98 protein-coding genes (2 of these 98 running past the window's edge) are annotated in these 115343 nt (G+C 59.4%); 43 read left to right on the plus strand and 55 right to left on the minus strand.

What is annotated here, in order from left to right; all coding sequences use genetic code 11:
• Positions 1 to 217, plus strand: the 3' portion of a protein-coding gene (locus HU718_RS00540; protein WP_003229628.1) for an acyl-CoA thioesterase. It extends 188 nt beyond the left edge of the window; 217 of the gene's 405 nt are visible here — the last part of the coding sequence; its start codon lies off the left edge, out of view; it ends in the stop codon at positions 215 to 217.
• 57 nt (positions 218 to 274) lie between these two features.
• Positions 275 to 1174 (plus strand): D-hexose-6-phosphate mutarotase, encoded by a 900-nt coding sequence (locus HU718_RS00545; RefSeq protein WP_186613269.1) that lies wholly within the window; start codon positions 275 to 277, stop codon positions 1172 to 1174.
• Between the two features lie 126 nt (positions 1175 to 1300).
• Here the strand turns inward: HU718_RS00545 and HU718_RS00550 are convergent, their stop codons facing one another.
• The 5 genes from HU718_RS00550 to HU718_RS00570 all read right to left on the minus strand — a co-directional run bounded on the left by HU718_RS00550 (position 1301) and on the right by HU718_RS00570 (position 5114).
• The gene (locus HU718_RS00550) at positions 1301 to 1837 is read right to left on the minus strand and encodes a DUF3299 domain-containing protein (protein WP_186613267.1); all 537 of its coding nucleotides are present in this window, start codon (positions 1835 to 1837) and stop codon (positions 1301 to 1303) included.
• 93 nt (positions 1838 to 1930) lie between these two features.
• Complete coding sequence (locus HU718_RS00555; protein ID WP_095187854.1) at positions 1931 to 2176, minus strand: GlsB/YeaQ/YmgE family stress response membrane protein; 246 nt, start codon at positions 2174 to 2176, stop codon at positions 1931 to 1933.
• 111 nt (positions 2177 to 2287) lie between these two features.
• A complete protein-coding gene (locus tag HU718_RS00560; protein ID WP_186613265.1) occupies positions 2288 to 3370 on the minus strand; it encodes a 5-(carboxyamino)imidazole ribonucleotide synthase in 1083 nt (360 codons plus the stop codon).
• A gap of 10 nt (positions 3371 to 3380) precedes the next feature.
• Positions 3381 to 3872, minus strand: coding sequence for a 5-(carboxyamino)imidazole ribonucleotide mutase (gene purE, locus HU718_RS00565; RefSeq protein ID WP_007920220.1), 492 nt, complete (start codon positions 3870 to 3872; stop codon positions 3381 to 3383).
• Positions 3873 to 4205: 333 nt separating this feature from the next.
• Positions 4206 to 5114, minus strand: a complete 909-nt coding sequence (locus tag HU718_RS00570; RefSeq protein ID WP_038359390.1) for a LysR substrate-binding domain-containing protein — start codon at positions 5112 to 5114, stop codon at positions 4206 to 4208.
• 180 nt (positions 5115 to 5294) lie between these two features.
• Here HU718_RS00570 and aspA point away from each other — a divergent pair, with 180 nt between their 5' ends.
• From aspA to HU718_RS00600, 6 genes are all read left to right on the plus strand, one after another.
• Complete coding sequence (gene aspA / locus HU718_RS00575; RefSeq protein WP_007912102.1) at positions 5295 to 6719, plus strand: aspartate ammonia-lyase; 1425 nt, start codon at positions 5295 to 5297, stop codon at positions 6717 to 6719.
• 531 nt (positions 6720 to 7250) lie between these two features.
• Entirely contained in the window at positions 7251 to 8699 is a 1449-nt protein-coding gene (locus HU718_RS00580) for an alanine/glycine:cation symporter family protein (RefSeq protein ID WP_186613263.1), read from the plus strand.
• 170 nt (positions 8700 to 8869) lie between these two features.
• The gene (locus HU718_RS00585) at positions 8870 to 9874 is read left to right on the plus strand and encodes an asparaginase (protein WP_186613261.1); all 1005 of its coding nucleotides are present in this window, start codon (positions 8870 to 8872) and stop codon (positions 9872 to 9874) included.
• Positions 9875 to 10122: 248 nt separating this feature from the next.
• On the plus strand, positions 10123 to 11118 hold the full coding sequence (locus HU718_RS00590) for an AraC family transcriptional regulator (protein ID WP_186613259.1): 996 nt from the start codon (positions 10123 to 10125) through the stop codon (positions 11116 to 11118).
• Between the two features lie 257 nt (positions 11119 to 11375).
• Positions 11376 to 12407: a histone deacetylase family protein gene (locus HU718_RS00595; RefSeq protein ID WP_150728974.1), complete on the plus strand. Its 1032-nt coding sequence runs from the start codon at positions 11376 to 11378 to the stop codon at positions 12405 to 12407.
• 130 nt (positions 12408 to 12537) lie between these two features.
• A complete protein-coding gene (locus HU718_RS00600; protein ID WP_186613257.1) occupies positions 12538 to 17151 on the plus strand; it encodes a dermonecrotic toxin domain-containing protein in 4614 nt (1537 codons plus the stop codon).
• On the opposite strand, the gene pdxR is transcribed toward HU718_RS00600, so the two are convergent.
• Entirely contained in the window at positions 17108 to 18661 is a 1554-nt protein-coding gene (gene pdxR / locus HU718_RS00605; RefSeq protein ID WP_186613255.1) for a MocR-like pyridoxine biosynthesis transcription factor PdxR, read from the minus strand. The two genes, HU718_RS00600 and pdxR, sit on opposite strands and share 44 nt — an antisense overlap.
• 92 nt (positions 18662 to 18753) lie before the next feature.
• On the opposite strand from pdxR, the gene HU718_RS00610 reads away from it, so the two are divergent.
• Genes HU718_RS00610 through HU718_RS00620 form a run of 3 tightly spaced genes read left to right on the plus strand, consistent with a single transcriptional unit; the run spans position 18754 to position 20518 of the window.
• Positions 18754 to 19377: an FMN-binding negative transcriptional regulator gene (locus HU718_RS00610; protein WP_150728972.1), complete on the plus strand. Its 624-nt coding sequence runs from the start codon at positions 18754 to 18756 to the stop codon at positions 19375 to 19377.
• Positions 19378 to 19387: 10 nt separating this feature from the next.
• Entirely contained in the window at positions 19388 to 19834 is a 447-nt protein-coding gene (locus HU718_RS00615) for a GNAT family N-acetyltransferase (protein ID WP_186613253.1), read from the plus strand.
• A gap of 12 nt (positions 19835 to 19846) precedes the next feature.
• Positions 19847 to 20518 (plus strand): GNAT family N-acetyltransferase, encoded by a 672-nt coding sequence (locus HU718_RS00620; RefSeq protein ID WP_150728970.1) that lies wholly within the window; start codon positions 19847 to 19849, stop codon positions 20516 to 20518.
• Positions 20519 to 20618: 100 nt separating this feature from the next.
• Here the strand turns inward: HU718_RS00620 and HU718_RS00625 are convergent, their stop codons facing one another.
• Entirely contained in the window at positions 20619 to 21518 is a 900-nt protein-coding gene (locus HU718_RS00625) for a homocysteine S-methyltransferase family protein (protein WP_150728969.1), read from the minus strand.
• 113 nt (positions 21519 to 21631) lie between these two features.
• Here HU718_RS00625 and HU718_RS00630 point away from each other — a divergent pair, with 113 nt between their 5' ends.
• Together HU718_RS00630 and HU718_RS00635 are read left to right on the plus strand one after the other, a co-directional pair.
• The gene (locus HU718_RS00630) at positions 21632 to 22453 is read left to right on the plus strand and encodes an ABC transporter substrate-binding protein (RefSeq protein WP_150707759.1); all 822 of its coding nucleotides are present in this window, start codon (positions 21632 to 21634) and stop codon (positions 22451 to 22453) included.
• Complete coding sequence (locus HU718_RS00635; RefSeq protein WP_150728968.1) at positions 22450 to 23286, plus strand: amino acid ABC transporter permease; 837 nt, start codon at positions 22450 to 22452, stop codon at positions 23284 to 23286. The genes HU718_RS00630 and HU718_RS00635 overlap by 4 nt, the downstream gene beginning before the upstream one ends.
• A 32-nt stretch (positions 23287 to 23318) precedes the next feature.
• Here HU718_RS00635 and HU718_RS00640 read toward each other — a convergent pair whose 3' ends face one another.
• The gene (locus tag HU718_RS00640; protein ID WP_150728967.1) at positions 23319 to 23597 is read right to left on the minus strand and encodes a helix-turn-helix domain-containing protein; all 279 of its coding nucleotides are present in this window, start codon (positions 23595 to 23597) and stop codon (positions 23319 to 23321) included.
• Positions 23598 to 23840: 243 nt separating this feature from the next.
• Between HU718_RS00640 and HU718_RS00645 the strand changes: the two genes are divergently transcribed.
• Both HU718_RS00645 and HU718_RS00650 read left to right on the plus strand, forming a co-directional pair.
• Positions 23841 to 26798, plus strand: coding sequence for an autotransporter outer membrane beta-barrel domain-containing protein (locus tag HU718_RS00645; RefSeq protein ID WP_186613251.1), 2958 nt, complete (start codon positions 23841 to 23843; stop codon positions 26796 to 26798).
• Between the two features lie 199 nt (positions 26799 to 26997).
• Entirely contained in the window at positions 26998 to 29265 is a 2268-nt protein-coding gene (locus tag HU718_RS00650) for an autotransporter domain-containing protein (RefSeq protein ID WP_186613249.1), read from the plus strand.
• 194 nt (positions 29266 to 29459) lie between these two features.
• Here the strand turns inward: HU718_RS00650 and oadA are convergent, their stop codons facing one another.
• Together oadA and HU718_RS00660 are read right to left on the minus strand one after the other, a co-directional pair.
• Positions 29460 to 31268, minus strand: a complete 1809-nt coding sequence (gene oadA / locus HU718_RS00655; RefSeq protein WP_150707755.1) for a sodium-extruding oxaloacetate decarboxylase subunit alpha — start codon at positions 31266 to 31268, stop codon at positions 29460 to 29462.
• Positions 31269 to 31369: 101 nt separating this feature from the next.
• Positions 31370 to 32785 (minus strand): acetyl-CoA carboxylase biotin carboxylase subunit, encoded by a 1416-nt coding sequence (locus HU718_RS00660; protein ID WP_025112637.1) that lies wholly within the window; start codon positions 32783 to 32785, stop codon positions 31370 to 31372.
• 190 nt (positions 32786 to 32975) lie between these two features.
• On the opposite strand from HU718_RS00660, the gene HU718_RS00665 reads away from it, so the two are divergent.
• Positions 32976 to 33938, plus strand: a complete 963-nt coding sequence (locus HU718_RS00665; RefSeq protein ID WP_095119741.1) for a LysR family transcriptional regulator — start codon at positions 32976 to 32978, stop codon at positions 33936 to 33938.
• Here the strand turns inward: HU718_RS00665 and HU718_RS00670 are convergent.
• The 3 genes from HU718_RS00670 to HU718_RS00680 all read right to left on the minus strand — a co-directional run bounded on the left by HU718_RS00670 (position 33880) and on the right by HU718_RS00680 (position 38187).
• The gene (locus HU718_RS00670) at positions 33880 to 34083 is read right to left on the minus strand and encodes a PA3496 family putative envelope integrity protein (protein WP_008078845.1); all 204 of its coding nucleotides are present in this window, start codon (positions 34081 to 34083) and stop codon (positions 33880 to 33882) included. The two genes, HU718_RS00665 and HU718_RS00670, sit on opposite strands and share 59 nt — an antisense overlap.
• A gap of 239 nt (positions 34084 to 34322) precedes the next feature.
• Complete coding sequence (hexR, locus tag HU718_RS00675; RefSeq protein ID WP_008078846.1) at positions 34323 to 35189, minus strand: transcriptional regulator HexR; 867 nt, start codon at positions 35187 to 35189, stop codon at positions 34323 to 34325.
• A gap of 127 nt (positions 35190 to 35316) precedes the next feature.
• Positions 35317 to 38187: a putative bifunctional diguanylate cyclase/phosphodiesterase gene (locus tag HU718_RS00680; protein WP_186613247.1), complete on the minus strand. Its 2871-nt coding sequence runs from the start codon at positions 38185 to 38187 to the stop codon at positions 35317 to 35319.
• A gap of 257 nt (positions 38188 to 38444) precedes the next feature.
• Here HU718_RS00680 and uvrD point away from each other — a divergent pair, with 257 nt between their 5' ends.
• The 3 genes from uvrD to HU718_RS00695 all read left to right on the plus strand — a co-directional run bounded on the left by uvrD (position 38445) and on the right by HU718_RS00695 (position 42347).
• Positions 38445 to 40628, plus strand: a complete 2184-nt coding sequence (gene uvrD, locus HU718_RS00685) for a DNA helicase II (RefSeq protein WP_186613245.1) — start codon at positions 38445 to 38447, stop codon at positions 40626 to 40628.
• Between the two features lie 297 nt (positions 40629 to 40925).
• Complete coding sequence (locus HU718_RS00690; RefSeq protein ID WP_095119739.1) at positions 40926 to 41801, plus strand: Tim44 domain-containing protein; 876 nt, start codon at positions 40926 to 40928, stop codon at positions 41799 to 41801.
• A gap of 138 nt (positions 41802 to 41939) precedes the next feature.
• The gene (locus tag HU718_RS00695; RefSeq protein ID WP_003187120.1) at positions 41940 to 42347 is read left to right on the plus strand and encodes an SMI1/KNR4 family protein; all 408 of its coding nucleotides are present in this window, start codon (positions 41940 to 41942) and stop codon (positions 42345 to 42347) included.
• A 21-nt stretch (positions 42348 to 42368) separates the two neighbouring features.
• Here HU718_RS00695 and HU718_RS00700 read toward each other — a convergent pair whose 3' ends face one another.
• Positions 42369 to 44132 (minus strand): cation:proton antiporter, encoded by a 1764-nt coding sequence (locus HU718_RS00700; protein WP_150707752.1) that lies wholly within the window; start codon positions 44130 to 44132, stop codon positions 42369 to 42371.
• 278 nt (positions 44133 to 44410) lie between these two features.
• Between HU718_RS00700 and HU718_RS00705 the strand changes: the two genes are divergently transcribed.
• Entirely contained in the window at positions 44411 to 44893 is a 483-nt protein-coding gene (locus HU718_RS00705) for an acyl-CoA thioesterase (RefSeq protein WP_003229693.1), read from the plus strand.
• 127 nt (positions 44894 to 45020) lie between these two features.
• Here HU718_RS00705 and pdxY read toward each other — a convergent pair whose 3' ends face one another.
• Positions 45021 to 45893, minus strand: coding sequence for a pyridoxal kinase PdxY (gene pdxY / locus HU718_RS00710; protein ID WP_150707751.1), 873 nt, complete (start codon positions 45891 to 45893; stop codon positions 45021 to 45023).
• 117 nt (positions 45894 to 46010) lie between these two features.
• Here pdxY and HU718_RS00715 point away from each other — a divergent pair, with 117 nt between their 5' ends.
• On the plus strand, positions 46011 to 46424 hold the full coding sequence (locus HU718_RS00715; RefSeq protein ID WP_026000521.1) for a DUF3301 domain-containing protein: 414 nt from the start codon (positions 46011 to 46013) through the stop codon (positions 46422 to 46424).
• Positions 46425 to 46464: 40 nt separating this feature from the next.
• Here the strand turns inward: HU718_RS00715 and HU718_RS00720 are convergent, their stop codons facing one another.
• Complete coding sequence (locus tag HU718_RS00720; protein WP_186613243.1) at positions 46465 to 47430, minus strand: CobW family GTP-binding protein; 966 nt, start codon at positions 47428 to 47430, stop codon at positions 46465 to 46467.
• A gap of 29 nt (positions 47431 to 47459) precedes the next feature.
• Here HU718_RS00720 and HU718_RS00725 point away from each other — a divergent pair, with 29 nt between their 5' ends.
• Complete coding sequence (locus HU718_RS00725; RefSeq protein ID WP_095119735.1) at positions 47460 to 47816, plus strand: NADH:ubiquinone oxidoreductase; 357 nt, start codon at positions 47460 to 47462, stop codon at positions 47814 to 47816.
• Positions 47817 to 47820: 4 nt separating this feature from the next.
• Here the strand turns inward: HU718_RS00725 and HU718_RS00730 are convergent, their stop codons facing one another.
• Positions 47821 to 48465, minus strand: a complete 645-nt coding sequence (locus HU718_RS00730) for a DUF1826 domain-containing protein (RefSeq protein WP_150707749.1) — start codon at positions 48463 to 48465, stop codon at positions 47821 to 47823.
• A complete protein-coding gene (gene zigA, locus HU718_RS00735; protein WP_186613242.1) occupies positions 48465 to 49670 on the minus strand; it encodes a zinc metallochaperone GTPase ZigA in 1206 nt (401 codons plus the stop codon). The genes HU718_RS00730 and zigA overlap by 1 nt, the downstream gene beginning before the upstream one ends.
• A gap of 221 nt (positions 49671 to 49891) precedes the next feature.
• On the opposite strand from zigA, the gene HU718_RS00740 reads away from it, so the two are divergent.
• Positions 49892 to 50269, plus strand: coding sequence for a glutamine synthetase (locus HU718_RS00740; RefSeq protein WP_150707747.1), 378 nt, complete (start codon positions 49892 to 49894; stop codon positions 50267 to 50269).
• Here the strand turns inward: HU718_RS00740 and HU718_RS00745 are convergent.
• Entirely contained in the window at positions 50266 to 51468 is a 1203-nt protein-coding gene (locus HU718_RS00745; RefSeq protein ID WP_186613239.1) for an N-acetylmuramoyl-L-alanine amidase, read from the minus strand. The genes HU718_RS00740 and HU718_RS00745 overlap by 4 nt on opposite strands.
• An 84-nt stretch (positions 51469 to 51552) precedes the next feature.
• On the opposite strand from HU718_RS00745, the gene folE2 reads away from it, so the two are divergent.
• The 6 genes from folE2 to HU718_RS00775 are packed head-to-tail and all read left to right on the plus strand — an operon-like array spanning position 51553 to position 56759.
• Positions 51553 to 52449, plus strand: a complete 897-nt coding sequence (gene folE2, locus HU718_RS00750) for a GTP cyclohydrolase FolE2 (protein WP_110718270.1) — start codon at positions 51553 to 51555, stop codon at positions 52447 to 52449.
• The gene (locus tag HU718_RS00755; protein ID WP_150707745.1) at positions 52446 to 53114 is read left to right on the plus strand and encodes a metal ABC transporter ATP-binding protein; all 669 of its coding nucleotides are present in this window, start codon (positions 52446 to 52448) and stop codon (positions 53112 to 53114) included. The genes folE2 and HU718_RS00755 overlap by 4 nt, the downstream gene beginning before the upstream one ends.
• The gene (locus tag HU718_RS00760; RefSeq protein WP_150707744.1) at positions 53114 to 53980 is read left to right on the plus strand and encodes a metal ABC transporter permease; all 867 of its coding nucleotides are present in this window, start codon (positions 53114 to 53116) and stop codon (positions 53978 to 53980) included. The genes HU718_RS00755 and HU718_RS00760 overlap by 1 nt, the downstream gene beginning before the upstream one ends.
• Before the next feature lie 11 nt (positions 53981 to 53991).
• Positions 53992 to 54867 carry a metal ABC transporter substrate-binding protein gene (locus tag HU718_RS00765; protein ID WP_186613237.1) on the plus strand — a complete coding sequence of 292 codons (876 nt, stop codon included), beginning with the start codon at positions 53992 to 53994 and terminating at the stop codon, positions 54865 to 54867.
• Positions 54864 to 55424 (plus strand): gamma carbonic anhydrase family protein, encoded by a 561-nt coding sequence (locus HU718_RS00770; RefSeq protein ID WP_102902497.1) that lies wholly within the window; start codon positions 54864 to 54866, stop codon positions 55422 to 55424. Before HU718_RS00765 ends, HU718_RS00770 begins: the two co-directional genes overlap by 4 nt.
• Before the next feature lie 3 nt (positions 55425 to 55427).
• Entirely contained in the window at positions 55428 to 56759 is a 1332-nt protein-coding gene (locus tag HU718_RS00775; RefSeq protein WP_186613236.1) for a dihydroorotase, read from the plus strand.
• Between the two features lie 113 nt (positions 56760 to 56872).
• On the opposite strand, the gene HU718_RS00780 is transcribed toward HU718_RS00775, so the two are convergent.
• A complete protein-coding gene (locus HU718_RS00780) occupies positions 56873 to 57391 on the minus strand; it encodes a DUF3617 domain-containing protein (protein WP_095119725.1) in 519 nt (172 codons plus the stop codon).
• 131 nt (positions 57392 to 57522) lie between these two features.
• Between HU718_RS00780 and cls the strand changes: the two genes are divergently transcribed.
• Complete coding sequence (cls, locus tag HU718_RS00785) at positions 57523 to 58962, plus strand: cardiolipin synthase (protein WP_102902499.1); 1440 nt, start codon at positions 57523 to 57525, stop codon at positions 58960 to 58962.
• A gap of 48 nt (positions 58963 to 59010) precedes the next feature.
• On the opposite strand, the gene cfaB is transcribed toward cls, so the two are convergent.
• The 5 genes from cfaB to hflK (HU718_RS00810) all read right to left on the minus strand — a co-directional run bounded on the left by cfaB (position 59011) and on the right by hflK (HU718_RS00810) (position 66318).
• Complete coding sequence (gene cfaB, locus HU718_RS00790; protein ID WP_186613234.1) at positions 59011 to 60198, minus strand: C17 cyclopropane fatty acid synthase CfaB; 1188 nt, start codon at positions 60196 to 60198, stop codon at positions 59011 to 59013.
• 168 nt (positions 60199 to 60366) lie between these two features.
• On the minus strand, positions 60367 to 62274 hold the full coding sequence (locus HU718_RS00795) for a heavy metal translocating P-type ATPase (protein ID WP_186613232.1): 1908 nt from the start codon (positions 62272 to 62274) through the stop codon (positions 60367 to 60369).
• The gene (gene hflK, locus HU718_RS00800; protein ID WP_186613229.1) at positions 62271 to 63320 is read right to left on the minus strand and encodes a protease modulator HflK; all 1050 of its coding nucleotides are present in this window, start codon (positions 63318 to 63320) and stop codon (positions 62271 to 62273) included. Before hflK (HU718_RS00800) ends, HU718_RS00795 begins: the two co-directional genes overlap by 4 nt.
• Positions 63317 to 64357, minus strand: a complete 1041-nt coding sequence (hflC, locus tag HU718_RS00805) for a protease modulator HflC (RefSeq protein ID WP_186613227.1) — start codon at positions 64355 to 64357, stop codon at positions 63317 to 63319. The genes hflK (HU718_RS00800) and hflC overlap by 4 nt, the downstream gene beginning before the upstream one ends.
• Positions 64354 to 66318 carry a protease modulator HflK gene (hflK, locus tag HU718_RS00810; protein WP_186613225.1) on the minus strand — a complete coding sequence of 655 codons (1965 nt, stop codon included), beginning with the start codon at positions 66316 to 66318 and terminating at the stop codon, positions 64354 to 64356. The genes hflC and hflK (HU718_RS00810) overlap by 4 nt, the downstream gene beginning before the upstream one ends.
• Before the next feature lie 212 nt (positions 66319 to 66530).
• Between hflK (HU718_RS00810) and lpdA the strand changes: the two genes are divergently transcribed.
• A complete protein-coding gene (gene lpdA, locus HU718_RS00815) occupies positions 66531 to 67931 on the plus strand; it encodes a dihydrolipoyl dehydrogenase (protein WP_186613223.1) in 1401 nt (466 codons plus the stop codon).
• Between the two features lie 129 nt (positions 67932 to 68060).
• On the opposite strand, the gene HU718_RS00820 is transcribed toward lpdA, so the two are convergent.
• Positions 68061 to 68534, minus strand: a complete 474-nt coding sequence (locus tag HU718_RS00820; protein WP_007960832.1) for an Lrp/AsnC family transcriptional regulator — start codon at positions 68532 to 68534, stop codon at positions 68061 to 68063.
• A 144-nt stretch (positions 68535 to 68678) separates the two neighbouring features.
• Here HU718_RS00820 and HU718_RS00825 point away from each other — a divergent pair, with 144 nt between their 5' ends.
• Positions 68679 to 69308: a LysE family translocator gene (locus HU718_RS00825; protein ID WP_186613221.1), complete on the plus strand. Its 630-nt coding sequence runs from the start codon at positions 68679 to 68681 to the stop codon at positions 69306 to 69308.
• Here the strand turns inward: HU718_RS00825 and HU718_RS00830 are convergent.
• From HU718_RS00830 to HU718_RS00860, 7 genes are all read right to left on the minus strand, one after another.
• Positions 69305 to 71443, minus strand: coding sequence for a hypothetical protein (locus tag HU718_RS00830; protein ID WP_186613219.1), 2139 nt, complete (start codon positions 71441 to 71443; stop codon positions 69305 to 69307). The genes HU718_RS00825 and HU718_RS00830 overlap by 4 nt on opposite strands.
• Positions 71430 to 72614, minus strand: a complete 1185-nt coding sequence (locus HU718_RS00835) for a DUF3142 domain-containing protein (RefSeq protein ID WP_186613217.1) — start codon at positions 72612 to 72614, stop codon at positions 71430 to 71432. The genes HU718_RS00830 and HU718_RS00835 overlap by 14 nt, the downstream gene beginning before the upstream one ends.
• Positions 72615 to 72751: 137 nt before the next feature.
• Positions 72752 to 73591: a class I SAM-dependent methyltransferase gene (locus HU718_RS00840; protein ID WP_186613215.1), complete on the minus strand. Its 840-nt coding sequence runs from the start codon at positions 73589 to 73591 to the stop codon at positions 72752 to 72754.
• On the minus strand, positions 73585 to 74739 hold the full coding sequence (locus HU718_RS00845) for an acyltransferase family protein (protein WP_186613213.1): 1155 nt from the start codon (positions 74737 to 74739) through the stop codon (positions 73585 to 73587). The genes HU718_RS00840 and HU718_RS00845 overlap by 7 nt, the downstream gene beginning before the upstream one ends.
• Entirely contained in the window at positions 74736 to 75611 is an 876-nt protein-coding gene (locus HU718_RS00850; protein ID WP_186613211.1) for a class I SAM-dependent methyltransferase, read from the minus strand. Before HU718_RS00850 ends, HU718_RS00845 begins: the two co-directional genes overlap by 4 nt.
• A complete protein-coding gene (locus HU718_RS00855) occupies positions 75608 to 76912 on the minus strand; it encodes a glycosyltransferase (protein WP_095119710.1) in 1305 nt (434 codons plus the stop codon). The genes HU718_RS00850 and HU718_RS00855 overlap by 4 nt, the downstream gene beginning before the upstream one ends.
• Positions 76906 to 78522, minus strand: a complete 1617-nt coding sequence (locus HU718_RS00860; protein WP_186613209.1) for a glycosyltransferase — start codon at positions 78520 to 78522, stop codon at positions 76906 to 76908. Before HU718_RS00860 ends, HU718_RS00855 begins: the two co-directional genes overlap by 7 nt.
• 427 nt (positions 78523 to 78949) lie before the next feature.
• Between HU718_RS00860 and HU718_RS00865 the strand changes: the two genes are divergently transcribed.
• From HU718_RS00865 to HU718_RS00900, 8 genes are read left to right on the plus strand one after another with little or no spacing between them, the layout of a single operon-like run.
• On the plus strand, positions 78950 to 79864 hold the full coding sequence (locus tag HU718_RS00865) for a GDP-mannose 4,6-dehydratase (RefSeq protein WP_186613207.1): 915 nt from the start codon (positions 78950 to 78952) through the stop codon (positions 79862 to 79864).
• On the plus strand, positions 79861 to 80832 hold the full coding sequence (gene gmd, locus HU718_RS00870) for a GDP-mannose 4,6-dehydratase (RefSeq protein WP_011336673.1): 972 nt from the start codon (positions 79861 to 79863) through the stop codon (positions 80830 to 80832). Before HU718_RS00865 ends, gmd begins: the two co-directional genes overlap by 4 nt.
• Before the next feature lie 3 nt (positions 80833 to 80835).
• Entirely contained in the window at positions 80836 to 82278 is a 1443-nt protein-coding gene (locus HU718_RS00875; protein ID WP_186613205.1) for a mannose-1-phosphate guanylyltransferase/mannose-6-phosphate isomerase, read from the plus strand.
• Positions 82279 to 83076 carry an ABC transporter permease gene (locus HU718_RS00880; protein ID WP_186613203.1) on the plus strand — a complete coding sequence of 266 codons (798 nt, stop codon included), beginning with the start codon at positions 82279 to 82281 and terminating at the stop codon, positions 83074 to 83076.
• Complete coding sequence (locus tag HU718_RS00885; RefSeq protein WP_077575146.1) at positions 83076 to 84341, plus strand: ABC transporter ATP-binding protein; 1266 nt, start codon at positions 83076 to 83078, stop codon at positions 84339 to 84341. Before HU718_RS00880 ends, HU718_RS00885 begins: the two co-directional genes overlap by 1 nt.
• Positions 84338 to 85714: a glycosyltransferase family 4 protein gene (locus HU718_RS00890; protein WP_186613201.1), complete on the plus strand. Its 1377-nt coding sequence runs from the start codon at positions 84338 to 84340 to the stop codon at positions 85712 to 85714. The genes HU718_RS00885 and HU718_RS00890 overlap by 4 nt, the downstream gene beginning before the upstream one ends.
• Positions 85698 to 86828 carry a glycosyltransferase family 4 protein gene (locus HU718_RS00895; protein ID WP_150728942.1) on the plus strand — a complete coding sequence of 377 codons (1131 nt, stop codon included), beginning with the start codon at positions 85698 to 85700 and terminating at the stop codon, positions 86826 to 86828. The genes HU718_RS00890 and HU718_RS00895 overlap by 17 nt, the downstream gene beginning before the upstream one ends.
• Positions 86829 to 87959, plus strand: coding sequence for a glycosyltransferase family 4 protein (locus HU718_RS00900; protein ID WP_102902518.1), 1131 nt, complete (start codon positions 86829 to 86831; stop codon positions 87957 to 87959).
• 137 nt (positions 87960 to 88096) lie between these two features.
• On the opposite strand, the gene HU718_RS00905 is transcribed toward HU718_RS00900, so the two are convergent.
• From HU718_RS00905 to mnmG, 20 genes are all read right to left on the minus strand, one after another.
• Complete coding sequence (locus tag HU718_RS00905) at positions 88097 to 90127, minus strand: pyridoxamine 5'-phosphate oxidase family protein (protein ID WP_186613199.1); 2031 nt, start codon at positions 90125 to 90127, stop codon at positions 88097 to 88099.
• A gap of 45 nt (positions 90128 to 90172) precedes the next feature.
• Complete coding sequence (locus HU718_RS00910) at positions 90173 to 90799, minus strand: glutathione S-transferase family protein (protein WP_150707722.1); 627 nt, start codon at positions 90797 to 90799, stop codon at positions 90173 to 90175.
• A 105-nt stretch (positions 90800 to 90904) separates the two neighbouring features.
• The gene (locus tag HU718_RS00915; RefSeq protein ID WP_186613197.1) at positions 90905 to 91831 is read right to left on the minus strand and encodes a LysR family transcriptional regulator; all 927 of its coding nucleotides are present in this window, start codon (positions 91829 to 91831) and stop codon (positions 90905 to 90907) included.
• Between the two features lie 71 nt (positions 91832 to 91902).
• Positions 91903 to 92658 (minus strand): LexA family transcriptional regulator, encoded by a 756-nt coding sequence (locus tag HU718_RS00920; RefSeq protein WP_150728938.1) that lies wholly within the window; start codon positions 92656 to 92658, stop codon positions 91903 to 91905.
• Between the two features lie 198 nt (positions 92659 to 92856).
• Positions 92857 to 94689: a glutamine--fructose-6-phosphate transaminase (isomerizing) gene (gene glmS / locus HU718_RS00925; protein WP_150707715.1), complete on the minus strand. Its 1833-nt coding sequence runs from the start codon at positions 94687 to 94689 to the stop codon at positions 92857 to 92859.
• Between the two features lie 2 nt (positions 94690 to 94691).
• A complete protein-coding gene (locus HU718_RS00930) occupies positions 94692 to 95468 on the minus strand; it encodes a DeoR/GlpR family DNA-binding transcription regulator (RefSeq protein ID WP_186613194.1) in 777 nt (258 codons plus the stop codon).
• 160 nt (positions 95469 to 95628) lie between these two features.
• Positions 95629 to 96996 carry a bifunctional UDP-N-acetylglucosamine diphosphorylase/glucosamine-1-phosphate N-acetyltransferase GlmU gene (gene glmU, locus HU718_RS00935; protein WP_186613192.1) on the minus strand — a complete coding sequence of 456 codons (1368 nt, stop codon included), beginning with the start codon at positions 96994 to 96996 and terminating at the stop codon, positions 95629 to 95631.
• Between the two features lie 118 nt (positions 96997 to 97114).
• Positions 97115 to 97540: a F0F1 ATP synthase subunit epsilon gene (locus tag HU718_RS00940; protein WP_007954164.1), complete on the minus strand. Its 426-nt coding sequence runs from the start codon at positions 97538 to 97540 to the stop codon at positions 97115 to 97117.
• 45 nt (positions 97541 to 97585) lie between these two features.
• A complete protein-coding gene (gene atpD / locus HU718_RS00945; protein WP_007911961.1) occupies positions 97586 to 98965 on the minus strand; it encodes a F0F1 ATP synthase subunit beta in 1380 nt (459 codons plus the stop codon).
• Positions 98966 to 98992: 27 nt separating this feature from the next.
• Positions 98993 to 99853, minus strand: coding sequence for a F0F1 ATP synthase subunit gamma (gene atpG / locus HU718_RS00950; protein ID WP_122593026.1), 861 nt, complete (start codon positions 99851 to 99853; stop codon positions 98993 to 98995).
• A 50-nt stretch (positions 99854 to 99903) separates the two neighbouring features.
• Positions 99904 to 101448 carry a F0F1 ATP synthase subunit alpha gene (gene atpA, locus HU718_RS00955; protein WP_016984064.1) on the minus strand — a complete coding sequence of 515 codons (1545 nt, stop codon included), beginning with the start codon at positions 101446 to 101448 and terminating at the stop codon, positions 99904 to 99906.
• 21 nt (positions 101449 to 101469) lie between these two features.
• Positions 101470 to 102006, minus strand: coding sequence for a F0F1 ATP synthase subunit delta (locus HU718_RS00960; RefSeq protein WP_007911956.1), 537 nt, complete (start codon positions 102004 to 102006; stop codon positions 101470 to 101472).
• Between the two features lie 12 nt (positions 102007 to 102018).
• Positions 102019 to 102489: a F0F1 ATP synthase subunit B gene (locus HU718_RS00965; RefSeq protein ID WP_003229781.1), complete on the minus strand. Its 471-nt coding sequence runs from the start codon at positions 102487 to 102489 to the stop codon at positions 102019 to 102021.
• Between the two features lie 59 nt (positions 102490 to 102548).
• Positions 102549 to 102806: a F0F1 ATP synthase subunit C gene (gene atpE / locus HU718_RS00970; protein ID WP_003097235.1), complete on the minus strand. Its 258-nt coding sequence runs from the start codon at positions 102804 to 102806 to the stop codon at positions 102549 to 102551.
• 133 nt (positions 102807 to 102939) lie between these two features.
• Positions 102940 to 103809 (minus strand): F0F1 ATP synthase subunit A, encoded by an 870-nt coding sequence (gene atpB / locus HU718_RS00975; RefSeq protein ID WP_007911917.1) that lies wholly within the window; start codon positions 103807 to 103809, stop codon positions 102940 to 102942.
• 16 nt (positions 103810 to 103825) lie between these two features.
• Entirely contained in the window at positions 103826 to 104233 is a 408-nt protein-coding gene (locus tag HU718_RS00980; protein ID WP_008084411.1) for a F0F1 ATP synthase subunit I, read from the minus strand.
• A gap of 148 nt (positions 104234 to 104381) precedes the next feature.
• Positions 104382 to 105254 carry a ParB/RepB/Spo0J family partition protein gene (locus tag HU718_RS00985; RefSeq protein WP_034152184.1) on the minus strand — a complete coding sequence of 291 codons (873 nt, stop codon included), beginning with the start codon at positions 105252 to 105254 and terminating at the stop codon, positions 104382 to 104384.
• Positions 105255 to 105263: 9 nt separating this feature from the next.
• A complete protein-coding gene (locus HU718_RS00990; RefSeq protein WP_007911909.1) occupies positions 105264 to 106061 on the minus strand; it encodes a ParA family protein in 798 nt (265 codons plus the stop codon).
• An 18-nt stretch (positions 106062 to 106079) separates the two neighbouring features.
• Positions 106080 to 106724 (minus strand): 16S rRNA (guanine(527)-N(7))-methyltransferase RsmG, encoded by a 645-nt coding sequence (gene rsmG, locus HU718_RS00995; protein ID WP_158830523.1) that lies wholly within the window; start codon positions 106722 to 106724, stop codon positions 106080 to 106082.
• Positions 106721 to 108619 carry a tRNA uridine-5-carboxymethylaminomethyl(34) synthesis enzyme MnmG gene (mnmG, locus tag HU718_RS01000; protein ID WP_016984066.1) on the minus strand — a complete coding sequence of 633 codons (1899 nt, stop codon included), beginning with the start codon at positions 108617 to 108619 and terminating at the stop codon, positions 106721 to 106723. The genes rsmG and mnmG overlap by 4 nt, the downstream gene beginning before the upstream one ends.
• 572 nt (positions 108620 to 109191) lie before the next feature.
• Between mnmG and HU718_RS01005 the strand changes: the two genes are divergently transcribed.
• From HU718_RS01005 to HU718_RS01015, 3 genes are all read left to right on the plus strand, one after another.
• The gene (locus tag HU718_RS01005) at positions 109192 to 109698 is read left to right on the plus strand and encodes a sigma-70 family RNA polymerase sigma factor (protein WP_186613190.1); all 507 of its coding nucleotides are present in this window, start codon (positions 109192 to 109194) and stop codon (positions 109696 to 109698) included.
• Positions 109698 to 110645, plus strand: a complete 948-nt coding sequence (locus HU718_RS01010) for a FecR domain-containing protein (RefSeq protein WP_186613188.1) — start codon at positions 109698 to 109700, stop codon at positions 110643 to 110645. Before HU718_RS01005 ends, HU718_RS01010 begins: the two co-directional genes overlap by 1 nt.
• Before the next feature lie 119 nt (positions 110646 to 110764).
• On the plus strand, positions 110765 to 113200 hold the full coding sequence (locus HU718_RS01015; RefSeq protein ID WP_186613186.1) for a TonB-dependent siderophore receptor: 2436 nt from the start codon (positions 110765 to 110767) through the stop codon (positions 113198 to 113200).
• A 44-nt stretch (positions 113201 to 113244) separates the two neighbouring features.
• Here HU718_RS01015 and mnmE read toward each other — a convergent pair whose 3' ends face one another.
• Both mnmE and yidC read right to left on the minus strand, forming a co-directional pair.
• The gene (gene mnmE / locus HU718_RS01020) at positions 113245 to 114615 is read right to left on the minus strand and encodes a tRNA uridine-5-carboxymethylaminomethyl(34) synthesis GTPase MnmE (RefSeq protein WP_186613184.1); all 1371 of its coding nucleotides are present in this window, start codon (positions 114613 to 114615) and stop codon (positions 113245 to 113247) included.
• Positions 114616 to 114696: 81 nt separating this feature from the next.
• Positions 114697 to 115343: the 3' end of a membrane protein insertase YidC gene (yidC, locus tag HU718_RS01025; RefSeq protein ID WP_095119693.1), read on the minus strand. Its footprint extends 1036 nt past the window's final position; the window shows 647 of its 1683 coding nt (coding positions 1037-1683); its start codon lies beyond the right edge, outside the window; the stop codon is at positions 114697 to 114699.

A 115343-nucleotide genomic window follows, 5' to 3' on the forward strand; every position in this document is an offset into this window, starting at 1 on the left:
TCGCATGGCGTTCCTTGTGCCTGTGGCAGTCGGCGCGCAATTGTCCTTTTATACCCAGACTCTGGAAATCGGCCGCAGCTCGATCCAGATGATGGTCGAAGTGTGGAGCGACGACCCGCTGTCCAGCGAGTGGCGTAAAGTCACCGAAGCTGTCTTCGTCTTCGTCGCCATCGACGGCAGCGGCCGCACTCGCTCGGTTCCACCGCGCGCGCGCTAAACCTCGTGGCCGTTTGACGGTCGATAGTGGTCCTTGTTACTGATCGAGAGCTGTCCCATGAACACGCCCAACGTTGAAGCGGTGAAACTGGATGAACTGAACTGCTGGCGCATCCGCCACGGTCAGGCCGAAGTGCTGGTGGCCCAGCAAGGCGCGCACATCCTCAGTTATCAGATCGATGGGCAACCGCCGATCATCTGGCTCAACGACAAGGCCGACTTCAAGACGGGCAAAAGCATTCGCGCCGGTGTACCGGTGTGCTGGCCGTGGTTCGGCAAGTTCGAACGCAACCCGCAGAGCGTGCAGGCCATGTACACCGGCGAGCAACCGGCACCCGCGCACGGTCTGGTGCGGGCGATGGATTGGGAGTTGGGCGGCATCGAATCAGAGGCTGACGGCGTCAAGGTCGAATTCAAGCTGCCCTACCCCGAAGGTGGCCTGCCGGGCTGGCCGCATCAGGTCGATCTGACCCTGACCCTGCATCTGTCCGAGCAACTGAGTTTCAGCCTGACCAGCCATAACCGTGGCAGTGACAGCGTCAGCCTGAGTCAGGCGCTGCACACCTATTTCGCGGTCAGTGATGTGCGCAATGTGCATGTCGCTGGCGTGGATGGATTGAAGTACATCGAGACGCTGGATGACTGGAAAACCACCAGTCAGCAAGGCGATCTGCATTTTGCCGGTGAGACCGACCGCATCTACCTCGATGCGCCGCCACAGCTGAGCATAGTCGACCCGGCCTGGGAACGACGCATTGTGCTGACGGCTACCGGTTCACGCACGGCGGTGATCTGGAACCCGTGGATCGATCGCGCGGCAGCGTTGGCCGATATGGATAACGATGGCTGGCAGCGCATGTTGTGCATCGAGACGGCGAATGTGATGGATGACGTGGTGAATCTGGCGCCGGGTGCGAGCCACACCATGGGCGTCAGCGTGGCCAGCAAACCGCTCTAATCAACACCGCAATACAAAATGTGGGAGCGAGCCTGCTCGCGAAGGCGTTGTATCAGTCAACATTCAAATGTCTGACACACCGCTTTCGCGAGCAGGCTCGCTCCCACAGTTGTTTCGTGGTGATTGTTAGAGATCCGATTCCTGCACCACCCGCACTTTGTCCGCCTCCAGCGCATACGCCGCGTCAGCCAGATCATTACTGACCTTCTCGACCTTCAGCGTGCCGGTCACCCACAGCGGCGTGTAGATATCATCCAGCTTCAAACCTTTCGGATAACGCACCAGCACCAGTTGATTCGGCGGCGGTGGCGGCACGTGGATGCACGCGCCCGGATACGGCACAAGGAAGAACAGCGTGCTGCGACCCTTGGCGTCGGACTCCAGCGGCACCGGATAACCGCCGATGCGAATGTGTTTGTCATTCATCGACGCTACGGTTTTGCTCGAATACATCACCGCCGGCAGACCTTTGGCCTGCTTCATCCCGCCCTTCTCGGTGAAGGTGCCGATGGCTTCCGGGGAGTTGTGATCGATTTCAGGCATGGCCTCGAGGGCCTTTTGATCCGACTTGGGCATCAGGTCGAGCCAGTCGGTTTCCGGCAGTTCGCCGGCGTGGGCCAAACCGCTGCCCAGGAAAAGGAGAGTCAACAGAAGACGGCGCATGAAGGTGCTCGGTATAGAAAGGAAGGAACAGTGAATCGCCGAGCATTCTAGCCCTCCCGGCCACTTTGGCAGAGAGGGCTTTGTCGCTTTGGATCAGTTCTTTTTGATCAGGCCGTAGATCACCAGCAACACGATGGCGCCGACCAGTGCGCCGATAAAACCTGCGCCCTCGCCCGCGCGATAGATGCCCAGAGCCTGGCCGCCGTAAGTGGCTGCCAGCGAACCGCCGATACCGAGCAGGATGGTCATGATCCAGCCCATGCTGTCATCGCCCGGTTTCAGGAACCGCGCCAGCAGGCCGACGATCAAGCCGATAAAGATGGTTCCGATAATTCCCATGGCATTTCCCTCTGATTTGGTAGATATGCCAAAGCCTAGACAGACTTTGGCATCCTGCCATGAGAGAACGGCGGCCCCTGAATGGTTCCGCCGCTGCCACATGAAACTGTTTTACTCGGCGATCAGCGCTTCAACCTTGACGATCTGCGCTTGCAGCGTGGCCATGTCGGCGCAGCGCAGGTTGGCGTGGCCGACCTTGCGCCCGGCCTTGAATGCCTTGCCGTAGTGATGCAGATGGCAGTCTTCGATGGCGATGACTTTCTCAACCGGCGGCACCACACCGATGAAGTTGAGCATCGCGCTCTCGCCAACCTTGGCGGTCGAACCCAGCGGCAGGCCGGCAACGGCGCGCAGGTGGTTTTCGAACTGGCTGCACTCGGCGCCTTCGGTGGTCCAGTGCCCGGAGTTGTGCACGCGCGGGGCGATTTCGTTGGCTTTCAGGCCACCGTCGACTTCAAAGAACTCGAACGCCATCACGCCGACGTAGTTCAAATGCTTGAGCACGCGGCTCGAGTAGTCTTCGGCCAGCGCCTGCAACGGGTGATCGGTACTGGCAACCGACAACTTGAGGATGCCGCTGTCGTGGGTGTTGTGTACCAGCGGATAGAACTTGGTTTCGCCATCGCGAGCACGTACGGCGATCAGCGAGACTTCACCGGTAAACGGCACGAAGCCTTCCAGCAGGCAGGCAACGCTGCCCAATTCGGCGAAGGTGCCGACCACGTCTTCCGGCTTGCGCAGGACTTTCTGGCCCTTGCCGTCATAACCCAGGGTGCGGGTTTTCAACACGGCCGGCAGACCGATCGAAGCTACGGCGGCGTCCAGATCGGCTTGCGATTGAATGTCGGCGAAGGCTGGAGTCGGGATGCCCAGGTCCTTGAACATGCTCTTTTCGAACCAGCGATCGCGAGCGATGCGCAGGGCTTCGGCGCTCGGGTAGACCGGGACGAATTGCGACAGGAACGCCACGGTTTCAGCCGGGACGCTTTCGAACTCGAAGGTCACCAGATCGACTTCATCGGCGAGCTGGCGCAGATGATCCTGATCGCCGTAATCGGCCCGCAGGTGTTCGCCCAGCGCGGCCGCACAAGCGTCCGGCGCAGGGTCGAGGAAAGCGAAGTTCATGCCCAGCGGAGTGCCCGCCAGGGCCAACATGCGACCCAACTGGCCGCCACCGATTACACCGATCTTCATCTCAACAACCTCAGGCAATACGTGGGTCTGGATTGTCCAGGACGCTGTCTGTCTGCTCGGCACGGAAGGTCTTCAGTACCGCGTGGAACTGTGGATGCTTGGCGCCGAGGATGCTCGCCGAGAGCAGCGCGGCGTTGATGGCGCCAGCCTTGCCGATGGCCAGGGTGGCGACCGGAATGCCCGCTGGCATCTGCACGATCGACAGCAGCGAGTCGACGCCCGAGAGCATGGCCGACTGCACCGGCACGCCCAGCACCGGCAGGTGGGTCTTGGCCGCACACATGCCTGGCAAGTGGGCTGCGCCACCGGCACCGGCGATAATCACCTCGATGCCGCGGCTTTCAGCCTCTTCGGCGTACTGGAACAGCAGATCCGGGGTACGGTGGGCAGAGACCACTTTGACCTCGTACGGGATGCCGAGCTTTTCCAGCATATCGGCGGTGTGGCTAAGGGTGGACCAATCGGACTTGGAGCCCATGATCACGCCAACCAGTGCACTCATCGTCGCGCCTCTTCTCTCTGGAGCGCCCGCAGGCGCGTCATAAAACAACAAGCCACGCAGGTTGCGTGGCTTGATTGTACGAAAAATGGCCGGACGTGCCGGCCGAAGGCCGCGCAGTATACCGCAATGAAAGCAATAAACAGCCCCCTGCGCGACCATCTGTCATCTGCCGCAAATGCCCGGTTTTATTGACTCGAAGGTCAGCGCAGACACACCACAAATTCCATTGTGGGAGCGAGCCTGCTCGCGAAGAGGGAGTGTCAGTCAACATTGATGCTGCCTGACCCACCGCATTCGCGAGCAGGCTCGCTCCCACAGGGGCTGCGGGTGGTTTCAGGAGTTTTGCGCGGCGCCGCCTTCGAGCTTGCGCCACAGCAGACGGACGTTGGCTTTACGCACCAGTGCGCAACGGTACAGGCGAATCTCCAACGGCACATGCCATTGCGGGCCGCCGCAAACCACCAGTTCGCCGCGAGCCAGTTCGGCGCGCACACTCAGTTGCGGCACCCAGGCAATGCCCAGCCCTTCCAACGCCATGCTCTTCAGACTGTCAGCCATCGCGGTTTCGTAAATAGTGGTGAAGCGCAACTGCCGCTGACGCAACAAACCATTCACCGAGCGACCAAGAAACGCCCCGGCGCTATACGCCAGCAACGGCACGCTGGCTTCGCCCTCAAGATCGAACAACGGCTTGCCATCAGCATCCGCCGCGCACACCGGCAACATCTCGGTCTGGCCCAAATGCAGCGACGGGAAAATCTCCGGGTCCATCTGCATCGCCGCGTCCGGGTCGTAGAACGCCAGCATCAGATCGCAACCACCTTCACGCAACGCATGCACCGCGTCGCCGACGTTGGTGGCGACCAAGCGCGTGGCGATGTTCAAGCCTTCATTACGCAGTTGCGCGATCCAGCGCGGGAAGAAACCCAGCGCCAGCGAGTGAGCGGCCGCGACTTGCATCACTTCGCCCTGCCCGCCTTCCAGATGATGCAGATGGCGCAGCACTTCGCCGAGCTGTTCGACCACGGTGCGCGCGGTCACCAGAAACAATTGTCCGGCGGCGGTCAGCTCGACCGGCGTGCGCGAGCGATTGACCAGGGTCAGCCCCAGTGCAGCCTCCAGACTGCGGATCCGCCGACTGAACGCTGGCTGGGTCACGAAGCGCCGTTCAGCCGCCTGCGAGAAGCTGCGGGTGGCGGCCAGAGCACTGAAGTCCTCGAGCCATTTGCTTTCCAGATTCATCACGTCCTCCCGGACACGCACCAAAACGGGTCACACGTCTGCCGCGCACGCGGCGTCACACGGGCATTATGCCGAATGTGCATAGGGCAGTGCTGAACAGCATTGGCCCAAAATTTCCCACAAGCCTAGCATTCGCAGCGTTCCGGCACAGACCGGGTCCATATCGAGATGATTTCTATCATGTCCTCCGCTGCATCTTTCCGCACAGAAAACGACCTGCTTGGCGCCCTCGAAGTACCGGCTCAAGCGTATTACGGCATCCAGACCCTGCGAGCGGTGAACAACTTCCGTCTCTCCGGCGTTCCGATTTCGCATTACCCGAAACTGGTTGTCGGTCTGGCAATGGTCAAACAGGCCGCCGCTGACGCCAACCGCGAGTTGGGTCACCTGAGCGAAGCCAAGCACGCTGCCATCAGCGAAGCCTGTGCCCGATTGATCCGCGGTGATTACCACGAAGAGTTCGTGGTCGACATGATTCAAGGTGGCGCCGGTACTTCCACCAACATGAACGCCAACGAAGTGATCGCCAACATTGCTCTGGAAGCAATGGGTCATCAGAAAGGCGAGTACCAGTACCTGCACCCGAACGACGACGTCAACATGGCGCAGTCGACCAACGACGCTTACCCAACGGCGATCCGCCTGGGCCTGCTGCTCGGTCACGACACCCTGCTGGCCAGCCTCGACAGCCTGATTCAGGCGTTCGCGGCCAAGGGCAAAGAATTCGATCACGTCCTGAAAATGGGCCGTACCCAGCTGCAAGACGCCGTGCCGATGACCCTCGGCCAGGAATTCCGTGCCTTCGCCACCACCATGGGCGAGGACCTGGCCCGTCTGAAGACGCTGGCCCCGGAACTGCTGACTGAAGTGAACCTGGGCGGCACCGCTATCGGTACCGGCATCAACGCCGACCCGCGTTATCAAGCGCTGGCGGTACAGCGTCTGGCCCTGATCAGCGGTCAACCGCTGGTTCCGGCGGCCGACCTGATCGAAGCGACTTCCGACATGGGCGCCTTCGTGCTGTTCTCCGGCATGCTCAAGCGCACCGCGGTGAAGCTGTCGAAGATCTGCAACGACCTGCGCCTGCTGTCCAGCGGCCCACGCACCGGCATCAACGAAATCAACCTGCCAGCGCGTCAGCCAGGCAGCTCGATCATGCCCGGCAAGGTCAACCCGGTGATCCCGGAAGCTGTGAACCAGGTTGCTTTCCAGGTGATCGGTAACGACCTGGCGCTGACCATGGCAGCCGAAGGCGGCCAGCTGCAGCTGAACGTGATGGAGCCACTGATCGCTTTCAAGATCTTCGACTCGATCCGCCTGCTGCAACGCGCCATGGACATGCTGCGCGAGCACTGCATCGTCGGCATCACCGCCAACGAAGCGCGCTGCCGTGAACTGGTCGAGCACTCGATCGGTCTGGTCACCGCACTGAACCCGTACATCGGCTACAAAAACGCCACCCGTATCGCCGGCCTCGCTCTTGAGAGCGGCCGCGGCGTACTGGAACTGGTGCGCGAAGAAGGTCTGCTCGACGAAGCCATGCTCGCCGACATCCTGCGCCCGGAAAACATGATTGCTCCACGTCTGGTTCCGCTCAAAGCCTGAGCCGACGCGTTACTTGTAGCACCGCTCACCAGGTCGAGGGACTAGACACCTCTCACCTTTTGAGGGCTTGGGGATTTAGTCCCCAAGCCCTTTTTTTTAACTTTCTGACCCTGAGACCCTTATGTCTGGGGACTGAACAATGTGGGAGCGAGCCTGCTCGCGAAGACGGCGGCACAGTCAAAAACGATGTGTCTGCAGTACCGCTTTCGCGAGCAGGCTCGCTCCCACACAGAGCAGTCCCTGCACAAGCCCGGCGCCGGTAACGCCGGGTGTTTCAAAGCCTCGTTTCGTCGCTTGCACCACGACTGTGCAGACGGGCGCGCCACTGATCGGTATAGTGCCGCCCCTCTTCGCATGAGCGGTCGTCGGTAACGAGGCCATAACCCATGTGAAACCCGAACTAATAACAAACCCGCGAAATGGAACCGGACGAAACCTTCGCCTCACCCGTCGTGCCGCGCGCACACCGGTGTAACACGATGTTTCTTCCATCCAGTATTTGCTTACACAATAAACAGCGAGGAAAAATCCATGCTCGAAGTCATTAACGACTTCCTCTCAGGGAAAGTACTGATCGTGCTCATTGTCGGGCTCGGTAGCTACTTCACGATTCGCTCGCGTTTCGTTCAATTGCGCCACTTCTTCCACATGTTCGCGGTGTTCCGCGACAGCCTCAAGGGCAGCGCCGGGCAACTCAGCTCGTTCCAGGCCCTGATGCTCAGCCTTGCCGGCCGCGTCGGTGCAGGCAACATCGCCGGTGTCGGCATCGCCGTGACCTTGGGTGGTCCGGGTGCGGTGTTCTGGATGTGGGTGACCGCACTGGTCGGCATGTCCAGCAGCTTCTTCGAGTGCACCCTGGCCCAAGTCTACAAGCGCGCCGATGGCGACGGCCTGTACCGGGGCGGCCCGGCTTACTACATCCAGCACGGCCTGAAACTCAAAGGCATGGCGGTGGTGTTCTCGGTCCTGCTGCTGGTCACCTACGGCTTTGCCTTCATTGGTCTGCAGTCGTACACCGTGACCCACTCGCTGCAGAACGCCTTTGAATTCAACCCACAACACACCGGTATCGTCCTGGCGGTGCTGCTGGCTATCACCTTCATCGGCGGCATCAAGCGTATCGCCTCGGTGTCCGACCTGCTGGTGCCGATCAAGACCCTGGCCTATATCGGCGTGACCCTGTACGTGATCGGTACCCAGATCGAACACGTGCCCGCCATGCTGGAAACCATCTTCAAGAGCGCCTTCGGTCTCGACCCGGCCTTTGGCGGCCTGCTCGGCAGCGCCATCGTCATGGGCGTGAAGCGTGGCGTGTTCGCCAACGAAGCGGGCCTGGGCAGTGCGCCGAACGTCGCCGCCGTGGCCGCCGTGAAGCACCCGGGCGCTCAGGGCGTGGTTCAGGCTTTCAGCGTGTTCCTCGACACCTTCGTGATCTGCACCTGCACCGCGCTGCTGATCCTGCTGTCGGGCTTCTACACCCCGGGCTTCGAAGGTGACGGCATCGTCCTGACCCAGAACTCGCTGGCCGCTGTGGTCGGTGACTGGGGTCGCATGTTCGTCAGCGTCGCGCTGTCACTGTTCGTCTTCACCTGCATCCTCTACAACTACTACCTGGGCGAAAACAGCCTGCAGTTCCTCACCCGCAACCGCGCCGCGCTGATGATTTTCCGCGGCCTGGTGCTGGCGCTGGTGGTCTGGGGTTCGATGCAGGACCTGTCGACCGTGTTCGCCTTCGCCGACATCACCATGACCTGCCTGGCCTTCGTCAACCTGATCGCGCTGGCCATGCTGTTCAAGGTCGGCATGCGTGTGATGCGCGACTACGACGAGCAGCGCCGCGCCGGCGTCAAACAGCCGGTGTTCGACTCGAGCAAATTTGCTGATCTGGATCTGGACCTGAAAGCCTGGCCAACCAACCCGCCGGCAACAGCGGGCAAGACCGAAGCCGAGCCGCAAGGCGTACCTGCAGCGCAACGCTGACAGGTGAATGACGGGCGCATCCCCTGCGCCCGTCAGTTATTGTGATGCAATAACTTGTAGGAGTGAGCCTGCTCGCGATAGCGGTTCATCATTCAACATTTATGTTGGCTGAAAGACCGCTATCGCGAGCAGGCTCACTCCTACAATGTCATCTCTTGTGGAGACCTCAGATGATTGCCAATTCCTACCCCGCCGCCCAACACGTCATGGTGCTCTATACCGGTGGCACCATAGGTATGCAGGCCAGTGCCAATGGCCTGGCCCCGGCGTCCGGTTTCGAAGCGCGGATGCGTGACTACCTGCACAGCCAGCCTGAACTCGTCTTGCCGCAGTGGCGCTTCCGTGAAATGTCGCCGCTGATCGACAGCGCCAATATGACCCCGGCCTATTGGCAGCAACTGCGTGAAGCGGTGGTCGATGCCGTGGATGTGCAAGGCTGCGACAGCGTGCTGATCCTGCACGGCACCGACACCCTGGCCTATAGCGCGGCGGCGATGAGTTTCCAGTTGCTCGGCCTGCACGCCCGCGTGTGCTTCACCGGCTCAATGCTGCCGGCCGGCGTTACCGACAGCGATGCCTGGGAAAACCTTGGCGGCGCACTGGTTGCCCTCGGCCAGGGTCTGGCACCGGGCGTCCATCTGTATTTCCACGGCGAACTGCTGGCGCCGACCCGTTGCGCGAAAGTGCGCAGTTTTGGCCGTCATCCGTTCAAGCGTCTGGAGCGTCAGGGCGGCGGTATCAAAGCCCCATCGATTCCAGCGTCGTTGAACTACAACCAACCGAAGCAACTGGTCAAGGTGGCGGTGCTGCCGCTGTTCCCCGGCATCAGTGCCGAGGTGCTCGACGGACTTCTCGCCAGCGGCATTCAAGGTCTGGTGCTGGAGTGCTACGGCAGCGGTACAGGGCCGAGCGACAACCCTGAGTTTCTGGCAAGCCTTGGCCGTGCGCGGGATAACGGCGTGGTCGTGGTTGCGGTCACGCAGTGTCATGAAGGAGGCGTTGAGCTGGATGTCTACGAGGCTGGCAGTCGTTTGCGCGGTGCTGGCGTGTTGTCCGGCGGCGGCATGACTCGCGAAGCAGCGTTCGGCAAGTTGCATGGGTTGCTGGGGGCAGGGCTGGATACAGGTGATGTCCGCCGGCTGATCGAACTGGACTTGTGTGGTGAGTTGCTCTGAGCAAGGCTCTGGAATGGCCCTCACCCTAGCCCTCTCCCGGAGGGAGAGGGGACTGACCTTAGTGTCTTGCGCTATACGCCGACCTGAAAAAAAGTGTCGATTATGGATTCGGCACAGTTTTTTCACGTCGGCGTATCTCTTCAATATCCCCCAATCGGCCCCCTCTCCCTTTGGGAGAGGGCTGGGGTGAGGGGCTGCTGCGGCATACAACTTGCTGCGTTCCAGCCATCTCAAGGCTGGAAGATCCCATGCTTCACTCCCACCTCACCACCCTCAACGCTGTCTCGCTGATCCTCAACACCTTCAAAGCCGAAGGCCTGTCGAGCGAGGCGCTGTTGGCCGGCAGCGGCATCAGTGCGGCAGATTTGCAGCGCGCCGACACCCGTATTACCACCAATCAGGAGATGCAGGTTTGCGCCAATGCCGTCGCGCTCAAGCATGACATCGGCCTGGAACTGGGTCGGCGCATGCACGTTTCCTGCTACGGCATCCTCGGTTACGCGCTGCTTACCTGTGCCACCTTCGGTGACGCTTTACGTCTGGCCATCCGGTATCCGGCGCTGTTGGGAACACTTTTCGAGCTGAGCATGGAAGACGATGGCGAGCGCGTCTGGTTCGTCGCCGCCGATTATCGCGAGAGCCCGGCGATGGCGGTGTTCAATGCCGAGTTTTGCCTGGTTTCACTGAAAGTGATTTGCGATGATTTGCTCGGGCATCCGTTGCCCTTGCGCGCGACGCGGTTCGAGCACGCCGCGCCGGACTACCGCGACAGCTATGCCGAACACTTCAGCTCACCGTTGCACTTCACCGCCAAGGACAACGCCTTTGCCTTCGATCGCCACTGGCTCGATCAACCGCTGCCGCTGGCCGATGGCATTACCCATCAAGCCATGGCCGAACGGTGCCGCAAGCAGAATCTTGAGTTCACCGGGCGCCAAGCGTGGCTGGGGCGGATTCGTCAGTTGCTCAGTGCCCAACTGAATGCCGCACCGGGGCTGGAAGGTCTGGCGCAACAGATGAAGTGTTCGCCACGTACCTTGCGCCGGCATCTCAAGGACATGGGCAGCAGCTATCAGGAGTTGCTCGACGAACTGCGCTTCGAGCGAGCCAAGCAGATGTTGTGTGAGGATCAACTGCCGATCTACCGCATCGCCGAAACCCTAGGCTTCAGCGAGACCGCCAGCTTCCGCCATGCCTTTGTACGCTGGAGCGGCGTTGCCCCCAGCCAGTTCCGCCCGCATTGACTGCTGACCTGTGGGAGCGAGCCTGCTCGCGAAAGCGCCAGATCAATCACATCCATGGTGCCTGACACGCCCTCTTCGCGAGCAGGCTCGCTCCCACAGGAGATTTGTCGGTTTATTTCCCGAACCCTCGATAAGGGGCGAATTTCGGTCAGAGTTTTTGGCCACATCCATCCCCTTTTGGCCTTTCCTGCCGTTTTCCGATTCGTCTTGTCCCGCAACACTGACAACAACCGAATCAGCCCTGCGGAGAACAACAAATGCTGACGATCTACTCAGACGATCATCACCTGCACCATGGCCGTTGCGAATTGATCGATGGCCAGCTCAAGCCCTGCTTCGAGATGCCATCGCGCGCCGACCATGTGCTGCAAAGGGTGCAGCAGCAGAACCTCGGCCCGGTCGAGGCGCCCAGGGATTTCGGCCTCGAACCGATTGCCCGTATCCACAGCCGCGACTACCTCGACTTCTTCAAAGGCGCCTGGGAGCGCTGGACCGAATTCAACACCGACGGCGACCTGCTGCCCTACACCTGGCCGGCGCGCACGCTACGTGCAATCAAACCGACCAGCCTGCACGGCCAGCTCGGCTATTACAGCTTCGATGGCGGCGCACCGATCACTGCCGGCACCTGGCAAGCCGCCTACAGCGCAGCGCAGGTTGCCCTGACCGCACAAGCGGCGATCCAGCAGGGTGCGCGCAGTGCCTTCGCCCTGTGTCGTCCGCCGGGACACCACGCTGCCAGCGATTTGATGGGCGGGTATTGCTACCTCAACAATGCGGCCATCGCGGCCCAGGCTTTCCTCGATCAGGGCCACCAGAAGGTCGCGATCCTCGATGTCGACTATCACCACGGCAACGGCACGCAGTCGATTTTCTACGAGCGCAGCGACGTGCTGTTCACCTCGATTCACGGCCATCCGGAAGCCGAGTTCCCCTTCTTCCTCGGGTACGAAGATGAACGTGGCGAAGGCGGCGGTGAAGGCTTCAACTTCAACTATCCGCTGCCTGCCGGTTCCGCCTGGGATGCCTGGAGCGCGGCACTGGATCAGGCCTGCAATGAAATCGACAGCTACGGCGCCGACATCATCGTCGTCTCGCTGGGGGTCGACACGTTCAAAGACGATCCGATCTCGCAATTCAAACTCGACAGCCCGGACTATCTGGCAATGGGCAGGCGCATTGCCGCCCTCGGCAAACCCGTACTGTTTGTAATGGAGGGCGGTTACGCGGTGGAAGAAATCGGAATCAACGCAGTGAACGTACTTGAAGGTTTCGAAAGCGCGCAGTAACCCGAAAACAGCTGAGGACCCGCGCTCGCGGGTCTTTTTTTGCCCGCAAGATTTATGTACCGCACACCTCCACGACGCGACCTCTACCTTGCCCTGATATGAATCTCTCTCGTCAGATCAGGAATGGCTCATGCCCGATTTTCCCCTCCCCAATACCATTGATGTAGTGACCCAACTGATGACCGGCCCCTCGTTGCGCGAGGTCGCCTCGAAAACCCTGCAACCGGCACTCAAGACGCTGTATCCAACGCTGAACATTGATCCGCAACAGGCCATGGTGGTGACGCCGTCCTGGTTCTACGAGGGCGGGCGCATCGTCCCCGGCCGCGAGCAGATCGAATCGCTGACCGATGCTCTGGTACGGCTCACGCTGAACGGAACCACCGTGACCTACCTCGATGCAGAGCACTTTCTGACGCTGCAGCCCGGCAGACTGGCGATCCAGTTGCCGGTAAAGATCGACGCCGTCGGCCGCCTGCTCAACGAACTCGCGCCCCTGATGTTCGTGGCCTTCAAAGAGCAACATATTGCTTATTGGGGCGCATTCACCGCTGCGCATCAGCCACGCTGGCAGCAAATGTCGGACGCTCTGCGCAACGTCTGGAATGTCAGCGCCCGTACTGGCTGGGACACCGATCAACTGGCCATGGCTCAGGCTGTTTTCAAGGTCCCGGACAAGCACCAGCGTTTGCCCGCAGACCCCTACAAGACCCGCGCCTGCCTGATTGACCTCGATCAGAGCCAGGTCGCAGACGAAGACAGCAGTCACCTGACCCTGCTGGACAGCGCCGTACTGATCGGCACCGTCGGGCAGCGCACGATGATCCTGACGTATTCAGTGATCCATGGCTTCCAGAGTTTCGATTCGCTGGATGAACTCGGTGAAGCACTGCCGCGCAAGTACTGGCAACGCACCCCTGACCGCGGGCTCAAGTGGCGGCTGGTGGAACCGCAAGGCAACTTCTTCGACCACCAGGCCTGCACTCTGATCGCGCTGGAAGGCGACGCGCTCGGCGAGATCAATTTCTTCGAAGGCCCGACATTCAATCTGCCCTACCCTCACACCGGTCGCCCCCGGCGGCCACCGCCAGGCATCAAGCCCCATGTCGACCGTCTGCGCCCGATGCTGCCTGCCTGGCTGGACAACGCCGCGCCCGCCGATCAGGCCGCTTTCAGTCGTTACCTGTTGGACCTGACGGTGTTGCAGCATTCGCACAAGGGTCGGTCGTTTCAGGCACAGGTCGTCAGTCTGCAGACCTTTACTCGTGAGGCCCTGACGCGGCAGATTCTCAAGGAGCACCCGAGCGCGGGCGAGGTGAAAATCGACGACATCGAGATCAGCATCGCCAGTCTTGAGGTTTGGGGCACATTCGTCTTGCCGGGCCAGATTCAAACCAGGAGCCTGTCGCTGACCGAGCTTGCCCTGCAAAACCTGGCAGGTCTGCCGCTGGGCAATAAAACCGTACGCTACAAGGGCGACAGTGCTCTGCCGGACTGGATGACCGTGGCTTATGTCGAGCGACTGGTGAGCACCGTCGACATCGGCAAAACCTACCCCGCGCACCTGAAGAAGCTGCTGATTGACGATGCCGTGCAAGCGGCTGCCTTGCAGAAGCTTTACACCGGTCAGTTGGCTCTCGAACTACCGTTGCTAGCACTGCAAAACAAGATTCGTGGAACAGCAGGTATCGACGAGCAGGGTTACCGATACGTGGTCGCCGTCCTTGACGACCGTGCCGAAGCGCGTCAAGTCGATGGGCAAGAGATCGTCATCCGGCCACTGGCGTTCGTAGCCCATCGCACAAGTTCAGCGGCCGACACCGTGACCAACATGTTCGTCATCGGCCCGCGCGACGCAAGCAAGGGCCCCTGCGTGCTTTATCGGCCGCTGTTCGACATGGCACTGATTCAGTACCCCAGTCACGCCAACCTGCTGTATTCGATCCGGCATTCACGACACCTGCGTGAGTCGGTACTGGCCTGGTTGCCGGACGATGTGCGATTCAATTACAGCCAGTTCGTGTTCACCGCTAAATTGCCGTCGGTGTGGACGATCCCGCAACTGTTGGTCAACCCGCTCACCTCAATCGATATGTCCGGCCCCGTTGCTCTGAGCACTGCCGTCATCGAAAGTGACATCTTGACGACCTTGCACACCACCAACGCTCAGGCTGTCATCACTCAAGCCGACCGCCAGTCTGTCTCCAATGCGGAAGCGCGTTGGGCCACACTGAAAAGCGGCGGCTGGATGCTTTTCAATGCGGCACTGCCGTTTCTGGGCCGCAGTGTCGGCACGGCGGCATGGATCTGGCAGATCATGGACGACTTGCAGGAGATCAGCGACGTCGCCAATCAAGAGTCCGGCAAGTTTGCCTGGACGGCGCTGGCCGATATTTTCCTCGCGCTGGGCATGGTGCTCGCTCATCGCGCCGCGGTCGGCGACGCGCCCCCCGCCGAATCAGCCTATGTGGAACCAGAGGAAGAGGCGCAGGCAACAACCTCACGCCCGGCGCCGATCAAACCGTTGCGCTTGCCCGACGTCACCCGTACCGAGCTGCCCGCCGCCCATGAATCCTCGGTCAACGCCATGGCCGCGCTACTGCGCTCGCCCCTGGCGCTGAAATCCCTGCTCGACCGTTTCAACGTCGAGAAACCAGAAGGGCTTGGTGATGCCGCCAGTACCGGTCGACATCAACACCTCTATGCACATCAGAACAAATGGTATGCCCCCGTCGGCAAACGCTGGTTTGAGGTCGCGATCAATGACAACGAAGATGTGCAGATCATCGACACGCGTATGCAATCGCTGATATCCGGCCCCTTACTCACCCGCAGCACCGGCGGTCTATGGGTGGTCGACCTGCGCTTGCGCCTGCGCGGGGGCGGGCTGCGCAATCGCCGCAAGGACGCCAAGAGCAAAAGCGACAGGCAAGCGAAAAAACTGACCATCGACCTCAAGGCTTTCGACTTGACGATGGAGGACAAACAGAACCGACTCGATCAAGCCCACAGCGCAATGCTCTCGGCTCAACCACAAGCCCTGGCAGCGGCACGCCAGCAGTATCTGGACACCCTCGATGCGCAGAGCAAGGACTACGGCGCGAACATCGAGAAGATCAAGGCATTGAACCTCGCGCAGGACATTCCCAACTATCGCACGACGATGATCCAACGGTTGGAGATGCAATTGTTTCTTGGCCAGGAGTGGCTCAGCCAGCATTCCACCGACTATCAAACCAATGTAATGACGACGATGGCGATGATTGCGGACGACACCCGCGTCGAGCGGCAGGCCTTTATCCAGGCCTGTGAACAAATGACTGATCAGACCCAGGGCATCATCGACAAGATCGAGTCGGCGCATAGCCGATTCCGCGAGCTCGAACTGCTTGGCAGGGACGCCGTGGAAACCCTGGCCATTTATCGAAAAGCGCTGCCGGCCTACGATTTGAATGATCTCAAGCTGTTGCAGATCAGCCTTGGCCAAGAGATTTGCATCAAGCCCGGCGAAACAGCAATCCGCGCCGATGCGCAACAGACACTGGAAACGCTTATTGAAGATGCTGCGCTGAATATTCAGAGTTCACTGAACCTGACCGCTGACGAAAGCCTGAGCAATCTGCGCGAAAGAATCGACGCCCTGAGCAATGTCTCGGAACAGTTTGCCGCTGTGGATCAACGCTTTGCCGATTTCGCCGTAGAGTTTCCCGAGCAGATTCAGTCGGCTCGACTGGGGCACGTGCGCACTCGAGTGATCGAGTTCAAGGCGCAAACCGATGTGCGACTGGCGGATCTGCTGCGTAACAAACACTTGCTGGATCCCCAGCCCGGCCCATCGAGACCGCCTTCGGCCTCGGCCTCCAGCCGAAAAATCATCAAGACCCGATTCAAAGGCACCCTGGTCGGCGAACGAAAAAAGAGTATTGATGGCCACGACACCGACCTGGTTGAAGTGCGCAGCGAACTGACCGGGGTAATCGCTACGTTTCATGAGAAGACGCCGGGGGAGTGGGTCGAACACGGCACGACGCCATCGCCTCCTGCCAGACCCAAGGCCAGGCCGAATCTTAAAACCAGCATTGAGGAGGGGCAGGCGTTGATCGATGGCCTGCCTGCGTTCGAACAGCGTACCGAGGCCCGCATCAAACGCGCACAACGAATTCCGGTCGAGATTGAAGAGGCCTTTCATAATCATGCTGCCCGCCTGCGCAAGGCCAACGCGGCGATCGATGAAGCGTTGACGGCAAGCAATCTCACTGCCGGCTCGTCACCCGGGACGGAAACCCTTGGTCACGCCCTCAATGATGCCGCGACCCGTCTTTACGAAAAAGGCACCAGCCTGCGCATCAACATGATCAAACAGCAACCGCCCACGGCCGCAGGGGTTGAGTGGCTGAAAAGCCAACGTGAAGTAAACATCACCAAAACCGTTACTCGACGCAGGCTGAAAAAACACGCCAACGACTTTCTCGACGAATACGAAGTACGCGATGCGAAAACCGACAAGGTCCTGTGCTATGCGCACTTTCACTATCAAAGTGTAGACGCCCCGCTGACACCCATCGGTGCCGCACACATGAAAACCGTGGCACAGCGTCGCCTCGGTGGTGCATATGACTTGCGCGGCTTGAACAATCAGCAAGTGATCGAAATTCATCGCAGCGAGATTCTTTCAAGCCAGCTCGCCGAAAGCGTTTTCTTCACGCCCGCCAAGCCAGATGTAAGCGGGTCAGCGCCGCTTTGATCGCCGGCTCAGGGACAGCGGCAAAACCCAGCACCAGCCCGGCACGCTGGTCCAGAGGCGTGGTGGAATCGGGCAGCCAATAGCTGCTCAAGCCGTTGATCTCAACATCGACACGAGCAGCCTGCGCGATCAACTGCTGCTCGCGTTCGATGCTGTCAACGGCCACGGTCAGATGCAGCCCGGCGGAAACGGCGGGTAAATCGCCCACACCGGCAATGGCTGCCGGCCAACCGTCGAGCAAAGTGTTGCGACGGCTCAGGGCGGCGCGACGCATGCGTCGGATATGCCGCTGAAAATGCCCGGCCGCCATGAACTCGGCCATCACGGCCTGGGTACTCACCTCGGAATGCCGGACATCCACCGCCCGGCGTTGCGAGAACGCATCGACCAACGCGGGGGGCAGCACCAGATAACCGAGGCGCAATGCCGGGAACGCGACCTTGCCGAAAGTGCCGACATACAGCACGCGTCCCTGTCGATCGAGTGCCGCCAACGGTGCCAGTGGTGCACCGGTGTAGCGGTACTCGCCATCGTAGTCATCCTCGACGATCCAGCCTTGGCAACGCTCGGCCCAGGCGAGCAGTTCAAGACGTCGCGCCAGGCTCATCACCACGCCGGTCGGGTATTGATGCGAGGGCGTGACATACGCAACCCGACAATCCCCGGTGGCCGACAGCGCCGAGCAATCCATGCCCTCTTCGTCCACGGCAATGCCGTGCAAACGAGCGCCCGCCACGGCGAACGCATGACCGGCCGCGCGGTAGCCCGGATTCTCGATCGCCACAGCATCGCCCGGCTCCACCAGCAACTGTGCACAAAGGCTAATGCCCTGTTGTGCGCCGCTGGTGATCACAATTTGCTCAGGTGAGCACTGCATGCCGCGCGAACTGCGCAAATAGGCGGCGATCATTGCACGCAGGCGCGCGTCGCCGGACGGGTCGCCGTAACACAGCTGCTCCAGATCCGGTTTACGCCAGAAAGCCGCATTCAGCTTGGCCCACACCTCAAACGGGAACAGATCAAACGCCGGTACACCGACCCGAAATGCTCGTGGCGGACCACTCGGTGGCCGGGCCAAATGGTTCTTTTCGATGCGCGAAAAACTATCGTTGTGGATAACTTTACTGGATGGAATCACAGGTAAATCCAGCCAATTTGTGGATAAGGCTGTGGGTAAGCCTGTTGAAAACCCTGTGGATACTTTTGTGGATAGTTTTTTCGCAGGGCTCGCTACCGGCATCAATTGTGCGACGTAGGTGCCATCCCCTACCCGCCCTTCGATAAAGCCTTCGGCATACAGTTGATCGTAGGCGCGCACCACGCTGTTGCGGGAAATCCCCAACGCCGCCGCCAGATCGCGACTGGCCGGCAACCGCGTGCCGCTCGCCAGCCGTCCATCCAGTACCCGCAGGCGCAATGCCTGATAGAGCTGACGACTCAACCCCTGGCGGCGATCCAGCTCGATACCGGCGGGGTTGAATGGCATGGACATCGTTGGCAAATCGGACATGACAATGGACCTATGAAATTGGTCATCAATGGCTCTTACAACAGACCAATAGCCTGCCTACGATGCAGGCATTCGCCAAGGAAAATCTGTCCATGTACACGCCACGCGCCTTTGCCATCGAAGACCTGTCCCAACTGCACGAACTGATTCTCGCCACCCGCCTCGCCATTCTGGTGACTCACGGCGAAAACGGCCTGCAAGCCAGCCATGTGCCGGTGCTGCTGCATTGCGAACAAGGCGAGTACGGCACGCTCTACGGGCACCTGGCCCGCGCCAACCCGCAATGGAAAGACTTGCGCGACGGCGCCGAGGCCATGCTGATCTTCGCTGGCGCCGACGCCTACGTCAGCCCGGGCTTTTATCCGAGCAAGGCCGAGCACGGCAAAGTCGTGCCGACCTGGAACTACATCGCCGTGCACGCCTATGGCCACGCCGAAACCTTCAGCGATGGTGGGCGTTTGCTCGACATCGTCAGCACCCTCACCGACCGTCATGAAGCCGGCCGCGCACAACCGTGGTCCGTCGCCGATGCGCCTGCCGATTACATCGACGGCATGCTCAAAGCGATTGTCGGTTTCGCCATTCCCATCGACCGCCTCGAAGGCAAACGCAAGCTCAGCCAGAACCGCAGTGCCGAAGACATTGCCGGCGTGCGCGAAGGCCTGGCGGCCAGCCCGGAAATCAATGATCAAACCCTCGCCCGATTGATGCGCTAAGGAAATTCCCATGAGTCAGATCGACATTCGACAGGTCAGCGCCGACGACCACGCCGCCTGGCTGCCGCTGTGGCAGGCCTACCTGCGGTTCTACAACACCGAACTGCCGGACGCTGTGACGCACAGCACTTGGCAGCGTTTTCTCGACCCGAGCGAGCCAACCCACGCGGCATTGGCGTGGGCCGACGGTAAGGCCGTGGGCATGGTGCATTACATCTACCATCGCTCGAACTGGAGCATTGAAAACTCCTGCTACCTGCAAGATTTGCTGGTTGCGCCAGAAACTCGCGGCACTGGCGTCGGCCGTCTGTTGATCGAACACGTTTACGCCACAGCCAAGACTGACGGCTGCTGCAAAGTGCACTGGCTGACCCGCGAAACCAACGCCACCGCGATCCAGCTCTACGAGCGCATCGCTGAACGCCCGGGCTTCATCCAGTTTCGCAAAGCCATTTAAGGAGACGCACGCATGACCGCATCACTCGCTGACTGGAAAGGCGTCCCTGCCCCTAGCGCCACACTGCTCGAAGGCCGTTTCATCCGCCTGGAAAGACTCGACCCGGCGCGCCACGGTGACCAGCTGTTCGCCGCACTCGAAGGCCCCGGTGCCGATCCGAAACTCTGGGATTATTTGCCCTACGGCCCGTTCCCGGAACGCAGCGTTTTCGACGCTTGGCTGAACAACCACGCGGCCGCCAGCGACCCGTATTTCTTCAGCGTCGTTGATCGCGCCAGCGGTCAGGTACAAGGCATCCTTAGCCTGATGTCGATCGTCCCGGCCCAAGGCCGTATCGAAATCGGCCACGTCACCTTCGGCGCGCCAATGCAGCGCTCGCCGAGAAGCACCGAAGCGGTGTACCTGCTGGCCAAACACTCCTTCGACCTCGGCTACCGCCGCCTCGAATGGAAATGCAACAACGGCAACGCCCGCTCCAAATACGCCGCAGAACGTCTGGGCTTCAGCTTCGAAGGCGTGTTCCGCCAGCATATGGTGGTCAAGGGGCAGAACCGCGACACCGCGTGGTACTCGATTCTGGATAGCGAGTGGCCGACGATTGCGGCAGGTTTCGAGCGGTGGCTGTCGGATGAAAATCAGACGCCCGACGGACAGGTCAAAGGCTTGGTTGAATGCCGATCGTGATTACCTGAAAAGCAAAAGATCGCAGCCTGCGGCAGCTCCTACACGGGATTGACGTTCACCCTGTAGGAGATGCCGCAGGCTGCGATCTTTTGATCTGTTTTCAGCCCAGCTTTTGCGCAAGCACCGCAATGTGCTCCGGCCCGATCCCGCAGCAACCACCCAGATGGCTCGCACCGCGCTGCTGCCAGTCAATCGCCCAATGCAGGTAACCCGGCGGATCCAGATCCTCGCGTAGCGGATCGAGTCCGTCATTGGCCGTAGCCTCTTTGGGCTGCGGCGGAAACGCATTGGCGTAAGCACCAATGTTTATCTTCACGCCCAGACGCTCGAAGGTTTCACGCGCGGCATCAATCGCGGCACCGATCACTTCTGGCTGACTGCAATTGAACAACAACGTCTCGACACCCAAGTCAGCCGCCACCGCAGCGGCTTCGGCGACAGGCTCTCCAGAGCGCAGGCGCGGCACTTCATCGGTGTCTTCGTCCTTCAAGGTGAACGACAACCAGAACGGTTTGCCATCCTTCGGCAACCCGGCGTGAATGGCGCGCGCCTCGATGATCGAACTCTGGGTTTCCGCCAGCCACAGATCAACGTGCGGTGTCAGGCCATTGACCAAGGGCGTCAGCAACTCGGTTACTCGTGCGGCCTCGAACAGATCCGGACGATAGGAGCCAAACAGCGGCGGCAATGAGCCGGCCACCCGCACGGATTTTCCCGAGGCCTGCACCGCACGCCGCGCCAGCTCACCGGCCAACGCGGCCAGCGCCTGCCCTTCGGCGGCGAAACGTTCTTCGCCAATATGGAACGGCACCACGGCGTAACTATTGGTGGTAATCACATTGGCGCCACTGGCGATATAAGCGGCATGCACCCCCTCAACCGCTTGCGGCGCCTCGCTCAACGCCAGCGCCGACCACTCCGGCTGACGAAATGGCGCCCCGGCGCGCTGCAACTCACGGCCCATGCCGCCATCGAGAATAATCGTGCTGCCTGCGCCCATATGCTTTTCACTCATATGCTTATGAAAATAACTCACTATCAGAGTCGTTCTTATAACTATTTAATACGCACCATTCCGTTAAAAACAACCTCTTTTTTACCCAGGGATCGACTGTGAAATTTAAACCGCTACTGGCCCTGGGCCTGACGATTCTGGCCGCTTCCACTCACGCCTTTGCTGGCGCCACGCTGGATCGTATCGAGCAGAAAAAAGAACTGGTCGGCGTGCTGATGGAAAGCTATCCACCGTTCTCGTTTCTCAATGACCAGAACCAGCTCGATGGCTTCGACGTGGACGTCGCCAAAGCCGTAGCTGACAAGTTGGGCGTCAAGCTACGCCTGGAAACGCCGTCCTGGGACGTCATTGCCGCCGGCCGCTGGAGCGGGCGCTACGATATCTGCATCTGCTCGATGACGCCGAGCAAGGCCCGCGCCGAAGTGTTCGATTTCCCGGTCAAGTACTACGCTTCTCCAGCGGTGATCGTGGTCAACGCCAAGGATGATCGGATTCACGCTGCCAAGGATCTGAGTGGCAAAAAAGTCGGCCTCACCAGCGCGTCCAGTTACGAAAGTTATCTGAACAAGAACCTGGTCATCGAAGGCGCCGAAGACACGCAGTTGCAGTACCCGTTCGACGATGTGCAGATCGCGCCATACGATACCGACAACGTCGCCTTCCAGGACTTGGGCCTGGGCGCCGGCGTACGCCTGGATGCAATCCTCACCAACCTCGTCACCGCGCAACCACGTCTGAACCAGGACAAACGCTTCAAACTGGCCGGCGCGCCGCTGTATTCGGAGCCGAACTCGGTGGCCATCGAAAAGGGCGACGCGCAATGGGACGCCAAAGTGCGCGAGGTGTTCGCGCAACTGAAACAGGACGGCACCCTGAGCAAGCTGTCGCAAAAATGGATCGGCGCTGATATCAGCCAATGACTTCTTTCCCGACGCCTCCCCAGCCACCGCAACCGGTGGCTGAAACACGCCTGCAACGCCTGTTCGGTTTTCGAACGCGGCTGTACCTGACCTGGGCAACGCTGTTCTGCCTGTTCGCCGGGTTCTTCCTGAGCTTCGACCTGAAGTTCTCGATCATCCTCGACAAGCTGCCCAATCTGGTCGGCCTGCACCTGGCGCCCAACGGCTTCTTGCAGGGTGCAGCGCTGACGCTGTTCCTCTGCGTGTGCTCGATTGTCGCTTCGTCCCTGCTGGGCTTCATCACGGCATTGGCACGCCTGTCGAAAAGCGCCGTGGCGTTCGGCATCGCCAGTTTTTACACCTCGTTCTTTCGCGGCACGCCACTGCTCATCCAGATCCTGCTGATCTACCTCGGCTTGCCGCAACTGGGCATCGTGCCTGGCGCCATCGTCGCGGGCATCATTGCCCTGTCGTTGAACTACGGCGCCTATCTCAGCGAGATCTTTCGCGCCGGCATCCTCGGGGTCGACCACGGCCAACGCGAAGCTTCGCTGGCACTGGGTATGCGCGAGACAGTGATTTTCTGGCGCATCACCCTGCCGCAAGCCATGCGCACAATCATCCCGCCCACGACCAACCAGTTCATTTCGATGCTCAAGGACTCGTCACTGATTTCGGTGATGGGCGTCTGGGAAGTGATGTTTCTCGCCCAGTCATACGGGCGCTCAAGCTACCGCTACATCGAAATGCTGACGACGGCGGCGATCATTTACTGGCTGATGTCGATTGGCCTCGAGTTGATTCAGGCGCGCATGGAGCGGCATTACGGCAAGGCATACGTGCGGCGGAGCTAGGGTGATCAGCACCTTGCGGGCTGCGTCGGGTTTTAATGGGGCTCTCGGCGTACCCGCACAACGCCCATTTTCAGGCCAAACAATCGGAATATTGAGTCCAACGACCTCAACGTCTGATTACCCTCAGCGTGCTCTATGTGTATCAACGTGCGGACCGAAATTTTGCACATCTTAGCGAATTGGATTTGATGCAGCCCTGTCACCTCAACTCGTAAACGGCGGACGGCTTCGCTGATTTCCAATGTCCCGTCGGCCAGCGCTTCTTGGATGCTTTCGATGAGCGCCATGCGCTCAGGTACCGTCAGGCTCATTGCAGATCCCACGCTTTCATTTCCTGTACTTTTAAATACATTTCAACAGAGCCTTCATTGATGCCGGATGCAATGTAGTGCATTCAAAGCCTGATAGAACGCCAAAATCTGCAACAAAATGCAGATTTACCCCTGACAAGCGAAATCTGAATGCAAAACAATGCAGATCAACCAACGACATCATTCTGTAAAAACCCTTCGCTATACAGGACGGCCCGCTTATAACAAAAAGGCTGTCCGACCATGCCGTTCCCGCCCCAGCGTCTGTCTCTCGCCATCGCCCTGTTGATCGCCGCCACGGCAGCCCACGGCAAAACCGTGCAGATCGACACCGCCACCACGGCAGCGCAAACGCTGGGTGGCAACGATACGTTGACGATTTCCGCGCCGGGCAGCATCACCAACAGCGGCAAGGCCGTGAGCCTGAAAGACAAGACCAGTGGTGCGGGTGTGGTGGTCGATAACGCCGGGAAAATCATTTCAACAGGCGGACGGGCCATCGACAGCAGTGGCAACCTGACCCAGGCGCGCAACTACACAATCTACAACCGCAGCGGTGGGCAGATTCTCGGCGCCAACGACGCCTTGCGCATCGACAGCAATTTCGTCAGCGGCAGTTTGGTGATCGACAACAGCGGCGTGATTCGCTCCACCACCGGCCAGGGTCTGGATCTGGACGCGATGCGCAGTGACGGCGTGAAGACCACCATCATCAACCGCGCCAGCGGGCTGATTCGCGGCGACGCCAGCGACGGCATGAAGACCGGCGCCAACGCGACCATTACCAACTACGGCGAGATTTCCACCGGCGATTCGCACAATGCCGACGAGAAATTAGACGGCATCGATATCGATTCCGCGAGCGGTGTCAGCGTGACCAACTACGGGGTGATTTCCGGTGGCCGCCATGGCATCACCACCGATCTTGGCGCGACGCTGATCAACTACGGGCAGATCACTGGCCGCAATGGTTCCGGCTTCGGTTCCGACGGCGATGGCACGGTGATTAACCACGGCACCATCACTGGCGCTTACTCAGGCTTGCAAGCGAACGGTGACGGCGACGGCGTGGACATCGACAAGATCGCCCACATCGAAAACTACGGGACCATTCAAGGCGTCGGTGCCGGCGGTGTCGACAAGGGCGGTTTCGCCAATGGCAGCGAAGGTATCGCGCTGGGTGGCGGTTACATTCTCAACGCCAGCAACGCTTTGATCAGCGGCGCCGATAGCGCCATTCTGGTCGACGATGGCAGCGGCGGCTCGGGGCTGGCGGCGACCACTCTGGAAAACTTCGGCACCATTCAAGGCCTCAACGGTTTCGGCGTAAAGCTCGTCGGCGAGTTCGCCGACAACGTCATCAACGGCGGCACGATCAGTGGCAGCAATGGCCTGGCGCTGGATCTGGGCGGCGGTAACGACAGCCTGACCTTGCGCAACGGCAGTCGCTTTGTCGGCGTTGTGGATGGCGGCAGCGGTTATGACCGGGTGGTGATGGATGACGCGGCCGGTGGCAGCTTCGGCGCCAGTCGCAACTTCGAATGGCTGGAGGTCGAACAAGGTGCGTGGACGCTCACCGGCAGCGGCGACTTCAGTGACGGTGGCGCGGTGCGCGACGGTGCCACACTGGTCAACCAAGGCAGCATCGCCGGCAACCTGACCGTGGATGCCGGCGGTGTGTATGCCGGTGGCGGTTCGGTGGGCAGCCTCACTGTCAACGGCACATTGCGCACCGATACCAGCCTCGGTCGCGCAACCATCGTTCGCGATTTGAACATGGGCAGCACAGCCACCCTCGCTTACGGCGTCAACGCCGACGGCAGCAGCGCGCCGGTACAGGTCGGCGGCATCGCCAATCTCAACGGCGCAACGCTCGCAGTGAATCCCGGCAGCGGCACGTATCCATGGCAGAGCCACTACACCGTGCTGCAAGCGGCGCAGGTCAACGGCACTTTCGGCAAAGTCAGCAGCGACTACGCATTCCTGACGCCGACCCTCGCCTACACGCCTACCCAAGTTGACCTGACCTACACTCGCAACGACGTGGCTTTCAATGAGTTCGCCACGACCGGCAACGGCACAAACGCCGCCAACAGCCTCGCCTCAATCGGCAAAAACAGTGCGCTGTACAACGCCTTGCTCAATACCAGCCAAAGCAGCGCTGGCGCGGCGATCGAGCAACTGGCCGGTGCCAGCAACGCCAACCTGACCAGCGCCACCCTCGGCGCCAGCAGTCAGGTCGGCAGCAGCATGCTCTCGGCGATGCAGCAAATGGGCGGCAGCCCGGGACTGCTGGTCGGTCTCGACCAACGCGACACACCCGTGCTGGCAGCCAATGGCGTGCCGTCCGAGGCGCGCAACCTGAATGACCCGAACGCTCGCGGCCGCCTCTGGCTGCAAGGCATCGGCGGCTACGGCAAACTCGATGGCGAGCACGGCAGCAGTGGTCTGGAGCAACGCACCAAGGGCAACGTGCTGGGCGCCGACTGGTCACTGAATCCGGCATGGCGCCTGGGCGTACTGGGCGGTTATTCGAAAACCGATCTGGACGCGACCGGCGTCGACGGCAACGTTGAGAGCTGGCACGCAGGCGTCTACGCGCTACATCAAAACGGCCCGATCTCGCTGCGTCTCGGCGCGGCGTACAGCGGCCATCAGGGCGAAAGCAAACGCACCATCGCCTTCAATGGTTTCAGCGACCGCCCGAAAGGCGACTACGACGCCGATAGCCAGCAAGCCTTCGCCGAACTCGGCTATGCCATGGGCAGCGGCCGCCTCAGCGCCGAACCGTTCGCCAGCCTCGGTTATCAGCGTTACCACCGCGACAGCTATCAGGAAAAAGGTGGCGCCGCCGCGCTGCAAGTCGACAGCCAGACCCAGGACAACTTCAGCAGTACCTTCGGCCTGCGCCTGGCGCACCTGAGCAGCCTCGACAATGGCATGAGCGTAACGCCGCGCATGGCCGCTGGCTGGAAACACACCTACGGCGATGTCAGCAACTCGACGCGTCAGGCGTTTGTGACTGGCGGCACGGCGTTCAGTGTCGATGGCAGCTCGCTGGATCGTGACAGCCTGGTGCTGGAGGCCGGGCTGGATGTGGGGATTTCTGCGCGGCATACCTTGGGTGTGGGATACAGCGGTGAGATCGGCAGCAACAGCCGCAATCACGGTTTGATCGGGCAGTGGCAGATGAGTTTTTGAGGGTTGAACAGCCGGCGGGGTCTTGATTGGTTGTAGGAAAAAGGACCGCGACAGCCGAGTAAAAGGCTTGGTTGCGGATCTGAGGGTCATTTTCTACAAAACGATGCGATGTCGCCTGCAAGCCTGCGGGAAGCAGCCGACATCGGATTTTTCGGGGCATCAATAGAGTTGGGTCTCTTATTAAAAGAGATCCAACTGAATGTCTGCTCAACACAAATTCGCACCAAAACACTTGGCTCTAGCCGTTGCGCTGGCACTTGGCGGTTTACAGCTTGCCAACGCTCAGCAGCAGCCTGACGTAGTCAAGTCACTCCCCGACATAAACGTGCCGGAGCTGCCAGAAATCAGGTCATATAACGAGGCTCTCGAAAGGATTCAGCGTTTTATTGGCGATAAAAACACTGTGCCCATCGTGCTCAATACACCCGAAAGTATTTTCCAAGGTGCAGCACTCAACGATTTGATCGTTCTCAATGACGGCGCCACCGTCAGCGGGCGGTTAGATGGCGGCGAGGGGAAAAACGTATTGGTAGTGAATGCCTCTAACGGCGGCACGCTAAAAGACACCCGTAATCTCAATGGATTGCATCTCGTCCAGGGAGACTGGACGCTCAGCAGCAAGGGAGACTTCAAGGAAGGTGTGTTGGTAGAGTCCAGCGGTACGCTGACAAACCTGGGCGCCATAGAGGGAGGCGCGATTAGCGCTGGCAAGCTTTTCAACAAGGGAAGTATCAAGGGCAACGTACAAGTAGAGAAAGGCGGCAGTTTTGCGGGCAAGGGTACGGTAGGAAATCTGCACGTGAATGGCCTGCTCACGGTCAATGAGTTGCACGGCAGTCCGAGGGTGAAAGGCAACCTGAGCTTTTCCCCAAACGCCGAACTGGCTTATGAAGTCAGTCCCGTCGGCAGTCAGACGATCAAGGTCGATGGTGCAGCCAAGCTTGACGATGCCACCCTGAGAATTGTCGCTACTCCGGGGGAGTACCCATCAAGTCGCCAGTACAAAATCATCGAAGCTGGCAGCGTAGAAGGTAAATTCGGCGCAATTGTGAACGACCTCGCCTTCATGACAGCCACTCCGCAATACAACAAAAAGTCCGTCGGGCTGACTTACGCCCGTAACGGTGAGCCGCTTTCGGGCGCTGCCACGACAGACAACGGTCGTGTTGTTGCCGAAAGCATTATCGATCCAACAGCGCCTGCGCCATCCGCGACGCCAACGCCAACGCCAACGCCAACGCCATTGACGGCATCTGCACCCACTCCAGCACCAATTTCTGTTCCTGTTCCTGTTCCTGTTCCTGTTCCGACTTCAGCGCCAACTCCCAACGCAGCGTCCGTCCCATCGCCAATGCCGGACGAACCTCTTACTGCGCAAGTTAACGAGTCCGCCGAACAGCCCGCATCTACGCCAATAAAACCTGCAAACGCAGCAGTCGCCGCACTGCTGACCAGCGACAAAACCACCGCCCCCATCGCCCTCGAACAACTCGCCGCCGGCAGTAACGCCAACCTCGCCAAAGCCACCCTGAGCAGCATCACCCCCGTCAGTGCGAGCATGCTCTCGGCCATGCAACAACTAAATAGCCGTTACGGCTCTGCCTACGGTTCCGGCAACTCGCCGCGTCAGGCCGCTGGCGGCGCGGATTCCGGGCGGGTGTGGATTCAGGCGCTCGGCCATGGCGGCAAGGTCGACCGCGACTTCGACAGTACCCTGAAACACGCCACCCAAGGTCTGGTCATGGGCGCCGACTGGCGGCTCGATGAGCAATGGCATATCGGCCTGGTCGGTGGTAAATCGCAAACCCGACTCGACGCTCGGCAATATGAGGGCGACCTCGACAGCTGGCACCTCGGTGCCTATGCCGTGCGTCAGGACGGACCATTTTCACTGCGTCTCGGGGCGACCTATGCCAGTCATGACGGCGACAGCAAACGTCGTGTGGCCTTCAACGGATTCAATGATCGCCTCAAGGGCAATTACGACGCCAATACTCAGCAAGCCTTTGCCGAACTGGCGGTCAATGTTGGCCGGCACAACGCGACGCTCGAACCGTTCGCCAGCGTCGGTTATCAGCGCTACCAGCGCGACAGCTACAGCGAAAAAGGTGGGGATGCGGCGCTGAAAGTCTTTGGGCAAACCCGCGACAACCTCAGCAGCACCTTCGGCCTGCGCACGGCAAAAATCAATCGGCTGGATAACGGCATGACGTTGACGCCGCGCTTCAGTGCCGGCTGGAAACACACCTTTGGCGAGATCGAAAGCGACACCCGCCAGCAACTGGTCAAGGGTGGCAAGCGGTTTGAGGTTGCCGGTGCCGCGCTGGATCGCAACAGCCTGGCCTTGGATGCAGGCATTGATCTCGGGCTGTCTGCCAATCACACGGTCGGTGTTGGTCTCACTGGTGAGATGGCCACTGACAGCCGCACCCACGGCGTGATGGGCCAATGGCGCATGGCGTTCTGACGGATTGAACATCATCACTGTGGGAGCCTGCTCGCGAATGCGCTCTGTCAGTTGAATAAATATCGACTGACACTCCTCTTCGCGAGCAGGCTCGCTCCCGCACTGGCCTCATGTGATGCAGACAAATTCCGCATGAAAAAAAAGGGGAGCACATGCCCCCCCGAGGTTTAAAGCGTTGGATCGCGGCCGTTATCTCAGCCTTCGATCTCGATCAGAATTTCGCCCGGGTTGACCCGATCACCCTTGGCCACATGAATCGCGGTGACCTTGCCGGCAATCGCTGCCTGGACTTCGGTTTCCATCTTCATTGCTTCGGTGATCAACACAGCCTGGCCGGCCTTGACGGTGTCGCCCTCCTTGACCAGCACATCGACGATGTTGCCCGGCATGGTGGTGCTGACGTGGCCCGGTGCCGACGCCTGCTTGCGTTTGCTGCTGCCACCGCTGACGAATTCATTGAGCGGCTCGAACACCACTTCTTCCGGCATGCCGTCGATGGACAGGTAGAAATGACGCTTGCCTTCAGCCTTGACGCCGACACCGGTGATGTCGACGCGGTAGGTTTCACCGTGCACATCGATGACGAACTCGGTCGGTACGCCTTCGCCACCCGCTTTTGTCACTCCGCCAGCTTCAGGAATCGGCAGCAGCACTTCAGGGGTCAGGGTGCCGGCGGCACGCTCTTCGAGGAACTTGCGACCGATGTCCGGGAACATGGCGAAGGTCAGTACGTCTTCTTCGGACTTGGCCAGTGCGCCAATGTCGGCACGCAGCTTGGTCATTTCCGGCTTGAGCAGGTCGGCCGGACGTACATCGATAACTTCCTCACTGCCGATCGCCTGACGACGCAGTTTCTCGTTGACCACGCCCGGCGCCTTGCCGTAGCCGCCTTGCAGGTAGAGCTTCACTTCGTTGGTGATGGTCTTGTAGCGCTCGCCGGCCAGCACGTTGAAGAACGCCTGAGTGCCGACGATCTGCGAAGTCGGGGTCACCAGCGGCGGGAAGCCGAGGTCTTCACGCACGCGCGGGATTTCCGCGAGCACTTCGGCCATGCGGTTCAGCGCGCCCTGCTCTTTCAACTGGTTGGCGAGGTTGGAGATCATCCCGCCCGGCACCTGGTTGACCTGCACACGGGTGTCGACGGCAGTGAATTCGCTTTCGAACTGGTGGTACTTCTTGCGCACGGCGTAGAAGTACAGGCCGATCTCTTGCAGCAGCTCGAGGTTCAGGCCGGTGTCGAACTCGGTGCCCTTGAGTGCCGCAACCATCGACTCGGTGCCTGGATGGCTGGTGCCCGAAGCGAAGCTGGAGATCGCGGTGTCGATGTGGTCGGCGCCGTTTTCGATAGCCTTGAGCTGGCACATGGTCGCCAGACCCGCCGTGTCGTGCGAGTGGATAAACACCGGCAGCGATTGCTCGGCTTTCAGTGCGCGAACCAGTTCACCGGTGGCGTACGGGGTCAGCAGACCGGCCATGTCCTTGATCGCCACCGAGTCGCACCCCATGGCTTCCATTTGCTTGGCTTGCGCCACGAACGCATCGATGGTGTGCACCGGGCTGGTGGTGTAAGCGATGGTGCCCTGGGCATGTTTGCCGGCCGCTTTCACCGCTTCGATGGCCACGCGCAAGTTACGCACGTCGTTCATCGCGTCGAAGATGCGGAATACGTCGATGCCATTCACCGCAGCTTTGGCGACGAAGGCTTTGACCACGTCGTCGCTGTAGTGACGGTAGCCCAACAGGTTCTGCCCGCGCAGGAGCATTTGCAGACGGGTGTTAGGCAGCGCCGCGCGCAGTTGGCGCAGACGCTCCCACGGGTCTTCTTTCAGGAAGCGTACGCAGGCGTCGAACGTCGCGCCGCCCCAGCACTCCAGCGACCAGTAGCCGACTTTGTCGAGCTTGTCGCAGATCGGCAGCATGTCTTCGGTGCGCATGCGGGTGGCGAGCAGCGATTGGTGAGCGTCGCGCAGGATGGTGTCGGTAACGAAGATCTTCTTAGTCATTGGTATCTCCTCATAGCGGCAAGCTTCAAGCTACGAGCTGCAAGAAAAAGCCAATCTGCTTTTACTTGCCGCTTGCAGCTAAAAGCTCGCAGCTGTTTCATTCATAGGCCTGCGTGGGCGGCGATGGCGGCGGCGATGGCCAGGGCCAGCTCTTCGGGTTTGCGCTTGATCGAGTAGTTGGTCAGTTCCGGGTGGCTTTCAACGAAGCTGGTATTGAACTGGCCGCTACGGAATTCCGGGTTGCGCAGGATTTCCTGGTAATACGCGGCGGTGGTCTTCACCCCCTGCAGACGCATGTCGTCGAGGGCGCGCAGGCCTCGGTCCATGGCCTCTTCCCAGGTCAGTGCCCAGACCACCAGTTTCAGGCACATCGAGTCGTAGAACGGCGGAATGGTGTAGCCGGTGTAGATCGCCGTGTCGGTGCGCACGCCTGGGCCGCCGGGGGCGTAGTAACGGGTGATCTTGCCGAAGCTCGGCAGGAAGTTGTTCTTCGGGTCTTCGGCGTTGATGCGGAACTGCAACGCGAAACCACGGTGCTGGATGTCTTCCTGCTTCACCGACAACGGCAGGCCGGAAGCGATGCGAATCTGTTCGCGGACGATGTCGATCCCGGTGATTTCTTCGGTGATGGTGTGTTCCACCTGCACCCGGGTGTTCATCTCCATGAAGTACACCTCGCCCTCGGCGAGCAGGAACTCCACGGTACCGGCGTTCTCGTAACCTACAGCCTTGGCCGCACGCACCGACAGGTCGCCGATATAGGCGCGCTGTTCCGGAGTCAGTTGCGGGCTCGGGGCGATTTCGATGAGTTTCTGGTTGCGACGCTGGATCGAGCAATCACGCTCGAACAGGTGCACGACGTTGCCGAAGCTGTCGCCGAGAATCTGCGCTTCGATGTGCTTGGGATTGACGATGCATTTTTCCAGGAACACTTCGGCAGAACCGAAGGCCTTGGTCGCTTCGGAGATCACCCGAGGGAAATTCTGTTCGAGTTCTTCGCGGCTGTTGCAGCGACGGATACCGCGACCGCCACCGCCGGAGGTGGCCTTGAGCATCACCGGGTAACCGATGCGGTCGCCCTCGGCCAAGGCCTCTTCGATGTCGGCGACGTTACCTTCGGTGCCCGGCGTCACCGGTACGCCGGCCTTGATCATGCTGCGGCGCGCTTCGGTCTTGTCGCCCATGCGGCGGATGACTTCTGCCGACGGGCCAATGAATTTGATCCCGCGCTCGGCGCAGATGTCAGCCAGTTCAGCGTTTTCCGAGAGGAAACCGTAACCGGGGTGCAGTGCATCGCAGCCGGTTTCCACCGCCAGGTTCACCAGCTTGCGCGGGTTCAGGTAACCGGCCAGTGGCTCGGCACCGATGCTGTGGGCCTCGTCCGCACGCTTCACATGCAAGGCATGGCGGTCGGCGTCGGAAAAAATCGCAACCGAGCGAATGCCCATTTCGGCGCAGGCTCGCACGATTCGTACGGCAATCTCACCACGGTTGGCGATCAGGATCTTTGTTATCACTTGGAGGTTCCCTTGAGCCGGTGGCACCACGACCTGCTAGACCCAGGTCGACGCGTGACCAAATGTTTCAATTTAGTCGCAGGTCCACACTAGCGCTCATGAGGGATTAACAAAAATGAATAAAAATTGGGTCATGCATAAGTAAAGACTTATAGTTGAAACATCCGCCAGCCGTCAGAGTCTGTAAAAAATGCGTAAGTCCTTGATGCGTATGACATTACGCCAGCTGCAGATCTTCAACGAAGTGTGTGATTTACGCTCTTACAGCCGCGCAGCCGAGGAAATGTCTCTCACGCAACCGGCCGTCAGCCTGCAGATTCGTCAGCTCGAAGAGCTGATCGGCCAGCCATTATTCGATTATGTCGGCAAAAAACTCTACATGACCGAAGCCGCTGAAGCACTTCAGCGTGCCAGTCGAGACATTTTCGGACGCCTGGAAAACCTCGATATGCAGCTGTCGGACATGCAGGGATCGCTGCAAGGTCAGCTGAAACTGGCGGTGGAATCCAGCGCCAAGTATTTCGTGCCGCACCTGTTCGCCGCATTCAAGCGACAGCATCCGGAAGTGAATCTGCAACTGACCGTGGTCAACCGTGGCCAAGTGATTCGCCGGCTTTCGGACAACCGCGACGATCTGGTGATCATGTCGATGGTGCCGCAGGACATGGGCCTGGAATTTCTGCCGTTCCTGAACAATCCGATTGTTGCCGTGGCGCGCCCGGATCACCCGCTGGCGCACATGGGGCCACTGCGTCTGCAAGATCTTGAGCCTTACACGCTGCTGATTCGCGAACCCGGTTCAGGGACGCGGTTGGCGTGCGAGGAATATTTCAAAGAGAAACGCGTGCACTTCACCCAGACCCAGGAAGTAGCGTCGGCCGAAGCGCAACGAGAATGTGTGCAAGCGGGTCTGGGCCTGGCGCTGTTGACGCGCCACGCCCTGAACCTGGAGCTGGCGACCGGCGGCCTCGTCGAGTTGCCGGTCGAGGAATTGCCGCTTTTCCGTAGCTGGTGCCTGGTTCAAGCGAAAGCCAAACGCTTGTCACCGGTGGCGCACGCCTTCCTGGCGTTTATCCGTAGCGAGCGCGTGCAGATCAGCGCGCTGGTTGAGCGCTTCGACGGGAAGCTGCGGGTGCCGCCTGCCAGTGAGTGATCTCGGGAAAGTCGCCGATTTCGGCTTGAAGCTGACGGAGTTCGAAGCGATCTTCGATGGCGCGGCGAAATTCCATGCGGCGCTGGTCTTCCTGCTGACGACGGGTTTTCGCGGCGCTGTTGCGTTCTTCGTAGGGCTGAGCCATTTCGATTCTCCCAAGGCGATGACGGGAGTTTCACGATAGGCGGCGGGGATGACGGTTTGGCTGCGCGGGGATGACAGTGCGATGAAACTTGCGCAGGGTTGTGGTGTTTTTGAGGACGCCTTCGCGAGCAGGCTCGCTCCCACATTTGATATCGGTATGACACAGAATTTGTGTACCCCGGAGATCCCCTGTGGGAGCGAGCCTGCTCGCGATTAAGGTCGGAACGACCTTAGATGGCTTCAGTCATCCAGGGCTTTGGCGGCCTTGGGCGACAAGCGCAAGCTGCGCAAACTGCGCTTCACGCTCTTGAGGTGGTTGACCAGGCTCGGCCCGCGCGCCATGGCCACGCCCATCGCCAGCACATCAATCACCACCAGGTGCGCAATGCGCGAAGTCAGCGGCGTATAGATTTCCGTATCCTCATGCACATCGATCGCCAGATTGACCGTCGACAATTCGGCCAACGGCGTCTGGCTCGGGCACAGGGTAATCAGTGAAGCGCCGCTCTCACGCACCAGATTGGCGGTGATCAGCAGATCCTTGGACCGTCCCGACTGCGAAATGCAGATCGCCACGTCGGTCGGCTTCAACGTCACTGCCGACATCGCCTGCATGTGCGGATCGGAATACGCCGCTGCGGTCAGCAACAGGCGGAAGAACTTGTGCTGGGCATCCGCCGCCACCGCGCCCGACGCGCCGAAGCCGTAGAACTCGACCCGTTGCGCCTGCGACATCAGTGTCACCGCGCGTTGCAACTCGATCGGGTCGAGCTTCTCGCGAACCTCCATCAAGGTGTGCAACGTGGTGTCGAAAATCTTCAGGCTGTAATCGGCGACCGAGTCGTCTTCATGGATCGCAAACTGGCCGAAGCTGGCACCGGCCGCGAGGCTTTGCGCCAGTTTGAGTTTGAGGTCCTGAAAACCGGAACAACCGATGGCGCGACAGAAGCGCACGATGGTCGGCTCGCTGATGCCGACGCTGTGGGCCAGGTCGGCCATGGAACTGTGCATCACCGCCGCAGGGTCAAGCAGCACGTGGTCGGCGACCTTGAGCTCCGACTTGCGTAACAGGTGACGTGACTGGGCGATGTGTTGCAGCAGATTCAAGGGGCTGGACTCTTCTTATGGGCAAGGATGTAGCACGCTTGTAGTTATACTACATGAATTGGCTTTTTGCCTGCTCAATGCGTAACTCGATGTCCCCATATCAGGCGCGATGAGGTGCGTGTAGCCCTTAAAACGGTTTTTCCTGTTCACGCAAAAGCCCGGCCAGACTGGCAGCTTCCACGGGCCGGCTGATCAGATAGCCCTGCACCTCATCGCAACGCTCGGCGCGTAAAAATTCCATCTGATCCTGTCGCTCGACGCCCTCAGCCACTACTTTCAGCGACAGCCCGTGAGCCATGGCAATGATCGCGCGAGTAATCGCCGCATCTTCACTGCCCTCACCCAACCCGCGAATGAAAGCCTGATCGATCTTCACGTAATCCACCGGAATGCGCTTGAGGTAACTCAGCGACGAATAGCCGGTGCCGAAGTCGTCTATTGCCAGTTTCACCCCCAGATCGCGCAACTGCTGGAAGGTCGCGATGATGTGTTCGACGCTGTCGAGCAACTGGCTTTCGGTCAGTTCCAGTTCGAGGTAGTGCGGCGCCAAACCGGTTTCCTCCAGCACCTGGCGCACCAGACTGACCAGCTTGCCCTGACGCAATTGATGCACCGACAGGTTCACCGAAACGCGGATCGGCTCCAACCCCTGGCGCTGCCACTCGCAGGCCTGCCAACACGCCTGACGCAGGACGAATTCGCCGATCGGGCCGATCAGACCTGTTTCCTCGGCCAGCCCGATGAAATCCCCAGGCGGTACTCGACCCATGGTCGGATGATCCCAGCGCACCAGCGCTTCCGCCGCATTCAAGCGCCCTGTTTCCAGACACAGTTTGGGCTGATAGAACACTTTCAGTTGCTTGTCCTCAATGGCCTTGCGCAACTGGTTTTCCAGCTGCAAGCGCTCAAGGGTGCTGGCCTGCAGGCTGTCGGTGTAGAACTGGAAATTGTTACCGCCCAGGTGCTTGGCGTGTTGCATGGCCATGTTCGATTGGCTGACCAGCGCAGAAATCTCCCGGGCATTGTCCGGCAGCATGCTGATGCCCATCGACGCGCTGACCACCAGTTCATGGCCTTCCACGGTCAGCGGCAAGCGCAACTTGGCCGACAACCGCGTGGCCACCCGGGCCAGACTCGACAGGTTGCCGTAGGCATCGAACAGCACCGCAAACTCATCACCGGACAAACGGGCAATGGTGTCGGCTTCCGGCAACGCATTGACCAAGCGGCGCGCCATTTTCTGCAGCAACTGGTCAGCAATCTCATGGCCCAAACTGTCGTTGAGCAATTTGAAACGATCCAGGTTGATGTGCAGCAACGCCAGACTGCGTCGGCCCTGGCGCGAACGTTGATGCGCTTCGTGCAGTCGCTCGCGGAACAGTGAGCGGTTGGCCAACCCGGTCAGTTCGTCGTAATGAGTCAGGTAACGCATGCGCTCTTCGGATTCGCGGCGTGCCGACAGATCGGCGAAGAAGCCGACGATATGGCTGACATTTCCCCGACCATCGCGCACCGCATTCAGTTGCAGCCACTGCGGGTACAACTCGCCGTTCTTGCGCGTCTCCACCAGTTCGCCCTGCCAACTGCCATGCTGCTCGAGTGCATGACGGATCGCCACGTAATGTCGGCGGGCGTCGCGGCTGCATGGCAGCTCGACGACGTTGCGCCCGAGCATGTCCTCGATGTCGTAACCGGTGACCCGGCTGAACGCCTGATTGATCGCAATCAGCGCGTAGTTCGGATCGAGAATGACGATGCCCTCACTGGCCGCCTCAAACACCGTCGCCGCCAGGCGTTGCTGTTCTTCGAGGCTTTTGCTGGCACTGATGTCGCGGCGGGTGCCGACCATGCGGATGACTCGCCCGCTGTCGCTGCGTTCTACCGCGCGGCCACGGTCCTCGATCCACACCCAATGGCCATCGCTGTGACGCACGCGGTATTCGATCTGGTAGTCCTCGGTGCGCCCCTTCAAATGCTCGATCAACGCGTATTTCAACGTCGGCACATCGTCGGGATGCAGACGCGGCTTGAGGTCGCGCAGGAGCGCCGTAACGTATTCCGGAGCGAGGCCGAACAGTTCCTGAATCTGCGTGTGGTGGACTTCGTCAGTTTGCAGGTTCCAGTCCCACAGGCCCAACTCACTGGCCTTCAACGCCAGCGCCAGCCGCGCCTCGCTTTTGCTCAGGGCCTGATTGGCGGCGTCCAGTTCTCGGCTGCGCTGGGCAACGCGGTCTTCGAGTTCGACCTGGGCTTCGCGCAGCTTACCCTCGGCGCAACGGCGATGATCGATTTCCTTGGCCAGTTCCTGATTGAGCTGTTCGCTGCGCGACTGCGTCTGCTGCAGGTGTTCGATCAAGTGCTGATTCTGGAAGCGCCGCAGTAAACCGCGATCAATCAGCCGATTGACCTGCCACGCCACCACGCTCAGGGAGCCGAGCAAGATCAACCCGAGCCAGCCCCAGCCGCGCGCCTGCTCATCGCCGCCCCAGAACAGATAACCGATCGCCGGCAATAGACAGGGCAAGGTAAACGACAGAAACGCCGGCAGGCTCACCGCATAGGCGACGCTGGCCGACAGGGTTGCGGCGCCGATCAGGCCGAACACCCAGGCTTGTTGCATGAAGTTGTCGGCGGGCACCAGGGCGATGCCGGCGCCGGCAAGAGTCAGGCCGGTCATGGTCGAGCCGAGCAAAAACATCCGCCGCCAGATCGGCTGTGCCTGACGGTCGGGGATCGCCGAATCGAACGCGGCGACCTGAATCACCCGCAACGCCACCAGCGACAGCAACCACACCAGCCAGACGCTGACCACGAAGTAGCGCTGCGGGCTCCAGAGCAAAGCGGCGCAGACCAGACCATTGATCAACATGAATAACGTGGGCAACAACGAGCCCTGATACAGCAGACGCGTGCGCTCCACCGCCATTTCGACGGCATAGTGCTTGCGGATAACCCGGGGTTCCACAGAGGGGCCCGACAGTTCGGCGCTGAGGGTCATGGGCAACGTTCTTGTTCTTATAAGGAGGGCGTGCGCCCGAAACGTGGACGGAGCATACACAAGCCGATCCCGTTGCCAAACTGCTCCAGGTCATATTTTCAGCGAAACTTTTCGCCCCCGCGAAGCCAACGAAACCCGCAGAGCGAGGCAGGCTGACGCTTGCAGGGGGTGACCGACCGGTCGTCATTCGCAGCACTTTCATCGGCTAATGCGAAGCTCGGTTTGCCCGGGCCTGCGGCGCACCCTAGAATGCCCCGATGCGCGATGATCTCTCCCTTCTGCTGAACTCCCTCAACGATGCCCAACGCCAGGCCGTAGCAGCCCCCGTTGGCCGTCAGTTGGTCCTGGCCGGTGCTGGCTCCGGTAAAACCCGAGTGCTGGTGCACCGTATCGCCTGGTTGATCCAGGTCGAAAACGCCTCGCCCCACTCCATTCTGTCGGTGACCTTCACCAACAAGGCCGCTGCGGAGATGCGTCATCGCATCGAGCAGTTGCTGGGGATCAACCCGGCCGGCATGTGGGTCGGCACCTTCCACGGCCTGGCGCACCGCTTGCTGCGGGCGCACTGGCAGGAAGCGGGCCTGAGCCAGACATTCCAGATTCTCGACAGCGACGACCAGCAACGGCTGGTCAAGCGGGTGATCCGCGAGCTCGGCCTCGACGAGCAACGCTGGCCGGCCCGTCAGGCGCAGTGGTTCATCAACGGCCAGAAAGACGAAGGTCTGCGCCCGCAACACATTCAGGCCAGCGGCGATTTGTACCTGGCGACCATGCGCGGCATTTACGAAGCCTACGAGGCGGCCTGCCAGCGTGCCGGAGTCATCGATTTCTCCGAACTGCTGCTGCGCGCACTCGACTTGTGGCGCGATCATCCAGGCCTTTTGGCGCATTACCAAAAGCGCTTCCGGCATATTCTGGTGGACGAGTTCCAGGACACCAACGCCGTGCAGTACGCCTGGTTGCGTCTGCTCGGCAAGGGCGGCGATAGCCTGATGGTGGTCGGCGACGACGACCAGTCGATTTACGGCTGGCGCGGCGCGAAGATCGAAAACATTCATCAATACTCCTCCGACTTCGCGGACTCGGTGACCATTCGTCTGGAGCAGAACTACCGCTCCACCGCCGGCATCCTCAAGGCCGCCAACGCCTTGATCGCCAACAACACCGGGCGTCTGGGCAAAGAGCTGTGGACCGATGGCGGCGACGGCGAAGCAATCAATCTGTACGCCGCGTTCAACGAACACGACGAAGCACGCTACGTTGTCGAAACCATCGAAAGCGCGCTGAAAACCGGCTTGGCCCGTAGCGATATCGCGATTCTGTACCGCTCCAACGCCCAATCGCGCGTTCTGGAAGAAGCTTTGCTGCGTGAGCGCATTCCGTACCGTATCTACGGTGGTCAGCGCTTCTTCGAGCGTGCGGAAATCAAGAACGCCATGGCCTACCTGCGTTTGCTCGAAGGTCGCGGCAACGATGCGGCGCTGGAACGCGTAATCAACGTGCCGGCCCGTGGCATCGGCGAGAAAACCGTCGAGGCCATCCGCGATCACGCGCGCCACAGCGATGTATCGATGTGGGAAGCGATGCGTCAACTGGTCGCCAACAAAGGCCTGACCGGTCGCGCGGCGGGTGCCCTTGGTGCGTTTATCGAGCTGATCGAGAGCCTCGCCGCCAAGTGCATGGAAATGCCGCTGCACTTGATGACGCAAACCGTCATCGAGCAATCCGGCCTCATTGCTTATCACGAAGCGGAAAAAGGCGAGAAAGGCCAGGCTCGGGTAGAAAACCTTGAGGAATTGGTCAGCGCCGCGCGCAACTTCGAGAACACCGAAGAGGACGAAGAACTGACGCCACTGGCGGCATTCCTCGGCCACGCTTCGCTGGAGGCCGGCGACACCCAGGCTGACGAACACGAAGACAGCATTCAGCTGATGACCCTGCACAGCGCCAAAGGCCTGGAATTCCCTTACGTGTTCCTCGTGGGCATGGAAGAAGGCCTGTTCCCGCACAAGATGAGCCTGGAAGAACCGGGTCGTCTTGAAGAAGAACGGCGTCTGGCTTACGTGGGCATTACCCGGGCGATGCAGAATCTGGTCATGACCTATGCTGAAACCCGACGCCTGTACGGCAGCGAGACCTACAACAAGGTCTCGCGCTTCGTACGTGAAGTGCCGAAAGGTCTGATCCAGGAAGTGCGTCTGTCGAACAGCGTTAGCCGACCATTTGGCGGCAACCAGTCGATGAGCGGCAGCAACCTGTTCAGCGGCAGCGAAATTCCGGAAACGGGGTTCAGCCTCGGTCAGGCGGTGCGCCATTCGGTCTTTGGCGACGGTGTGATCCTCAACTTTGAGGGTGCTGGCGCACAGGCGCGAGTGCAGGTGAACTTCAGCGAAGGCAGCAAGTGGCTGATGCTCGGTTACGCCAAGCTGGAAGCGATCTGACGCCGGTTTTGCTTTTATGTGGGAGCGAGCCTGCTCGCGAATGAAATCACCGCGGTTGATCTGATAGACCGCGGTGCGGCCTTCGCGAGCAGGCTCGCTCCCACAGGGTTCGGTGTTCTGAGCCAATAATCCCGCTGAACCTATCTCCTTTTCCTACAGACAAAAGTACATAGGCTGATTGCCTCGCGAAGCTGAACGCGACCTGTCAGGCAAAAGCCCGAAACACTCTCTCGCTAGCCAGTAACACTTCAGCTGTGCAACATGGCGCGCGTGTCTCCACAAACGGGAATACCCTTTATGAAACGTTTTCTTAGCATCGCCATGGCGTTGTGCATCGGCCTGACGATGAGCCTCGACGCCAACGCCAAGCGCTTTGGTGGTGGCAAAAGCGCCGGCGCTGCGCCGACGCACCAGACCAGCCAGATGGCTCCTTCTTCTCCAGGTGTCGGCGGCGCTGCTGCGACCGCAGGTGCTGCCGGTGCCGCAGGCGCTGCTGCCAAGGCCGGCGGTGCTTCGAAATGGCTCGGCCCTCTGGCCGGTATCGCCGCCGGTGGCCTGCTCGCATCCATGTTCATGGGCGGCGGCTTCCAGGGCATGCAGATCTTCGACATCCTGATCATGGCCGTGATCGCGTTCGTGATCTTCCGCTTCATCGCCGCGCGTCGACGCAAGCAGCAGGAGCAATTCGCTCCGGCCGGCGCGCCGATGCAGCGTGAAGCGTTCGAGCAGAAGCCTGCTGCCATGGGTTCGATCTTCGGTGGTTCGGCTGCACCTGCTGCCGCCCGTCCGGTGATCAACGCGCCGGCCTGGTTCAATGAGCAGAACTTCCTTGAAGCTGCACGCAGCCACTTCCAGTCGCTGCAGCAGCACTGGGATGCCAACGAAATGGACAAGATCGCCGAGTTCGTGACCCCGCAAATGCTCGAGTTCCTCAAGCGTGAGCGTGCGGATCTGGGCGACGCGTTCCAGTCGACCTACATCGACAACCTCCAGGTACAACTGGATGGCGTGGATGACCGTGCCGACAAGACCATCGCCACCCTGACCTTCAGCGGTGTGTCGAAGTCCTCGCGCTTCGACCAGGGCGAAGTGTTCAGCGAAAGCTGGAACATGGAACGTCCGCAGGGCGACAACCAGCCTTGGCTGGTTGCAGGTATCCGCCAGAACGGCTGATCCCTCACTACGCTTAACTTGCGGTAATAAAAACCCCAGCCTCGGCTGGGGTTTTCTATTTCGCGGTTGCATCTATAGCGAGCTACTGTATAAACCGGCCCATATAAACCGCGCCATTCAAGCAAGAGGATCCCGGACGTGGAAGAAATCATCGAACAACTGCGTGAAGCCAACGAACCCGTGCCGGTTCCTTTGGAGTTGCCTGACGAAGATCTGCTGGTCGAAATCGAAGAACAGCTGTTCATCGACATTCCGTTTGTCTTCAGAGAATTTTTGCTGACCGTCAGCGATGTGGTGTACGGCAGCCTTGAGCCGGTGACCGTCACCGACCCGCAATCCCACACCTACTTGCCGGATGTAGCCGCCAACGCCTGGGATGCCGGTGTTGATCGCAGCCTGATTCCAATCTGTCAGGACGGCGACGACTACTACTGTGTCGAAGAGGATGGCACGGTGGTGCTGTGGCAGGCCGAAGAAGAGTTGATTGCCGAGGAAACCTGGGAATCGGTGTGGCACTGGGCGCGGGACGTCTGGCTGGAAAGCTGATCAACCAGCCGCCCCGCTAGGTCAATGCCCCGACGACTCCTTGTGGTTGTCGAGGGTTTCCAGCAGCGCCACCTGCATCCGCGTGTGCACGCGGATGAACCAGCGCCAGAGCAGCGCCGCCACGGCGGCCGCGACCACGGCGATCAGTACCAGCAACTTGTTGGTCGGCAAGATACTGGCCGACAAGGCTGCCAACAGCAGGAAAATCACCAGCAGCGAGAGAATCGGGATCACTTCGGAGATCACCCGGCGCACTCGCTGCGTGTGCCTCCCCGCCATCTCCGGCTTCACGCCCATCTCCGCCAGCAGCATCGACAGCGCCTTGAGCTTGCGATAGGCCGCGATCAAGAACGGCAGCGAGACCAGCAGCGCCCCACCCCAGATCAACGCCTTCTGCCAACTCGGGTCGGCAATCCAGTCCTGCAACCAGGTCGAGAGGCGCTCGGCGAAGAATGCTCCGCTAAAGAAGATCGCAATCACCAGCGCCAGATTGACCCCGACCTGCAGCAAGATCTTGCGGATAATCGAAGCCAGCATCGCACCCTCACCTTGCGGCTGAATGCTGCGCAACCATTCGCCGTACATGCCCAGCACACGGCCTAGAGGCTTGGGCACCGCCGCCGACAGCTTGATCGACAGCGGATCCGCCGCACGGATCAGATACGGCGTCAGCAGCGTGGTAATCACCGACACGGCCACAGCAACCGGGTAAAGGAAGTTGCTGGTGACCTGCAAGGTCATGCCCAGCGCGGCGATGATGAAGGAAAATTCGCCAATCTGTGACAGCCCCATCCCGACGCGCAGTGAGGTGCGTCCGTCATTGCCGGCGATAAACGCTCCAAGTCCGCAGGACAACATCTTGCCGAGCACAACGGCTACGGTGATCACCGCAATCGGCCACGCGTATTCGAGCAGAATCAGCGGGTCGAGCATCAGGCCGATGGCGACAAAGAAAATCGCACTGAACAGGTCGCGAACCGGCTCGATCAGCCGCTCGATTTTCAGCAATTGCCGCGACTCGGCCATGATCGCGCCGATCAGGAACGCGCCGAGCACCATGCTGTACTCAAGCTTGACCACCAGCAGACAGAAGCCGAAACACAGGCCGAGCACGGTGATCAGCAGCATTTCGTTGCTTTCGAATTTGGCCACATAAGCCAGCAGGCGCGGCACCAGCAGGATGCCGATGACCAACGCGACGATCATGAACAGCGACAGCTTGCCGACCGTGGAAAACACTTCGCCGGAGCTGACCGTGCCGCTGACAGCAATGCTTGATAGCAGCGCGATGATGCCGATGCCGAGGATGTCTTCCACGATCAGCACGCCGAAGATCAACTGCGCAAAGCGCTCATTCTTCATCTTCAGGTCATTGAGTGCCTTGACGATGATGGTGGTCGAGGAGATCGCCAGAATCGCGCCGAGGAACAGCGAGTCCATGGTGTTCCAGTCGAACCATTGGCCGATTTCGTAGCCGATCCAGATCATCAGGACGATCTCGAGGAACGCCGCGATAAACGCCGTCGCACCCACCTTGAACAGCTTGCGCAGGCTGAACTCTAGGCCGAGGCAGAACATCAGGAAGATCACTCCCAGCTCAGCGAGGGTCTTGATGGTTTCTTCGTCGTGGATCAGGCCGAACGGCGGCGTATGCGGGCCGATGATGAAACCGGCGACGATATAGCCGAGCACCACCGGTTGCTTGAAACGGTGGAACAACACGGTCACCACGCCTGCGACCAACATGATCACTGCCAGGTCCTGAATAAAACTGATGGCATGCATGGCGTGGGCTCCTTGAATGACGAGGCTCGCGGCAGACGTCAGAAAAGTCTGGGCGAGCTAGGTAAAAATCCGCTTTTCGTGTGGGAATTGCCTTTGTAAGGGGCTTTTGCAGGTTAACACCGCGACTTGCGGCTGGAAGGCGGTGCAATATATGGAAACAGATCGATTCCGGCGTGACGTCGGCCAGTCGCCCGGCGTCCCGATAACGGTGCTTTTGAAAAGCGACCAGGCACCCGCAGAGGTGCTTCCAGCAACCAGCCTTGATCCGTGAGAACGTTATGGAACCCGGAAACGCCCAGCTGTCGATGACGGTACTGATGACCCCCGACATGGCCAACTTCTCTGGCAATGTCCACGGCGGCACCCTGCTCAAATACCTCGACGAAGTGGCTTACGCCTGCGCGAGCCGTTATGCCGGCCGCTACGTGGTGACCCTTTCGGTGGACCAGGTGATTTTCCGCGAGCCGATTCATGTCGGCGAACTGGTGACCTTCCTCGCGTCGGTCAACTACACCGGCAACACGTCGATGGAAGTCGGCATCAAAGTCGTCACGGAAAACATTCGCGAGCGTTCGGTGCGCCACACCAACAGCTGCTTCTTCACCATGGTCGCGGTGGATGACCAGCGCAAACCGGCCGCCGTGCCGCCGCTGCAACCGCAGAACAGTGAAGACAAGCGTCGTTATATGCAGGCGCAGCAGCGTCGGCAGATTCGTCAGGAGCTGGAAAAGCGCTATCAGGAGATCAAGGGCGACGCCTGATCAGCCTTTGGATTGATGTTGTCTGACTTATAGCCTTCGCGAGCAAGCTCGCTCCCACGCTGGATCTGTGGCGTACACAAAACCAAATGTGGGAGCGAGCCTGCTCGCGAATGGGGGCAACGCGGTCTTACAGACTGATCGCCGTAGCCTCGAACTTCACCCGCGGATGTGCAATCCGATCCTGCGCCCGCACCAGTTGCAGTTCATAACTGGCGCACGCCTGAGTCTCCAGCAACACCTCATGCACCGCCGCCGCAGTGAATTCGAACGCCGCCACCAGACTGTCACCCAGCAGCACCCGCGCCAGGAACAGGCCGGACGTCAGATCGCCAACGCCCACCGGCTGACGTGGAAATGCCAACAGTGGACGACGCAGATGCCAGCTACCTTCGGCCGTCACCAGCAACATCTCGAAGCCATCGGCCGGTTTGCCCGGATAATCCAGATGCTTCACCAGCACGGCTTTCGGCCCGCGCGCCAACAACGCACGCGCCATCGCCAGGCAATCAAACAAGGACTGCGGCTTACGCCCGGAAAAGCTGTCCAGCTCCAACTGGTTCGGGCACATGATGTCCGCCACGGCTGCTGCTTCCTCCAGGAGGAAATCGCTGACTTCGGTCGGCACGCTGCAACCCTTTTCCAGATGGCCCATCACCGGATCACACAGATACAGCGCCTTCGGATTGACCGATTTGATCCGCTCGACACCGCTGAGAATCGCCCGGCCCTGCGCCGCGCTGCCAAGGTATCCGGACAGCACCGCATCGCAGTTGCCCAGCTCGCCAATCGCGGCGATGCCTTCGACCAGTTCGGGAATCTGCTGCGGCGCCAGCACTTCGCCGGCCCATTGGCCGTACTGGGTGTGGTTGGAAAACTGCACGGTGTTGAGCGGCCAGACATTGACCCCGACCCGCTGCATCGGAAAAACCGCGGCGCTGTTGCCGGCGTGGCCGAACACCACGTGGGACTGAATGGCGAGCAGATGAGGCGTACGTTTCATTCGGGTCATTCCGTAAAACGATTGAAATTCAAGCCGCGCAGTATGCGACGAAACGCAGCCTGTACGACAGACCGGCGACGCAGTTAAGCTGACGCTATCTTTTGGAGTTCGATGTTGATGCTGACCCTGGAAAACATCTTCGTGCTGATACTGTTCGCCGCTGCCGGCGCGTGGCTATGGCACAACCACGGCTTGCGCGAACGCGCGCTGGAGCGGGTCAAACAGCATTGCCTGAACGTGCGGGTCGAGTTGCTCGACGGCAACGTTGCCCTGAAGAAGATCGGTTTCATCAAGGACGCCAACGGTCGCCGACGACTGGCGCGGGTGTACAACTTCGAGTTCACCGTGACCGGCGAAACCCGCCATAACGGCACCATCACCCAGTTTGGTGCGCACAGTGCACAAATCGAGCTGGCGCCCTACCCGGCACCGTTCGACGACACGCCACCGGTGGTTGAGGTGCACAAGCCGCGCGCGGAAGTCATCGAGCTAAGCCAGTGGCGCCAGGAACACACCAAATGGAAGCCCTGACGGCCATGTAGGAGCTGCCGAAGGCTGCGATCTTTTGATCTTAACCCTCCCGGCACCCCGACAACCCTCTCTGCAGCACCTCAACATCCTGCGCATCACTGAAGATCAGCTCGATGCGCGAATCTTTCCGCCATTCACTGGCCTGCCAAACCAACTGCGCATTCTCTAGCGCGTTCGCCGAAACCCAGCCATCTGCGCTGTGGATAACCAGTTTCGCTCTTTTCCAATGAAGCCCGTTTAGCCAATCGGCGATACGAGCCTTGTCGAACTTTTGTCCCGGATGCCAACGCCAACCGACACTCCAGCCGCCCTCCTGGGCCTGACTCAAGCAGATCGGCATCGTCGGATCGCTCCAGACGGCCGGCATTTGCCCTAACCCCTTGGGCACGATCAGATTGTCCAAACCATTGACCGCTTGCGTAGCCAGACCCGGCAGTTCGCTCAGGGGCAGTTGCGCCTGTTGCGTCCATATCAGCCTGACTGACGGCAACTGGCTGGCTATTTTCTGCCGTTTATTTTCATCAAGGTTTTCCGCCTTGTTCAGCAGCAACAGCCCAGCGCTGGCCAACGCTTCCTGCTGCGCTACCGGCAATGCTTTCCCGGCCTGAAGCGATTGAGCGTCGAGAACAAGAACACACGGCTGCACCGCCAGCACACCTAACCACGGCGCCTCATTCAACTGTTTGAGCAACTGCGCCGGATGCCCCAGCCCGGACGGTTCGATGAATAGCCGATGCGGCCTCGCCTTGCGCAACAGCCGCCCAAGACCAATCTGAAAAGGCGCGCCATTGACACAGCACAAGCAGCCACCGGCCACTTCGCCCAGTGCGATACCATCGGCGTCACTCGTCAGCAATGCGGCATCGAGGCCGATCTGGCCGAACTCGTTGATCAACACCGCCCAGCGCTCGCCTTCCGGGCGCTGGGCTATGAGTTGACGAATCAGGCTGGTCTTGCCGGCGCCCAAAGGGCCAGCAATGACATGGGTAGGAATGTTCTGCAACATGGTCGGGAGCTTTTTTGGGAGATTCAAAGATGCGTTGGATGGGATGGTCGTTGCTGTTGACGCTGCTGTCGAGTGAAGCGTGGGCTCAGGCCTGCGTGGTGCACAGTCAGGGTGAGCGGCTCGACGTCAAAGTCTGTCAGCAGAACCGCAACATTCCGGAAAAACTGTTCAGTGACGGTTTCTGCCAGCCAACGCTGGCCGGACAGAAAGTCGAAGTACAGTACGTCGATCAATGCCCGAGCGGTGCGTTTGGTGTGTGCAGCAACGCGCAGATCGCCAATATGCCTTATCGCCAGGACATCCATTATTACGGCATCGCCACCGATGCCGCGTATCTGAAGCCGTACTGCGAAGGCCAAAGCCAGGGTTCTTGGCTCAAGCCTTGAGGCATCAGCCGAGCCAGTCGAGGGTCAGTATCAGACGACGCTCGCCCGCGCCCGGTTGCGGCGAGCGATGGATCAAGCCGAAGCCTTCATTGCCGTGCCACTTCTCGCCTTTCAACAGCCCGACGTCACCACTGGTGAGTTGCTGGATTTGCACTTGGGGTTCGGCGTTGGCCTGTCCCAGCTGACTGCGATCCATCGCGCCTTCCTTGAGCCATTGGCTACCGACGCCGGCGTAGGTGGTGATCAGCCGTACTGGCACGTGATCGACGTGGAAACGCGGGCACATGGCTTTATCGAGTACCCGCAGGCGCAGGCCAATGCGCTTGGCTCCCAGCAAACAGGCGAAAGCGCTCACCAGCCATTTCAGATCGGCGATAAAGCCTTCATAGCCTTCCAGATCACGAAAGCCTGATGCCAGCCCGGTGAGATCAGCCTCGGCGTCCTCGCTCGCCAGCTCCAGACACAACGATTCCGCTAACGGTTCGTTGAGCGACAGCAATAACTGAGCGAAATCACTGATGTGCAACGGCAGTTGCCGCTGCCAGACGGCGAGATTGGTGTCGTCATCAAGAATTCGCGTCAGCGTCCCTGGCGTCGGGCCTTGATGCTGATGACGCGTGCGGTTTTGCATGAGTTTGAGTGCAAGCATCAGGCAGCCTCTTCATGCCAAGGGCCGAACGGATCCGCCAGCAATCTCCAGCCTTCTAAGCCGAGGGCCATTTCTTCATCGGTCAGCAGGCAGCCGTCCAATTCGTCGGAGAGCTGTAGGAAATCGATGTTCTGACCAATGAAAACCAGCTCCTGACGACAGTCGCCTACGCTCGGCGTCCAGTTTTCCATGATCGCGGCGGTACTTTCCTGATCCTGTGGCCATTGGTTTTTCGGCACAAAACGCCACCAGCGCCCGGCGAAACCATGACGCATCAGCCCGCCGGCCTGCGACCAGCTGCCAGCGTCTGTGGGTTTGCTCGCCAGCCAGAAGAATCCTTTGGAGCGCAGCAATTTTCCGTTCAGCCACGGGCGGTCGATGAAGTGGTAGAAGCGCTCCGGATGAAACGGGCGGCGTGCGCGGTAAGCCGTGGAGGCAATGCCGTACTCGTCGGTTTCTGGCACGTGCTCACCGCGCAACTCTTGCAGCCAGCCCGGTGCCTGGGCGGCTTTGTCGAAGTCAAATCGACCCGTGTTGAGGATCTTCTCCAACGGCACTTCGCCCATCACCATTGGAATGATTTCAGCCTGGGCGTTGAGGCGTTTGAGGATGGCAATCAACTCTTCGCGCTCGTGCTGGCTGATCAGGTCGATCTTGCTGATCAACAGCACGTCGGCGAACTCGATCTGCTCGATCAACAGGTCGGTGATGGAGCGTTCGTCTTCTTCGCCGAGGATTTCGCCACGGGAAGCGAGGCTTTCTGCCGCCTGGTAGTCCGGCAGGAAATTCACACCATCGACTACAGTGACCATGGTGTCGAGACGAGCGATGTCCGAGAGGCTTTGGCCGTGTTCATCGCGAAAAGTGAAGGTTTCTGCGACCGGCAGCGGCTCGGAGATGCCGGTGGATTCGATCAGCAAATAATCGAAGCGCCCTTCCCGGGCGAGCTTGCTGACTTCTTCAAGCAGGTCTTCGCGTAACGTACAGCAGATACAGCCGTTACTCATTTCGACTATTTTTTCTTCTGCACGATTCAGGCTGACATCACGCTGGACTTCGCTGCCATCAATATTGATCTCGCTCATATCATTGACGATGACAGCAACACGCAAACCCTTGCGATTACGTAGTACGTAATTCAAAAGTGTACTTTTTCCGGCACCAAGAAATCCTGAAAGTACGGTAACGGGCAATTCGGCTGACATTGGATAATCCTCTTTAAATGACAGCCGATTAGCGCTTTGCTGGCGCTTAGCGTTTTCGTGCTTCATGCGAAGGTTTTCGCTGAAAGTAAACGCTTGAAATCGGCCTGCTCAGGCTCGGTTAACTTTTATGTTATAGTATAACAATATGAATAAACCAGCCCTGCTCTTGTCTTGAGCGATAAACCGCAGGAAGCTGAACCGATACCACTCCGGAATTCGCAATGAAAACTGCGCTGAAATACTCGTTGTTGAGCCTTGGATTGTTAATGATCGGCAATGCATCGGCTCAGTTACCGGCACTTGCAACCTGTACACGCAGCGCAAATCTGTTGGCCTGCGTCGATGCCGACGGCAACGCCTATAGCGTCAACACCGTCGGCGACACGCTTTATCTGCGTGGGTTTGAAAAAACTGGCCGGCGTTATTGGGCGCAAACCAATAGCCGTTTCGGTCAGCTGACGTTCTTTACTGGCGTCGCCTCTGACGGCGAAGCCTGGGTGGGCTACACACGACGTGTCGGCTGGACGACGATCAACCGGTTCTCCAGCTCGGGCGGTAGCGGCGCGAAGTTCACCTGCAGCCGGATCACCGGCTGTTAGACCTGGTCCTCTTGCTGCGCCTGCTCCCAGGCCAGGTAACTGTCGACGGGAGGATTCTTTTCAAAGTAGCGCTGCAATCCTTTAAACAAACCGTCTGCTACGGCTTGCTGATGCCGAGCGGTGACCAATCGCTGGCTGTCCCGCGCATTGGAAATAAAGCCGGTTTCCACCAGAATTGAAGGCACGTCCGGCGATTTCAGTACTGCGAATCCGGCCTGTTCCACGCGCTTCTGGTGCAGGGTCGTAATATCGGCAAGACTGCCCAGCACCGTACTGCCAAGCTGCAAACTGGCGGCAATCGTTGCATTCATCGACATGTCGAGAATCACCCCGGCGAGCATCGGGTCTTTATCTTTCAAGTTGAGCAGACTCGTTGCACCGAGCAGGTCCGCGCCGTTCTCTCGCTGCGCCATGAAGCGCGCAGTCGCCGACGTTGCGCCACCCTCAGAAAGGCAATACACCGATGCGCCAGAAGCCGTCAGACGCGGCGCCGCATCGGCATGCACCGAGATAAAAATGTCGGCTTTATGCTGACGGGCGATTGCCACGCGCTTGCGCAATGGGACGAAAAAGTCGTCGTTGCGTACCAGCTTCACGTCAAAGCCCTTCTCCTTTTTCAGGCGTTTGGCGAGTAGCTGAGCAATGGAAAGCACCACATCTTTTTCCCGCTCACCTTTCGCACCCACCGCACCGGGATCCTTTCCACCATGCCCAGGATCGACGACTACGATGATGTCGCGCTTCGGATGAGCGCTGATCTGCGGTGTTTCACGTGGAACCTTTGGAGCTATTTGTATCGGTTTTGCGCTGACCAAATCCAATACCAAGCGATGACTTTGTCCGTCTTGCGGCGCCAAAAGAAAGCTGTTCAGTAATACCGGGCTGCTCAGATCTAGAACAATCCGTGTATCACCCTGACCCAATGGCCCGGATCGGATCGCGCGTATCACTGTGTCGTTGAGCGCCAACTGGCTGAAATCTTCACCCAAGCTTGCCCCACTCACATCAATGATTAGTCGTTCAGGCGCACTGAGCGTGAAGGTCTTGTAGCTGACCGGCCCACTCAAATCGAACACCAGCCGCACTTTGTCCTCAGATCGCCAAAGTCGTGCCTGACGAATTTGCGTAGCAGACACACTGAAGGGCCAAGCAAAAGCGGCGCCGGCCAAAATCAGATTGAGCACTTGACGTCTATGCATATGAAAACCTGTTCATGAAAAAGACATCGTGATTTGAATTGTTATAATGTAACATTGAATTGAATCACCATGATGGTCCCGAACATGAATTCGCTTTCACTCCCGGATATCGCCGCGCAGACTGCTCGCCAAGCTTTGCCACTCGAATGGGTGGGCATGCAGGGCATCGCGTTACCTGTTTTTTTGGAAGGCCAACACCTGAATGCCAAGGCTGACGCTGGAGTGAGCCTTGATGATGGCGAGGCGCGCGGCATTCATATGTCTCGGCTGTATTTGGCCCTGGAGACACTTGAACAGGAACGCCTGACACCTACTCTCCTGCACCAGCTACTCAAGCGTTTTCTGGAAAGCCACCAAGGGCTGTCCAACTGTGCGTACGTGAATATTCACTGCGACTTACTGCTGAAGCGCCCTGCGCTGATCAGCCCATTGGCCGGCTGGAAATCCTATCCAGCAACTATTTCGGCAAGCCTGAAAAATCAAATGTTCCACGTGGAACTCAAAATTGACGTGCACTACTCTTCGACCTGCCCATGCTCAGCGGCGCTGGCGCGGCAGTTAATCCAGCAACAATTTATCGACGACTTCGCCAACAAAGGCCTTCAGCACGCAGACGTTTTGGCATGGCTAGGTTCGACTCAAGGCATCGTCGCCACGCCTCACAGCCAACGCAGCACTGCGCAATTGCATCTACACCTCGACGAATTCATCGATGAGTTCCCATTGAGCGTGATCATCAATGACGCCGAAGCGGCCCTTGGCACCGCCGTACAAACCGCCGTAAAACGTGCGGACGAACAAGCCTTCGCCCTCGCCAACGGCCAAAACCTGATGTTCTGTGAAGATGCCGCACGCCGTCTGAATCTGGCACTGCGTCGCACACCGGGAGTCAACGCATTCCAGCTGCGAGTGATTCACGCTGAAAGCCTGCACGCCCACGACGCCGTCGCCGAAAGCCACTGGCAGCGTGAACAGGCATGATTCGCTGCCAATCGCTGACTTGGGGCACACCGGGCCAACCACTGACGACCCCGCTGAGTCTTGAGTTCGACAGTGGCAGCTTGACCGGGATCATCGGTGCCAATGGCTGCGGCAAGAGCAGCCTGCTGAAAGTCATCGCCGGATTGCAGAAACCTTTGGCAGGTAACGTTGCCCTCAGTGTTCCACGTCAAAGCGGGTTGTCATTTCTGCCTCAGCAACAGCATCTCGACCGACAATTCCCCATCAGCCTGGAAGAGTTGATCAGCGCCGGTTTCTGGGGCCGACGGCTTTCAACACAATTGCGCGCACAACGTCTGAAAGACGCTCTGGAAAACTGGCACCTCGGCGGGCTTGAACAGCGTCCCCTCATGGCCCTGTCCGGCGGAGAACTGCAACGTGCCCTCCTCGCCCGACTGAGTCTGACCGACGCTGCGGTGCTGTTGCTCGACGAACCCCACGCCGCACTCGATGAGCTCGGCCAACAACTGCTCTGGCAGCACATCCATACCTGGCATCGCGAAGGTCGAACACTGGTCGTCGTGTGCCACGACCTCGCCGCCGTACGCCAGCACATCCCGCAAACCTTGCTGATCAAAAACCGCGAATGCGTGTTCGGAGCCAGTAACGAATTGATCCGGCAAACCCCTCACACGCAGGTGGCCTGATGCTCGCCGTCGCCCATTTCTGGCAGCCGTTCAACGAATTTGTATTCATGCGCCGCGCCCTGCTCGGCGGCTTGGTATTGGCGTGCAGCACTGCGCCGCTCGGCGTGTTTTTGATCCTGCGACGGATGAGCCTGATCGGTGACGCTGTTGCCCACGGCATCCTCCCCGGTGCTGCATTGGGTTTCTGGTTCGCCGGTCTGAGTCTGCCTGCACTGACGCTCGGTGGTCTTGGCGCAGGCCTGAGCATGGCCGGCCTCGCCGCCTGGATCACCCGTCGCACGGGCCTGCGTGAAGACGCCAGCCTCGCCGCGATCTATCCCATTTCCCTCGCCAGCGGCGTACTGATTCTCGGCATCGCCGGCAAACGCCTCGATCTATTGCACCTGCTGTTCGGCTCAGCACTGGCCGTCGACGGGCCGACCCTCAACGGCATGTTATGGGTCTCGGGCTTCAGCCTGATCGCCATGGCGCTGATCTACAAACCGCTGTTGCTCGACACCCTCGACCCGCTGTTCCTGAGAACCGTCAGCCGACTTGGCCCCCTCGCCCACGGCGTGTTCCTGACGCTGGTCGTGCTCAATCTGGTCATCGGTTTCCAGGCCATCGGCGCACTGATGGTGGTCGGGCTGATGATGCTCCCCGCCGCGGCGTCGCGATTCTGGAGCCGACGCCTGCCGATCCTGATAGTCATCGCGGCCGTCATCGGTTGCCTCTCGGTCTGGTTCGGCCTGCTGCTGTCGTTCTATTACTCGTTGCCCAGCGGTCCGGCCATCGTTCTGGTCGCCGGTCTCGGTTATCTGCTGTCCGTGGTGTTCGGACCGGTACACGGTCTGCTGCGCCGCCCACCGTTGCTCACATCCCAATGAGGTGTTTCCCGATGCGTGCTCTAGTCGTGTTGTTCAGCCTGATGCTGTCGATGTCCTTGTCGGCGGCAGAAAAATTGCCGGTGGTCACCAGCTTCAGCATTCTCGCCGACATGGTTCATCAGGTCGGCGGCGAGCATATCCAGATCACCAACATGGTCGGCCCGGACGCCGACGCACACACCTACGAGCCGACACCGGACGATGCCAAGGCATTGCTCAGCGCCAAACTGATCATCAAGAACGGCCTCGGTTTCGAGCCATGGCTGGACCGACTGGTGACCAGCACCGAGACCAAAGCCACCGTCATCAGTGCCAGCCATGGCGTGATTCCCCGATCACTGGATGAGGACGGCGAAACCGTTCCCGACCCGCACGCCTGGCACAACCTGGCGAACGCCGAGTTGTACGTTGCCAATATCACCAACGCACTGATCGCTGCGGATCCGGCGAACAAAGCCGACTACGAACGCAACAGTAAAACCTACCTGAAGCAGATCTACGCGCTGCTGGCTGAAGCCAAGGTCAAACTCGGTTCGCTGCCGCCGGGCAATCGCAAGATCGTCACCAGCCACGACGCCTTCGGGTATCTCGGTCAGGCGTACGGCATCGATTTCATGGCGCCACAGGGTTTGTCCACGGAGCGTGAACCCTCGGCCGCCGAAGTCGCCGCGCTGATTACCCAGATTCGCCAGGCCAAAGTCAAAGCGGTGTTCATGGAAAACATCAAGGACGCACGCTTGCTCAAGCAGATCGCTGACGAAAGCGGCGCGCACATCGGTGGCACGTTGTACTCCGACGCCCTCGCCGCGAAGGGTCCGGCAAGTACCTTCACCGGTCTGTTCGAATACAACCTCAACACTCTTTACGACGCGCTGGGCCGACCATGATCCGCAAAAATCCATCCGGTGATTTACCGCAAATTGCTGAGTCAGCCTACGTCGACAAGACCGCAATCATCTGCGGCAAAGTGGTGATCGGCGAGAACGTGTTCGTCGGTCCCTACGCGGTGATCCGCGCCGACGAAGTGGACGCCTCGGGCGAGATGGAGCCGATCACCATCGGCGCCAATTCAAATATTCAGGATGGCGTGGTGATCCACTCCAAATCCGGCGCGGCAGTCACCATCGGCGAGTTCAGTTCCATCGCCCACCGTTCGATCGTGCATGGCCCCTGCGTGGTTGGCGATCGGGTGTTTATCGGTTTCAACAGCGTACTGTTCAACTGTGTCGTCGGTAACGGCTGCGTGGTGCGGCACAACTCGGTGGTCGACGGTCGCGATTTACCCGAGGCGTTCTACGTGCCCTCCACCACCCGCATCGGACCGAACACCGACCTCTCGCAATTTCCGCCGGTGAGCGTCAGTGCCTCGGAGTTTTCCGAAGACGTGGCGCGCACCAACGTCGATCTGGTGCGCGGCTACAAAGCCTTGCAGAACGAGTTTTGAACCATGAGCAGCGTGCTGATTCGCAACGCCAGACTGGTTAACGAGGGTCGCGAGTTCGAAGGTGAGGTCTTGGTCAGCAACGGACGAATCGTCAAGATCGCCCGTAGCATCGACGGCGAAAACGCGGCGGTAGAAATCGACGCCAATGGCCAATGGCTGCTGCCGGGCATGATCGATGACCAGGTACATTTCCGCGAACCGGGTGCGCCGGCCAAGGGCAGCATACATACCGAGTCACGTGCGGCCGTCGCCGGCGGCATCACCAGTTTCATGGACATGCCCAATACAAACCCGGCCACCCTCACCCTCGAAGCACTGGCGGATAAAAAACGTCGAGCTGCGATCAGTTCGGTGGCCAATTATGGTTTTCACTTTGGCGTGAGTCAGGACAACCTTGCCACAGTCGCCGCGCTCAATCCTTGTGAAGTTGCCGGCGTCAAAGTGTTCATGGGCGCATCAACCGGCAACATGTTGGTGGATGATCCACAGATTCTTGAGCGGCTGTTCTCAGAGGTGCCGACCATTCTGTTGGCGCACTGCGAACACACGCCGAGTATCGACGCCAATGCAGCCAACCTGCGTGAGGTGTACGACGAACGAATCCCGCCCGATGCTCACCCGCTCATCCGCAACGCCGAGTCGTGTTATCGATCCTCTTCACTGGCGGTTGAGTTGGCCAAACGCCACGGTACAAGGCTGCACGTTCTGCACCTGACCACGGCGCGTGAACTGGCGTTGTTCGAAGATAAACCAATGGCGCAGAAACGCATTACCGCTGAAGTCTGTCTGCATCATTTGTTGTTCGATGATCGCGACTACCCAAGCCTCGGCAACCTGATCAAATGCAATCCGGCGATCAAGACCCAGGCGGATCGCGATGCGTTGCGCGCGGCCCTGAGCAGCAATCTGCTGGACGTGATTGGCAGTGACCATGCACCGCATACCTGGGAAGAAAAGCAGCGAGCTTATGCGCAGGCGCCTTCTGGATTACCGCTGGTACAGCACGCGTTGCCGGCACTGATGGAGTTGGTTGCGGACGATGTACTGCCAATCACCACGTTGGTAGCGAAGACCAGCCACAGAGTCGCGGATCTGTTTGCGATTCCCGATCGTGGGTATTTACGTGAAGGCTACTGGGCGGATCTGGTGTTGGTTGAACGGCAAACACTGGAGGTCGATCGGCAACCCATTCTGTCGCAGTGCGGATGGACGCCGTTTGCCGGACGCAGCTTTCGGCATCGGGTGAGTACGACGATTGTCTCGGGGCAGATTGCCTGGCGGGAGGGACGGGTGAACGAGGGGTGTCGGGGGTTGGCGCTACGATTTATGCGTTGATTCAAAAACCCTGTAGGAGCTGACGAGTGAAACGAGGCTGCGATCTTTTGATCTTGTTTTTGACAATCAAGATCAAAAGATCGCAGCGTGCCGCAGCTCCTACAGGGATCGCATTAAGCGCGGGGTTTCACAGCGCCGCAATCCTGGCCTAACCAAACCGCACGAGTCTCAAGGCTGCCCTTCTGGTTGATCCCGATCGCATTGAACGTGCCGTTGGCCACGGTGGTGAACTCACGATCACTGAGGAACGTCGCCACACCGGTGCCCTGCGCTTTCGGGCAACTGAAGCGGAATTTCCATTGGTTGCCGCTGCGCTCGGTAATCTGCTGTTTGCAACCCGATTGCGGATCGGCCAGCGGAATATCGTTGGTCGCCACTTGCTGCGGCGTCAGACACGCGCGAATACCCTTGCCGCCGATATTGATCCCGTTCTTTTCCAGCGCTGCGCGCTGTTGCGGGGTCATCTGGCCTTGCAGTTGGCCGAGGATCGATTGCACATCCATTGGCTGATCATCGACCTTGACGTTGCTCGATGTCATTTCCCACAGCCCCGGCTGCAGCATCTGCGCCTGCGCAACCACCGGCAATGCCAAACCCAGGCCCAGCGCCAAACCCAGCAGACGAACGTTCATCGAAAAACTCCTGATCAGTTGTGGCCGTTAGACGTCGGCCGATTGCTTCGGTTCATGCCCCAATTAAATAGCGACATTCGCGGCAGAACATGGTCTGTTAAGCATTGAATCTTCCGGAGCAAGGCTGCCCCATGGATTATTTTGGACCGCACATTTTCGGTTATCTGATCGCCCTGATACACACCCTCGGCATGATCGCCGCCATCCATGCGGTGCTCACCGTGCGCACGGCCCAAGGCTCGATCGCCTGGGCATTGTCGCTGATCTTCATTCCCTACCTCACGCTTATTCCGTACCTGGTGTTCGGCCGCAGCACCTTTGATGGATACATCAAGGCGCGGCGCCAGGCGAATGAACAGATGCGTCAGGCCATCTCCGAATTGAACTGGCGTCCGTGGGTGGAAGAGGCACTGACTGCGCGCGCCTCGAATGCCTACGCCTCGTTACGCGCAATGCCCAAGCTCGGCCGTATGCCGTGCCTGGCGAACAATCAAGTGCAACTGTTGATAAACGGTGCGGCCACTTTCGACGCGATCTTCCAGGCCATCGATCAAGCGAAAGAAGCGGTGCTGATCCAGTTTTTCATCATTCACGATGATCGGCTCGGCCAGCGCCTGCGCGATCTGTTACTGAGGAAAGCCGCCGAAGGCGTGTCTATTCACCTGCTCTACGACGGCATCGGCAGCCACGCCCTGCCCCACAGTTATGTGCAGGCATTGCGCGATGGCGGCGTCGAGGTCAAAGCATTCGCCACACGCAGCGGCTGGCTCAATCGCTTTCAGGTCAACTTCCGTAACCACCGCAAGATCGTCGTGGTCGATGGCGTGGTCGGCTTTGTCGGCGGACATAACGTCGGCGATGAATACATGGGCGAAAAACCGCCACTGGCACCTTGGCGCGATACCCATGTGAAGGTACGTGGCCCGGTCGTCGCGTGTATGCAGGAATCCTTTGCCGAAGACTGGTTCTGGGCCGCGCGCACCCTGCCGCCACTGATCCTGCCGGATGAATACCCGGATGACGGCGTGCTCTGCCAATTGCTCGCCAGCGGCCCGGCGGATGCCTACGAAACCTGCTCGCTGTTTTTTGTGGAAGCGATTCACGCGGCGACGGAGCGGGTATGGATCACCAGCCCGTATTTCATTCCCGACGAGGCCGTGTTTGCCGCATTGCGTCTGGCCGTGTTGCGTGGAGTGGATGTGCGTTTACTGCTGCCGTCGCGTCCAGATCACCGCATCGTCTACGCCGCTTCCAGCCTTTACGCATTTGAAGCCGTGCGCGCTGGTGTGCGGGTTTTCCGCTACGAACCCGGTTTCCTGCATCAGAAAGTGGTGTTGATCGACAGCGAAATCAGCGCCATCGGCAGCGCCAATCTGGACAACCGTTCATTTCGGCTGAATTTCGAAGTGATGCTGCTGACCGTCGACAGTGACTTCGCCGCCAGTGTGGAAAACATGCTCAAAGAGGATTTCGAGCAAGCCTATGAAATCGCCAAGGAAGAAAGCCGGGAGATCCACCGCCTGCAACAGGTCGGCATGCGGATCGCCCGGCTGATTTCGCCGATTCTCTAAAAACCCTTCACCCTGACCATCGGCCAAGGGAGAGAGGATTATTCAGTGTTAAGGGTTATAGATGTCGTCGCGAGTCCACGGCAGTTCATGGCTGCCATCCGGATGGGCCTTTACCGCGAGGATCTGGTGCAGATTGATCCAGCCACGCGCGAACGCATAGGCGCAGCCGGCCAGGTACAAACGCCAGATGCGCAGCGCTTGATCCGGTACCAGTTTGCCGGCGGCTTCGAGATTGTCCTCCAGCCGCTCGCTCCAGTGATCCAGCGTGCGCGCGTAATGCAGGCGCAGACTTTCGACGTCGACAATCTCAAGGCCCGCTTCGCTGATCTCGGCCGAGATCATCGCCAGGTGCGGTAACTCACCGTTGGGGAATACGTATTTCTCGATGAATTCCCCGGCACCACGCCCCACCGGACGACCATCAGTGTGTTTGGCGGTGATGCCATGGTTCATCACCAGACCGCCCTCCTTCACCGCGCCGAAAAGGGTTTTGCAGTACTCGGCGAGATTGGCGTGACCGACGTGTTCGAACATGCCGACGCTGACGACCCTGTCGAAACGCCCGTCCTGGGGCAAATCGCGGTAGTCGAGCAACTGCAGTTCGATCTGGTCTTCCAGGCCTTCGGCTTCAACCCGCTCGCGTGCCAGTTCAAGCTGTTCCTTGCTCAGGGTGATGCCGAAGACCTTGGCGCCGAACTCTCGAGCGGCATACCGTGCCAGCCCACCCCAACCGCACCCGACATCCAGCAGATAGTCACCCGGCTGCAAACGCAGCTTGCGGCACAGATGACGGAATTTGGCTTGTTGCGCTTGCTCAAGCGTTTCGCTGCCCGTTTCGAAATACGCGCAGGAATACGCCATGTCGCTGTCCAGCCAGAGCTGGTAGAACGCATTGGACAGGTCGTAGTGGTAGGAGATGGCTTTGGCGTCGGTTTCCTTGTCGTGCACCGAACGCACGGGGTTACTGTCTTCATCTTCACCGAGCAAGGCATTGCTCAATTCGTCGCAGACCCGGATGACTTCGCTGATCGAGCCCTCCAGTTCGAGTTTGCCTTCAACGAATGCCGCTCCGAGCGCATCAAGGCTAGGATGGGTGAACTGAGTGACCATCTGCGGGTCCTTGACCACGATGGTAACGCTGGGCGCCGGCCCCAGATTGAACTCATGGCCGTCCCAGAGCCGCAGTCGAAGCGGTAGCTGCAGATTCTGTAAGGCCGGTGGAAGTTGCGCGAGCATGGAAAATCCCCCCTTGTTTCAGACGTCTGATCTGAGGGTAGACCATCCTTGAAAAATAGCAGGCTATCGATTTGATAGCCGCCGACTATGAACCTGGAAGGCTGTTTGATCCGTTTTCAACGCGCCTGAGCTGAGGACATACAGCCCGGCGCGCAGTTCAAAAAACGATCAATTCTGCTCTTTGATTTTTAGCAGAGGCTCCTGAAAACGCAACAAACGACCGGCGTTACCCAGCACCAGCAACGTGCTGAGGTTGTGCAGCAGCGCGGCGATCATGGCCCCGGCAGCGCCGAGCCAACCGAAGGCAGCGAACACGACGATGGCCAGCGTCCAGCCCAGCCCGATGATCACGTTGACCTGCAACGTCCTGCGGCACTGACGACTGAGTCGTACGCAGGTGCCGAGCCGACGCAGATCGCTGCCAATCAAGACGATGTCCGCCGAGGCCAGCGCGATATCCGCTCCGCCCGCGCCCATCGCCACACCGACCACGCCAGCCTTAAGCGCGAGGGAGTCATTGATGCCGTCACCCACCACCATCGGCCGGAAGCCATTGTCGATTTCCTTGAGTACGCGATTGAGTTTGTCTTCGGGCAAGGCCTGGGCCTGGACTTCGTGCAAACCGACATCACGCGCCAGGGTCTGGGCCACGCTCTGACGATCCCCCGTCAGCAGCAGTTGCCGACCAAGGCCCAGTTCACGCAATTCGCCGAGGGCAAAGCGGGCTTCCGGCTTAACCGTGTCGGCCAGCAATAACCAGGCGAGGAATTCACCGTTCAGGGCCAGTCCGGCGATCGGTCCATCGTGCTCAGGGACCGATGTGGTTGCGATCCCCAACTGCGCGAACAACTCCGGTCGACCGAGTGCCGCTTCGCCCTGCTCCGTCATGGCCACCACGCCGAGGCCTTGGCGTTCGTGGATATCGCTCAGCGGTAAACATTCTTCCTGACCGACCAACCCCGCAAGCGCACGACTGACCGGGTGACTGCTTGCCGCGCCGAGGCTGGCGGCGAGCGCCATGACCGTGGAGGACTCTGTGCACGGGCTGTTGATCGACTGCAAGCGGAGGGTGCCGTAAGTCAGGGTTCCAGTCTTGTCGACGACCAGTGAGGTGAGGTCGGCCAGCTCTTCAAGGAACGCCGAACTGCGGATCAGAATGCCGTGACGTGCCGCTACCGCGACACCGGCAATCGCCGTGGCCGGAGCCGACAGCACCAACGCGCACGGACAGGCTGCGACCAACACGGCGAGCATCGCTTGGGCGTCGTGGGTGATAAACCAGGTCACCGCCGCCAGTAGCAACACCAGTACCATGTAGCTGCCGGCGTAACGTTCGAGCAAGCGAGTGATTGGCGGTTTCGAGCGCTCGGCGTTCTGCATCAACGCAATGACCTTGCCCAACGTCGACTCGCCGCCGGTGCGCGTTACTTCAATCCGCAACAAACCGTCGAGGTTGATCGCCCCGCCGAACACCGACAGGCCGACACCCGCCTCGACCGGTACCGATTCACCGGTAATCGAAGCGGTGTCGAGACTGGCCTGACCGGACAACACTCGACCATCGGCGGGAACCCGATCACCGGCGCGCACTTCAACGGTGTCGCCTGCCTTCAACGTGCCGTTGTCCACTTCGATGATCGTGCCATCAGCCTGAACCTTCCGCGCATGGCTGCGGGTCAGTTGACCGAGGGCGTGGATCGCTTCTTGCGAACCAATGACACTGCGCTCTTCCAACACATGACCAAAGATCATGATGATCGGCAGCAACGCCGCCGTCAGCAGATCCCCGGTCGCCCAGGCGCCGAGCATCGCCAGGGCGATCAATTGATCGGTGATGCCGTGCAGGCTCGGATAGCGCAGGCTGAACCACGCCGAACGCATCACCGGCACGCCCACCAATAAAGATGCAAACCCAAGCAGCAACTGACTGACACCGGTTTGCTCGGGCATCTGCCAGCGCCAGATCAGACCCAGACCCAACAGGCCCAGCGCAAGCATGGCCAAGGTGAGTTGCCGTGCAGCGCGGCGTTGTTCGGCCGAAGACAAAAGGATCGGTGCGGCGGTCGTCGCAGTCATTTACTGGCTCCCTGAATGATCAGGCGGGAATCGTCTTTCGGGTCGACCGTGGTCACCGATCCGGCCTGGCCGAGAATCTTCGGCATGCGTTCGCGGTACAGGCGCAGGAGCATTTGCGGATCGGTAGTTTTGGCCAGACTCGACACTGTGGCTGTGTCAGCAGAGGCTTTGGCCAAACGCTCACTGGCCTGCGCGTGAGCGACTTGCAGCGTGCGATCGGCTTGTTCGTTGGCGCTTTGGGTGAGTTTCTCGGCGTCGGTGCGCGCGTTAGCTACGGTTTTGTCGGCCTGCTGGCTGGCGGTCAGCACCGCGTTGAAAGCACTGACCGCGGGATCCGGCAGACTCGATTGCACATCGACCCGCGCCACTTCAATGCCGATGCTCTGCCCGCTCGCTTTCAACTCGGCCAAGCGTTTGTTGATGCCTTGCACCAGATCACCACGCAGTTTTTCCCGACGTTCCGCGGCTTGATTGTCAGCACCGATCAACTCCGGCCGAGCGACCAGAATGGTGTCCAAATCTCGTGCGGCCGTCAGCGCCACCGCGCTGCGTGTCACCAAGCGATCCAGTGCCGGCAAGACATGCTCGCCCTGCAACACGAAGTCGTAAGGGTCAGTGACTTTGTAGAACACCCGCACATCGAGTTGCACTACGCCGGCATCACCGGTCAATAAATAACCAGATCCCGCCAGCGCATCGCTTAACGGTACGGCGAAAGACGCGACACGATCAGCCTTCAAGGCTTCATCGCTGCGCAACAGATTTTCCACTCGACGTTCAATGATCCGATCCGCTGCCGGCAGCAAAATCACCTGTTCGAACGGCTGTGGCCAGGCCAATAACAGACCAGCATTCTGGATGCGATCAAGTGCGCCGAAATGCAAAACCACCGCACGACTCTGCGGGTCGATCTGCCGCACATTAGAAAATGCCCACGCCAGCGCGGCCAATATTGTCACCGCATACAGGGCGAAAAACGCCAAACGCCCTGCCTGAATCCACGGACTGTTCAGCACATGTGTTCCACGTGGAACTTCTTCATTCATGGCTGCGATCCGGTTTTGCTGTCGAGTGTCGGCGGGCCATCGACCAATACACGGAATGGCGCGGCGTCGGTGCGCAGAATCAGTTTGGTGTCCGGCGTAACGATGGTGCCGAGGGTATCGAGCGAGCGCAGCAAATTGTAGAGCTGTGGTGAACTCGCGTAAGCGCGGCCATAAATCTGTGCCGCTTCGACCCGAGATTGCGCCTCGATTTCTGCTGCCTTCACCGTGGCATCCGCTTGAACGATCCGTGCATCACGCTCGGCAGCGGAACGGATTTGCGCGGCCTCACGTTTGCCGATCGCCGTGCGTTCAGTGGCGATGGTTTCCCGCTCGGCGCGCATGCGATCGACGGTGGCGGTAAGTGTCACCGACGGCAAGGTCAAACGTTCAATGCCGACTTGCACCACCCGCACGCCATAGGTCGCGAGCAATTGCTGATCGATCTGCTGACGCAACTGCGCTTCGAAATCGGCGATACGTACCTGATTGGCATCGGTGTTCACCAGATTCGCCAGATCAAAACTGCTCGCGGTGGTTTCCAGGGCCGAGCCGACGAAGGTGCGAATCTGCCGCGCCGCTTCATCCGGTTGATTCTGCACCGCACGCATAAAGCGCTGCACATTGTCCGGATCACCCTGTACCTGCCACGCGACGTAGGCTTGCACAATGATGCGCAAACCGTCGCGCGTGCCGACATCCTGCAAGCCACTGGAGGTTGTCCGCAGACGTAAGTCCACCGGAATCGCCGCCTCGAACGGCGCCGGCCAGCGCCAGCTCAAACCTGGGTCGAGCAGCACCCGCGATGGATTTCCGAAACGGGTAATGACCGTGGCTTCGCCGGAGCGCACTTGCACCAGGCTCGCCGCCGCAATGGCAAACGCCACCAACAAGGCTGCCCAGCCCATCCGGCGCCACGGAAAAGGCCCGGCCTCTTCCGGCGCACCGTGGTGGTGATGGCCATGATGATGGTGATGCCCGCCGTGACCGTGATCGTGGCCGCTGTGGACATGATGATCGTGTGTGTGCGACTGGCTCAATGGGCGACTCCTGGTTGAGCGGTGGTGCGCGCGGGCGTCGGGTCAGCCGGCAGCGTGAACGTACGCAGGTCGATGGTCGGGGCATTGTTGCTGCCACCCAGACGATGATCGAGTATCAGTAATTTGGCTTTGCTCAGGCCTTGGCTGAGCTGGCCGAGGTATTGCTCGAGCACAAAGGCCTGACCAGCACTCACGAAGGCTTTGTGCTCGGCACTGAACCTCAGGTCCGCCGCCTGCGCCGTAGCACGGGTTTCCCGCGCATTGGCGCTGGCCTGGTCGCGAGCAAGACTGGCCTGCAACTGCGCCTGATTGCTCGCTTCCGCCGCCGCGCCACGCTCGCGGGAGATCAAAGCCTGCGCACCAATCTGCGCCGCTTGCACGCTGTGATAGGCATTGGCGGCACCGGCCGGTGGGTGAATGGCTTCAACGACCGTGGCGAGAATTTCCACACCGCTGTCGAGTTTTTGCAGATCGCTTTGCACCGCGCGACCGATCTCCTCGCCCAGCCCGACACGGTCTTGACCGAGCAAACCGTCGAGCGTGCGTGAGGCAAAGTCGTGCACCAGAATCCGGCTGGCGGTGCTGCGGATCAGCGTCGGCACATCGGCACTGTTGTAGGTGGCGGCCAGCGCAGCCTGATCAGTCAGGCCAATGCGATAGACGAAGCGCACGTCCATGTTGACGATCTGGAAACTCTGTTGCTCGCCACGGCTGCTGGCGATGACTTGCGACTTGTCATTGACATGACTGGCGTCCCACAAACGGTTGGCGGTTATGGGCGCCGGCCCTTCCGCTGGATCGGCTTGCAGCGGTGCAGGGTTCTCGCCGACGCTGGTGGCCAACTCATGGACCACGCCGTTTTCAACGATCAACACCCGCCCCAACGGCCACGGCAGACCCGTGTGCAGTCCCGGGCCGAACACCTGCACCGGTTTGCCGAAACGCTCATAAATACCACGACCCTGTAACGGGATTTCATGGATTCCAGTGAGTAACCAACCCACTGCTGCAACCAATGCCAGCACCGGCAGAAACGCCCGGCGCATGTAACTGAATGCCCAGATCTGGCGCAGATCGATGCCGAAGCGGTTGTGCAATTCATGCTGCAAGGCAAGTAACGGCTGCGGAGGCCAACGCAGCATGTCGGCGACAAAACTGCGCGCCAACAACGTCGGTTCAAGCCGCTCACGGCGAGGGCTGAATATTGAGAGAACGGCGCGCGATAGCAGCTCGATCGCGACCAGTCCCGGCAAGATGCCGATCAACACGGCAACGCGCGCCGGCCACACGGCATTCTCGCCGGCAAACAGCAAACACAACGCGCCCAGCACCAGACTGATGATCGCCACGCGCGTCAGTTGTGCCAATGCCCCTGCTTCGGGCCATTGCGCTGGATGTTCCTGGGCCAGTTGCCGCTCCAGTACCAGCAAACCGAACGCCAGCATTAGCGCCAACGCAGCCCCCACAGTGGCAGATAACCCCATGGCAGCGGCCGGCAACGCGAGGTTCCACACTGAATCGATGCTCAGCACCACCAGCAGCGCCCAGCCCGCCAGCCACAGCGTCGCCGCACCGATCTGGTTGAGCAGATGCAGACTGCCTTGGCTCAAGCGCTCCAACAGCCACTCGTACCAGCCCTGCGGTTCGGATTGTTCCTCCTCAGCAAGCGGCGCCAGCACAACGGCAGGATTGATCACCTGCGCGCGCCATTGCGTCACCCACCACGCCGATTGCAGCCCTGCGACCAGCACCAGCAACGCTGCACTCTGATTGACCAGCAGCGGCAGCCACAAGGACTGCGGGGAGAACAGCCCGACAAAAAACGCCAGCACCCACCCTGCCCCGGCCAATCCGCCGAGACCGATCGCCCAGCGTCGCAGGCGTCGGCTTTGCACGGCTGCCTGCTGAAAGCGCGGCAGTCCGGTCACTTGCGTGCCATCTTCGTCCAGATCGACTTGCATATCACCCCAAATTCATTGGCTCACACCTGTATTTCGTTACGATATAACGAAATAGGTGAAATATTCGTACACAATCACGCTTATTCAAAGATGCCCAACCTGTCGCTTGCCTGAAGCCTTGACCGAAATGTGGAGAAACGCACATATTACGCTCGTAATTTTCATCCGGAACTACTTTTAGCGATCCGCATCCATCAAACAGGAGCAAGCGCATGAGCAACTATGACGTGGTGATTCTGGGCGGCGGCCCCGGTGGCTATAACGCAGCAATTCGCGCCGGCCAGTTGGGCCTCAAGGCCGCTTGCGTGGAAGGCCGGGCAACGCTCGGCGGCACCTGCCTGAACGTCGGTTGCATGCCGTCAAAAGCGCTGTTGCATGCCTCGGAGCTATACGACGCGGCGATGGGCGCGGAATTCGCCAACCTCGGCATCGAGGTCAAACCGACGTTGAACCTCGCGCAAATGATGAAACAGAAAGACCAGAGCGTGGCCGGCCTGACCAAAGGCATCGAGTTTCTGTTTCGCAAAAACAAGGTCGACTGGATCAAGGGCTGGGGCCACATAGACGGCCCCGGCAAGGTCACAGTGACCGACGATCAGGGCGGCAAAGTCGAGCTGACCGCCAAGGACATCATCATCGCCACCGGTTCCGAGCCCACTCCCCTGCCAGGCGTCGAGATCGACAATAAACGCATCCTTGATTCGACCGGTGCGCTGTCCCTCAGCGAAGTGCCCAAGCACTTGGTGGTCATTGGCGCCGGCGTCATCGGCCTTGAATTGGGCTCGGTATGGCGGCGGCTGGGCGCGCAGGTCACCGTGGTCGAATACCTTGATCGCATCTGTCCGGGCGTCGATGGCGAGGCCGGAAAGACCCTGCAACGCTCGCTGAGCAAACAAGGCATCGCCTTCAAGCTGAGTTCGAAAGTCACCAGCGCCACGTCTTCCGCCAATGGTGTACAACTCAGCGTCGAGCCTGCCGCCGGCGGCACTGCCGAGTTGCTTGAAGCCGATTACGTATTGGTCGCTATCGGTCGCCGCCCGTACACAAAAGACCTCGGTCTGGAGAACGTCGGCCTGAGTACCGACAAACGCGGCATGCTCGCCAACAAACAACACCGCACCGAAGCCACCGGCGTCTGGGTGATCGGCGACGTGACCTCCGGGCCGATGCTTGCGCACAAGGCTGAAGACGAAGCGATGGCCTGCGTCGAGCAGATCCACGGCAAGGCTGGCGAGGTCAATTACGACCTGATCCCCAATGTGATCTACACCAAGCCGGAACTGGCCAGCGTCGGCAAGACCGAAGAACAGCTCAAGGCCGAGGGCCGCGCCTACAAGGTCGGCAAATTCCCCTTCACCGCCAACAGCCGGGCGAAGATCAACCACGAGACCGAAGGTTTTGCCAAAGTCCTCGCCGATGAGCGCACCGATGAAGTACTTGGCGTGCATCTGGTCGGCCCGAGTGTGAGTGAAATGATTGGCGAGTTCTGTGTGGCGATGGAGTTCAGTGCTTCGGCTGAGGACATTGCGTTGACGTGCCATCCGCATCCAACAAGATCAGAGGCGTTGCGCCAGGCGGCGATGAATGTCGAGGGGATGGCGACGCAGATGTAGGCTTCTGAAATCCAGGTGGTTGAAACACCGCTTTCGCGAGCAGGCTCGCTCCCACAGTTGACCGTGTTCCTTCTGAAGGACTGCGGTCGAATGTGGGAGCGAGCCTGCTCGCGAAGGGTGCGACTCGGTCTACAGCGGAAGATGCCCCAAGGGCAAAGCACCCGGCGTCTTCACCGTATGAATCGCAAAATTGCTGCGAATATCGCTCACCCCCGGTAGTTTCAACAGGCAGCCGCTGAGAAAACGGTCATACGCACGCAAATCCGGCACCACCACTTGCAACAGAAAATCCGACTCGCCCGAAACCAGAAACGCTGAAATCACCTCCGGCAGCGCCGTCACCGCAGCATAAAACGCCTCGGCCTGTTCATCGTTGTGGCGCTCGACCTTGACCCCGACAAACACCGTCAGCCCCAGCCCGACCTCATCACGATCGAGATTGGCCTGATAACCGCGAATCACCCCGGCCTCTTCAAGCATCCGCACCCGGCGTAGACACGGTGAGGCCGACAAGCCGATTTCGTCCGCCAGCTCGACATTGCTCAGCCGCCCGTTACGTTGCAGGGCCGCGAGAATCTTGCGATCAAAGGCGTCGAGTTTCATGTTTGGTAGATCCTGATAGTCGGGATGTTGAAAACCAGCAGGTTATGCCAAAGCAACAGGCTTTTGAAGCGGACTACGCAAGCACCTGCCCCACCCTTCGGCCCTAGACTTGGCTCACCGAATCGACAACGAAAGGGGTGTAGCGTGGCGAGTCTCTGGCTGTTTTTCCTGGCATTGGCGGTGGTCTATCTGTTGCCCGGCCCGGACATGATCCTGCTGTTGCAAACCGGTGCCCGCCAGGGACGCGGCGCGGCACTGGCCACCGCTGTCGGTCTGGGCATCGCCCGTGGTTGTCACGTGGCCTTGGCGGCGCTGGGGCTGGCGGCGCTGTTCAAAGCGGCGCCGTGGACATTCGAAGTGGTGCGATTGGCGGGGGCGGCGTATCTGTTGTGGATCGGCATTCAATGCCTGCGCAGCAGCCTGCTGCCGAACCTGAATGCTGGCGAGCCTGGCGATTCCCACGGGCAATGGCGCGAAGCCGTCCGACGCGGTTTGCTGACTAATCTGCTCAATCCCAAAGCGTTGTTGTTCTGTTCGGTGCTGCTGCCGCAATTCATCGTCAATGATGGTGCGCCGGTGTTAAGCCAGTTTGCCGTGCTCGGCATGCTGCTGGTCGGCGTCGGCCTGCTGTTCGACAGTGCTTACGCCTTGACCGGCGCCGCGCTGGGTCGTTGGCTGCAACACAGTCCAACGGCCCAACGCGTACAACAATGGCTGTTCGGCAGCCTGTTGATCGGTTTCGCCGTGCGCCTGACGTTCGTCCAGCAGGCTTAGCCTTTGCGGACCTTGCGCTGGCGACGGCTGATCAACAGCAACGCAGCACCCGCGACCAGCACAATCGCGCCGATCTGCACCGGCCATTTGTACGGCCGCAGCGACGAGCGCACAGCATCCGTTACCTGAGTGACATAACGCTTATCGGCGTTTTCGAAATCCGGGTACGGGCACTGATTGCCGAAGTCCACCGCCCACGGTACGAACGGGCCTTCCTTGATGTAGCGCTGATACAGCGCGCTCTGATCTTCCAGGCTGCTGTTCCAGCCAGCAGCGTTGCACAGCACGGCGGCAAACGCCTGACTGGTATGCGGCAGATTGTCAGCGGCGCGCCCGGCCAGCTCGGTGGCGACGAAACGGTAGTGATAGCGCTGATCCGGTTTCGCTTCACTGGCGACCTGACGCTGCACTTCGGCTTCGCTGACCAGCGGGCCGACTTTCAGCTCAGCGCTTTCCAGGCTGTAGTTGCCACCGAACGTGGCGTAGTCCGGCGCCATCTCGTAACCGAGAATATCCATGCCCCATTCACGCGCCGTCCACGCGGCGTTGTACAACGCACTGGCGCGTTTGGTCGGCCACCACGCGGCCTCGGCCTTCAGCCGTTGTTCGCCGTAGAGGCGAGCCTTGTTTTGCAGGTCGGGATTGTCGAAGTAAGCGACCGCGTCGGCGTAATGCCCTTCGCGCAGCAAGCGCCGACCGAGCAGATTGCGCAGGCTGGCGGCAACCGGCAGCGGCGCGTAGTTGTCGCGCTCCTGCTGGGTCAACGCCGGCGGCGCCGGGACGTTGTCATCGACGTATTTTTTCAGCTCATCGACCGTCAGCACGCGCTCGGCCACGCTCGCGGCATCGAACCAATAGACACTGTTGCTGCGATACAACTGCACGAACGCTTGTAGATACTCGCCGCGCTGCAAGGCGAGAATCGCACTTTCGCCCTCGACCCGGCACTTCGGCTGAACGGCTTCATACGCCCAGTCCGGTGTGCGCCGGTAACCCCAGTCTTCGCTCTGCGGGAAGGCCTGCGCGGCTTTCGAATAGGCGGCGGCCGCGGCATTTTTATCGCCGTCACGCACCGCCAGCTTCGCCCGTAGCCACCACGCCAGGCCGCCGTCACCGGCATTTTCGAGGAAGGCTTTGGCCCCGGCGTAATCGCCCTGTTGATAACTCATCGCCGCCAGACGATCAGCATTGTCGAGGCTGCCACGGGTGCTGTTTTGCAGCAGCTTGACCAGTTTCTTCTCGTTCGGCGGCTCATCGCCAAACGACCAGCCCTGGCGGCTGACCAGCGATGCCGTGACCAGTTGCTGCACGGCTTTGTGCTGCAGCAACTCGGCCAGTTCGGCTTCGGGCAACTCCGCCAGTTCATTCATCAATTGCTTGAGCGAGGTGTAACCCACGGCCGAGCCGTGCAGATTCTGCGCTTCATACAATTCGATGGCGCCGTTCCAGTCGCCCGCCGAGCGTAACACCCGCGCCTCTTCACCGAGGCTGGCAACACCCAACTCCAGCGGATCGCTGAAACCGTCGATGCTCAGTTGCCGGGCCTGACGAAACGCATCACGCGATTGCTCCAGCGCCTCGACCGCATCCCCGCCTTCGCTGCTCATGGCAAACCAGGTACGGCCCAGCGAATACGCCGCCCACGTGCTGCGCAACGGACGCTGATCTGCCGGCAGCGCCAGCAGCTTGTTGAAATACTCGACGGCAAGTTGATGATCGCCTGTGGCAAACGCCACCGCACCGGCCACGTACAAGCGGATCTCCGCCGGCAGACTGGCGCCCTGCGCCTCGACCTGATGGGCATCGGTCAGGCCGCGCAGTTGTTTGACCAACGCTTGCTGCTCGGCGCTCAGTCCGGCCTGTTCAGCCTTTTCCCGAGCCTCGGCCGCCGCGTTTTCTTCGCCGTACATATCGTTGGGATTGTGCGTCGCCGCAGTGACATTCTTCAGCCCGGCGATGGTTTTGCCGAGGCGGCTGAGTTCGAAATTGAAGTTGCCCTCAGGCAGATCCGCGAGAGTCTGCCCGCGATTGTCGAGCAGGCGCATCGGGAAATCCGGTCCGCAGGCCAGCGCCGAACCCAGCGGCAGGCAGAGGCTCAGGCAGAGCAGATGGCGGGGCCAGTTACGGGTCAACATGCGAACCTCCTTGATCAATATTTGCGCAACGCGCCCAACCGATGGCGCGTTGTCCGCCCGCCGGCAATCGGCCGTCGCGCAGGCGGGTGAAGGTAAGCAGATCCGGGCTTTGTTGCAACGAGTAACCGGCGAGCGCATCGGCGCCTTCACAATTTTGCGCCTTGAGGGTGATCCGCGCGGGCCAGGCACTGTCGAGGTTGCCGGGGTTGTCGAGTCTGATGTCGTAGAGACCGTCGTGTTCGCTCAACGTCACGCCAAGCCGACTGCTGAGTTGATCCCCCCGGGCCACCGCACGCAGGGTGGTCAGACTCCAGGCGCGGCGGTCATTGGCCAGCGGCAGGCGAAACCAGATCAGACCGGTCAGATGCGCGGGCGGGTCTGCGCGCAGGGTCTTGCCGAGTTGGCTCAACTGCAGCGGATCGGCGAGCAACTCCTGACGCACACCGCCGCGCTCAAGTTGCACTTCGCTTTCCACCACCGGCGCCCCGCCGTCATCGGGCAACAGCGCAACGCCGTAAGCCGGCAGCGCCAGATAGAACGGTTTGTCAGTGATACCTGCCCAAGCCTTGGCCCACTTCAACGCCTGATCAGGATCGAACAGACCGCGACGCGGATCACTGACCGCATGCACTTGCAGCACGCTGCTGTCGACGGTTTGCAGGAGTTCGGGCAATTGCGCACTGTCGAGCCAGGCTGGCAGCGCAGTGATACTCAAGGGCAGATTCGTCGGTAAGGCCGAGCGCAGATGTTTGAGAAATTCAGCGTATGCCGGCAACCGCGCATTGCCCGCGTCGTGATCGATTTCGACGCCGTTCAATGTCAGGCCTTGTGTTTGCCAATCGGCGAGCACCTGCAGAATCTGCGCAGTGACCTGATCCTGATCCAGCGACTTGAGCTGGCCGTCGAGACGAATCACGGCTATCAATGGACGGCCATCGGCTTTCAATAATTGCGCATCGATACGCGCGCGGCTCCAACCGGCATTGGGAAAGGCTTGCAGTGCGAGGACGCGTAACGTCGAGAAATCCTGGCGACTGTCATGCAGCGCCGCCTCGTGGGCCGGCGTCCATTGGCGTTGCCAGATGTAGAGTTGTTGGTCGAGGGGTGGCGCGTCTTGCTGCTTGCAACCCACAAGCAAGATGCCCAAGAACAGACCCACAATAAATCGCATACCTTCCAGCCCCCTGACACCACAAGGCTGCAAGGGTACACAAAACCCCTGTAGGAGCTGTCGAGTAAAACGAGGCTGCGATCTTTTGACCTTGTTTTTCAGGATCAAGATCAAAAGATCGCAGCGTGCCGCAGCTCCTACAGGGGTGCGGCAGGTTTGCGGGCGATGATGACTTGGCTCTTCGCAACCACCGCGTCCAGCGCCTGTTTGATCTGTGCACCGCGCGGCGAGTCCAGCACGGCTTGCCAGGTGTCGGCCCAGTGATTGAGCAGCGGATGATCCGGGTTGCTGAAATCGACCTTGGCTTCCCAGAACAGCAGCATCCACATCGACCAGTAAAAACCGTACTGGCTGTGGCTGATTATCTCCAGCCCGGCCTCGCTGACCAGCGCCTTGAACTGCTCTTCGCTGATGATGCGAATGTGATTGGGCTTCTGGAAATACTCGGCCGCAGCGATGTCTTTCTGCAGGTCTTCGGAGCTTGGGTGCGGCACGCTCAGCAAGTACAAGGCACCCGGTTTGCCGACACGCACCAGTTCGGCGAGGAACTGCGCCGGATCATCGACGTGCTCGATGACTTCGGTGGAGACCACGCGCGTTGCGGTGCCGTCGGCGATCGGCAACGGATTGCAATCGGTGACGTGGCATTCGATGTCCCGTGCCGGCGTATCGCTCAGGCGCTGACGAGTCGCTTCGACCTTGGCGCCGTCGATGTCGGCGATGATGATCTTCGCCCCGCGCATGCCGCAAAAATGCACGTTGCCGCCATCACCGCAGCCGACATCAAGCAGGGTGTCATCGGCAGACACCACAAAGCCTTTGAACAGCTCGTTGGTTTCCTGGTTGAACCAGCCGCTGAGCTTGGCATCGTACAGGCCGAGCATGTACGGATCGACGTTGCTGGCGACCGGTTCCACTGCCTGCGTGGGCGCCGGTGCTGGCGTCGCCGCCGTGAGTTTCTTCAGTAGGCTCAGCATGAGGTGGCTCCGGAGGATGGGACGGTGGATCGGGACGTACCGAGGCGTCGCACGAGCGCGGCACCACGGTCGCGCATGGGCATTTCGACCAAGCGGTAATTGAGTTCGCTGAGCAACACGATCAGGCCGAAAGCGATCAGCAGCGTCAGCACCGGGTGGCCGGCAGGACTGGACAGACCGGCGCTCTGCAGGCGAAAGATCAGCTCACGCACCAATTGATAAGCGGGTATGTGAATCAGGTAGATGCCGTAGGACCGGCTGCCGACCCACCCCAGCAGCCGCTGCATCGCGCCAGCGGGCATCAGGTAATTGCAGTTATACGATGCGATCCACACCAGTATTGCGCTCAGTACAGCGATTGAACCGATGCGGTACCAGGCAAACGTGAAGCGATCGGTGGCCATGAAACTCAACAGCGCGCCGATCAGCATCAACGCCGAAATCCCGACCCATGGCCGATCGAGAAAATTCGGCCGCCAACGCTGATAACTCGGCTGCGCACTCCACATCGCCAGCAACACACCGAGGGCCAGCGCATCCGTACGCACCACCATCAGCAACGGCGTGCGCAGGGTGAAAATCTGCACCGCGACCAGCGCCAGCAATGCCCAGACCAGATGTTTGCGAAAGAGCAGAATCAGCAGCGGGAACAGCAGATAGAACTGCTCCTCCAGTGCCAGGCTCCAGTAGACGAAACTGCTGCCGTACTCGTAGCGAAAGAAGCTGTCGGCAAAACGGAAGTTGGCGTACTGCAACACCCCGGCCAGCGTCGCTTGCAGGTTGGCCGACAACGTACCGAACGCCCCCGAACGATTGAGAAACACGCACGCCAGCAACATCAGCGCCAGCCATAGCCAGGCCGACGGCAATAACCGGAAAACCCGGCGAAGCCAGAAATTGCGCGTCTGCTGCCAGTATTCCTGGCGGGTTGTACAGCCTTGCAGCGCCGGGATCAGGCTTCGGGCAATGACAAACCCGGAGATGGCGAAAAACAGATCGACGCCCCACCACGGCTGCGCCCAGGCATGGATCTTTTCCAGCGACGGCACGACATCGGTGAACAGGCTCCCCTGCAAGTGATGGAACAGCACGCCCAGTACGGCAACTGCGCGCAGCACTTCAATGTCCATGATCCGTTTGCCGCTCATGGTACCTCCCCCACAACCGCTGGCTTGCGGGCGATGATCACCTGGCTCTTGGGCATGAAGCGGTCAAGCGTCTGCTTGATCGCCAGCCCGCCCGGCTGAGCGAGCAGGTCCTGCCAGGTCTTGGCCCAGCTCTCCATCAATGGCATGAAGGGCTCCTGAATCCGGTCACGTACCGCACCGCCCGGGTCACGCCCGGCAGCCCGTTCGCCGGCCCAGAAAAAGATCATGCCCATCACCCAGAAGAATCCGCTGGCCTGACGATGTTCGATCACCAGACCGGCATCTTCTACCAGCGCAGCGAAGCGCTCCGGGGTGAAAATCTGCACATGATTGGGAGACTGATAGTAACTGTCCGGGGCGATGCCTTTTTGCAGGTGTTCGCCCGTCGGTGCCGGCACGCTGAACAGATACTGCGCACCCGGGCGCCCCATGCGCACCAGTTCGGCCATGAACGGTTGGGGCTGATCGATGTGCTCCAGCACTTCCATGCACACCACTTTACTGGCGCAGCCGTCAGCCAGTGGCAGCGGCAGGCTATTGCTGACCAGCCCCAGACTGGCTTTGCCGCTTTGCGCTTCGACTTGCCGTGCGAGCTCGCGCACCTTGGCGTGTTCGCTGTCGGTAAAAATCACCGAAGCGCCCTGACGCACAGCAAACAGTGTCGCCACGCCTTCGCCGCAACCGACATCCAGCAACGTATCGTCAGCGGTGATCGCAAAACCCTTGAGCAACTCGCCGCTGTCATTCAAGAACCAACCGTCGAGCACGGCGTCATGTAAACCGACGTCGCGAGGCGACACCTTGGCCAACGGTGCCGGCAGCGGTTGCGCGGCACGCGCCGGACGCCATCGTGCGAGCAGACGACGGATCATGCGAGCGTGACTTGCGCAGGCAACGTTCCGCGGGCTTGCAGTGGCTGCGCAAAAAAATCGCGCAATCTCTGCTCGGTGCTGGCCTGGCTGCAGAATCGCTGCAGACTGCGAATCGCCTCGGCGGACATCGCGGCGTAACGCTGCTCATCGGTTTTTGCCACGTCATAGCTGGCGCGATACGCCAGACACAGCGAATCCCAGTCGGTGATGTAACGCATCGTGCGATAGGCCGCACGCGGGTCATGAGGCCAGGCGGTGAGCTCTTCGGTGAAGTCGACGATAAATGCATTATCGCTGCTCACATAATCGGCCATTGCGGTGTTCAACGGCGCAATCGCCGGTTTGCCGCAAGACATGAACTCCATCAGCGGCAGGCACTGTCCTTCACCGTAAGAACTGTTGACCACGTAGCTGGTGGCCTGCACCAGGGCTTCGTAATCGGCATCCGCCAGATAGCCATGGATCAGCACGATCCGGCACTGGAACGACTGGTTCTTGTACAAGTGATGCAGCATGTCGCTCAGCGCATCGGCGATGTCATGGTGGGTCAGCTTGAGCACCAGGGTCACATCGCTGATGTCGCGAAACGTGGTGCAGAACGCGCTGACCATATCCTGCCAATTCTTGCGGCCGTCGTAAGGATTGAACACCGAGGTGTAGACCACGCCCTCCAGTTGCAATTGGCAATCCTGCGGCGGTCCTGCGAAGGACATCGGCGTGCCTTCGCGCAATCGTGGTGGGCCATACGGCCGCAAGTCCGTGCGACGACTGTCGATCAGCAATCCACGCAGGTTCAGCGTCACAAGGTCAACTACCGGACGCTTGGCCAATTGCTCGCCGCGAGCGGCAAAGCGATCCCACACCGGAGCCGGGATCGCGCAGATCGGATAGTCCGCCCCCATCACGTCGCGCACCGCGTTCACCGTGAATGTCGAATGCGTAATCGCCCGGCCACACGCCTGCAACACCACACGCCAATCGTGACGGGATTCGCCCTGCCAGCTTTCAGTCGGGATGGTGCTGAATTCCCAGGCGAACACCGGGATGGTCGGGCATGCGTAATGGATGGGCGTGCGATGCGGCGGCGAGAACGACAGGAAGACGCAATCCTCGCCCCGGCTCAAGCAGTCGAAATACAAGCGATCAACCAGCTCGTCAGGGTGGCTGACTTCGATGACCTGACCGAGTCGCTCCAGCACCGGGCGGAATTCCTTGAGCACGAAGTAATAGCTGTACTCGGGGCGTCCGAGGTTCTGCTGGATGTTGCTCTTGTTGGTTTCCGAATGAATGATGATCAGCATGAGGCCGCTCCGGTCTCGACCGCCAGCGAGGTGATCGCGCGATTGGCCTCCAGGCCGAAAAACGCCGCCACTCGCTGCTGCAGCGGCGCGAATCCACAGTACTCACGCATGCGTTCATTGGCGGCAATGGCCATCGCCTGGTAAGCCTGCGGGTGGTTTTTGGCCATGGCGTAGCTGTCCTCATAGGCGGCTTTCAACGAGCCCCAGTCAGGGCGATGGCGCAGGGTGCGGTAGAGGATCCGCACATCTTCCGGCCAGATGGTCGGCTCGCGACTGGACTTGACGATGAAGCCGACACGTTCGTCGATGTAATCGCGCATTGCCGTGTGATCCGGCGCGATCACCGGCCGAGCGCACGACATGAACTCCATCAGCGGCAGGCACAAACCTTCGCAGCGTGACGCGTTGACGTAGAAACTGGCGGCGCCATACAGCCGGGCAAACTCCTCGTCCTCCAGGTAGCCATGCAGGACCACGACACGACAGGCAAAGGGCGATAGCTGCGAGAGCAACGTAATGAGATGAACGTAGTAGCTCGACAGGTCGTTCTGGGTGATTTTCAGCACCAGTGTCGCGTCTTCGACATCACGCATGGCCCAACAGAACGCAGTGATCAGGTGGTGCCAGTTCTTGCGCCCGTCCTCGGGGTTGAACACGCTGACGTATACCACGCCACTGACGTCGATCCGGGGGTTTTCACGGGTGTCCGGTAACAACGCTTGCGGATGCTCAATCAACTCCGGCACCTCACTCTCGGCTGCAGCCGATGGCACTGGCTCGGACAACTCGGGGCGGTTCTCGCGGCTGGCAGCCGGCAGCAAATCACTGACGGCTTCGCGATACCACAGCCGCAGGTTGTGCTTGAGCAAAAACAGCGTTCGATGCTGCGAAGGCGTCGCGACGGCTTTGTAGCCTTCGTACAAATAATGCTTGGTGATGAACGCACGCCGACGCAAGGTCAGTGGCGGTGGCGATTCTGGCGTCGGCTCCGGTACTTCCTCGACAGGGCTCGGCGTCAGCGCTTCCTGTTCATTGAGTATCGGTGCGATCAAGCCATCAGCCGACAGTCCCAGCGCGCGGCTGTCTATGATGCAGCCCTTGATCTGCAACGTGGTGCCGGGGTTTACCGGGACACTCGGGTAGTCTCGACGTACCTGAGCGAAGCGTTCCCACAGCGGTGTGGGCAATACCAGTACGGGGAAATCTTCACCCAGGCTGCGACGTATCGCCTGCGCCGTGTGGGTCGACAACGTAATCACCCGGCCATGGCGCGCCAGTGTCTGGCGCCAGTCCTGGCGCACATCGTTGTCAGCGCATTCGGAGGGGATCGAGTCATATTCCCAGGCAATCACACACACCATCGGGCATTGCAGGCCGATCGGGGTTTTATGTGGCGGCGCAAACGAAAGGAACAGACATTCCTGACCGTCCTGAAGCAACTGCAGATACAGCGGGTCAACTTCAGCGACCGACGCCACAACATGCACTCGGCCGAGGCTTTCCAGCACCGGGCGATACGCCTTGAGCACAAAGTAATAGCTGTATTCGGCACGCCCGAGGCTCTGGCTGATGGAGCGCTCGTTGACGTCCGAGTAAAGAATGAAATTCATGGCATCCCACGATGAAGCAGCCGTCCCGGCAACCTCATGCTATGACGACCGGGCGTTGGATCAAGTCGGCATCGCCGCTGCTTGTCCATCATCCTCAGGCACGTCTTCGTTCTTGTTTTAGTGGTTGGTTTCACCCTGTTGCGCTACACCCACGGCGGACCTGGGGGAATGGCGACGAGGGCCATTCTAAACACATCCTTCAAGGATCCGGGAACCGCCCGACGAGAATAAATCGGACTACGCTGACGAGAACTGACCGGTCACGGTTTGGCCTGTTGAAATTGCTGCGCAATTGGCACAGATTGGTAACAAACAACTACAACAACTGACTTCGCCCGTCTTTCAACCGGTTTTTCCTTCGGTCTGACAGACCTCTCCTTAAAGCCTGTGAGAAAGTGGCGCAAGTTCAAGACCAAGGGGTCGCTGTTTGAAAAAGCGTCTGTTCGTCACGGGTCTCAGTGGATTCGTGGGACAACATATTCAGTCGCGTCTGGCATTGCCTGATTCGTCGTGGGAGCTGCTATCTGCCGGCTCGCCCTACGACCTGACGAAGGCTGACAGCCTCACCGGTCTGTGGCCGCAAATGCCCGACGCGGTGATTCACCTGGCCGGGCAGACCTTCGTCCCGGAAGCCTTCCGTGATCCGGCGCGCACCTTCGACATCAATCTTTTCGGCACCCTCAATCTGCTGCAAGCACTCAACACACGTGGCTTCGCCGGCACCTTCCTCTACGTCAGCTCCGGCGATGTCTACGGTCAAGTCGGCGAAAGCGATCTGCCGATCAGCGAACAACAGCCGCCCTGCCCGCGCAATCCTTACGCGGTGAGCAAACTCTCGGCAGAATTTCTCAGCCTGCAATGGGGCCTGAGTGAGGGCTGGCGAGTGTTGGTGGCGCGTCCGTTCAACCACATCGGCAGCGGCCAGAAAGAAAGCTTTGTCATCGCCAGTGCCGCCCGCCAGATAAGTCGCATCAAACAGGGCCGTCAAGCGCCGCAACTGGAGGTTGGCGACATCGACGTGACGCGAGATTTCCTCGATGTCGGCGATGTGATCTCGGCCTACTTCGCGCTGCTTGAAAAAGGCACACCCGGACAGGTCTACAACATCTGCTCGGGCCGCGAGCAAAGCATCCGCAGCCTGATCGAGCAGCTCGGCGATCTGGCTGAAGTCGAGATGCAACTGGTGCAAGACCCCGCGCGCATGCGCCGCGCCGATCAGCGTCGCGTTTGTGGCAGCCACAACAGGCTGACCCAGACCACAGGATGGACGCCTGAAATCACCACACAACAATCCCTGCGGGCGATCCTGTCCGACTGGGAGACGCGAGTACGACAAGAATGACAAAAAGTGCACTGATCACAGGGATCACCGGCCAGGACGGCGCGTATCTGGCCAAGCTGTTGCTCGACAAGGGCTACAAGGTTCACGGCCTCGTCGCACGGCGCAGCAGCGATTCGCGCTGGCGCCTGCGTGAGATGGGCGTCGAAGCCGACATCGTCTATCTGGACGGTGACATGGCCGACGCCTGCTCGGTACAGCGTGCAGTCATCAAGTCGGCGCCGGACGAGGTCTATAACCTCGCCGCGCAAAGCTTCGTCGCCGCCTCGTGGGATCAACCGGTGACCACCGGTATCGTCGATGGCCTGGGCGTTACTCACTTGCTCGAAGCGATCCGTCAGTTCAGTCCGCACACACGCTTTTATCAGGCCTCGACCAGCGAAATGTTCGGCTTGATCCAGGCTGAGCAGCAGGATGAAAACACCCCGTTCTACCCGCGCAGCCCTTACGGCGTGGCCAAGCTCTACGGTCACTGGATCACTGTCAACTACCGCGAAAGCTTCAACCTGCACGCCAGCAGCGGCATTCTCTTCAACCACGAATCGCCGCTGCGTGGCATCGAGTTCGTGACGCGCAAGGTCACCGATGCCGCCGCACGCATCAAGCAAGGCAAACAGCAGGAGCTGGCCTTGGGCAACATCGATGCGAAACGCGACTGGGGTTTTGCCGGCGACTACGTCGAAGCCATGTGGCTGATGCTGCAACAGGACAAGCCTGACGATTTTGTGGTCGCCACCGGCGTCACCACCACGGTGCGGGAAATGTGCCGCATCGCCTTCGATCACGTCGGCCTCAACTACCGTGACTACGTGAAAATCGACCCGGCATTCTTCCGCCCGGCCGAAGTCGAAGTGCTGCTCGGCAATCCGGCCAAGGCTCAGCGTGTGCTGGGCTGGAAGCCGAAAACTGACCTGGATACCTTGATCCGCATGATGATGGATGCGGACATGAAACGCGTCGCCAAGGAGTAGGCCATGCTGATCCCCGTGATTCTGTCCGGCGGTGCCGGCACCCGTTTATGGCCGGTGTCCCGCGAGGGCCATCCCAAGCCGTTCATGACCCTGCCCGACGGCCAGTCGCTGCTGGGCAAGACCTATCAGCGTGCTGCCGCGTTGCTGGACGGCTGGGGCGATATCGTCACGGTGACCAACCGCGAGTACTACTTCCAGAGCAAGGATCACTATTGCGCCGCCCATGTCTCGCGTCATCGCGGGCACTTCCTGCTCGAGCCGACCGGCCGCAACACTGCTCCGGCCATCGCTGCTGCCGCGTTGTCGTTGCAAGCATTGCATGGTGATGACGCGATCATGGTGGTGATGCCCGCCGACCATTTGATCGTCAACCAGGACGCGCTGAAAACCGCCGTCGAGCACGCGGTCAATCTGGCCAAAGACGGTTATCTGGTGACCTTCGGTGTGACGCCGACCGCCCCGGAAACCGGCTTCGGCTACATCGAGACCGGCGCCCCGCTGGATGCCAGAGGCGCTGCGAAAGTGCAGCGTTTCGTCGAGAAACCCGACCTGCAAACCGCCACGCATTATCTGGAAAGCGGCAACTTCCTGTGGAACTCAGGGATGTTCTGCTTCACCACCGCAAGTGTGCTGGCCGAGTTGCAACTGCATGCGCCGCAGTTGCTGGAACAGACCCGCGCCTGCATGGCGGCAAGCGCCCCGCTGGAAACTGTCGGCTGCCTGCAACAGGAACTGTCGCCAGCGCTGTTCGCCGAGATCACCGACATCTCCATCGACTACGCGTTGATGGAGCGCTCGGAAAAAGTCGTCGTGGTACCCGCAGGTTTCGACTGGAGCGATATCGGTTCCTGGGGCGCCGTCGCGGCTCTGGTACCGGCCGATGCCGATAACAATCGTGCCAGCGGCGAAGCGATTTTCATCGACAGCCACAATAACTTCGTCCAAAGCGAAGGTCGGCTGGTAGCTGCCGTCGGCGTCGACAACCTGATCATCATCGACACCGCCGACGCCGTACTGGTCGCTCACGCTGATCGCGCGCAGGACGTACGACGGGTGGCCAAGCAACTCAAGGACAAATCCCACGAAGCCTACCGCCTGCACCGTACCGTGAGTCGGCCATGGGGCACCTACACCGTGCTTGAGGAAGGCCCGCGCTTCAAGATCAAGCGCATCGTGGTCAAACCCGGCGGCAAGCTCTCTCTGCAAATGCACCATCACCGCAACGAACACTGGGTGGTGGTCGAAGGCATGGCCAAGGTCACCAACAACGGTACCGGCACCCATCTGGTGGCGAAAAACGAATCGACGTTCATCGCTGCCGGTCACCGCCATCGCCTGGAAAACCCCGGCGTGATCGATCTGGTGATCATCGAAGTACAAAGCGGCGAATACCTGGGAGAGGACGACATCGTTCGCTTCGAAGACCAATATGGCAGGACGGTTTGAATGCTGCTTTCCCTGTACCGCTCAATGCGCAGTTATCGCGGATTCATCCTCGGTAGCGTCAAGCGGGAGTTTCAATCACGTTATCGCAACTCGTTGTTCGGTGCGCTGTGGACGGTACTCAACCCGTTGTCGATGATCGTTGTGTACACGGTGATCTTTTCCCAGATCATGCGCGCCCGTCTGCCGGGTGTTGATGACGGCCTGGCCTATAGCGTCTACCTGTGTGCAGGCTTGCTGACCTGGGGACTGTTCGCCGAAATCACCTCGCGCAGCCAGAGCATGTTTCTGGAAAACGCCAACCTGCTGAAGAAAATCAGCTTCCCGCGCATTTGCCTGCCGGTGATAACCCTGCTCAACGCCGGGATCAACTTTGCGATCATTCTGGCGCTGTTTTTCGGCTTTCTGCTGATCAGCGGGCGCCTGCCCGGCATGGCGTTGCTGGCGTTGATCCCGCTGCTGATCCTGCAGATGATCTTTGCCGCCGGGCTGGGCATGTTGCTCGGCATTCTCAATGTGTTCTTTCGCGATGTCGGGCAGATGTTCGGCATCTGCTTGCAGTTCTGGTTCTGGCTGACGCCCATCGTTTACCCGCTGTCGATCCTGCCGTCAGGCATCCAGCACGTCATCAGCCTGAACCCGATGACGGCGCTGATGACCAGCTATCAGAACGTGTTCCTCTACAACCAATGGCCGCAGTGGTCGTCACTGACACCGCTGCTGATCATGGGCGTGCTGCTCTGCGCCATGGCGCTGCGTCTGTTCCGTCAGCGTGTCGGTGAAATGGTGGACGAACTCTGATGGGACACATACGCGTCACTGGCCTGGCCAAAGCCTATAAACAGTACCCGAATCGCTGGAGTCGCCTGCTGGAATGGCTGGTGCCGTTCTCCCCGAACCGCCACCACCTGCACTGGGTCTTGCAAGACGTCGATTTCGAGATCAGCCCCGGTGAAGCCGTTGGCATCGTCGGCGTCAACGGCGCGGGCAAAAGCACCCTGCTGAAGATGATCACCGGCACCACCCAACCGACCTGTGGACAGATCCATCTGCAAGGCCGCGTGGCCGCGTTGCTGGAATTGGGCATGGGTTTTCACCCGGACTTTACCGGTCGGCAGAACGCTGTCATGGCCGGTCAGCTGCTGGGCATGCAGGTCGAAGAGATCGAAGCGTTGATGCCGCAAATCGAAAGTTTTGCCGAAATCGGCGAAGCCATCGATCAACCGGTGCGCACCTATTCCAGCGGCATGCAGATGCGCCTGGCATTCAGCGTCGCGACTGCGCGGCGTCCGGATATCCTGATCGTCGACGAAGCGCTGTCAGTGGGCGATGCGTATTTCCAGCATAAAAGTTTCGAGCGTATCCGCAGCTTCCGCAAAGCCGGCACTACCCTGCTGATCGTGTCCCATGACCGCTCGGCCATTCAATCGATCTGCGACACCGCGATTCTCCTGGAGAACGGCCGTCTGGCCATGCGTGGCAAGCCCGAAGAGGTCATGGACTACTACAACGCCATGCTCGCTCAGCGCGAAGGCCAGACCGTGCGCCAGGAGATGCTCGCCAATGGCCAGGTACAGACCATTTCCGGCACCGGTGAAGCCGCGATTCTCAGCGTGCGCCTGCTCGACGCGCAGGGCCGCAGCCTTGAAGTTGCGGAGGTCGGTCAGCCTGTGGTGCTGGAAGTGCAGACCGAAATTCGTGAAGACATCGAGCGGCTGATTCTCGGCTTCATGATCAAGGATCGTCTGGGCCAGGCCATTTATGGCATCAACACCCATCGCCTCGACAAAGCGATTACCGAGCTGAGTGCCGGCGAACGCGTGACCTTTCGTTTCGCTTTCGACATGCGTCTGGGCAAGGGTAACTACTCGGTGGCGTTGAGCCTGTCACGTCTGGACTCGCACCTGGATCGCAACTTCGAGTGGCGCGACTATGGTTTGATCTTCCACGTGATCAACAATCGCCAGGAAGACTTTGTCGGCTGCTCATGGCTGCAGGCCCGGACCGAAATCAGCCGCTCCAGTGAAATCCTTGTAGAAGCGCCTGATACGGAGATCTTGCGATGACACGATTGTTGGTGGAGTGCACCTACGTATTCGAACATCCCTCCGCCAACTCGGGCATTCAACGTGTTGTACGCAACGTCATTCAGCAGTTGCCGGCGGCCGATGAAACCGTCGAATGCATCCCGGTGGTGATGATCAATGGCGGTTTGTACGAAGTTAAAAGTCTGGCGCCGCTGAAGTCCACGAAGCTCGACCTGATGGGCCTGCGGGTGAAACTGGAACAGTGGGCCAACGCCTTCTGGCTACGTCACCGGGCCGTGGAACGGCGCTGGCCGTTCAACCGGTCGCATTTCACCCGTCGGGTGCTATACGTCGGCTGCCGGCTCACGGCATTCGCTTGTTTGAGCTTGCCCATGCGCCTGCTTGAACGAGTCCTCAAGGGCCAACATATTCCCGAGCGCTGCGTACCGCTGGCCCACCGGGCAGGCGATCAATTGGTGCTGCTCGATTCATCCTGGCACGCCAACTTTTTCCCCCTCGCCGAGCAACTCAAGCGTGAGGGTGTGGGCATCATTTCAGTGATTTACGACCTGATCCCCCTGACCCACCCGCAGTTTTGCGATGCCGGGCTGGTTAAAGTGTTCAACGACTGGTTCGACTGGATCGCGCGCACAGCCGACGGCTATGTCGCGATCTCGACCACTATCCGCGATCAGGTGCGCGAGGAAATGCTGCGCCGGATCGGCGCGCAACAGGTCGGGCAGCGCTGGTTCGATTACTTCCACCTCGGCTCCGAGCTGGACTTGAGCGAGGCCGATGCCAAGGTCGACCGTGGCCTGCTGGACATGTTCCAGACCGCTGACCCGGTGTTTCTCATGGTCAGCACCATCGAGCCGCGCAAAAACCATGCGTACCTGCTCGAGGCGTTTGAGCTCGCCTGGGCAACAGGATCGAAAGCGCGGTTATGTATCGTCGGCAAGATTGGCTGGAAGTGCGACGCACTGATCGAACGAATCCGCCAGCATCCCGAGCTGAACCGACGTTTGTTCATGTACAACTCGCTCTCTGACAAAAGTCTCGAACACGCCTACTCCCACGCCACGGCGCTGGTGTTTCCGTCCCATGTCGAAGGTTTCGGCTTGCCACTGGTGGAAGCCATGCAACGCAAGTTACCGGCAATGGCCAGCGATATTCCGGTGTTCCGCGAGATCGGCGGCGACTACATGGCGTATTTCGACCTGGCGAATCCACAGAGTCTGAGCGATCTGGTGACCGGCATGGAGCGCTCCGGCGAGTTTCCGGCAGCGCTGGGCCTCGAACAATGGCGCTGGCTGAGCTGGCGCGAAGCGAGCGCCCAATTGGTCGAGCGTATTGAGCGCAACTTGCATGCATCGTTGCCTGCCCCTGAGAGCCAGCATGCGCATTGCTCTTAACGCGCGCATTCTCCAGGCACCGCGTACCGGCATCGGCCATTACGTTGCCGAACTGGTCAACGCCTTGCGCAGCGAGCCGGAGGTTGACGTGACGTTGTTCCATGGCTGGGGCTGGAGCTCGGCACTGCCGGAAGCGGCCATGCCCGGTTACTCGCGTCTGACACCGCTGCTGCGGCAGATTCCCGGGGCCTATCAGGCGCGTCGCTGGCTGGAGCAGAAACGCTTCGATCAGGGCCGCGCGCAAGGCATCGACCTCTATCACGAACCGAGCCTGTGGCCACTGGCCTTCGACGGCCCGACCGTGATCACCCTGCATGACCTGACGCACCTGCATTTCCCTGAGACCCAGCCCCCGGCGCGGCTCAAGGAAATCGAGCGTCGATTGGCTGTCGGGGTGCAACAGGCGCAGGTGATTCTCACCGACTCGCAAGCGATTGCCGACGAAGCTCAAGCGTATTTCGGCCTGCCTGCCGAGCGTTTTGTGGTGGCACCACTGGGGGTCGCCGCGCGCTTTCATCCGCGTGAGGCGAGCGCCATTGACGCGGTGCTCAAGGCGCACGCGGTCGAGGCGCGGGAGTATTTTCTCTGCGTGGGCACGCTGGAGCCGCGCAAGAATCTTGGCCTGGCCCTGCGCGCCCATGCCCTGCTGCCGGAGGCGGTACGTCAGCGCTTTCCATTGCTGATCGTCGGCATGGCCGGATGGGAGCGCGAGCAATTCAGTGAACCTTTGCGTCAGGCGCTGGCCAGCGGGCATGTGTGCCTGCTCGGTTATCTGCCCGACGAACAAGTGGCGCAGCTGTTGGCTGGCGCTCGGGCGCTGATTTTTCCATCGTTGTATGAGGGTTTTGGTCTGCCGGTACTGGAGGCCATGGCCAGCGGCACACCGGTGCTGCTCACGCGATCTTCAGCGATGCCGGAAGTCGCCGGTGCAGCGGGCAACTATATTGAAGCTGACGATGCAGAAGGCCTGCGTGATGCGCTGAGCCGACTGATCGACGATCAAGCGCATTGGCAGGCATGCCAAGAAGCCGGGTTGCAGCAGTCACGGCTTTTTTCCTGGGAGCGTTGTGCACAGGCCACCGCCGGTGCCTACCGTCAGGCCATGGGAGGTTGAATGCGAGTTCTTCATTTTTTCAAGACGTACCTGCCTGACTCGGTCGGCGGCATTGAGCAAGTGATCTTCCAGCTGTGCGAGAGCGGCGCCCAGCACGGTATCGACGGCCAGGTGCTGACGCTCAGTGCTGACCCGACACCGGCCGTGGTGAAATTGGGCCAGCACGAAGTGCACCGCGCCAAACTCGACATCCAGTTCGCCTCCACCGGTTTTTCCTGGAGCGTGTTCAAACAGTTTCGCGAACTGGCGGCCGAGGCGGACGTGGTCAACTACCACTTCCCGTGGCCGTTCATGGACCTGGTGCATTTCGCCAGTGCGATGAATAAACCGAGCGTGGTGACCTACCACTCGGACATCATTCGCCAGAAGCACCTGCTCAAACTTTACCGGCCACTGATGAACCGCTTCCTCGCCAGCGCCGACCGCATTGTTGCCGCTTCGCCGAACTACCTGCACACCAGCGATGTGCTGCAGCAGTTTCAGGACAAGACCCGAGTGATTCCCTACGGTTTGAACAAGGCCGGTTATCCACAGCCCGATCCCGAACGAATGAATCGCTGGCGCCAGCAGGTTGGGGATAAGTTTTTTCTGTTTGTCGGCGTGATGCGTTACTACAAAGGCCTGCACATTTTGCTGGAGGCCCTGAAAGATGTGGATTATCCCGTGGTCATTGTCGGCGCCGGGCCGCTGGAACTGGAGCTGCACGCTCAAGCGCAAGCGCTGGGCCTGCGCAATATTCATTTCCTCGGACGCCTAGGTGATGAGGACAAAGTCGCGCTGCTGCAACTGAGCTACGCGATTGTGTTCCCGTCGCACCTGCGCTCGGAAGCGTTCGGCATTTCTTTGCTGGAAGGCGCTATGTACGGCAAACCGATGATCTCCAGCGAAATCGGCACTGGCACCAGTTACATCAATATTCACAACGAAACCGGACTGGTGGTGCCCCCCAGTAATCCACTGGCATTTCGCGAGGCGATGCGCACACTTTGGGAAGATCCGGTGCGGGCTGCTGCGATGGGCGTAAAAGCTGAAGCACGTTATCGGCAGTTGTTCACCGCCGACGACATGGGCCGCAAGTGGACAGAGCTGTATCAGGAATTGCTGGAAGAGAAATCGCTGTCCTACGCCTGAACCCTATTTTGGAACGCATACCCACTGTGGGAGCGAGCCTGCTCGCGAAAGCGGTCTGTCAGCAACAATGATGTTGACTGATCCGACACATTCGCGAGCAGGCTCGCTCCCACAGGATATTTGTGGTGGATTCGGAATTACAGATCCAGCACTAAAGGCTGCGTGCTTTGCGCCGGGACCGCACAGCAAATCAGCACATGTCCCGCTTCCGGAATATCCGCCGGTACCTGTGGATAATTCACCGCACCACTGACCAGCCGGGTCTTGCACGTACCGCACGAGCCACCGCGGCAACTGAACTCCGGGCGTAACCCCCGACTTTCTGCCAGCTCCAGCAAACTGCCGCCATCGGGCTGCCAGCGCGCCTCTTTTGCCGAGCGCTCGAACACCACCGGCACCGAAGTGGTCGCTGCGGGCGGTTGCTCGATCACGATCGCATCCGGATCGGCCTGACGTTTCAGGGTCGACGGGCCAAAGGTTTCCGCATGAATCTGCGCGTCACGTACATCCAGCTCGCGCAGGGTGTCGTACAACCCTTGGGTAAAACCACCGGGGCCGCAAAGCACAAAGTCGAGCTGGTCGAAATCTTCGGCATCCAGCAGGTTTCTCAGCACAGTGCCGTCGATGCGCCCACGCACATCAAAATCTTCGCCCTCTTGCAGATCGGCTTCCGGCTGACTGAGCAAGCGCAGGACTCGCACAGAGTCGCCTGCGGTTTCCAGCAAACGATCCAGCTCCTGGCGAAACGGCTGGTCCGCCAGACTGCGCGAACTCTGCAACAACAGCGTCGGACGAATCCCCCGCGTGCGTAAGCCTTGGTAGACCACCTCGCGCAGCATCGACAGCAACGGCGTGATGCCCACACCGGCGGCCAGCAGCACCAACGGTCGCTGCTCCAGCGGTGTCACGGTGAAATGCCCCTGCGGCGCCCGCGCCTCAAGCACATCGCCAACGCGGATCTGCTCATGCAGGTGCGACGAAATCAGCCCTTCGCGCTTGACGCTGATCCGGTAGAAACCATCCGATGGCGCACTCGAAAGGCTGTAGGTGCGGATATGCACCTCGCCATCAATGGTGAAACGCAGCGGCAAATGCTGGCCCGCGAGAAACACCGGCAAACCGGCGCCATCGGTTGGCTCCAGATAGATTGAACGGATGCTGCGGCTTTCCGCCTCGATCTTCGCCACGCGCAACGGCCGCCATTGATTGCCCAGCGCCTGCGCCTGCAAACGCGCATCGGCTTCGGCCCAGTTACCGGTCAACAGGCTGGTCGGCGACATGCCGTCGAAGCGCCAGCGCAACGCCAGTGCGGCCGGGCGCCGAACCATTGTCTCTACTTCAAATGTCCACAACCGCTCCGCGCCTTGAAAGGCCTCGATCTGCGGGTCATCGAGAAGGATCTCGGTACGCCCGCTGAGTTGCAGCAGATCGCCTGTGGAAAAGTCGATGAACAGCAGGCCAGCCTTGGGGTTCAGCAACAAATTACCGAGGGTGTTGAAGTGCAGATTGCCGGCGAAATCGGGGATAGTCAGACGATTGCCCTCCACCCGTACGAAACCGGCCTGGCCACCCCGGTGGGAAACATCCACCGCGCGATCGCCCTCGACATCCACATAACTGGCGACGAAGAACGTATCGGCGCCGGTGATCAGCGCAATGGCCGCAACATCAAGGCCGTTCAGATGCTCAGCCGGGCGGGTCTGCGGATCCGTCAGGGGTACCCGCTGAAACTGGCGCAACTGAATGTACTGCGGGCAATTACCGAAGGCCTGATCCACGTTCACGTCAAAACCATCAGCGCTCAGATTACCGACATGGCCGTTGAGGCGATTGCGCCGGCGGGTGTGCAATTCGATACCGAGCAAACCGATCGGTTCGCCGTTACGCAGTTGCGCCGGGTCATCGGCAGCAGGCTGGCTGGCGAAATGCAGATGCTCAGGATCGGGCGAATGGGCAAACCCCGGCGCGCCTTCGAGCACACTGGCCCACGGGCGCCCATCTGCATCGACTGCGCCGTACAGCATGAAGGGCAGTTGCTGATAGAACTCACGGTGCTGATCCGGCATCCAGGTGCGAATCACCTTGCGCCCGAAGGCTTCCATGCGTTCGGCAACGCCGACATAGGCCTGTAACTGTTGCTCGCCAGCGTGCCACGGTGAACGTTCCATCACGACCTCTCCCCTGCACCGTCGGCACAGTGTGGATTGCGAAAATCAGGCGGTGGTTTGCAGACCGGCGACGGTGCGCGGCATGCCGACGAAACCAGGCAAGGCTTCAACCCGGGCCAACCAGGCGCGAACGTTGCCGTAGTCATCCAGCGACACATTGCCTTCCGGTGCGTGGGCGATGTAACTGTAGGCCGAAACGTCGGCAATAGTCGGTTCGGCGCCGGCCAGATACGGCGTTTTGCCCAACTCGATGTCCATCACCTTGAGCAGGTTGTGCGCACGGGTAATCGCTTCTTCTGCATTCAGTTGGGCACCAAACACCGTGACCAATCGCGCAGCGGCGGGGCCGAAAGCAATCGGTCCGGCGGCAGCCGACAACCAGCGCTGCACACGTGCCGCACCGACCGGATCGGTTGGCAGCCAACGACCGTGGCCGTATTTCTGCGCGAGATAAACCAGAATTGCGTTGGAGTCGGCCAGCACCACGCCGTCGTCATCGATGGCCGGTACCTGGCCGAAACTGTTGATCGCCAGATACGCCGGCTGCTTGTGCTCACCGTTGGCCAGATCGACGAAGATCAACTCGGTCGGCAGTTGCAGCAGGGACAACATCAGCTCGACACGGTGGGCGTGGCCGGAACGTGGAAAGTTGTAGAGTTTGATCGCTTGCATGGTCGACTCCGCTGAACAGTGGCGCCGCTGCGGGGATGAGAGCGCCGATGCAGGCCATCTTCCACTTATCGCGAAAAGAACAGAATCACCAGCAACTGCAATCGATTATTTCACTGAGTGAAATAACGCAGCATTTTTCAAGGCCGGATGTTCGCGCAAAGCCTCTGCCGTGAAATCGACAAAACTGCGGATCCGCGCTGGCGCCTTGCGCCCGCCCTGATACACGACGTGGATCGGCAGCGGTGGCAGTTCAAATTCGGCGAGGACGATTTCCAGTGTGCCGGCGGCAACCTGACTCGCCACTTGATAGGACAACACCCGGGTCAAACCCAAGCCCGTGCAAGCTGCTGTAATCGCAGCCTGATTGGCGGTCACGATCAGACGCGGCTCAGGACGCACGCTGAGCGGCTCGCCCGCGTCGAGAAACGGCCAACTGCGTTGCTGGCCAATCGCTGAAGTCGCCACCACTGGCGCGCCCGCCAATGCGTGGGGATGAGCCGGCCGGCCATATTTGGCAAAGTAGTCCGGCGAGCCGCAAATAACCCGACGCACCTCACCCACGCGAACAGCATGCTGACTGCTGTCCGGTAGATCACCAATGCGCACCGCGACATCGATGCCCTCCTCAACCATGTTGACGATACGATCAACCAGTACCGCATTGATCGTGACATCCGGGTACTGCGCCAGATAACGCGCCATCACCGGCGTCACAAACAAATCACCGAACAACACCGGCGCCGTCACCGTCAGTTGCCCACGCGGCTCGGCATGACTGCCCGCCGCCGAATCCTCTGCCTCCTGCACCTCGGCGAGAATCCGCCGACAGTCTTCCAGATAACGCTGCCCCGCTTCGCTCAAATGCACACTGCGCGTAGTACGAATCAGCAACTGCGTGCCGATGCGCAACTCCAGCGCCGCCACCGCCCGCGTCACGCTCGCCGCAGAGACACCCAGACGCCGCGCGGCGGCGGAGAAACCTTGCTCTTGGGCGACAGTGGTGAAGATGTGCATTTCCTGGAAGCGATCCATGGAAGAGACCTCGATCAAAAAGGAAATGCCGTTCTTCCATTTATGGAATTAGTTCTGGCCTTACCAATTATTCAACGCGCAGGGATATCAGGAGATCGACGAATGATATGACTGATTACAGTGCCCAGAATCTCGATGTCCAGCGGATCCAGAGCAATTGGGCCTTGGGGCATCGCAGGGTCAAGAGGCATCAAGACAGCCTCACTCTGACCGGGCTCCTTGGCTAAACGCCGCAGCCCAGGCGCATTTTCCTCGCCACGATACCGGTAGATCACATCACTTCCACTATCAATATCTTCGACCGCCGTGAGTGCTGCGTCGAAAATCAACACAGATCCGCCAGGGTACTGGGTGAGGTATGGCAACGCGCCGGGAAAAACGGTTGCCCTGTGCTGATCAAAAAAAGTCTTGATCACAGGAACGAAGGCATGAATGTCTGCACTTTTCGGTCCGTACTTACCCTCTGCATTGAAGATTGGCATTCCAACCGATCCCGACGAAAGTGTTTTCCAGTCCTCAATGAACACTAGCGATACGTCAACCTTCAAACCTTGATCGCGAACATGACGCCGTCGCTCAGCAAAAAACTTGTGGTCATCTACCGTGTTTCCCGTTGCGAGCCAAGTTGCATCTACTTCCAGGCTCGCTGCAAGGCGCCGGATGGTCTCTGCCCGTGGGAAGCTATGGCCGTTTTCATATTGTGAAATGGTTCGCTTATCTATACCAACCAATGCGCCCAAATCCTGTTGAGTAAGGCCTTTTTCTCCACGCTTACCGATCAGACGACTGGCAAAGTCCGCATTCGGTCCATCAATCAATATCGCCACATCATCTCCAAATCATCACGAAAATCACCATTCATCAGCAATCTATGATTTATAGGACGATAAATCAAGCAGATAAAACCGTTAAAAGATCACATACATCCTAAAGCTCACAAAAACCGACTGCATTAAATTGTTCTTCGCAAAAAAAATCGCAGCCGAAGCTGCGATTTTTTTGTGCGTAGGTCAGCTGTGGATAACTTATTCCACCGTCACCGACTTCGCCAGGTTACGCGGCTGATCGACGTCCGTGCCCTTGAGCACCGCAACGTAGTACGACAGCAACTGCAGCGGAACCGTGTAGAGGATTGGCGAGAGAATGTCGTGGATATGCGGCATCTGCACCACGTGGGTGCCTTCGCCGTTGGTCATCCCGGCTTTTTCGTCGGCGAACACGATCAGTTCGCCGCCACGGGCGCGGACTTCCTGCAGGTTGGATTTGAGCTTTTCCAGCAGTTCGTTGTTCGGCGCCACGGTGACCACGGGCATGTCGTTATCCACAAGTGCCAACGGGCCGTGTTTCAGTTCGCCAGCCGGGTAGGCTTCGGCGTGGATATAGGAGATTTCCTTGAGTTTCAGGGCACCTTCCATCGCCACCGGGAATTGCGCGCCACGACCGAGGAACAGGGTGTGGTTCTTCTCGGCGAACAGCTCGGCGATTTTTTCCACGGTGCTGTCCATGGCCAGTGCTTCGCCGAGACGGGTTGGCAGGCGACGCAGTTCTTCGACCAGACGGGCTTCAACGCCGTCGGCCAAGGTACCGCGCACCTGGCCGAGCGACAGCGTCAGCAGCAATAGGCCGACCAATTGCGTGGTGAAGGCTTTGGTGGAGGCCACACCAATTTCGCGGCCGGCCTGAGTCAGCAGGGTCAGATCGGACTCGCGCACCAGCGAGCTGATGCCGACGTTGCAGATCGCCAGGCTGGCCAAGAAGCCCAGCTCTTTGGCGTTGCGCAGGGCCGCCAGGGTGTCGGCGGTTTCGCCGGACTGCGAGATAGTCACGAACAGGGTGTCCGGCTGCACCACTACTTTGCGGTAGCGGAATTCGCTGGCGACTTCGACTTGGCAAGGAATGCCGGCTAATTCTTCAAGCCAGTAACGCGCAACCATCCCGGCGTGATAACTGGTGCCGCATGCGACGATTTGTACATTGCGGACTTTGGCGAACAACTCGGCCGCTTGTGGGCCGAATGCTTGCACCAGCACCTGATCATTGCTCAAGCGACCTTCAAGGGTGCGCTGTACAACGGTTGGTTGCTCGTGGATTTCCTTGAGCATGTAGTGGCGGAACTCACCTTTGTCGGCGGCTTCGGCGCCATCGCTGTACTGCACGGTCTGGCGCTCGACGGCATTGCCGTTGACGTCCCAGATCTGCACGTTATCGCGGCGAATTTCGGCGATATCGCCTTCTTCCAGATACATGAAGCGGTCGGTGACCTGACGCAGCGCCAACTGGTCGGAAGCAAGGAAGTTCTCACCCAGGCCCAGACCGATCACCAACGGGCTACCACTGCGCGCGGCGACCAGACGATCCGGTTGTTTGGCATTGATCACGGCCAGGCCGTAAGCACCGTGCAGTTCCTTCACCGTTGCTTTAAGCGCAACGCTCAGGTCTGGCTGATCCTTGAGCTTGTGATTGAGCAGGTGGGCGATGACTTCGGTGTCGGTGTCCGACGTAAACACGTAGCCCAGCGCTTTCAGTTGTTCACGCAGGGCTTCGTGGTTTTCGATGATGCCGTTGTGCACCACGGCGATGTCGCCGGAGAAATGTGGGTGGGCGTTGCGTTCGCACGGCGCGCCGTGAGTCGCCCAACGGGTGTGGGCAATGCCGAGACGGCCGACCAACGGGTGTTCGGCCAGCGCCGCTTCAAGTTCGCTGACCTTGCCCGGGCGACGCATGCGCTCGAGGGTTTCGTCGTTGGTGAAGACCGCGACACCGGCGCTGTCGTAGCCGCGGTATTCAAGGCGCTTGAGGCCTTCGAGCAGGATGGCGGTGATATTACGTTCAGCAACTGCGCCGACAATTCCACACATGCTTATTTCTCCTGACTGACAGCCGCGCAAATCAAGTTGATACCGCGGGCCTGTATCTGATCACGCGCCTCGCTAGGCAGGCGATCATCGGTAATGAGGGTATGGACGCTGCTCCACGGCAGTTCCAGATTGGGAATCTTGCGACCGATCTTGTCGGCCTCGACCATGACGATGACTTCCCGCGCCACTTCAGCCATGACCCGGCTCAGTCCCAGCAATTCATTGAAAGTCGTCGTGCCGCGCACCAGATCAATACCGTCGGCGCCAATGAACAACTGATCGAAGTCGTAAGAGCGTAGTACTTGCTCGGCGACCTGGCCCTGAAAGGATTCCGAATGCGGATCCCAGGTGCCGCCGGTCATCAACAGCACCGGTTCGTGCTCGAGTTCGCTCAGGGCGTTGGCGACGTGCAGGGAGTTGGTCATCACCACCAAACCCGGCTGCTGGCCAAGTTCGGGGATCATCGCGGCGGTGGTGCTGCCGCTGTCGATGATGATGCGCGCGTGTTCGCGGATGCGTTTCACCGCTGCACGGGCGATGGCCTGTTTGTACTTGGAAACGCTCTGCGCCGTTTCCGCGACCAGTTCCTGCGGCATGGTGATCGCCCCGCCGTAGCGGCGCAGCAACAGACCGTGGCTTTCCAGTGCGGCGAGATCCTTGCGAATCGTAACTTCGGAGGTTTCGAAGCGCTTGGCCAGTTCATCCACACTGACTTCGCCCTGCTCGTTGAGCAAGGCGAGGATGTTGTGGCGACGTTGCGGCGTGTTGCGTTTCGACATGGCGGCTTAAGTTTCGTTTCGAAAGATAACGTAAGCAATCAAAACCTATCGGCTCTAAATCGTCAAGCGGTCACCCAAAAAAAATCGCAACCCCAACAGTCTCCGTAGGAGCTGCCGAAGGCTGCGATCTTTTGATCTTCAAAAAGCCGCTGTGGATAACTCAGCTCTTTTTGATCTTCTCCGGCCGTTTCCAACCGTCGATATTTCTCTGCCGCGCTCGGCCCACGGCCAACTGCGCGTTGTCCACATTCTGCGTGATGGTCGACCCGGCCGCCGTGGTCGCACCGGCAGAAATATCCACAGGCGCGACCAACGAATTATTGGAGCCGATGAAAACGTCTGCACCCAACACGGTTTTCCACTTGTTGGCGCCGTCGTAGTTGCAGGTAATGGTGCCCGCGCCGATGTTGGTGCGCGCTCCGATCTCGGCATCGCCCAGATATGTCAGGTGTCCGGCCTTGGCGCCTTCGCCCATGTGGGCGTTTTTCAATTCAACAAAGTTACCCACATGTGCGCGCGCTTCGAGCACGGTGCCTGGACGCAGACGCGCGAACGGGCCGGCATCACTGCCCTCGCCCAGAACGGCACCTTCAATGTGCGAGTTGGCTTTGATCACCACGCCTTTGCGCAGGGTGCTGTCCTTGATCACACAATTCGGGCCGATGACTACGTCGTCTTCGATGACCACATTGCCTTCGAGGATCACGTTGATGTCGATCAGCACGTCACGACCCACGGTCACTTCGCCACGCACATCGAAACGTGCCGGATCCCGCAAGGTAACGCCTTGCGCCATCAACCGCCGACCGGCGCGCAACTGGTAATGGCGCTCCAGCTCTGACAATTGCTTGCGATCGTTGGCGCCCTGCACTTCCATTGGATCATGCGGTTGTTCTGTGGCGACAACCAGGCCATCGCTGACCGCCATTTCGATCACATCGGTCAGGTAGTACTCGCCTTGGGCATTGTTGTTCGACAGACGACTCATCCAGTCCGCCAGACGATTGGCCGGTACCGCGAGAATGCCTGTGTTGCCTTCAGTTATGGCGCGCTGGGCTTCGCTGGCATCTTTGTGCTCAACGATGGCAGCGACCTTGCCGTCGGCATCGCGCACGATGCGGCCGTAACCGGTCGGGTCATCCAGCTCGACGGTGAGCAAGCCCATTTGCCCGGTCACAACATGCTTGAGCAGCCGTTGCAGGGTTTCGACTTCAATCAGCGGCACGTCACCGTAGAGGATCAGCACGGTGTCGGCAGTAATGAACGGCACCGCTTGAGCAGTGGCGTGGCCGGTGCCGAGTTGTTTGTCCTGCAGGACGAAATTCAGATCATCAGCAGCCAGACGTTCGCGCACCACATCCGCGCCATGGCCGATGACCACATGGATGCGCTGTGGATCAAGTTGCCGGGCGCTGTGGATAACATGACCCAGCATGGAGTTGCCGGCAATCGGATGCAGCACTTTCGGCAGCGCCGAACGCATACGGGTGCCTTGACCGGCCGCGAGGATAACGATTTCAAGAGACATGACTGGCTACCAATCCTGGGTGGTCAGCAACTGCGACCGGGTTTCGGAAATTCGGAAAAGAAAAAAGGGTAGCCGAGGCTACCCTTTTTTATCAATCGCACAACAAGCGGCTGACGGATTAACCGCCAAACTTCTTGCGGATCTGCTGGACGGTGCGCAGCTGAGCTGCAGCCTCGGCCAGACGTGCGGACGCAGCTCCGTAGTCGAAATCTGCGCTCTTCTCGTGCAGAGCAGCTTCGGCAGCCTTGAGAGCTGCCTGGGCTTGAGCTTCATCCAGGTCGGCGGCGCGTTGCACGGTATCGGCAAGCACCTTGACCATGTTCGGCTGAACCTCGAGGAAACCACCGGAGATGTAGAACACCTCGGCTTCCCCGCCTTGCTTGATCAGGCGGATCGGACCTGGCTTCAGATTAGTGATCAGCGGCGCGTGACCCAGAGCGATACCAAGATCACCCAGTGCACCGTGCGCAATCACCATCTCGACCAGGCCGGAAAAGATTTCCCCTTCCGCGCTGACGATATCGCAATGGACTGTCATAGCCATCTGATTGCCTCAACCTAAATGAGCGCCCGTTGCCGGGCGCCGGGATTACAGTTTCTTGGCTTTCTCGATCGCTTCTTCGATGCCGCCAACCATGTAGAACGCTTGTTCTGGCAGGTGGTCGTAGTCACCGTTGAGGATGCCTTTGAAGCCAGCAATGGTGTCTTTCAGGGAAACGTATTTACCCGAAGCACCAGTGAAGACTTCAGCCACGAAGAACGGCTGCGACAAGAAGCGCTGGATCTTACGAGCACGGTTTACCAACTGCTTGTCGGCTTCCGACAGCTCGTCCATACCCAGGATCGCGATGATGTCCTTCAGCTCTTTGTAACGTTGCAGAACGTACTGAACGCCGCGAGCGGTGTCGTAGTGGTCCTGGCCGATTACGTTCGGGTCCAGCTGGCGCGAAGTCGAATCCAGTGGATCTACCGCTGGGTAGATACCCAGGGAAGCGATGTCACGGGACAGAACGACGGTGGCGTCCAAGTGGGCGAAGGTGGTCGCTGGCGACGGGTCGGTCAAGTCATCCGCAGGTACGTATACCGCTTGGATCGAAGTGATCGAACCTTCCTTGGTCGAAGTGATACGTTCTTGCAGAACGCCCATCTCTTCAGCCAGGGTCGGCTGGTAACCTACTGCCGAGGGCATACGGCCCAGCAGTGCGGATACTTCAGTACCGGCCAGGGTGTAACGATAGATGTTGTCGACGAACAGCAGAACGTCGTTACCTTCGTCACGGAACTTCTCGGCCATGGTCAGACCGGTCAGTGCTACGCGCAGACGGTTACCCGGCGGCTCGTTCATCTGACCGTAAACCAGTGCCACTTTGTCCAGAACGTTGGAGTCCTTCATCTCGTGGTAGAAGTCGTTACCCTCACGAGTACGCTCACCCACACCGGCGAACACGGAATAACCGCTGTGCTCGATGGCGATGTTACGGATCAGTTCCATCATGTTTACGGTTTTGCCTACACCGGCACCACCGAACAGACCGACTTTACCGCCTTTGGCAAACGGGCAAACCAGGTCGATAACCTTGATGCCGGTTTCCAGCAGGTCGTTGCCGCCTGCCTGTTCAGCGAACGAAGGCGCTGGACGGTGAATGCCCCAACGCTCTTCGGTGTCGATCGGGCCAGCTTCGTCGATCGGGTTACCGAGGACGTCCATGATCCGGCCCAGGGTCGCTTTACCGACCGGTACGGAGATGGCTGCGCCAGAGTCGGTAACTTCCAGACCGCGCTTCAAGCCTTCGGTGGAACCCATCGCAATGGTGCGAACCACGCCGTCGCCCAGCTGCTGCTGAACTTCCAGGGTGGTTTCAGCCGCGCTCACTACTTTCAGCGCGTTGTAGATACTCGGTACGCTGTCGCGTGGAAATTCCACGTCGATAACGGCGCCGATGATTTGAACGATACGTCCGCTACTCATAGCTGGATCCTCTGAATATTTGAACCGTTAAACCGCGGCAGCGCCGCCGACGATTTCCGAGATCTCTTGGGTGATCGCAGCCTGACGCGCCTTGTTGTAGATCAGCTGCAAATCGCTGATCAAATCACCGGCGTTGTCGGTAGCGTTCTTCATCGCGATCATCCGCGCAGCTTGTTCAGCCGCGTTGTTCTCGACCACCGCCTGGTAGACCTGCGACTCAACGTAGCGGACCATCAAGCCGTCAAGCAGCTCTTTGGCATCCGGTTCGTAGAGGTAGTCCCAGTGGTGCTTGAGATCCTGATCCGGGGTGGCCACCAGTGGAATCAACTGCTCCACGGTAGGCTGCTGCGTCATGGTGTTGATGAACTTGTTGGACACCACGGACAGGCGGTCAATACGGCCATCCAGGTAGGCATCCAGCATCACCTTGACGCTGCCGATCAGATCATTGATCGACGGCTCTTCACCCAGGTGGCTGATAGCTGCAACGACGTTACCGCCGAAGTTGCGGAAAAAGGCCGCACCCTTGCTACCAACGACACACAGATCAATCTCGACGCCGTTTTCGCGGTTTACCGCCATGTCCTTGACCAGGGCCTTGAACAGGTTGGTATTCAAGCCGCCGCACAAACCACGGTCACTGCTCACCACAACATAACCGACACGCTTGATGGCGCGCTCGATCATGAACGGGTGGCGGTATTCCGGGTTGGCGTTGGCCAGATGCCCAATAACCTGGCGGATACGCTCCGCATAAGGACGGCTAGCAGCCATGCGCATTTGTGCCTTGCGCATTTTGCTGACCGCCACTTTTTCCATGGCGCTGGTAATCTTTTGCGTGCTTTTGATGCTCGCAATCTTACTGCGAATCTCTTTTGCGCCTGCCATGTAACACCTATCAGGTTAGCAAGCGGGAGCCTCGCGGCTCCCGCTGCGGCTTACCAGGTTTGGGTGGCCTTGAACTTCTCGATACCGGCTTTCATGCCAGCGTCGATTTCGTCATTGAAGTCACCTTTAACGTTGATCTTGGCCATCAAATCGGCGTGATCGCGGTTGAAGAAAGCAATCAGCGCTTGTTCGAAGCTGCCGATCTTGGCGATTTCAATGTCAGTCAGGAACCCACGCTCAGCGGCATACAGCGACAGCGCCATGTCAGCGATCGACATTGGTGCGTATTGCTTCTGCTTCATCAGCTCGGTAACGCGCTGACCATGCTCAAGTTGCTTACGGGTCGCTTCGTCCAGGTCAGAAGCGAACTGGGCGAATGCCGCCAGTTCACGGTACTGAGCCAGAGCGGTACGGATACCACCGGAGAGCTTCTTGATGATCTTGGTCTGAGCGGCACCACCCACACGGGATACCGAAACACCGGCGTTCACTGCAGGACGGATGCCCGAGTTGAACATGGCCGATTCCAGGAAGATCTGACCGTCGGTGATGGAAATCACGTTGGTCGGAACGAACGCGGAAACGTCGCCAGCCTGGGTTTCGATGATCGGCAGTGCGGTCAGGGAACCGGTTTTGCCGGTCACTGCGCCGTTGGTGAACTTCTCTACGTATTCTTCCGAAACGCGGGATGCGCGCTCCAGCAGACGGGAGTGGAGATAGAACACGTCGCCTGGGTAAGCTTCACGGCCTGGTGGACGGCGCAGCAGCAGGGAAATCTGGCGGTAAGCCACTGCTTGCTTGGACAGATCGTCATAAACGATCAGCGCGTCTTCACCGCGGTCGCGGAAGAATTCACCCATGGTGCAACCGGAGTACGGTGCCAAGAATTGCAGCGCAGGAGATTCCGAAGCACTGGCAGCCACGATGATCGTGTTGGCCAGGGCGCCGTTTTCTTCCAGCTTGCGAACCACGTTGGCGATGGTCGATTGCTTCTGACCAATAGCTACGTAGACGCAGAAAATGCCGCTGTCTTTCTGGTTGATGATCGCGTCGATCGCCAGAGCGGTTTTACCGATCTGACGGTCACCGATGATCAGCTCACGCTGGCCACGGCCGACAGGGATCATGGCATCGACAGCCTTGTAGCCAGTCTGTACAGGCTGGTCTACCGACTTACGCCAGATCACGCCCGGAGCAACTTTCTCGACCGCGTCGGTCTCGGTGTTGCCCAGTGGACCTTTGCCGTCAACAGGGTTACCCAGTGCGTCGACTACGCGACCCAGCAGTTCCTTACCAACAGGAACTTCGAGGATGCGGCCGGTGCACTTGGCGCTCATGCCTTCAGCCAGAGACTGGTAAGCGCCCAGTACAACGGCACCTACGGAGTCTTGCTCCAGGTTGAGGGCCATACCGTAGACGCCGCCCGGAAACTCGATCATCTCGCCGTACATAACGTCGGCCAGACCGTGAATCCGCACGATGCCGTCAGATACGCTGACGACAGTGCCTTCGTTACGGGCTTGGGAGGTCACATCGAGCTTGTCGATGCGGCCCTTGATAATTTCACTTATTTCGGAAGGATTGAGTTGCTGCATTGCTCTGCTGCCCCTTCAAACTCAAGATTTCAATGCTTCGGCAAGTTTCGCGATTTTGCCGCGAATCGAGCCATCGATAACCAGGTCGCCGGCGCGGATAACAACACCACCTATAAGGGCAGCATCCTCCGCAACTTGCAGGCGCACTTCCCGGTTGAGTCGTGCACTGAGAACCTTGGCGAGTTTGTCTTGCTGTTCTTGGTTCAATGCAAAAGCACTGGTCACTTCAACGTCTACCGACTTCTCTTGTTCGGCCTTGTACAGGTCGAAAAGAGCGGCAATCTCCGGCAGAAGCGGGAGACGGTCGTTTTCGGCAACGACATTGATGAAGTTCTGTGCCTTGGCATCAAACTTGTCGCCGCACACGTCAATAAACGTGGCGGCCTTTTCTGCGCTCGTCAGTCGCGGGGCCTTGAGCACGCGCTGCATGGTGTCGTCTTGCGACACCGCTGCAGCCAGGCCGAGCATGGCTGACCAATTGGCCAGTTGCTGGTGGGCCTGAGCGTGCTCGAAGGCCGCCTTAGCGTAAGGTCGGGCCAACGTGGTCAGTTCTGCCATGATCGCCCTCGCTTAGATTTCAGCAGCCAGTTGGTTAACCAGCTCTGCGTGCGCGTTTTGATCGATTGTGGCACCCAGGATCTTCTCGGCGCCGCCGACAGCCAGCAAACCCACTTGGGCGCGCAGCTTGTCTTTGACACTGTTCAGTTCCTGTTCGATCTCGGCTTGAGCCTGAACCTTCACACGGTCAGCATCGACACGGGCCTTTTCAACGGCCTCTTCGACAATCTGGTTACCGCGTTTCTTGGCTTGCTCGATGATTTCAGCTGCCTGAGCTTTCGCTTCGCGCAGTTGCTGACCCGCTTTTTCTTGGGCCAACTCCAGGTCGCGAGCTGCACGGCTGGCAGCGTCCAGACCATCAGCGATCTTCTTTTGACGTTCGTGCAGAGCAGCGATGACCGGAGGCCATACATACTTCATGCAGAACAGTACAAAAATCAGGAACGCAACGGACTGGCCAATCAGGGTCGCATTAATGTTCACGCCAACACCTCGCAGTTACGTTGTCCATCACATCAAATTACTCGGAAGAATCCGGGTAATTAGCCAGCGATCTGACCAACGAACGGGTTCGCAAAGGTGAAGAACAGAGCGATACCAACACCGATCATGGTTACGGCGTCGAGCAGACCGGCAACGATGAACATTTTAACTTGCAGCATTGGAACCATTTCTGGCTGACGCGCTGCGCCTTCCAGGAACTTGCCGCCCAGCAGGCCGAAACCAATTGCGGTACCCAGTGCGCCCAGGCCGATCAACAGTGCAACAGCGATAGCGGTTAGACCAACTACAGTTTCCATCTTTCCTCCCGACTTTTACGTCGTATGGTTTAGGTTTTTTAGATTAAAGCGGTAAAACAAATCGTTTCAGGTGCCCTGTGAAGAGCCCCTTCCCGTTTGACCGGGAAGGACATCAGACTAGTCGAGACTGGCCTTAATGGTTTTCTTCGTGCGCCATCGACAGGTAGACGATGGTCAGCATCATGAAGATGAACGCCTGCAGCGTGATGATCAGGATGTGGAACACAGCCCACGCCCACTGCAGAACAACGCCCAGGCCGCTCAGCCAGAGCAGACCGCTGCCGAACATCACAGCGATCAGAATGAACACCAGCTCGCCGGCATACATGTTGCCGAACAGTCGCAGAGCCAGAGAGATCGGTTTAGCGATCAGGGTCACGAATTCCAGCAGGAAGTTCACCGGGATCAGCAGGGCTTGAACGAAGATGTTCTTGCTGCCGAACGGGTGCAGGGTCAGTTCGCCGATGAAGCCGCCGAAGCCCTTGACCTTGATGCTGTAGAAAATGATCAGTGCGAAAACCGAGAACGCCATGCCCAGGGTCGCGTTCGGGTCGGTAGTCGACACGGCGCGGAACGGGATGTGGTGGTCACCGGAGATCAGGATGGCCAGTTGAGGAATCCAGTCGACCGGTACCAGGTCGACGGCGTTCATCAGGAACACCCAGACGAAGATGGTCAGTGCCAGCGGTGCAATCACCGGGCTACGGCCATGGAAGCTGTCTTTCACGCTGCCATCGACGAATTCGACCAATACTTCAACGAAGTTCTGCAAAGCACCCGGCTGACCCGAAGTCGCTTTCTTTGCCGCCATGCGGAAAAGAAGCACGAAGATCAGACCCAACGCGACCGACCAGCCGAGAGTATCGACGTGGAAAGCCCAGAAACCCATTTCTTTGGCTTCTGCTGCGGTATGGGCAAAGCCCCAGCCGCCGTTAGGTAGCTGACCGAAGGTCAGGTTCTGCAAGTGGTGCTGGATATAGCCCGAAGCGGTTGTTTCTGCCATGGTTGCCTCAAACGCCCTAAGGTCTCGAAAGTCTTGTTCTCATCAGCAGGGGAGCGAACCAGCTGACCGACTGAGTCAGCACGAACACGCCGAATACTGCTATCGGCGCCAGTGGCTTCACACCTGCAAACACCAGTGCAAAGAGCACTGCCGTCAAAATCAGTTTGCCTGCCTCGCCGGCATAAAATGACCGGACGATGGACTGGGCTGCTCGGGCGCCGGAAAACCGAAATGCCTTGTGAGCAAAATAAACATTGGGCAGCAAGGCTATCAGGCCTCCGCAAAGTCCCGAGTATCCGGCAACGACTCCGTGCCATTGCCAAAGCGCCAAAGCGGCAATGAGCAAAATGACAAATTGAGCCATCAACACCGGAAAAACCGCCAGGCGATGGAACGGCAGGCGGTTTGGCTTGCGGGTTTCCATCACGTTTGCTCTCCAATGGTCGGCTGCCAGAATTCAATAACTTGGCATAATTTGTGCCGACAAAATGCGCGCAGAGTATAGGGGCGGTTCTGCCCCTATTCAACTGTCAGGTAGTGATTTCCGACTGCGCGCTACATGAGGAAATGTTTCAGCGGATGTGTGCGAGCACACCTTGAAGCTCATCGAGCGAGTTATAACCGATCACCAACTGCCCCTTTCCCTTCTTGCCGTGGCGAATCTGCACCGCAGAGCCTAGGCGCTCGGCCAGACGCTGTTCGAGACGGGCGATATCCGGGTCGGGTTTGGTCGCTTCCACAGGCTCCGGTTTGCCACTCAACCACTGGCGAACCAGTGCCTCAGTTTGGCGCACGGTGAGACCGCGTGCGACAACATGTCGCGCCCCTTCAACCTGTTGATTGTCCGGCAGACCGAGCAAAGCACGGGCATGACCCATTTCCAGGTCGCCGTGAGACAACATGGTCTTGATGACTTCCGGCAGTGCAATAAGCCGCAACAGGTTAGCCACAGTGACGCGGGACTTACCCACAGCCTCGGCAACTTGCTGCTGAGTCAGTTGGAATTCCTGCTGCAAACGCTGCAGGGCCACCGCTTCTTCGATCGGATTGAGGTCTTCGCGCTGGATGTTCTCGATCAGCGCAATGGCGATTGCGGTTTCATCCGGCACATCGCGGACCATCGCCGGGATGGTTTCCTGCCCGGCTTGCTGGCTCGCGCGCCAGCGACGTTCACCGGCGATGATCTCGAAGCGGCCACCGCCAATTGGGCGCACCACGATCGGCTGCATCACGCCTTGCGCCTTGATCGACGCTGCCAGTTCTTCCAGCGCCTGCGGATCCATGTCGCGGCGCGGCTGGTATTTGCCGCGCTGCAGCAGATCCAACGGCAAGTGCTGCAGCTCGCGGGTGTCAGCTTGCGCCGCTTGTTCTTCCAGCGCGCTGACGGTCGGACCACTCAGCAGTGCATCCAGTCCACGTCCGAGACCTCGTTTCTTGACGGCCATGGGGATTCCTTAAGTTGCCTGAGCGGCGGCAATGCGTGAGTTTTTGCGCTGACGACGAACCATCTCGCCGGCCAGGGCCAGATAAGCCAAGGCGCCGCGCGATTGCTTGTCGTAGGCCAGCGCCGGCATGCCGTAGCTCGGCGCTTCGGCCAGACGGATATTGCGCGGGATCACCGTGTCGTAGAGTTGCTCGCCGAAGTGTTCCTTGAGCTGCGCCGAAACGTCATTCATCAAGCTCAGGCGCGGGTCGTACATGGTCCGCAGCAAACCTTCGACTTTCAGGTTCGGATTGAGCAGTTCGGCGATGCGCTTGATGTTATCCACAAGGTCGCTGAGACCTTCGAGCGCAAAGTACTCGCACTGCATGGGGATAATTACCCCGTCAGCAGCGACCAGTGCGTTCAGCGTGAGCATCGACAGCGACGGCGGGCAGTCGATCAAAATGTAATCGTAGTTTTCACGGATCGGCGCCAGCGCGCTGCGCAGACGACTTTCCTTCATCTGCATTTCCAGCAGTACCACTTCAGCCGCCGTCAGATCGCGGTTGGCCGGCAGCAGTTGATAACCGCCATGCTCGGAATAGTGCATGGCCTGGGCCAGATCGCATTCGCCGATCAGCAGGTCGTAGACCGAGTTTTCCAGGCCGTGTTTATCCACACCGCTACCCATGGTGGCGTTGCCCTGTGGATCGAGATCGATCAACAGCACCCGCCGCTTGGTCGCGACCAGGGATGCTGCGAGGTTGATGCAGGTGGTGGTCTTGCCCACACCACCCTTTTGGTTCGCTATCGCGAATACCTTAGCCATTCTTGCTTGTGTTCCCAATCATGCCGTGCGGCGCAGTATCAGCAGATGGCGTTGGCCTTGGCAACCGGGTACGGCCAGGGCGTGTTCGCTATCGAGTTTGAAGTCTGCCGGCAATGCTACCAGCTCATCGGCCGGATGAACGCCCTTCATTGCCAGCCAGCGTGTATCGGCATCGCCGAGATGGCGAGTCCAGTTGGTGAAGTTCTCCATGCTGCTGAACGCCCGGGAAATGATCCCGTTGAACGGCTCTGCAGGCTGGAAAGCTTCGACACGACTGTGGATAACTTGCAGGTTATCCAGTTTGAGTTCGAGTTTGACTTGAGTCAGGAAGCGGGTTTTCTTGCCATTGCTGTCCAGACAGGTCACTTGCGAGTCCGGATACAGGATCGCCAACGGGATCCCCGGCATGCCGCCGCCGCTGCCGACGTCGAGCCAACGACCGTTTTCGATGAACGACATCACGCTGAGACTATCGAGCAAGTGCCGCGAAACCATTTCGTCCGGATCACGCACCGCGGTCAGGTTGTAGGCCTGGTTCCATTTGATCAACAGGGCCAGATAACCCAACAGCAACTCGTGCTGGGTTTCAGTGAGATTGACACCGAGCTCGCGGGCTCCTGTGGATAACTCTTCGGCGTGTTGCGAAGTGACCTTAGAACTCAAGCGCTTTGCTCCAACTGACGGCCCGCGCCGCGTTTTTTCAAATGAATCATCAACAGCGAAATCGCTGCCGGGGTCACACCCGGGATCCGCGAAGCCTGGCCCAACGTCTCTGGTCGAGTCGCGCCGAGCTTGCTCTGGATCTCCTTGGAGAGACCGGAAATGTTGGTGTAATCGATATCCACAGGCAATTTGGTGTCTTCACTGGCGCGCAGACGGGCGATTTCGTCCTGTTGACGGTCGATGTAACCGGCGTATTTGGTCTTGATTTCAACCTGCTCGGCGACCTGTGGATCTTCGGCGCCGTTGCCGGTCACTTCGACCAGACCAGCGTAGTCGATTTCCGGACGACTCAAGAGGTTGAGCAAGTTGTATTCGTGGGTCAGCGGCGTGCCGAATTTCTCGGCAATCGCATCGCCCTGCTGCGTGTTCGGGCGAACCCAGGTGCTTTTCAGGCGCTGCTCTTCGAGTTCAATGCTTTCGCGTTTCTTGCAGAAGGCCGCCCAACGCGCGTCATCGACCAGACCGAGCTCGCGACCTTTTTCGGTCAGACGCAGGTCGGCGTTGTCCTCGCGCAGGATCAGGCGGTACTCGGCACGGGAAGTGAACATGCGGTACGGCTCTTGGGTACCGAGGGTGATCAGGTCGTCGACCAATACACCGATGTACGCTTCATCGCGACGCGGGCACCAGGCTTCTTTGCCCTTGGCGCGCAGTGCGGCGTTGGCGCCAGCGAGCAAACCTTGAGCGCCGGCTTCTTCGTAACCGGTGGTGCCGTTGATTTGCCCGGCGAAGAACAGACCGCCGATGACTTTGGTTTCGAGGCTGTACTTCAGATCGCGCGGATCGAAGTAGTCGTACTCGATCGCATAACCCGGACGCACGATGTGTGCGTTTTCCATGCCGCGAATCGATTGCACGATCTGCAATTGCACGTCGAACGGCAAGCTTGTGGATATCCCGTTCGGATACAGCTCATGGGTGGTCAAACCTTCCGGTTCGATAAACACCTGATGGCTTTCCTTGTCGGCAAAGCGGTGAATCTTGTCTTCGATCGACGGGCAATAGCGCGGGCCGATGCCTTCGATTTCACCGGCAGCGGAATACATCGGCGAACGATCGAGGTTCGCGGCAATGATTTCGTGGGTGCGGGCGTTGGTGTGAGTAATCCAGCAACTGACCTGGCGTGGATGCTGTTCCTTGTTGCCCATGAACGACATCACCGGGATCGGCGTATCGCCTGGTTGCTCGGTCATCACCGAGAAATCCACAGACTTGCCGTCGATACGCGGTGGTGTGCCGGTTTTCAGGCGACCGACACGCAGTGGCAGTTCACGCAAACGGTGAGCCAGGGCGATCGACGGCGGATCACCGGCGCGGCCACCGGAAAAATTCTGCAAACCGATGTGGATAAGTCCACCAAGGAAGGTACCGGTGGTCAACACCACGGAATCGGCGAAGAAGCGCAGACCCATTTGCGTGACAACACCACGGACCTGTTCCTGCTCGACGATCAGGTCATCAGCCGCTTGTTGAAATATCCACAGGTTCGGTTGGTTTTCGAGGATTTCGCGGACAGCGGCTTTGTACAGAATCCGGTCGGCTTGCGCACGAGTCGCCCGTACGGCTGGGCCTTTGCGGCTGTTCAACACACGAAACTGGATGCCACCCAAATCGGTAGCCGTGGCCATCGCGCCGCCGAGGGCATCGATTTCCTTGACCAGATGGCTTTTGCCAATGCCACCGATGGCCGGGTTGCAACTCATGGCACCGAGGGTTTCCACGTTATGCGTCAGCAACAGGGTTTTTGCCCCCATACGTGCTGAGGCCAGTGCTGCCTCGGTACCGGCATGACCGCCGCCGATGACGATCACTTCAAAACGGGAAGGGAAATCCACCACGCACCTCGTGCCTGCTTAAGTAGGTAATTCAGGAATAGTTTGAGATCAGGTTTCTGGACCTGGTCGACAAGTATAGGGACTTCGCCCTTCCTAAAGAACCCTTTGCACAAAATTTAACCAGCTGTGGAGAACTCGAGGTTAAAAGAATAAAAAAGAGAGAAATTTATAAAACCTTTGTTTTTATGTTTATTCTTACTGAGCACGCTTTCTGTGGATAGATTGCTACAGGCCTTTATATTCAATATGTACAGAGTTTCAAAACCCTGTGCTCATGTGCCAGTGAGGCCCTTGGATAACCGGTGTAAGCCTGTGGATGAAAGGGGTGGTTATCCACAGAGTGGGTTATATCCAGTTTTCAGGCCCTGTTATCAACTGCCCTTAGTGGCAGTTATTCACAGGGCTTAATCCACAGAAAATCGACCAAATGGCTTTTTCCGGGCGCAAAAAAAACCGCCATCGAAAGATCGGTGACGACCAGGAAGCCGATGGAGGGATGTGAAAGGGCTATTGTGAGAGAACGTAACAGAGGCTAATAATAGCCATTATCATTAACTCGTCAGTTTCTCCCCATGTCCCCACCCGCCCACCACGCTGCGATCGAGCAAATCTACGAGCAACACCATTCGTGGCTATATGGATGGCTCAAGGGCAAATTGCATAACGCCTGCGATGCTGCGGATGTCGCGCATGACACCTTCGTGCGGATCCTCGCGGCACGGAATGCCGCGCAGATTCGCGAACCGCGGGATTATCTGGCGACCATTGCACGCGGCCTCGTCATTGATCGCTATAGAAGACAGGCCATCGAAGTCGCCTACTTGCAGACCTTGGCTGCTCGACCGGAAGCCACCGCCATCAGCGAAGAAGACAAGGCACTGATCATCGAAACCCTGATCGCTGTGGATAAAGCCTTGGCCGGTCTGGGCGCGCGAACCCGGCAGATCTTTATGCTCTCGCAGATCGACGGCCTGACTTATCAACAGATCGCTGTGCAGTTGAAGGTTTCCCTGACCACAGTAAAGAAGCACATGATCCGCGCTTTGACGGAATGTGCCCTGATCATGGCGCAGCGCTGATGGCCATCGCCCCCAACCGCAAAGTGTTCGAAGCCGCTGCCGCTTGGTACGTGCAGTTTCAGGCAGATCCGCCGACGCTCGCCGAACAAAAAGCCTGGCAGCTGTGGATAGATAGCGATCCAGCGCACTTGGCGGCGTGGAACCAGATGGAACAATTGCAGCGTCATTTCGGCACTCTGCCGCAGGATTTGAAACGTCGCGCGCTGAATACCGGCCAGCAACGGCGTCAGGTACTGAAGCTGTTGCTGCTCGCGACCGGGACAGGGTTCCTCGGTTGGAACGCTCAGCAACATACATCCCTGGGGAATGTCTGGGCCGACTACAAAACCGGCGTTGGCCAGCGTCGTAGCCTTTCATTGGCGGATGGCAGCCAGATCCAGCTCAACACCGATACCGCCATCGATGTGTCTTTCGACGCCGCACAGCGCCTGATTCGCCTGCGCTCGGGTGAGATTCTCATTGAAACCGGCAAGCTTGGCGATCAGCGGCCGTTTTTTGTCGAGACCCACGACGGCCGGATTCAAGCGTTGGGTACGCGTTTTTCGGTGCATCAGCTGTCGGGCTCGACGCGGGTCGGCGTGCTGGAAGATCGGGTCAGCGTGCAACCCGCTGATCCATCAACGGCCGCGATGATCTTGAAGGCAGGCGAAGGTGCTGACTTCGATAGTCGGCATATCGGACGCCTTCTTCCATTTGAATCCTCAGCAGTGGCGTGGACCAACGGCCAGTTGATTGTGCTCGATGCACGGTTGGGTGAGGTGATCGACGAGTTGGGGCGTTATCGCAGCGGTGTTCTGCACTGCGACAGCCGCGCCCGGGATCTGCGGGTATCCGGCACCTTTCGGCTCGATTCCACTGATGCCGTGCTGGCCAACCTTCAGGCCTCGTTACCGATCAACGTCCGCTACTTCACCCGTTACTGGGTCTCGATCAGCCACAACGTCTGATCGAAAATCACCTGGGGAAAAATAAATCGAAAACAGGGTTATCTTTTTTTGCCCTGACCCGGCCCTACAGGTAATCGCGATAAACGCGGCTCTTCGCCACCTTCAGGGCTTATCCACACATGCGTCTTCCCACGTTCCGTCAGCGTTTTTCTCACCACTGCATTGCCTACAGCCTACTGATGACCAGCGCCGCGCCTTGCCTGGTAATGACCAACAACGCCTTCGCGGCGACGGCCGCCCAGCGTTACACCATTGCTGCCGGCCCGCTTGATAATGCTTTGAGCCAATTCGCCTCCGCAGCAAACGTGATTCTGTCGTTTTCGCCGCAACAGACCAGCCGTTTACGCAGTGCGGGACTGAACGGCAATTTCACCGTCGACCAGGGATTCGCTCAACTGCTGCAAGGCTCGGGGTTGCAAGCCGTACCGCAGGCGCCGGGCAGTTACATTCTGCAGGCGTTGCCCAATGGTGACGCGCTGGAACTGGCCCCGACCAACATCAACGGGCAATTGGCCAATCCGATGAATCTGGATTACGCCGCCGACGTTGGCTACAAGGCGCAGAACAGCCGGATCGGTACGAAAACCAGCACGGCGTTGTCGGAAACGCCGCGCTCGGTGTCAGTCGTAACCGCGCAACGCATGAAAGATCAGAAATCTCAGACGCTCACCGAGGTGCTTGGCTACGTGCCGGGGATCTTTGCTCCTCCGTTTGCCGCCGGCGACAGTCTGGCCGGCGATCTGTTTTTCATTCGCGGTTTCAACGCCACCGATTACGGCTACGGCCTGCTGCGCGATGGACTCCGTGTGCAAGGCAACCGTTATGACACCAGTACCGAACCTTATGGACTTGAGCGGGTGGAAATTTTCCGTGGCCCGTCCTCATTGCTGTATGGGGAAAACGCCCCCGGCGGCCTGGTCAATCTGGTCAGCAAACGGCCAACCGCTGCACCGCAAGGCGAAGTGCAACTCGGCTATGGCTCGAACAACCGACGGCAAATCGGTGTTGATGTGTCGGGGCCACTCAACGACAGCGGCAACATTCTCGGGCGTGTAGTGATGCTCGGCCGCAAGTCCGACACCCAGACCGATCACGTCCCGGATGACCGCCTCTACATCGCCCCTTCGCTGACCCTGAATTTTGACGATTTCAACACCTTGACCCTGCTGGCCAACTACCAGAAGGATCACACCAATATGGAACTTGGCCTACCGGCCGCCGGCACCTTGCTGACAAACCCCAATGGCAAGTTATCCAAAGGCACCATGCTCGGCGACCCGGACTGGAACACCTTCGAACGGGAAACCTGGAGCAGCGGTTACGAGTTCAGCCACTCCTTCAACGACGACTGGCAGTTCCGGCAGAACTCGCGCTACATGCAGTCGCGCATCACCCGCCACGAAACCTGGCCAGGCAACCTCAACAATGCGGGCTTCGGCACGCGCCTGAACATGACCGCCTACGATCGCTTCAACAAATCGATGGTGTACTCGCTGGATAACCAACTGGAAGGCAAATTCCAGCTCGGTAGGCTGGAAAACACCGTGCTGTTCGGCGCCAGCTACGATCGCACTTCGTTCAATCAGGACTGGAATGCCGGCATCGTCGGGCCGATCGATATCTACAACCCGGTTTACCTGCGCGATCCCACCACCCCGATCGCGGTGCAAAACACGCTGCTCGAGCAACAGATGAAAGGTGTTTATGCACAGATCCAAAGCAAATATGACAACTGGTTGTTCTTGCTCGGTGGGCGCCAGGACTGGGTCGACAGTGATTTTCGCGACAAGGTGGCCAAGGGCAGCAACATCAGTTCCGAGGACAAGAAATTCACCTATCAGGGCGGGGTGATGTACCAGTTCGACAACGGCATGACGCCGTATGTCAGCTATTCCACCTCATTCGTGCCGGTGCAGCAGATTTCCAATGCCGGCACGCCACTCGACCCGATCACCAGCAGCCAATATGAAGTGGGCCTGAAGTACGAACCGATTGGCTGGGACACCGCGTTCACCGCTTCGGTGTATGACCTGCGCAAAAAGGACGACACCTACTTCGACTCGACCACGTCGACCTATCGCCAGGTCGGCGAAAGCCGTTCCAAAGGCGTGGAACTGGAACTCAACAGCAATCTGACCCAGAACCTCAACGTGACTGCGGCTTATACCTACACCGATGCGCGGATTACCAAGGATGCCGCGACGTCATTGGTCAAAGGCCATCAAATGACCGGGGTACCACGTAATCAGGCTTCGGTCTGGACGAAATACCGATTCCTCGATGGCGACTTGAAAGGTCTGTACGTCGGCGGTGGTGTGCGTTACTTCGATAGTGCCTTCGCTTACACCTCGTCTACTCTGTACGGGAAGCTGGATGCCGGCGATGTCACGTTGGTGGATGCGGCCATCGGTTATCAGATCGACACGCACTGGAGCGTCGACCTGAACGCGAAAAACTTGTTCGACGAGGAGTATGTGTCGGGATGCAACGATGCCGGCCGCTGCTACTGGGGTGAAGACCGCACCTTGCTCGGTACGGTTTCTTACAACTGGTAAAACGAAAAAGGGGCTGTGGATAAATTCTCACAGCCCCCTTTTTGTTATTTGCCGATGCAGAAGCTGGAAAAGATTCTTCCCAGCAGATCATCAGAGCTGAAAGCCCCGGTGATTTCACCAAGAGAATGCTGGGCCTGACGCAAATCTTCGGCGAGCAATTCACCGGCACCCGCCAATGTCAGCTGCGCACGGCCGTGTTCCAGCGCGGCACTGGCATGGCGCAGAGCCTCGAGATGGCGGCGACGTGCGCTGAAGCTGCTTTCCGACGTTTGCTCGTAACCCATGCAAGCCTTGAGATGGTCACGCAGCAAGTCCAGCCCTTCACCGGCCGACTTGGCGCTAAGGCTGATCGTCACATGTCCGTCTTCACTGGTTTCCAGGGCAATTGCTTCGCCGGTCAGATCCGCTTTGTTGCGAATCAGGGTGACTTTCGCCGGATCCGGACGGGTTTCGAGGAATTCCGGCCACAACGCAAACGGGTCCAGCGCCTCCGGGGCGGTCGCATCGACCACCAACAACACCCGATCGGCTTCACCAATTGCCTTCAATGCCCGTTCGACACCGATCTTTTCCACATGATCGTCGGTATCACGCAAACCTGCGGTATCGACAACGTGCAACGGCATGCCGTCGATGTGGATATGTTCACGCAGAATATCGCGAGTGGTGCCGGCAATCTCCGTCACGATCGCCGCTTCGCGACCGGCCAGCGCATTCAACAGACTGGACTTGCCGGCATTCGGACGGCCGGCAATCACCACGGTCATGCCATCGCGCAACAACGCACCCTGCCCGGCTTCACGCAGTACTGTGGATAACTCATCGCGCACTTTGTCGAGCATGCTCAACACATGGCCATCGGCGAGGAAGTCGATTTCTTCTTCCGGAAAGTCGATGGCGGCTTCGACGTAGATGCGCAGACCGATCAGTTGTTCGGTCAAGTTATGCACACGCTGGGAAAAAGCGCCTTGCAAAGAACGCAGAGCATTGCGTGCAGCCTGTGCCGAACTGGCTTCGATCAAATCGGCAATCGCCTCGGCCTGGGCCAGGTCGAGTTTGTCATTGAGGAAGGCTCGTTCACTGAATTCACCGGGACGGGCCAAACGACAACCCAACTCCAGGCAACGCTTGAGCAGCATGTCCAGCACGATCGGGCCGCCATGTCCCTGCAATTCCAGCACGTCTTCGCCGGTAAACGAGTTCGGTCCCGGGAAATACAGCGCCAGACCTTCATCGAGCACTTGCTGGTCGTCACTGAAAAACGGCCCGTAATGGGCGTAACGCGGTTTCAGTTCGCGGCCGCTGATAGCTTTGGCTGCAACGCTGGCCAGCGGTCCGGAAATACGGACGATGCCCACACCGCCGCGACCTTGAGCGGTGGCGACGGCGGCGATGGTTTCACGAGGTGTGCTCATAAACCGGAATCCAGACAAAAGTGGCAGATAGCAAAACGCCCCACGAGGGGGCGTTCTGAGTGGTGTTATCCACAGTGCAAGTTACGCCTCGGCTTTTTTCGTCGCCGCTTCGATCTTACGCGTGATGTACCACTGTTGTGCAATCGACAGGCAGTTGTTCACAACCCAGTACAGCACCAGACCTGCCGGGAACCACAGGAAGAAGAAGGTGAAGATGATTGGCATCATTTTCATGACCTTCGCCTGCATCGGATCCGGAGGAGTCGGGTTCAGCTGCTGCTGGATGAACATGGTTGCGCCCATGATGATCGGCAGAATGAAGAACGGATCCTTGATCGACAGGTCAGTGATCCACAGCATGAACGGCGCCTGGCGCATTTCCACGCTTTCCAGCAGAACCCAGTACAGCGACAGGAAAACCGGCATCTGCACGAGGATTGGCAAGCAGCCGCCCAGCGGATTGATCTTCTCTTTCTTGTACAGCTCCATCATGGCTTGCGACATTTTTTGCCGGTCATCGCCATGTTGCTCTTTCAGAGCAGCCAGTTTCGGCGCAACGGCACGCATGCGCGCCATCGATTTGTAGCTGGCAGCCGACAGAGGGAAGAAAATACCCTTGATCAGCATGGTCAGGAAAATGATCGACCAGCCCCAGTTACCGACAATGGCGTGGATGTGTTGCAGCAGCCAGAAGATTGGCTGGGCAATGAACCACAGAATGCCGTAGT

Origin of the sequence: Pseudomonas tensinigenes, assembly GCF_014268445.2 — a bacterium.
GTDB classification, from domain to species: Bacteria; Pseudomonadota; Gammaproteobacteria; order Pseudomonadales; family Pseudomonadaceae; genus Aquipseudomonas; species Aquipseudomonas tensinigenes.

Excerpts from the sequence above, each read along its gene's own strand:
- HU718_RS00545 (WP_186613269.1), top strand. The coding sequence starts at position 275 with ATGAACACGCCCAACGTTGAAGCGGTGAAACTGGATGAACTGAACTGC.
- HU718_RS00550 (WP_186613267.1), bottom strand. The coding sequence starts at position 1,837 with ATGCGCCGTCTTCTGTTGACTCTCCTTTTCCTGGGCAGCGGTTTGGCC.
- HU718_RS00555 (WP_095187854.1), bottom strand. The coding sequence starts at position 2,176 with ATGGGAATTATCGGAACCATCTTTATCGGCTTGATCGTCGGCCTGCTG.
- HU718_RS00560 (WP_186613265.1), bottom strand. The coding sequence starts at position 3,370 with ATGAAGATCGGTGTAATCGGTGGCGGCCAGTTGGGTCGCATGTTGGCC.
- purE (WP_007920220.1), bottom strand. The coding sequence starts at position 3,872 with ATGAGTGCACTGGTTGGCGTGATCATGGGCTCCAAGTCCGATTGGTCC.
- HU718_RS00570 (WP_038359390.1), bottom strand. The coding sequence starts at position 5,114 with ATGAATCTGGAAAGCAAATGGCTCGAGGACTTCAGTGCTCTGGCCGCC.
- aspA (WP_007912102.1), top strand. The coding sequence starts at position 5,295 with ATGTCCTCCGCTGCATCTTTCCGCACAGAAAACGACCTGCTTGGCGCC.
- HU718_RS00580 (WP_186613263.1), top strand. The coding sequence starts at position 7,251 with ATGCTCGAAGTCATTAACGACTTCCTCTCAGGGAAAGTACTGATCGTG.
- HU718_RS00585 (WP_186613261.1), top strand. The coding sequence starts at position 8,870 with ATGATTGCCAATTCCTACCCCGCCGCCCAACACGTCATGGTGCTCTAT.
- HU718_RS00590 (WP_186613259.1), top strand. The coding sequence starts at position 10,123 with ATGCTTCACTCCCACCTCACCACCCTCAACGCTGTCTCGCTGATCCTC.
- HU718_RS00595 (WP_150728974.1), top strand. The coding sequence starts at position 11,376 with ATGCTGACGATCTACTCAGACGATCATCACCTGCACCATGGCCGTTGC.
- HU718_RS00600 (WP_186613257.1), top strand. The coding sequence starts at position 12,538 with ATGCCCGATTTTCCCCTCCCCAATACCATTGATGTAGTGACCCAACTG.
- pdxR (WP_186613255.1), bottom strand. The coding sequence starts at position 18,661 with ATGTCCGATTTGCCAACGATGTCCATGCCATTCAACCCCGCCGGTATC.
- HU718_RS00610 (WP_150728972.1), top strand. The coding sequence starts at position 18,754 with ATGTACACGCCACGCGCCTTTGCCATCGAAGACCTGTCCCAACTGCAC.
- HU718_RS00615 (WP_186613253.1), top strand. The coding sequence starts at position 19,388 with ATGAGTCAGATCGACATTCGACAGGTCAGCGCCGACGACCACGCCGCC.
- HU718_RS00620 (WP_150728970.1), top strand. The coding sequence starts at position 19,847 with ATGACCGCATCACTCGCTGACTGGAAAGGCGTCCCTGCCCCTAGCGCC.
- HU718_RS00625 (WP_150728969.1), bottom strand. The coding sequence starts at position 21,518 with ATGGGCGCAGGCAGCACGATTATTCTCGATGGCGGCATGGGCCGTGAG.
- HU718_RS00635 (WP_150728968.1), top strand. The coding sequence starts at position 22,450 with ATGACTTCTTTCCCGACGCCTCCCCAGCCACCGCAACCGGTGGCTGAA.
- HU718_RS00640 (WP_150728967.1), bottom strand. The coding sequence starts at position 23,597 with ATGAGCCTGACGGTACCTGAGCGCATGGCGCTCATCGAAAGCATCCAA.
- HU718_RS00645 (WP_186613251.1), top strand. The coding sequence starts at position 23,841 with ATGCCGTTCCCGCCCCAGCGTCTGTCTCTCGCCATCGCCCTGTTGATC.
- HU718_RS00650 (WP_186613249.1), top strand. The coding sequence starts at position 26,998 with ATGTCTGCTCAACACAAATTCGCACCAAAACACTTGGCTCTAGCCGTT.
- oadA (WP_150707755.1), bottom strand. The coding sequence starts at position 31,268 with ATGACTAAGAAGATCTTCGTTACCGACACCATCCTGCGCGACGCTCAC.
- HU718_RS00665 (WP_095119741.1), top strand. The coding sequence starts at position 32,976 with ATGCGTAAGTCCTTGATGCGTATGACATTACGCCAGCTGCAGATCTTC.
- HU718_RS00670 (WP_008078845.1), bottom strand. The coding sequence starts at position 34,083 with ATGGCTCAGCCCTACGAAGAACGCAACAGCGCCGCGAAAACCCGTCGT.
- HU718_RS00680 (WP_186613247.1), bottom strand. The coding sequence starts at position 38,187 with ATGACCCTCAGCGCCGAACTGTCGGGCCCCTCTGTGGAACCCCGGGTT.
- uvrD (WP_186613245.1), top strand. The coding sequence starts at position 38,445 with ATGCGCGATGATCTCTCCCTTCTGCTGAACTCCCTCAACGATGCCCAA.
- HU718_RS00690 (WP_095119739.1), top strand. The coding sequence starts at position 40,926 with ATGAAACGTTTTCTTAGCATCGCCATGGCGTTGTGCATCGGCCTGACG.
- HU718_RS00700 (WP_150707752.1), bottom strand. The coding sequence starts at position 44,132 with ATGCATGCCATCAGTTTTATTCAGGACCTGGCAGTGATCATGTTGGTC.
- HU718_RS00705 (WP_003229693.1), top strand. The coding sequence starts at position 44,411 with ATGGAACCCGGAAACGCCCAGCTGTCGATGACGGTACTGATGACCCCC.
- pdxY (WP_150707751.1), bottom strand. The coding sequence starts at position 45,893 with ATGAAACGTACGCCTCATCTGCTCGCCATTCAGTCCCACGTGGTGTTC.
- HU718_RS00715 (WP_026000521.1), top strand. The coding sequence starts at position 46,011 with ATGCTGACCCTGGAAAACATCTTCGTGCTGATACTGTTCGCCGCTGCC.
- HU718_RS00720 (WP_186613243.1), bottom strand. The coding sequence starts at position 47,430 with ATGTTGCAGAACATTCCTACCCATGTCATTGCTGGCCCTTTGGGCGCC.
- HU718_RS00725 (WP_095119735.1), top strand. The coding sequence starts at position 47,460 with ATGCGTTGGATGGGATGGTCGTTGCTGTTGACGCTGCTGTCGAGTGAA.
- HU718_RS00730 (WP_150707749.1), bottom strand. The coding sequence starts at position 48,465 with ATGCTTGCACTCAAACTCATGCAAAACCGCACGCGTCATCAGCATCAA.
- zigA (WP_186613242.1), bottom strand. The coding sequence starts at position 49,670 with ATGTCAGCCGAATTGCCCGTTACCGTACTTTCAGGATTTCTTGGTGCC.
- HU718_RS00740 (WP_150707747.1), top strand. The coding sequence starts at position 49,892 with ATGAAAACTGCGCTGAAATACTCGTTGTTGAGCCTTGGATTGTTAATG.
- HU718_RS00745 (WP_186613239.1), bottom strand. The coding sequence starts at position 51,468 with ATGCATAGACGTCAAGTGCTCAATCTGATTTTGGCCGGCGCCGCTTTT.
- folE2 (WP_110718270.1), top strand. The coding sequence starts at position 51,553 with ATGAATTCGCTTTCACTCCCGGATATCGCCGCGCAGACTGCTCGCCAA.
- HU718_RS00755 (WP_150707745.1), top strand. The coding sequence starts at position 52,446 with ATGATTCGCTGCCAATCGCTGACTTGGGGCACACCGGGCCAACCACTG.
- HU718_RS00760 (WP_150707744.1), top strand. The coding sequence starts at position 53,114 with ATGCTCGCCGTCGCCCATTTCTGGCAGCCGTTCAACGAATTTGTATTC.
- HU718_RS00765 (WP_186613237.1), top strand. The coding sequence starts at position 53,992 with ATGCGTGCTCTAGTCGTGTTGTTCAGCCTGATGCTGTCGATGTCCTTG.
- HU718_RS00770 (WP_102902497.1), top strand. The coding sequence starts at position 54,864 with ATGATCCGCAAAAATCCATCCGGTGATTTACCGCAAATTGCTGAGTCA.
- HU718_RS00775 (WP_186613236.1), top strand. The coding sequence starts at position 55,428 with ATGAGCAGCGTGCTGATTCGCAACGCCAGACTGGTTAACGAGGGTCGC.
- HU718_RS00780 (WP_095119725.1), bottom strand. The coding sequence starts at position 57,391 with ATGAACGTTCGTCTGCTGGGTTTGGCGCTGGGCCTGGGTTTGGCATTG.
- cls (WP_102902499.1), top strand. The coding sequence starts at position 57,523 with ATGGATTATTTTGGACCGCACATTTTCGGTTATCTGATCGCCCTGATA.
- cfaB (WP_186613234.1), bottom strand. The coding sequence starts at position 60,198 with ATGCTCGCGCAACTTCCACCGGCCTTACAGAATCTGCAGCTACCGCTT.
- HU718_RS00795 (WP_186613232.1), bottom strand. The coding sequence starts at position 62,274 with ATGACTGCGACGACCGCCGCACCGATCCTTTTGTCTTCGGCCGAACAA.
- hflK (WP_186613229.1), bottom strand. The coding sequence starts at position 63,320 with ATGAATGAAGAAGTTCCACGTGGAACACATGTGCTGAACAGTCCGTGG.
- hflK (WP_186613225.1), bottom strand. The coding sequence starts at position 66,318 with ATGCAAGTCGATCTGGACGAAGATGGCACGCAAGTGACCGGACTGCCG.
- lpdA (WP_186613223.1), top strand. The coding sequence starts at position 66,531 with ATGAGCAACTATGACGTGGTGATTCTGGGCGGCGGCCCCGGTGGCTAT.
- HU718_RS00820 (WP_007960832.1), bottom strand. The coding sequence starts at position 68,534 with ATGAAACTCGACGCCTTTGATCGCAAGATTCTCGCGGCCCTGCAACGT.
- HU718_RS00830 (WP_186613219.1), bottom strand. The coding sequence starts at position 71,443 with ATGTTGACCCGTAACTGGCCCCGCCATCTGCTCTGCCTGAGCCTCTGC.
- HU718_RS00835 (WP_186613217.1), bottom strand. The coding sequence starts at position 72,614 with ATGCGATTTATTGTGGGTCTGTTCTTGGGCATCTTGCTTGTGGGTTGC.
- HU718_RS00840 (WP_186613215.1), bottom strand. The coding sequence starts at position 73,591 with ATGCTGAGCCTACTGAAGAAACTCACGGCGGCGACGCCAGCACCGGCG.
- HU718_RS00845 (WP_186613213.1), bottom strand. The coding sequence starts at position 74,739 with ATGAGCGGCAAACGGATCATGGACATTGAAGTGCTGCGCGCAGTTGCC.
- HU718_RS00850 (WP_186613211.1), bottom strand. The coding sequence starts at position 75,611 with ATGATCCGTCGTCTGCTCGCACGATGGCGTCCGGCGCGTGCCGCGCAA.
- HU718_RS00855 (WP_095119710.1), bottom strand. The coding sequence starts at position 76,912 with ATGCTGATCATCATTCATTCGGAAACCAACAAGAGCAACATCCAGCAG.
- HU718_RS00860 (WP_186613209.1), bottom strand. The coding sequence starts at position 78,522 with ATGAATTTCATTCTTTACTCGGACGTCAACGAGCGCTCCATCAGCCAG.
- gmd (WP_011336673.1), top strand. The coding sequence starts at position 79,861 with ATGACAAAAAGTGCACTGATCACAGGGATCACCGGCCAGGACGGCGCG.
- HU718_RS00875 (WP_186613205.1), top strand. The coding sequence starts at position 80,836 with ATGCTGATCCCCGTGATTCTGTCCGGCGGTGCCGGCACCCGTTTATGG.
- HU718_RS00880 (WP_186613203.1), top strand. The coding sequence starts at position 82,279 with ATGCTGCTTTCCCTGTACCGCTCAATGCGCAGTTATCGCGGATTCATC.
- HU718_RS00885 (WP_077575146.1), top strand. The coding sequence starts at position 83,076 with ATGGGACACATACGCGTCACTGGCCTGGCCAAAGCCTATAAACAGTAC.
- HU718_RS00890 (WP_186613201.1), top strand. The coding sequence starts at position 84,338 with ATGACACGATTGTTGGTGGAGTGCACCTACGTATTCGAACATCCCTCC.
- HU718_RS00895 (WP_150728942.1), top strand. The coding sequence starts at position 85,698 with ATGCGCATTGCTCTTAACGCGCGCATTCTCCAGGCACCGCGTACCGGC.
- HU718_RS00900 (WP_102902518.1), top strand. The coding sequence starts at position 86,829 with ATGCGAGTTCTTCATTTTTTCAAGACGTACCTGCCTGACTCGGTCGGC.
- HU718_RS00905 (WP_186613199.1), bottom strand. The coding sequence starts at position 90,127 with ATGGAACGTTCACCGTGGCACGCTGGCGAGCAACAGTTACAGGCCTAT.
- HU718_RS00910 (WP_150707722.1), bottom strand. The coding sequence starts at position 90,799 with ATGCAAGCGATCAAACTCTACAACTTTCCACGTTCCGGCCACGCCCAC.
- HU718_RS00915 (WP_186613197.1), bottom strand. The coding sequence starts at position 91,831 with ATGGATCGCTTCCAGGAAATGCACATCTTCACCACTGTCGCCCAAGAG.
- glmS (WP_150707715.1), bottom strand. The coding sequence starts at position 94,689 with ATGTGTGGAATTGTCGGCGCAGTTGCTGAACGTAATATCACCGCCATC.
- HU718_RS00930 (WP_186613194.1), bottom strand. The coding sequence starts at position 95,468 with ATGTCGAAACGCAACACGCCGCAACGTCGCCACAACATCCTCGCCTTG.
- glmU (WP_186613192.1), bottom strand. The coding sequence starts at position 96,996 with ATGTCTCTTGAAATCGTTATCCTCGCGGCCGGTCAAGGCACCCGTATG.
- HU718_RS00940 (WP_007954164.1), bottom strand. The coding sequence starts at position 97,540 with ATGGCTATGACAGTCCATTGCGATATCGTCAGCGCGGAAGGGGAAATC.
- atpD (WP_007911961.1), bottom strand. The coding sequence starts at position 98,965 with ATGAGTAGCGGACGTATCGTTCAAATCATCGGCGCCGTTATCGACGTG.
- atpG (WP_122593026.1), bottom strand. The coding sequence starts at position 99,853 with ATGGCAGGCGCAAAAGAGATTCGCAGTAAGATTGCGAGCATCAAAAGC.
- atpA (WP_016984064.1), bottom strand. The coding sequence starts at position 101,448 with ATGCAGCAACTCAATCCTTCCGAAATAAGTGAAATTATCAAGGGCCGC.
- HU718_RS00960 (WP_007911956.1), bottom strand. The coding sequence starts at position 102,006 with ATGGCAGAACTGACCACGTTGGCCCGACCTTACGCTAAGGCGGCCTTC.
- atpE (WP_003097235.1), bottom strand. The coding sequence starts at position 102,806 with ATGGAAACTGTAGTTGGTCTAACCGCTATCGCTGTTGCACTGTTGATC.
- atpB (WP_007911917.1), bottom strand. The coding sequence starts at position 103,809 with ATGGCAGAAACAACCGCTTCGGGCTATATCCAGCACCACTTGCAGAAC.
- HU718_RS00980 (WP_008084411.1), bottom strand. The coding sequence starts at position 104,233 with ATGGAAACCCGCAAGCCAAACCGCCTGCCGTTCCATCGCCTGGCGGTT.
- HU718_RS00985 (WP_034152184.1), bottom strand. The coding sequence starts at position 105,254 with ATGGCCGTCAAGAAACGAGGTCTCGGACGTGGACTGGATGCACTGCTG.
- HU718_RS00990 (WP_007911909.1), bottom strand. The coding sequence starts at position 106,061 with ATGGCTAAGGTATTCGCGATAGCGAACCAAAAGGGTGGTGTGGGCAAG.
- HU718_RS01005 (WP_186613190.1), top strand. The coding sequence starts at position 109,192 with ATGTCCCCACCCGCCCACCACGCTGCGATCGAGCAAATCTACGAGCAA.
- HU718_RS01010 (WP_186613188.1), top strand. The coding sequence starts at position 109,698 with ATGGCCATCGCCCCCAACCGCAAAGTGTTCGAAGCCGCTGCCGCTTGG.
- HU718_RS01015 (WP_186613186.1), top strand. The coding sequence starts at position 110,765 with ATGCGTCTTCCCACGTTCCGTCAGCGTTTTTCTCACCACTGCATTGCC.
- mnmE (WP_186613184.1), bottom strand. The coding sequence starts at position 114,615 with ATGAGCACACCTCGTGAAACCATCGCCGCCGTCGCCACCGCTCAAGGT.